Below are 114,828 nucleotides of genomic sequence, written 5' to 3'. Positions count from 1 at the left end.
TACTTCTCCCCGCTGCTGCCGGAGGGCCGCGCGGAGGCCGGCAAGCCGGAGATGCTGGGCGACAACCCCGGCCTGCACTACCTCAACCTGCAGAACGGCACGATTTGGCGGTGGAACCGCCCGATTTATGATCCGAACGGGGAGCTCTCCCACATCCGCGTTGAAAACCGCATCCTGCCCGCCGGCCCGACGGTGAAGGACATCATCGCGGACGCGGCCTTCTACTTCGGCTGCGTGAAAACCTTGGCGGACCAGACCCGTCCCGTCTGGTCCCGCCTGAATTTCGATGATGCGCGGGAGAACTTCCGCCAGGGTGCGCGCCACGGGCTCACCGCCAACCTGGAGTGGCCCACGCTCGGCTCCATCCCGGTGACCGAACTCGTCGGCGAGCACCTGCTCCCCTTGGCGCACAAGGGGCTGCGCGCCCTCAACGTGGCCGATGACTGCCGCGAGGAGTACCTGGGCATCATCGAAGGCCGCGTGCGCACCCGCCAGAACGGTGCGATGTGGCAGTTGGACGCGCTCAACCGGGTGGCGCCGATGTCGCGGCCGGATTCGAAGGAGCGTCGAGAAGCATTGGCCCGCGTCACCCGCCAGTACCTGAAGAATCAGCAGGGCGGCGCGCCGGTGCACACTTGGTCGCTGGAGGTTGAGTAGGGCACAATAGCCGGTTGTGCAAGGGATTATTGACTGGATTGTTGGCCTGATGGAGTTGCTCGGCGCCCCGGGCGTCGGCATCGCCATCCTGCTGGAGAACCTCTTTCCGCCCATCCCGTCAGAGGTGGTGCTGCCGCTGGCCGGCTTCACCGTCGCCCAGGGGTCGCTGAACTGGCTGGCCGTCTTCATCTGGTCCGTCGCTGGCTCTGTGATCGGCGCGTACATCCTCTACGGCGTTGGCGCGTGGCTGGGGCTCGAGCGGCTGCGCAAGATCGCGGACTGGATGTGGCTGGTCAAGGCGTCCGACGTGGATGCCGCGATGAACTTCTTCAACAAGTACGGCAAGCCCAGCATCTTCTTCGGCCGCCTGATCCCGGGCGTGCGCTCCCTGATCTCCATCCCCGCCGGCCTGGACCGGATGAACCTGATCACCTTCGGCCTGTGGACCACGTTGGGCTCCGGCATCTGGAACGCCATCCTGATCTACCTGGGCTACCTGCTCGGCGATAACTGGGAGGCCGCCACCGGCTACGTGGACACCTACTCCAACGTGATCTACGCGATCCTCGGGCTGATCATCCTCGGCTTCCTGGTGTTCTTCATCCGCCGCGCTGTGAAGGAGCGAGGCGCGAAGGCGTAGGCGCTATGAATGAGAACGCTACCTCCAATTCTCCACTACTAACGATGGGACTCGATTGAACTCGGCCTCGTTCGCGGTGACTAGAACTAGCTCATAGCGCAGCGCTTGGGCTGCGATCCAAAGATCGTTTGGCCCGATAATTAGCCCTTGGCCTTCCAGGTGGGCGCGAAGATGGCCGTAAGCAAGCGCGACATCTTCATCGACACCAACCGGTTTGATGCCTGTCACTAGCGTTTCTATCGAGCGATAAGCACGAACGGGGTCTGCTGAACGTTGCGCCCCTCCCAAAAGCTCTCCCAACACGATGGTCGAAAGTGCCACTTCGGCGCGGCTGCATGCTGAGGCCCGCTGCACAAGTCCAGCGTTCCTACCTCTTTCGAGGTCTATCCACACATTGGTGTCAAAGAGGTAGCGCATCTCGTTCAGTTTTCGTCGAAGCTTGGCAGCGACTCGGTGGGCAGCTCCTCAAGTTCCTCGATCAAGCCGCCCCCGATCCCCTCTGCCAGCTGGTATTCGCGCAACCTTGCTACAGCATCCCCGATTGTTGCTTCAATTGGGCGCAGCAAGATACCTTCCGGGACACGTTCAATTTCCACCTTGTCGGTGTCAAGTCGATGCGATACCGGAATTCGCACGGCTTGACTGTTACCGGATTTAAACACTGCAGCGACTGTTTTGCTCACAACGGCTCCTCCTAATCCAACGGGTATATACCAAAGGATATACGGGGAGTTTTGCGTAGGCGCAAGATTTGCTCCCTAGCTCGCAGGCTCCGGCTGGCACCGCGGGCACCACCAGATAACCCGCTCCAAGTCCCCCTCCCCGCCCAGGAGATCCTTCTTGATCAGCGTGGTGCACCGCCGGCACGGCTTGTTGTTGCGCCCGAACACGTAGCTGGTCTCCCCCGCGCGCTTCACACCGGTGCTCACCCGCACAGGCTCGTCCTTGTTCGCCCACATCAGGCGCCGCGCGATGAGCAAAAGCTTATCGACGTCCGCGTTCCCCACCTTCTCCCTCGGATGCACACCACCGAGGAAGCAGATCTCCGCGCGGTACTCGTTGCCGATGCCGGCTAGGCGGTACTGGTCCAGCAGCGCCCTACCGATTTCACGCTCCGGGTCCTCAAGGATGCGTCGTTTCGCCTCCCCGAAGTCGAACTCCTCCGCCAGCAGGTCCGGGCCGAGGTAGCCCATCCGCTCGTCGAACTCGCGGGCCGGGAATACCTCGACCAGGCCAAGCTCGTGCCCCACCAGCTCGATGTCAGCCTTGGGTTCGTCGGCAAGCCTTAAGACCACCCGCGCCGTGTAGCCCGGCTTGCGCCAACGCGTGCCGACGCGGTGCATCGCCCACGTGCCCTCCATCTTCAGGTGCGTGTGCAGCACTTGCGGCTCGTGCCCGCCCGCAGCGAACAGCATGAACAGGTGCTTGCCGTACGGCCACACCTCCTCGCACACCATGCCGGTGAAGTCCACCGTCGCGTAGCGGGGCGCACGTAGCGACGTATGCGTGACCTCCCGCCCCGCCATGAACTGCAGACGCTTGGAGAGCTGGTAAACCGAATCGCCTTCAGGCATGGGTGGGAGTGTAGTTGGACTTCCTAATCCCTCGCGGGATTGAACCACGTGACCTCGGGAAAGCGGGCGAAGTCGCTATCGAACGAACACACCGGAGTGCCGTACTCGATTGCTAGGGCTGCGATGTGAGCGTCAGTAACCAGATTCCCGGTAGCCGCAGAATCGACAAGTAAACGCCCTAGTATTTCGGAGTGACGAGGGCCCGGCTCAGGCACCCATACCGGCTCAGCGTCGAGCAGCATCGTCACGACACTCCAGGCTTGCCCCACAGAAAGTTGCCGCTTCATTATGCGCGGATTAGTGGTGATCCGTTGAAATGCGAGCAATGAAGCCCAAGGAATACCAACCCTCTGAGAACCATTCAACGCGCTCTCTAGCCACTGTCTTGCCTTTGATTTGTGCGGGGACGGCTCACCTAAGGCGTAGATCAGAACGTTCGCGTCAACGATCATTGAGCCATTCTTCCTCTTCGAGCATGCCCAACACTTCACCGATATTGGTGATATCGATCCGCGGGGCGTAACTGAAATCCGGAAGTTCAATCCGTTTCGTCGACACTGTAGAGCGGCGAAGCCCAGCTGAAGCTAGCTCATTCACGGCTTCCGACATAGAGATGTTCTTCTCTTCCTGGAGTCGGCGCGCTGCCGCCGCAACTTCGCGGTTCAGACTCACCGTGGTGCGGACCCGATTGTTGGTTGGAGAGCTCATACCCCGATACTACGACGACGGTTCATCTGACTCAATAGGTTTGCATCACTGATGCCACTGGTATGCCCGAGTACTGTAGCCCGCATGCGTATATTCACGGTCGGCCACTCCAACCTCGAGCTCGACGAGTTCATCCGAATGCTCGAGGCGGCCGGGGTGCAGTCGATCATCGACGTGCGCAAACTCACCGGCTCGAAGAAGTACCCCTGGTTCAACGACGACTCCCTCGCTGAGCACCTACCCGAGCGCGGCATCGCATACGGCAAGAACCCGGGCTTGGCTGGGCGGCGCAACGTGTCCAAGACCGTCCCCTTCGAGGTCAACGCCAACTGGCAAAACCGCAGCTTCCACAACTACGCCGACCACGCTCTTGGACAGGAGTTCGCCGACGCGCTGGCGGAGCTACGCCATCACGCCGCTGAGACCCCAACCGCGATCATGTGCTCCGAGGCAGTGTGGTGGCGCTGCCACCGTCGCATCATCGCCGACCACCTACTCGCTCACCGCGATGACGTCGAGCACATCATGGGGTTGAAGGCCAACGGTGCGGCCCTAAGCGCAGCAAAGCTTAACGACGGCGCCGTGATCGGCGACGACCTCCTCGTGCGCTACCCGGCGCAGTAGGGGTCACCACTGAGATTCGGGCCATAGCCTAGTCGTCGAAGCTGAGCACCTCCTCTTCGTTCGCAGCCGGGAGCCGGGTATCTAGCTCCCCCATCTCTTCCAACGCCTCGGCCACGCTCCTGCCCCGCCGCTTCGGTGCCGCATGCACCTTCCCACCGATGCGCGCGCCCTTGTGGGTCACCGTCGCCCCAACCTCGCGAAGGCTGAACGCTGCTCCCCCGTTGAGCTTTTCGACGCTCAATGGAGACATGCGGCCGCGCCTCACGGCGTCGTCAAGCGCGTGCACCACCAGCGGCAGCGGATCACCTACCCCGTCGGGGAAGTGGTCGAAAAACGTCGTCATGGTCTTGCCACCGCGGGTGATGTGCGCGGCCAAGAGGCCGTCGACCAGCACCACCATCGCGCCCGCGGAGCGGGTCGGGCCCTGTTCCGGCCACGGCAGTGCGGCGCCGTAAGGGTTGGCGGGATCCGTCGCAGCGAGCACGTAAACCTGCGGCTCCCGGGCGCCGGATGGCCAGCCCACCACGTCATCGGAATCCTGGTAGCCGCGCAGCCGGTCAATCGTCGCCGGGGTGGAAAACTGGGACGCGCCGAGACCCTCGATGAGGTAGCCGCGCATGGCCTTGCCGCTTTCCTCGAACCCGGACAGCGTTTTGTACGCCAGCGCGAAGCCGCCCAGCACATCCTCCGCGACGATGCTGCCGCGGGTGACCACACCGTAGCGGTCCAGCCACGCCTCGCCGAACGCGAGCGAACGCCGCGTCGCGTCCGCGTCCGGCGCCGGCGTCGCTGCCCAGCGCCCGGCCATGTCCGGCGGCGTGAGGTTGGCAAAGGAGGTGCGTCCCGAGCGCACCCTGCTTCGCGACGGCCGCCGCTTCGCCCTATGCGCCGTCTTCCCGCCCGCAAGCCTTGCGCGGATCGGGGCAAACGAGTCGGGCGCGAGGAACCCGGCCTCCACAAGGTCCCACATCGCCTCGCGGAGCTCCTCCGTCGTGGCGCTGTGCACCCCGCCGACGGCGGCCAACAGGTCCGTGAACAGGTACCCGCCGCCGCGGCCGATGGTGTCCAGCACCTGCTGCTGGGTCAGCGACAGCACCGGCGGGTCGATCTGCGGCATGAGCTGGGCCGCGTAGTCGGTGGGCAGCAACATGATCCACGGATCACGCGCGCCCGCTTTGCCCGCGCCGACAATGGCGATCTCCCCGCCGGAGGTCAGCTCATCCAGCATCTCCGGCTGGTAGTCGCCCACCCGGGAGGGCAGGATGTGGGACTCCCACGCGCTGGCCGGCAACCGCACGCCGGCGAGCTGCTCCAGCACGGAGTACACGCCGTCCGCGCCGCGCAGCGCCGGGGTCACGCCGGCGGGCGCGACGTTCGCCCACGCGGGCAGGAAGCGGCCAAAGGCGGACTGGGACACTGGGCGCGCCTGCGCCCGCGCCGCCGCCAGGGATCGCGTGCGGATGGTGCGCAGCACCTCGGCGGCCACGTATTCCTGCTCGTCGATGCCCTGGCGAAAACGGCCTTCGACAACCTTGTCCTTATCTATAAGGGGTTGCAGCGCGGAATAGGCGGCACCTACCGCCAGGCCGAACGCGTCCGCCAAGTCGCGCAGCGTGAACGGCCCGCGGGTGCGCACCCATCGGCCCACCAGCTGGGCCAGCGCGTCCGGGATGGTCGCCACCTGCGCCGGCACACCTGGCGGGATGGGCACGCCGAGCGCGTCGCGCAACAGCGCCGCGTCCAGCACCTGGGCAACGTGCTCGCGCCCGCCGATGCGCACCAGCATCATGCGCGCCGGCCCCAAGGTCTGTTCCAGCGTGTTCAGCGGTACGGCGGTGTACTCGGACAATTCGTCGACAGGCACGGGCCCCACGATGCGCAGCGTGTCCGCGAATTGCTCCGACGTTTCGGCGCGGCCAACGCGGCGCAGGTTGCGGTCAACCTCGTTGATCACGTCGGCGTCGAGAAGCTCTCTGAGCTCCACTGTGCCCAGGAGCTTGGCCAGCAGCGAAGGGTCCAGGGCAAGCGCCGCGGCGCGCTTTTCCGCGAGGGGCGTGTCGCCCTCGTACATGAACGCGCCGGTGTAGTTGAACAGCAACGATGACGCGAAGGGGCTCGGCGTATCCGTGGTCACCTCGGCGACGCGGATGCGGCGCGTGTTCAGCTGCCGCATCACGTCCTGCAGCGCTGGCAGATCGTAGACGTCTTGGAGGCACTCGCGGACCGTCTCCAAGATGATGGGGAACGAGGGGTAGTTGCGGGCGACGTCGAGAAGCTGCTCGGCGCGCTGCCGCTGCTGCCACAAGGGTGCGCGCTTGCCGGGGTTCTTGCGCGGGAGCAGGAGCGCACGCGCGGCGCACTCGCGGAAGCGCGAGGCGAACAGCGCGGAGTTGCCCACCTGCTCGGTCACGATGTCCGCGATCTCGTCCGCGTCGAATTGGAAGAGCGAACCGTCCGGCTCCTTCTCCCCCTGCGGGAGGCGCAGGACGATGCCGTCGTCGCCCGCCACAGCCTGAGCGTCCATGCCGGTCTCTTGCGACACGCGCCACCCGGTGGCCAGCGCCCACGCGGCGTTGACCCCTTTGCCGAAGGGGGTGTGCAGCACTACGCGCCAATCCCCCAGCTCGTCGGTGAAGCGCTCGAGCACCAACGTCGTGTCGTCCGGCAGAATGCCGGTGGCCTCCTCCTGCTCCGCGAGGTACTGCACCAGGTTGTTGCGGGCTTTCTCATCCAGCGAGGGGTCGATGCCCTCGCCGCTTTTTGCTTCACGACGAAACGCCCCAAGAGCCTTACCGAGTTCATACGGGCGGCCGAGCGAATCGCCCGTCCAGAACGGCAGGCGGCCCGTGTGGCCCGGCGCGGGTGAGACCTGCACCTGGTCACGCGTGATGTTCTCGATGCGCCAGCTGGACGCGCCGAGGGTGAATACGTCGCCGACGCGGGATTCGTACACCATTTCCTCGTCCAGCTCGCCCACGCGGCGGGGCACGCCGCCCTCCGCATCCGAGCCCACGAGGAACACGCCGAACATGCCGCGGTCCGGGATGGTGCCCGCGTTGGTCACGGCCACGCGCTGCGCGCCGGGACGGGCTTTCAACGTGGTGCCCTCCAGGATCGCGCGGGGTTTCAGCTCCGCGAAGTCGGTGGACGGGTACACGCCGGTGACCAGGTCGATTACGGCGTCGAACACCTCGCGCGGGAGGTCGCGGTAGGGCCAGGCGCGGGTGACGGTCTCAAACCAGTCGTCCACCTCGATGTCCTCGAAGGCGATCGCGGCGACTGTCTGCTGCGCCAGCACGTCCAGCGGATTCTTCGGGGGTTTGAGCTCCTCAATGAGCCCCTGGCGCATGCGCGGCACCGTCACCGCCGTTTGCACCAGGTCGGAGCGGTGCTTCGGGTAGAACGAGCCTTCCGAGATCGCCCCCACCGCGTGCCCGGCGCGGCCCACCCGCTGCAGGCCGGAGGCCACGCTCGGCGGGGACTCCACCTGAATCACCAGGTCCACCGCCCCCATGTCGATGCCCAGTTCCAAGGAGCTCGTGGAAATCACCGCTCTCAGCGAGCCCTCCTTCAGCATCGTCTCGGTGAGCAGGCGCTCATCCTTGGACACGGAGCCGTGGTGGGCACGGGCGATCACGGGCGCAGCATGGCCGGCGGTATCCACTGACTTCATCAGCTGCGCGGGCGGGCGCCGCGTGGGTGCGCTCAGCGCCTCCGGGTCGTGCTCCTTCGCCCACAGCTCGTTGATCTGGCTGGTCAGGCGCTCGGCGGTGCGGCGCGAGTTCACGAACACGATGGTGGAGCGGTGCGCCATCACCTCCTCGTACACCGCCTGCTCGATGTGGGGCCAGATGCTTTTCGACGCTCCCGGCGCGAGAGGCTCCGCCTCTTTCGCGCCGGAAAAGTCGTCGTCGTCAAGCAGCAAACGATCGTCGATAATCGCCTCCCCGATGGTGGAGCCCTCCTCGGGGACGGGGAGATCGCTCATGTCCTCCACCGGCACGCGCACCACAAGCTCCCAGCGCTTTTCCGCAGGCGGGTTGATGATGGTGGTGCGCGGGCCCAGGAAGTTGGCCACCGTTTCGATGGGGCGCACGGTGGCGGAGAGGCCGATGCGCTGGAAGTTCCCGGCGAGCCTGGCCAGGCGCTCGAGGGAGAGCGCGAGGTGCACGCCGCGCTTGGTGCCGGCGAGGGCGTGGATTTCGTCGATGATCACGGTGTCCACGGACTGCAGGATCGCCGCTGCCTTGGACGTGAGCATGAGGTAGAGCGATTCCGGGGTGGTGATCAAGATGTCCGGCGGTTTGCGCAGCTGGCGGTTGCGCTCCACCTGCGGGGTGTCGCCGGAGCGCACGCCAACGGAGATGTCCGGCATTTCGCGGCCCATGCGCTGCGCCACGCGCGCGATGCCCTGGAGCGGCGCGCGCAGGTTGTTCTCCACGTCCACGCCGAGGGCTTTCAGCGGGGAGATATAGAGGACGCGGACGCCGCCGTGCGTGGAACGTTGGGCGCCGTCGATAGGCAGGGCCTGCTGCCCTGCGCGCTCGACGAGGGAGTTGAGGGACCACAGGAAGGCGGCGAGTGTTTTGCCGGAGCCGGTGGGGGCGACGACGAGGGAATTCTCGCCATCGGAAATCGCGCGCCACGCCTCGGCCTGCACCGCGGTGGGCGCAGCAAAAACCTCCTCGAACCAGGTTGCCACCTGGGGGTGGAAGCGATCGAGGACATTTTCGGACATGGGTGCGATGGTACCGCGCGGAGAATTGGTGCCCATTTCAGAGGACAGTGAGCCGGTAACGCTGACGTGGGGAGCGAGTGGGTTCGGTCGGCTCAGCAACGCCCGCGGTTACTAGCTGGCTTAGGGCATTTTGCACAGCGGAGCGACTAAGACCGGTCTCCTTAACCAACTCTGCAGTTGCCCACGATTCTCGTTGATGAAGGAGGTCGAGAACCTGCTCACTCGCGGTCCCATGCCGCTCATCCGGGGCGATCCTCCGTTTGCGGAAGGTGACCGTGAAATCGGTTAGTCGGTTGGTGAATACCGGCGGGGGCATGAGTGCCTCCTCTAAGGCCCGGTTGATCGTTGCAATTCCAGAACCCCGGTTTTCGGCGATCGGGCCACCGCCCACGAACGTGAGATCTTCGAGGAATGATGAAAGTCGTTGATTACGCGATGCGCTGAGCCCTGCCTCCCCCAAATTCTCCACGGTAACGCCACCATAGAGCCCGCCCGGGCTAGTGATTTCCAGCCGGTCTACGAACATGTTTATCTGCACCTGGCTGCCGAGCGCGCTCGGCGAATAATCCCTATGCATCAATGCATTCACCAGCGCCTCTCGCACTGCAACGAGTGGATAGTCGGGCACATCAGCGCGATACACATCACCGATCACACTCGCAGTGCGCATGTTCCGCTTCACCGCTGCCACACCCGCTTCCACGAGCTCGGGAATTGTTCCTACAAGTGTGGCGCTGTCTAACAATCGCGCACCTGTGGTCACATCTCCTTTGCTGGAGCCCGGAAAAAGTCCGAAGGACACGGTGAGCCGAGGGAAAAACTCTTGCGGATACTCCCCCAACGTCAATAGTGCAGCAAGCGTAGGATGCTCTCCCCTCATAAGGCGGAGGCGTTGCAGGGCTCGGTCCTCGCCATCCGCGAACGTTCTTGGACGCCGTGTTTGCTGAACCTTGAGGAAATTGTCGAGATCCAGTGCGGAGAGGTCATCACGGGATGCCTCGTCCACAGTCTGCTCATCCCACTTAGGCGGCACCTCCTCTTCGAGGAGCCGATCCACCTCGTACTTAGTTAATCGCCGATCACCGTCACCAGTTCGTACGTAGGAGCCGTTGTAACGGCCCTGCTCGGTGATATAACACGGCTTGTCCTCACGATTGAAGGCATCGACTTCGGCAACGATGACCTGTGCCCCTTCAAGATCATGAATTTCGACAACTGGCCGAACCGCGGGGGTTAACTCTTCGCAGCGAGAAGCGAGCGCATCGCGTGCTTTAAGGGCATCGAAAGCTGGTGCCGGGATGAACCCGTCTTCCTCGCTCAGACCTATGAGGAGGAGGCCGCCGCGAGCATTCGAGAATGCACTCAGCGTTTCGCGGATGCCCTTCCCTACGCCACTTTTGACCTCGACAGATTGCCCCTCAGCTCCGATTACCCTGAGCTCCGCAACCATGCGCTCCAGTTCATGCTGCAACATGCCAGCCAACTTACCAGTCAACTTGCCATATGTGGCATGTTAAGTGGCAAGTTACTTGGCATGCTGCCGAATTCTGTCCCGGGACGCACCCCAACTTTGGCGGTAGAATAGGTGCTTATGAGCGCCGATTACTCCGATTCCAGGCTGACCAACCTCATTGCGCAAGGCACCGGCGAGATCCTGAAGGGTATCCGCGGCGTGGGCCTGCTGCGCGGGCGCGAGCTGGGCGAGGCCGGCGATGACCTGGCCCAGAACTGGATCGCCCGCGTGCTGGAGCAACACCGCCCGGGCGACGGCTTCCTGTCCGAGGAGGCCGCAGATGACCTGGCCCGCCTGGACAACAACCGTGTGTGGATCGTGGACCCACTGGACGGCACGAAGGAATTCGCCACCGGCCGCCAAGATTGGGCGGTGCACGTGGCGCTGGTGGAAAACGGTGTGCCCATCCACGCCGCCGTGGGCCTGCCGGACCTGGGCGTGGTGTTCAAATCCTCCGACGTGCGCCACGTCTCCGGCCCGTTCGCCGGCAAGGTGGCAATGTCCCGCAACCGTCCCCCGGCTGTGGCGTCCTACGTGGCGCAGGAGATCGGGTTCGAGACCGCGCAGGTCGGTTCCGCGGGCGCAAAGGCGATGCACGTGCTGCTCGGTGATTATGACGCGTACGTCCACGCCGGCGGCCAGTACGAGTGGGACCAGGCCGCACCCGTCGGCGTATCCATGGCCGCGGGCCTGCACTGCTCCCGCCTGGACGGCTCGGAGCTGCGCTACAACAATGAGGACACCTACATTCCGGACCTGCTGATTTGCCGCCCCGAGCTGGCTGATGACATTCTCGCTGCATGCGCTCGGTACTACGAGCAGCACGGCAGCTTCGAAGGAGTATCTCACTAGTGGCAATCCCCACCCCGTATGAGGATCTGCTGCGGGATGTGTTGGAAAACGGCACCCCGAAGGGTGACCGCACCGGCACCGGTACCCGCAGCGTGTTCGGCCGCCAGATCCGCTACAACCTCGCGGAGTCCTTTCCCCTCCTGACCACCAAAAAGGTGTACCTCAAGGGTGTCGTCGGGGAGCTTTTGTGGTTCCTGCGCGGCGAGTCCAACGTGCGCTGGCTGCAGGACAACGGCATCCGCATCTGGAACGAGTGGGCGGACGAGGATGGGGAGCTCGGTCCCGTCTACGGCGTGCAGTGGCGCTCCTGGCCCACGCCGGACGGGGCGCACATCGACCAGATTGCCCAGGCCGTACACACGTTGACCCAGAACCCGGATTCCCGCCGCAACCTTGTCAGCGCGTGGAATGTGTCTGAGCTGGACAAAATGGCACTCATGCCCTGCCACCTGCTGTTCCAGCTCTACGTGGCGGATGGCCGCCTGAGCATGCAGGTGTACCAGCGCTCCGCCGACATGTTCCTGGGCGTGCCGTTCAACATCGCCTCCTACGCGCTGCTCACGCACATGTTCGCGCAGCAGGCGGGCCTTGAGGTGGGCGAATTGATCTGGACGGGCGGCGATTGCCACATTTACAACGACCACGTGGAGCAGGTCCGCGAGCAGCTCTCGCGCGAGCCACGCCCATACCCTCAGCTCAAGTTGCGCAAGGCGGCGAGCATCTTCGACTACCGCTTCGAGGACATCGAGGTCGAGGGCTACGACCCGCACCCGACCATCACCGCGAAGGTGTCCGTGTAATGCCCACCCTAGGCGCGATCTGGGCGCAATCCCTCGACGGCGTGATCGGCGACGGCGATACTATGCCCTGGCACCTCCCCGAGGATCTCCGCCACTTCAAAGAGATCACGATGGGTCACCCCATCATCATGGGCCGCCGCACGTGGGAAGCCCTGCCGGTCAAGCCGCTGCCGGGTCGCCCCAACCACGTCCTCTCCTCCCGCGAGCCGGGTACGTGGTCCGACGGGGCGTACGTTTCCACCGACCTGCCGGACCTTGCCGTCGACGCATGGATCATCGGCGGAGGCCAGCTCTACGAAGCCACGATCGACGAGGTCGATGTCATCGAGCGCACGCTTATCGACGTTCGTTTGACCGACGCCGTCACCACCCCAGTCTTTGCGCCCCGCATCGGCGATGAGTTCGCGCTTGTGCGGGAGGGTGCATGGGAAACGTCGAAAAGCAATGGCCTGAAGTACAAGTACCAGCGGTTTGAAAGGATCTAAATGTCTGTCGCTGCCCCCGAAACCAACGCCCACGTGACCATTTTCGCCACCGAGTGGTGCCCGTTCTGCCGCAAACTGCGCGAGCGGCTGGACCGCACCGAGACGCCGTACGACGTGGTGGATGCGGACGCGAACGGCATGGATGAGGTCAACGCCTGGATCGAGAGCGTGAACGACGGCAACCGGATCGTGCCCACCGTGCTGTACTCCGACGGCACCTATGAGACCAACCCGGAGGCTTCCGCGGTGCGCGCCAAGCTGCGCGAGCTCACCGGCGAGGCGTAGGCGCGGTTCCGGCCGATTGGCTGCCGCTTGGTTGATGCCGAGTCGCCGAATTGCGCGCGCTCGCACGCACCCCGCCGAGATTATGGCGCGCCCTAGCCGGTGCGCTAATCTTGGCCTGTTGCCCCAGTAGCTCAGTGGATAGAGCACGGCTCTCCTAAAGCCGGTGTCGCAAGTTCGATTCTTGTCTGGGGCGCTTCTGACCTGGGGGGGTTTCGGTTAACTTTTCCGTTCAATTCAGGAAACTCCTTCCAGGTTAAACCCAGTTTTCAAAATTCGGTAACTTTGGGAGAGACTATCCCCGACAACGCGAAAACCGGCCGGTTTTGAGCCTGAAAAAGGCTTTGCCGGCCGGTTTTTTGTGTTGAAACTGGTGTTGCTGCACGACCTGTAGGCCACTCGGCATGAAGTCCTTGAAACTCAAGATTCAGCCGGTGGCCTGTGGAGGCTTATGCCGCCTTCGGCGGTGCGTTGTCGCCCAACTTCCATTGCTCAATGTCGTCCGAGCTGGGCTTGCGGCCGCCCCACGGCGGTGGCGGAGTCGGCTTCTGGCCCGTGTGCGGGCCAGACCAGGCAGCAGCGTCGAGCATGGCGAGGTTCACCCCACTGCGGCCATGGCCATGCACAGCATTTGCGCTGCCCAACCGCGCATAAGGCGCGTGGTGACGTCGCCGGCACCCTGGTAGGAACCGTTCTTGAGCATGGCGTTGCGAGACTCAATGGTGTTGCGGCGGCCGTACCCTAATTGAAAGGGAACGTGAGTGAAGTGTGTTGGCCACAAGAGGTTGCGCTGGATAGAACGTGGCACCACCATCCCCATTCCTTTAACTTGGAACGGTGCCGGGGAGACTTTACAGGGGAGTCCAATTAAGGAGGCTCTAATGAAATTGTTAAAAACCCCACTCTGGAACCTAGAGGGTGGCGAACCGGTAGACGTTGACCATCATGTTGTTCGGATTAAGCTGTACAAAGATGAAGTCGTTGCGGAGTTTACGATTTCAGAGCTATGCAGCTTTTTTGGCCTTAAGGATCTGCATTGTTTGCGGCTACAATTTGAGGTCTGGCATGAATTGGCATCGTTCGAATGGGACTCTGAGGAATGTGTGCATCTTGAGCAAAAGCCGTTCACGGACTACTTTCACGCTTCAAAGATTTCCCATTGCTACGCTCCCCCCTCGCCTGATGCTGATCGTGGGGGATGGGAATGGGGGATGAAAAAGCTGTGAACATTAGGTTAAGTTCTCGGGGTGTGAACCAGAACGGGACATCATCCCACCATTAATTTTGTTAGCTTCTCGGCTGTCTTGCGAAGCATAAGTAAATGCTCCCGTGCTAGCGCACGGGGAACCGTATATTGCTTACAGCCTGTCCAGTTTCTTGGCCCGCCCGCGTGGCAGAATGATTCCCGCGCGAGGATCGGTAGGGGTTTCGCTTCGAGACTCGGGGAGGTTTCCGGGACGGGGGTCGTTGCGGGGTGTGTAAGGAAGCGGTGGAAAACGTGTAAGCCGCCCACCTGGGGTTTTAGCCCGCCTGTTTGACAGCTTGCGGGTAAACCAGCCTGAGTCCCTTGCTCTTTGCGTATGCGGTCACCACATCCACTGTTGCGGCGCCGTTCTCGCCGTAACGGTACGGGTGGATGTAGGACTCGATGCCGGCCGCGTACCAGTCCGAGCGCCCGGTTCGGCAATCCTCCGCCGTTGCGCCGCAAACCCAGATCGGGCCGCCGGAATCGCCGTTATCGGCGGGGCTGATGTGCAAGAACACGTCGCGGTTCACTGGGCGGAGGTAGTAGCCGCAGGATAGCCCGGTGCGGTAGCCCAGGCGGCAGATGAATGGCTGGGTCTGCTCCAGCTCCGCGGATCTCATGACCTTGGTGACAGGCTTCGCCGGGATGATCTTGAGGTATTTGGTGGGCAGGCTGGAGGAAATCCGCGCCTGGGAACCTTCCAGGCTGATGATCGCGAGGTCCAGAGCGTCCGGGGTCTTGGGCTTGCCTGTGGACTCCACGAACCGGCCGGCGAAGACCATCGTGCCGTCATTCTTCTGGATGTACACGCGGTCCCCCACCACACCGCAGTGGCCCGCGGTGGCGTTGTAGTAGGTGCGGGTCTGCGGGTCCTGCAGCATCCAGCCGAAGCTGCAGTTGCCCTTCGCCTTACCGTCCGGGCCGTACGTGGTGTAGCGCGCACCCGGGAAAACCATGCCCGGGCGCTGCAGCCACTGCAGGTCCGAGCTGGAGTGGAACACGTCACCGAGATCGCGGGTAGGCTGAGGCACCTGGGTGCTAGTGGCGGCGTCTTCTTTACTGGAGGAGCCATCCCCCATACCGAGCCCGACACCGAGGCCGATAACGGTTAACAACCCCACGATGAAGGCGGCCCGACACCGAGGCCGATAACGGTTAACAACCCCACGATGAAGGCGATGATGGTGGACATGGGGTTGGGCATGGCACTCCCTCACAACAGCATCCAGTACGAACGCAACTATCCAAACACAACTCCCAGGTATCTGTGCGGTAACCTTCAGTGGCCCTCGTCACGGGCGTGGCAGGGACCCGCGCGCCGCCGTCACTCACCGCCTACACTGCCGGTGTGCATACACCGCTGCCCCGCCGCCGTTTCCTCGCCGCCTCCCTCCTGCTCGCCGGAGGTGCCGCCGGGTGCTCCGCGCAGCAAAGGGCAGCGCAGCCAGCAGCAACGGTCACGCAAACGGCCACGGCGACGGTAACTTCGACGCAGACGGTGGCGTCGTCAAGCAATCCAGCTCCGGAGGCATACGCGGGGATGGTGCCGCAGGCGTTTGGGACGCACCTGCCGGGGATCGTGGATACGGTGCCCACGGTGCCCGGCGCGCGCACGGTCGCGCTCACGTTCGACGCGTGCAGCGGGGGCTACGACGCCGCGCTGATTCAGGTCCTCCGCGAGCACAACACCCCCGCGACGCTTTTCCTCGCGCAGCCGTGGATTGAGGCGCACCCGGACGTCACGGCGGAGCTGGCGGCGGATCCGCTGTTCCAGGTTGAGAATCACGGCACCCGCCAGGTGCCGCTCACCGTCGCTGGTCAGCCCGCGTACGGCATTCACGGCACGGCGAGCCCGGCGGAGGCGCTCGCGGAGATCCAGGGCAACGCTGGCACGCTTGCGGAGTTCGGCGTGCGCTCGCGGTGGTTCCGCGCCGGCACTGCGCATTACGACGACATCGCGGTCCGCATCGCCCACGACGCCGGCATGCAGATCGCGGGCTTCAGCGTCAACGGGGACTACGGCGCGACGTCCGGCGCGCATGCGGTGGCGCAGGAGATCGTCGACGCTCCGGACGGCGCGATCGTGCTCGCCCACATGAATCACCCCGGTTCCGGCACCGCGGCCGGCGTGCGCCTTGCGCTTTCCCAGCTTCCCGACGTTCGCTTCACGCTTCTCGACGCTCCCTAGCACCCGCGTTGCACCTATCCCACAGCGATTGTTGGGGCTAGTGTGACTGGTGTGAATACGATGAATCGTCGATCTGTGTTGAAGTCCGCTGCTATCGCTGGTGCGGCGGCGGCTGTGTCGCCGGTAGTTGCGCCGCTCGCGCAGGCCCAGGGCCGAGTGGTGGGTACGGTGATTGATTACTCGGCTGGGGTGCCGTCCGCACGCTCGGTGAAGGCGGCCGGGCACTTGGGCGCCGTGCGGTACGTGTCCGAGCGCCGTCCGGGCGCCGCGTGGATGCTGGGCAAGCCGGTGACGTTGGCGGAGACGCGCGATTTCAAGGCGCACGGCCTGGCCACCGCGTCCGTGTACCAGTTCGGCCGCGCGCAGACCGCGGATTGGCTGGCCGGTGCGGCGGGTGCGGCGGTGCACGCGCCGGAAGCAATCCGAATCCACCGTGCGGCGGGCGGGCCGACTGGGCGGCCGATTTACGTGGCCATCGACGACAACCCCACCCGCGAGCAGTACGTGGGCCAGATCCAGCCGTACCTGCGCGCGTTCCAGGCCGCGCTGGTGCTGGCCGGGTACCAGACCGGCGTGTACGGCAACTACAACGTGATCCAGTGGTGCGTGGAGGACGGCATCGGCAGTTTCTTCTGGCAGCACGACTGGGGTTCCGGCGGTCGCATCCACCCGCGCACCACCATCCACCAGAAGGCGAAGTGGACGCAGCACATCGACGGCGTGGAGGTGGACATAAACAGCGTCTATGCCGTGGACTGGGGGCAGTGGACGCCGGGTGCCGCCGCCGCGCCCGCGCCCGTTGCACCTGCGCTGAATTCGGTTATCTCCCCGGAGGACCGCCAGACTGCCGCCGCAGTGGCGGATCTGGTGAAGGGCTCGAGCGAGCTGTCCTCGCAGCTGGATCTGCGGGGCTTGCTCCGCCGCTAACCTGCGGAGCCTGTGGATAACTGCCCGCGCGGCTCGGGTTATCCACAGGCTGATTGCGCAGCTCTTTGCGCGAACGTTTGCTTCGGCTACTGTGCGAGGCATGACCACATTCGCAGCGCTGGTGGGGGCGCTATCCGCCACAAACGTCGACACGCTGGAGGGCTTTGACAAGCCCACGGCGCTCGATGCCGGCATCAACCCCGGGTGGGTGCACGCGTGGGGAGCACTGCACCGCGTCTACTACGGCCCAACGCGCCACACCCGCAAGCAGCGCGACGCCCGCGCCCTAGCCCGCCGCGCGCAGCTGACGCTGGACCACCTCGGCATGCTGGAGCGCCGCCTGGGCACCATCGAGGACGAGACCGCGCGCCACCTGCGCCGTCTCGAGGTGCTGACCATGCTTGCGGAAACACCGTGCCGCTCCCGGAAGCAGCTGCGGAACTTCCTCAACGAGCACCTCCCCGTCACATCCAAACCGCCCCGGCCGGGCGTGCGCTTCGGCCGCTCGGTGGGTGGGATGCGCACCATGATCGTCACCGCCGGCGAGCGCGACCTCGCCGATCTGGAGCACGCGTTGCTGCAGCAGGTGGACCACTCGAAGCCGCTCGCACCGCAGCTGCTCGCGCACTTCCTCGTCCTCATGCGCGGGGACGCCGCCCACGCGGCCGTCCCCCACGCCGTCCCGCAGCCCATCATCATGATCCCGCTGCCGGACTGGGTGGCCATCCTGGGCGGCGACGGGGACGAGGTCACCCTCGGCCTCACCGACGGCACCACCATCACCGGCGCCGAGTACCTGGCCCAGTTCGCCACCGCGGAGCACCACCTCCAGGCGGCGCTGTTCCACCCCGAGCACGGCGCGGTGAACCTCTACCGCACCGAGCGCTTCGCCAACGCCAAGCAGCGCACGCTCGCCCGCATGATCAACCCGATCTGCCCGGTGCCGGATTGCCGCCGCCCCGCCGATCACTGCCAGGCCCACCACATCACCGCCTGGCGCAACGGCGGCCAGACGAACCTGAGCAACCTCGCCATGCTGTGCCGCTACCACAACATGGTCAACGACGATGACCCAGCCCACCACCGCCGCGGCCGCATCGAGATGGTGCGCGGCACGCCTACCTGGCGCTCCCCGCGCGGGCACCTCGTCCCCAACACCGCGCACCCTTACGGTGCGATGGGGCAGCTGTTCCCCCACGCTTGACGACGCTCCCCCTTTCCAGCCACTCCCCTTGCGGGGAGGGGCTGGTTGGTGTGCTTGGAATCGTCGAAAAGCAAAAAAGCAACGGCGGGGTGAGCGCCGTTGCTTTGGATAGGGAGTGTCCGATTAGTGGTCGACCGGAGCCTCCACACCAACACCGGTGAGGGAGCGAACTTCCATCTCCGCCTGCAGGGCGTCGAAGTTGTCCGGCTTACCCAGGTAGGTGCCGATGATGCCGGCCAGGAAGCCGATCGGGATGGAGACGATACCCGGGCTGGACAGCGGGAAGATCGCCCAGTCAGCGTTCGGGAACATGGAGCTCGGGGAGCCGGAAACTGCCGGGGACAGGAAGATCAGCAGCAGGCAGGAGATCAGGCCCGCGTAGATGGAGCACACAGCGCCGGTGGTGTTGAACTTCTTCCAGTACAGGGAGTACAGGATGGTCGGCAGGTTCGCAGATGCGGCGATGGCGAACGCGAGGGAGACGAGGAACGCCACGTTCTGGGTCATGGCCAGGATGCCCAGGATGATGGAGACGATGCCCAGCACGATCACGGTGATGCGGGAGACGCGGACCTGCTCCTCCTCGGAGGACTTGCCGTCGCGGAGCACAGCGTCGTAGACGTCGTGGGCGATGGAAGCGGAAGCGGTAATTGCCAGGCCGGCCACCACCGCAAGCACCGTAGCGAACGCGACAGCGGAGATCAGCGCCATGAAGATGGAGCCGCCGAGCTCGAACGCCAGGAGCGGTGCGGCGGAGTTCGCGCCACCCGGCGCAGCCAGGATGCGGTCCGGGCCGACGAACGCTGCAGCAGCGTAGCCGAGGATGAGGGTGAGCAGGTAGAACGCACCGATAAGGACGATGGCCCAGGTCACGGACTTACGTGCTTCCTTCGCGGTCGGCACCGTGTAGAAGCGCATGAGCACGTGCGGCAGACCGGCAGTACCCAGCACCAGGGTGAGGCCCAGGGAGACGAAGTCGATCTGCTTGGTCAGGGTGCCGCCGTACTTCAGGCCCGGCTGCATGATGGCCTCAGCGGCGTAGCCCTTGTCTGCCAGGGTCTGGGAGTTGGCGTGCATGTCGATTGCCGCGTCGAAGAGGTTGCCGCCGCGCAGCTTCACAAACACCAGGACGGCCATGATGGCGACACCGGCGATGAGCAGGACGGCCTTGATCATCTGCACGTAGGTGGTGCCCTTCATGCCGCCGATCAGGACGTAGATGATCATGATGACGCCGACGATGGCGACACAGATCGCCTGGGAGGTGAAAGAGTGCAGGTTCAGCAGCACGGACACCAGGGAGCCGGCGCCGGCCATCTGCGCGATGAGGTAGAACAGCGACACGAAGAGGGTACCGAAGGCGGCGGCCACGCGGACCGGCTTCTGCTTCAGGCGGAAGGACAGCACGTCCGCCATGGTGAAACGGCCGACGTTACGCAGCGGTTCCGCCACCAGCAGCAGGGCCACCAGCCACGCTACGAAGAAGCCGATGGAGTAGAGGAAGCCGTCGTAACCGCTGAGGGCGATGGAGCCGACGATGCCCAGGAAGGATGCTGCGGAGAGGTAGTCACCCGCGATGGCGAGGCCGTTCTGGGTGCCGTTGAAGGTGGCGCCGCCGGTGTAGAAGTCGGAAGCTTCGCTGGTGGTCTTGCCAGCGCGGGTCACCACAAAGAGGGTGACCGCGATGAAGATGCCGAAGACGGCGATGTTCAGGATCGGGTTGCCGGTTGCCTGTGCGGCGGGTGCCGCGAGAAGAGTCGTCTGCATGGCTCTAGCCCTCCATCACTTCACGGATGTGCGCCGCACGCGGCTCAATGTTCTTGTTTGCCCAGTTCACGTAGATCCAGGTGATGGCGAAGGTGGTGATGAACTGCAGCAGACCCAGCCACAGGCCCACGTTGAGGCCTAGGAGCGGTCGGGCCATGAAGTCAGACGCGAACGTTGCCACCAGCACGTAGAGGAGGTACCAAACAAGCGACGCGATCATCACAGGGAACGTGAATCCGCGGAACGTGCCGCGCAACTCCTGGAATTCAGAGCTCTGCTGCATTGCAATGAACTCTTCTGGAGTGGGCTCACGTCGAGTCGGGATAGCTGTAGATCCGGCCACGGCCTCAATCCTTTCTTGCTAAGACGATAGACACTCGCCTCGTCGCAGTTCCCTCCAAGTGAGGGTCCTGCAACTAGACAGAAAGAATGTAACCTATCCCACATTTTCTGAACCAACGTTCAGGTTCGCTTTCCCCTTCCCACCCCCGCACGCGTCAACAACGTGCAGAAACTTTTGGTACTACAACTACCCCCGGGCACGAAAAAGGGCCCGCATGGCGGCGGACCCTCAACGAAGCATTGAAGCTTTTCGACGCTAATTCGGGAACGTACGCGGATCCCCCGACATGCGCCCGCCCTTAACGGCATCTAGGGCGGCCACGTCTTCGCTATCAAGCGTGAGCTCCACTGCGCCGAGATTCTCCACCAAGCGCTGCGGGTTGGAGGTCTTCGGCACCACGGAGCAGCCGAGGTGCAGCAGGTACGCCAGCGCGACCTGGGCGGGGGTCTTGCCGTGCTTGTCCGCGACGGCGACAATCTCCGGCGCGTCCAGGTTCTCGCCGCGGGCCAGCGGCGCCCACGCCTCGGTGACAATGTCGCGGGCATCGTGGTACGCGCGCAGCTCCGGCTGCGTGAAGCCCGCGTGCAGCTCCACCTGGTTCAGCACGGGGGTGACTCCGGTCTTGGCGATGATTTCGTCCAGCACCTCCTCGTAGAAGTTGGCCACGCCGACACTCTGCAGCTGGCCCATGCCCTGCAGCTGCACGATCTGCTCGAAGGCCTGGACGTAGGTGCCCTGCTGCGGCACCGGCCAGTGCACCAGGTACAGGTCGATGAACTCGAGGTCCAGGCGCTTCAGGGACTCCTGGTACGCCTCGGCGGCGCGGTGCTGGTCATCGTTCCACAGCTTGGTGGTGATGAACAGCTCCTCGCGCGTCACGTCCCCCGCCGCAATCGCTGCGTTGACGGCCTTGCCCACCTCAACCTCGTTCCCGTAGAGCGATGCGGTGTCGATGTGGCGGTAGCCGAGCTCGATCGCGGTGCGCACGATCCGCTCCGTCTCCTCAGGCTTCAGCTTGTAGGTGCCGAGGCCGAGGAGAGGGAAATCATAACCGTCGTTAAGCGTGGTAACTGGGATGCGCATGCCTAGCCCTCGTTTGCGTCGAGAAGGTCGATGACAAAGACCAGGGTGCGGCCGGCCAGCGGGTGACCGCCGCCAGCGGGGCCGTACGCCATCTCCGGCGGAATGGTCAGCTCGCGGCGGCCGCCGACGCGCATGCCCGGGATGCCCTCCTGCCAGCCTGCAATCAGGCCGTCGAGCGGGAACTCGGCCGCTTCGCCGCGGTCCCAGGTGGAGTCGAACTCCTTGCCGCTGTCATACGTCACGCCGAGGTAGTGCACCTTGACGTAGCCGCCAGCAACAGCCTCGGCGCCGTCACCGATCACAATGTCCTCGATCACGAGGTCTACCGGCGCCGTCTCCTGCGGAACGTCGATGGTGGGCTTCTCCATAGCTGGCAATCTCCTTGCACGTTTTTGATGGCGGCATAGCAAAACCGCCGGAACGGACTTCCCCAAAGTATAAGGGAAAGGCCGATACCGACGGTTGAGGCGCCGCGGGCTACACCCCGACGCGCGCGAGAGCGTTTAGCGCTGGTCCTTCGGCACGAACTCGCGGTGCTCGTAGCCGGTGTAGATCTGGCGCGGGCGGTTGATCTTGGAGTTCATCTCCAGCTGCTCGCGGTACTGGGCAATCCAGCCCGGCAGGCGGCCGATGGCGAACAGGACGGTGAAGAAGTCCGTCGGGAAGCCCATGGCGCGGTAGATCAGACCGGTGTAGAAGTCCACGTTCGGGTACAGCTTGCGCTGGATGAAGTACTCGTCGTTCAGCGCGATCTCCTCGAGCTTCATGGCGAGGTCCAGCATCTCGTCGCCGCCCAGGTGCTCCAGCACCTCGTGCGCGGTGTCCTTCACAATGGCCGCGCGCGGGTCGTAGTTCTTGTACACGCGGTGGCCGAAGCCCATCAGGCGGACGCCCTTTTCCTTGTTCTTCACGCGGTTCATGAAGTCGGTTGCGTCGCCGCCGTTGTTCTTCTGGATGTCCTCCAGCATCTCCAGCACGGCCTGGTTCGCGCCGCCGTGCAGCGGGCCGGCCAGGGCGTTGATGCCGCCGGCGATGGCCACGAACATGTTGGCCTGCGCGGAAGCGATCATGCGGACGGTGGAGGTGGAGCAGTTCTGCTCGTGGTCAGCGTGCAGGATGAGCAGCTTCTCCATCGCCTTGGACAGGACCGGGTCAACCTCATACTCCTCGGTCGGGTATCCGAACATCATGCGCAGGAAGTTCTCGGTCTGGTTCAGCTTGTTGTCCGGGTACATGTACGGCTTACCGCGGGATGCGCGGTAGGCGTACGCAGCCAGCATCGGCACCTTGGCCATCAGGCGCACGGTGGCCTTGTCCAGCTGCTCCTCATCCAGCGGGTTGAGCTGGTCCTGGTAGTAGGCGGAGAGAATGTTCACGGAAGACGCGAGCACAGCCATTGGGTGCGCGTTGCGCGGGAAGACGTTGAACGCGGCCTTGAAGTCCTCGTCCAGGAGGGTGTGGTGGCGGATGTCGTTGGAAAACGCCTCGTGCTGCTCCGCGTTCGGCAGCTCGCCGTTGATCAGGAGGTAGGAGACCTCGTTGAAGGTGGCGTTGTTGGCCAGGTCCGCGATGTCGTAGCCGCGGTAGCGCAGGATGCCGTTGTCGCCGTCGATGTAGGTGATCTTGGACTCGGTGGAACCGGTGGAGACGTAGCCCGGGTCGAAGGTGACGTAGCCGGTCTCGCTCAGCATCTTGCCCAGGACGATGCCGTCGTTGCCTTCGGTGGCGGGCATGATGTCCATCTCAAACTCGCCGCCAGGGTAGTGAAGTACTGCCTTGTTCTCGTTCTCAGAAGCCACGAGTAACCCTTCCTTGTTTCGTGGATCCGGCCCAGGTGAGAGGCGCATTTCGGCGACCACGCACCAAGGCCGGTGGATGTATGCGTCCATCCTAGCACCCGCTGTGACCCGCCTGACACAAACTGAGCCTCCACGGCGACACCACACCCTGCACCCACGCAAGCAGTTATGCACTGGACACTGCGTTATATAATGCCCGGCGGAAGATATGTAGCGCTTCGACCAAGAAAGCCGGTGCCGATGATGAGTGACTACCCCACCCTGCCCGCCGACCTCCTCCCCGCCGACGGCCGTTTCGGCTGCGGCCCCTCCAAGGTGCGCCCCGCCCAGCTCGACGCCATCGCGCGCGGCGCGGCGATCATCGGCACCTCCCACCGCCAGCCGGCGGTGAAGAACGTCGTCGGCGACGTGCGCGACGGCCTGGCGCAGCTGTTCTCCCTGCCCGAGGGCTACGAGATCGTGCTCTCCCTCGGCGGCGCCACCGCGTTCTGGGACGCGGCGACGTTCGGCCTCATCGAGCGCAAGTCCGCGCACCTGAGCTTCGGCGAGTTCTCCGGCAAGTTCGCCAAGGCATCCAAGCAGGCCCCGTGGCTGGAGGAGCCGCAGGTGGTCGCGGGCGAGCCGGGCACCGCCCCGTCCCCGTCGGAGCTGGACGGCACGGACGCAGACGTCGTGGCCTGGGCGCACAACGAGACCTCCACCGGCGCGATGGTGCCCGTCACCCGCCCCAACACGGAAGCACTCGTGCTTATCGACGCTACGTCGGGCGCCGGCGGGCTCCCCGTCGACCTCAAAGAGGCGGACGTCTATTACTTCTCCCCGCAGAAGTGCTTCGCGTCGGACGGCGGCCTGTGGCTGGCGGCGATGAGCCCGGCCGCGATCGAGCGCATTGCAAAGATCAAGGAATCGGGCCGCTTCATCCCGGCGTTCCTGGACCTGCAGACGGCGGTGGATAACTCCCGCAAGAACCAGACATACAACACCCCGGCTGTGGCGACGCTGCTCATGCTCGCCGACCAGGTGCGCTGGATGAATGAGAACGGCGGCCTGGACGGCATGGTGGCACGCACCACCGCGAACGCAAACGCGCTCTACGGCTGGGCGGAGGCGAATGAGCACGCAACGCCGTTCGTCGAAAAGCAAGAAGCCCGATCCCTAGTGGTGGGTGCCATCGACTTCGACGAGGCGATCGACGCCGCCGAGCTGGCCAAGGCGCTGCGCGCGAACGGCATTCTGGACGTGGAGCCGTACCGCAAGCTGGGCCGCAACCAGCTGCGCATCGGCATGTTCCCGGCCGTGGATACGGTGGATGTGGAGAAGCTGACGTCCGCGATCGATTACTTCCTGGAGCAGGGCGTGGGCGCGAAGTAAACGCCTGCTTCTGGGATAGTCTGGGCACGATCTTGTCCGCCGAATAGGGAGAGCCATGCGCGAGCTGCACCTCAGCCACGAGGAATCGACGGAGACGTTTCTTGTCCTGATTGACACTGACGGTGTCCGCTACCAGCTCGCGCGCGCCGAGCTGCAGGACGAGCGGGAGCAGCGGGAACCGGCGGCCGAGGCGCAGTCCACCGGCAGCACCCTGTTCGCGGTGCCCTCCGCCGACGACACTCCGGCACCGGCTGAGGCCGAGGGCGCTGCAGAGGCCGACGTAACCCCGGCGGACTTCGCCGAAGCCGGCGCCGACGGCGCAGATCCCGCCGCCGCAGAGGCTCCGGCTCCCAAGGAGCGGACGCTGCCGGAGCCGGACCCGCTGTACGCCACCGCGCTGTCCCGCGTGGAGCCGTACGCGCACCCGGTGCTGCTGGAGCGCTCCCAGGTGGCGGAGGCCGCGAAGCAGTCCCACCCGCTGCGCGAGGACGGCCCCGCCAAACTCACGCTTTTCGAAATCCTGGCGTCCGCCTTCGCCGCTCGCGGGCACTCGCTTGCCGACGCTTCCTGGGACGCCACCCGCGAACCCGGCGACGCCTGGGTTGTCCACGTGCGCTGGCAGGCAGGGCTGACGGATAACGAGGCCCTGTGGTCGTACACCCGGAAGATGGGTTCGGCGGCAACGACGGAGGCTCGCAACGCTGTGGCCGCGGATCTTACGGACCCGGATTTTGTGCAGCCGGTGCGCTCGCTGACGGCCGTCGATACGCAAAGCTTCCGTCGGGAAGCGGAGCCCGAGCTTTCGCCTGCCGACGCCGAGTTCGAGGGCGAAGAAACGGTCGCGGAGGGCGATTTCCTGCGCCACCCGGATGAGGAAGCGCAGCCGCAGCAGCGGCGGCGAAAGGCAGTGACCCCGCACTGGGAAGACGTGCTGCTGGGCGTGCGCACCACCCCGAAGCGACCGAAGAAGTAGGTGTGGCATGCACGCGCTGAGCTACCCGGCAGTTGTCACGTTCTGGTTTGTCACCACCGCGGATCCGGCGGGCGTGCTGCAGACTGAGCCGAAGGCGGACCGCGGGTTCGGGCGCAAGCTGCTCAGCCAGGTCAACCCGGCGTGGCCGATTACGCCGATTGGGGAATTTCCGCTGAACCGGTCCTCCCAACCCGGCCGCCACGAGTTCTACATCGCGGGGTACCCGGGTGTGGCCGTGGTGCAGACGTTCGTCGCGGATTCGGAGAAGCTGACGGAAACCATGGGCTACCTGCGCGAGGCGCTGCCGGCCGCGGATACGTACCTGTTCGCGGAGGGCACGGACTCCGATTACGCCGGGTTTGCGCACTACGTGGGCGAGGACCTGCGCCGCTCCCTAACCGCCACGCGAGAGCGAGTACTGGAAGACGTGGGCATGCCGGAGCCGTTTGAGGCACGGTACTGGGCCGGGGAGACGGCGGAGCAGCTGGGCGGCATTACGCTGCCGTTCGAGCCGAAGGAGCTCATGCGCGAGGCCATGCGCAACTGGGTCGGCGTGGACCTCTCGCAGCTGGGCGGCATTACGCTGCCGTTCGAGCCGAAGGAGCTCATGCGCGAGGCCATGCGCAACTGGGTCGGCGTGGACCTCTCCCCCGGCGCGGACAGCCCGGATGTGCACGTGGTGGGCTACGCCGTAGACGGCCGCCCGGAGCCGAAGATTGCCGCCGCGCCGGAGAAGCCGGCGAAGAGCGTCAGCGAGGTGGCTGCCAAGTTCGCAGAGGGCGACGGGGCGTACGACGACTACGAGGTCCGCGAGAACGACCGCGAGGGCGAGGAGTTTGCCCAGCTCGCGGATGCGTCGGCGGCAGTAGCGCGCCGCATTTGGCGAGACCTGCGACGCAGGCTTGCCCAGCTCAGGGACACGCTGATGGAGCGCATCCGCCACTCGGACCGTTAGCGCAGTTAGCGGTTGCGCTCGTAGAACGCCACCGCGGCGCTGGTGGCCACGTTCAGCGAGTCGGTGCCGGGCGCCATGGGGATCTGCGCGCGCACGTCCGCGGCGCGCATGGCGTGCTCCGTCAGGCCCGGCCCTTCCGCGCCGACGAGGAAAGCCACCTTGTCATGCTGCTTGCCCGCGGCGTCCACCAGCGCGTGCTTCAGCTCCACCGCGTCCGGCGCGGGCGTGAGCGCCACGATGTGGAACCCCGCCTGGCGCAGCTCGTCCAGGCCGCGCTGCCACGTCGTTGGCGTGCCGCCGATGTGCGCGAACGGGGTGCGCAGCGCGTGCCCCATAGACACCCGCACGCTGCGGCGGTACAGCGGATCCGCGGTGGACGCGCCGAACAGCACGCCGTCCACCCCCATGCCCGCGGCGTTGCGGAAGATGGACCCGATGTTCTCGTGGTCCCCCACCCCCTCCAGCACCACGACGGTGCGCGCACCGTCAATCACTTCGGCCACGCTCAGCGGCGCGGGCCGGTCCGCGGACGCCAGGAGCCCGCGGTGCAGGTCGTAGCCCGCAACTTCCCCCATCACCGCGCGCGAGATCTCGTACACGGGAATCCCCCGCCGCTCGAGCTCTGCGCCATGCGTATCGACGAACGTTTCCAACCTGCCCCCGAACCCGAACACCGCCCGGACTGGAAAGCGCGATTCCAGCAACCTTCCGCACACCAGCGGCCCTTCGGCGATCACAAGCCCCCGCTCCCCGTCGGCATGCTTCAGGTCGCGGATGTCGTCGAGGAGAGGTGACAAGGGATCGTCGATAAGCATGGCCCCGGCCTTAGCTGAGTGCGGCGAGCAGCGGACCCTGCACGAAGTAGACCACGAAGAGGGCGGAGATGAGCCACATGATCCAGTGGATCTCTTTGGTCTTGCCCGCGAACATGGCCATCACGGTGAAGGCGATGAAGCCGACTCCGATGCCGTTGGCGATGGAGTACGTGAACGGCATGACCACGATGGTGAGAAACGCCGGCAGCGCGATGTGGAACTGGGTCCACTCGATGGAGCCGACCTGCATCATCATCAGCGCGCCGACGACCACCAGGACGGGCGCGGCGGCCTCGATGGGCACGATCTCATAGAGCGGGGTGAAGAACATCGCCGCGAGGAAGAGCAGGCCGGTGACTACGTTGGCCAGGCCGGTGCGGGCGCCGTCCGCGATGCCGGCGGAGGAGTCCACGTACACGGTGTTGGAGGAGGAGGACGCGAGGCCGCCCGCCACGGCGCCGAAGCCCTCGACGACCAGGGCGCGCTTCATGTCCGGCAGGTTGCCGTTCTCATCCGCGAGACCGGCCTGGCGGCCGAGTGCGGTCATGGTGCCCATGGCGTCGAAAAAGTTCGCCAGCACGAGGGTGAACACCATGAGCGACGCAGCCACCGCGCCGACGTTGATGAACGCGCCGAAGAGGTCCACGTTGCCCACCAGGGACAGGTCCGGGCTGCCACCAAAGGATTCCGGCAGGCGCGGGACAGCAAGGGACCAGCCGTGCGGGTCATCCGCCGAGGAGCCTGCGCCGGTGAGCGCTTCCACGATCATGGCGATGATGGTGGTGACCACGATGCCGATGAACAGGCCGCCCGGGACGTTGCGCACCACCATGAAGCCGCAGATCACCAGGCCCAGCACAAACACCAGGGTGGGCCAGGACGCGATGGAGCCCTCGAAGCCCAGCTGCACCGGCACGGTGGTCATCGCGGCGTCCGGCACGCGGCGTACAAAGCCCGCGTCCACGAGGCCGATCATGGCGATGAACATGCCGATGCCCACGCTCATGGCCACCTTCATGGAGTTCGGGATGGCGTTGAAGACGGCGGTGCGGAAACCGGTGACGGCGAGGATGCAGATGATGATGCCGTCGATGACTACCAGGCCCATCGCCTCCGGCCAGGTCAGGCCCTGCTGCCCCACCAGCGTCACCGCAACCAGGGTGTTCAGGCCCAGGCCGGTGGCGATGCCGAAGGGGTACTTGGCAATCACGCCGAAGAGGATGCACATCACGCCGGCAACCAGCGCGGTCACAGCGGCGACCTGCGGGATGCCCAGGACCACGCCGTCGCGGTCCGGGCTGGTGCCGATGATCAGCGGGTTGAGCAGCACGATGTAGGCCATCGCGAAGAACGTGACCACACCGCCGCGGATTTCGCGGCCCACGGTGGAGCCGCGCTCAGAGATGTGGAAGAAGCGGTCAAGGCCGCCTGTAGGTTCCGTGGCGGCCTCGGGGGTCGCGTGTCGGGTTGTCACGGTAAGGTCCCCTTATCATGGGAAGGTCATTGAGTTTGACTGGCTAATGCCTGTCATAGACTCCCACTTGGATGGGGAATTTACCAACTACGGCCTTATTGGAGGTGCGGGCGGCGTCGTGGACGTGTTCAACTTCGTGGTGTCCGAGGGCGCGGTGATTGACGCAGAGCGTTACGCCGCCGCGCTGCGGTCCCTTGGCGTCGCACCTTCCGCCCTGCAGCAGCTCCGCATCCGGATCGCCGGCGTGGCGGGCACCCGCCGCGGCGTGTTGGAGGTCCTCGGCGGCACCCCTGCGCTGTCGCTTCGCCCGCTCCCGCCCGCCCCGTCCGAGATCACCGTTCAGGCGGACCCGGTGCGCGATGAGCGCACGGAACCGGGCAAGTTCGGGCCGGACTTGGGCTGGCAGCAATCCGTCCTGGCCGGCATTCCGGCGCACGAGGGCTTGCTTGTCGACGCCTCCTTGCGCACCATCTCCGCCATCATGAACCCGTTGCTGGTCGTGGAGCCGGGGCGCGTGCACGTATCCACGCATCCCGCGACCGCCCCGTCGATAGCCATGGACGGCGTGCTGCAGATCCTGGGCGGCTACGGCGTGGAGGTAGTGGAGGAGCCGGAAGGTTTTGCCACGTCGCGGCTGCGCGACAGCGAGGTGTGGGTGGTGGACCCGGTGTACGGTGCCCGCCTGGTGGATACGTGGCTGGAGTACGGCACGCGCTTCCCGGCGCGCTCGCTGTTTGACCGCGGGGGCGTGCCGTCGCACCGCGATGTAAACGAGGCGCGGAGGCTGCTCGCCTCCATGGTCTAGCGCGGGCGCGCTAGCTCACCACCGCGGTGTCGGAGTGCGCGCCGCAGCCGTAGGACGCGGCCACCGCATGCCCGTCTGCGGAGTATTCGTTGGTGCACACACCGAAGTTGTCCCCCACCGGCTCGCCCATTGGCAGGTAGAACGCGCAGCTGCGGCAGTGCAGCGCCGCTTTTTCCGCGAACTCGCTGTTCGGCCCGAAGTCTCCGGTGCGCCAGCGGCGCTCCGCCGCGCTCAAGCCCTGCTCGGTGAGGTAGCGCTTGGTTTCGCGCCCCGGGAAGGTGATGGCGTGGCGGGACATGGAGTCTTCGGTCACGCGATCGTCGTTAGGCAAAAGCTCCATGACGTCGCCCGGGCCGAGGTCCCCGGGGCGCAGCCGCTCGGAGTACGGGACCCAGTCCGGCGCTTCGAGCGCGCCGGTGGCGGGGACGAGCGCGACCTCGTTGATGGTCACCCAGTCCGAGCCAGTGGCGCACGCCACCACGGCGTTCCATTCCCAGCCGGCGTAGCCGGGGACGTCCGCGGCGAAGCGGTGGGTGGCCACGTTCTCGCCCAGGCCGGTCACGCCGATGTGGTCGCCGACCTCTTCGCCGCCGGCGACCTCTTCAAGCGCCTGCCGGGCAGTAGCCACCGCAGACGGCGCGAGCAGCGGGGACTTCGCGGCCTTCCGGCGCCGCGACCGGGAACGGGAGCGGGAGGTGGAATCAGTCACGCCCTTATTATGCAAGTTCGTCTTCGCGGCGCTGCACTACGGTAGTGCCCATGACTGCACGCCGCCTTTCCTTCGCGCTGCCTGCCGTGGCCGCGCTGTCCTCCCTCTCGCTGCTTCCGGCGGCTTGCACCCAGCCCGCGCCGGATGCAGGTGGGCCGGAACGGCTGGTGGCGGTGGTGAAGGAGCGCCACGACTTCGACCCGACCAGCTTCACCCAGGGCCTCGAAGTCGCAGCCGACGGCACCCTCTACGTGGGCACCGGCATGGAGGGCGAGTCCCGCATCTACCGCCGCACCCTCGACGGCGCCGTGCTCGCGTCCCAGGACATCGACCCGGCCTACTTCGGGGAGGGCATCACGCGTGTCGACGATTCTTTGTGGCAACTCACCTGGCTCGACGGCGTTGCTCTGCGGCGCGATGCCGAGACACTGGAGGAGACGGGCCGCGCGAGTTACAGCGGCGAAGGGTGGGGCATTTGCGCGCGACCGGAGGCGGGCGAAGTGATTTTCTCTGACGGCACCTCCGAGCTGCGCCGCATGGACCCCGCCACGCTGGAAGAGCGGGAGCGCTTCACCGTGACACTGAACGGGCAGGCGGTGGCGGGGCTCAACGAGCTGGAGTGTGTGGGAGACGTGGTGTACGCCAACGTGTTCACCACAACGGACATCATGCGCATTGATGCCGCCACCGGTGAGGTGACGGCCGTGATTGACGCCTCCGCGGTGCCCAACAACGCCGCCCCGGAGCCGAACAACGTCCTGAACGGCATCGCGCATATCCCCGGCACGGAGGAGTTCTACCTCACCGGCAAGCGTTGGCCGGACCTCTACCGCGTTGCGTTTGAACCCGCGGGGTAGCCTTGCGCCATGGCACAGCGGCGGCAAGGTCAGGGTTGGGCGCAGGTGGCGGCGATCGTCGTCGCGGCACTTGTGCTGGTGGTGGCGGTGTACGGGGTGATGGAGTGGCAGCGCAACCGGCCCGGTACCCCGGTGCGGGATCTGCGGGTTGAAGTCGCCTCCGCCGGCGATGTCCTGGAGATCGCCCCGTACACGGTGTGCGAGCTGGATCAGGAGTGCGACGGCGGTACGCCGCCGGCGATGGGGCTCGACCCAGCCACCGTGACCGTCACCGTTCCGCCCGAGATCGCGGACGGCTCGTGGCGGCTGCTGATGATCTACGACGATCCCGCGGCCAACGCCGAAATCGTCTTCACCTCCGGAGAGGCAACGTCGCAGGAGATCGCCGCCGTGACGGACTCGGGCGCGAAGCTCGTCGTCGCGGAAGTATCCGCCCTAGAAATAGATAAAGACGATGCCGGGGAGGAAATCCCCGTCATCGCCACCTGGTCTATCGGGTTCGAGTAGGCCGAGCCGCCCGCCGCGTATGTGATTACGCGTCCAGCTCCTTCGCCACCGCGCGCAGGATCTCCGCCACCTGGCGGCTCTCCTTGCGGTCCGGGTAGTGGCCGCCGGTGAGCGCGGGCTGAATCTGCGTCTCAATCATCGTCATCACATCCGCGAGCATGCTGCCAAGCTCCTCCGGCTTGCGGCGGTGAATCGGGCGGCGCTTCGGCGTCTCCAACACCTTCACCCGCAGTGCCTGCGGGCCGCGGCGACCGGCCGCGAAATCAAACTCAATGCGCTGGCCGGGGACGAGTTCATCCACACCATCGGGGAGCACGTTCTTTCCAATGAACACGTCCTCCTCGCCCGGGTTAGATGCGAACCCGAATCCCTTCTCTGCGTCGTACCACTTCACTTTTCCAACTGGCATGGCTACAGACCTCCTTCTACTCCCCAATAACGAAAAGTTAGAGCCTACTATTTCGCCCGGGAGCGACTTCACTCGGGCTACTTGTGACATGTATCACTGAATTTTCTCCTAGCGCCACGAACTGGGCAAATGGCCAGCCGCATCGCCGTACCACGCGCCCATCGTCGCAATTTCGTGCTTGCAGCGTGACTGAATCGTTACACACCGTTAGGCTTGCCCGCATCAAGTTGAAGAGCCAACGGCTGAAATTGAGAGGAAGTGTCACAATGGGACGCCACAGCAAGCAGAACACGTCGGTAGTTAAGAAGGCGCTCGCAGGCACCGCCGCAGCAGCCGCGCTCACCGGCATCGTCGCTCCGCAGGCCTCCGCGGCCCCGGACTCTGACTGGGACCGCCTCGCGCAGTGCGAGTCCGGCGGCAACTGGGCAATCAACACCGGCAACGGCTACTACGGTGGCCTGCAGTTCTCCGCCGGCACTTGGCGCGCATACGGCGGCGGCCAGTTCGCCCCGTACGCGCACCAGGCAACGCGCGAGCAGCAGATCATCGTGGCAGAGCGCACCCTGGCCGGCCAGGGCTGGGGAGCTTGGCCGGCCTGCTCCGCACGCCTCGGCCTGCGTTCCGCACCGACCAACCGCGATGCCCAGGCCGTCACCGCTCCGGCACCGGTGCAAGCACCCGCCGCACCGGCAGCACCGGCCGCACCGGCCGCAAGCTCCACCCCGGCCGCTGAGCTGGCCGTGGACGCGCTGTACAAGCAGATCGTCGCCGCTGTGTCCGGCGCCGGCTACGCCGTGCCGCAGGTTGTGCACGACACTTACGCTGCAAACCGCCACGACTACAACGCGTTCTACACCGGCAACAAGGCGCTGATCGACGCTGTGCTCGCCGGCGACATCTGGGCCGCTGCCCGCGCCGCTGGCCTGATCAACGGCTAAGCAGCACAAAGCACCTGGCGCGCACGCACAAGCGCCGGCCACCCACAGTTGGGGTAGCCGGCGCTTTCTGCTTTACCGCGCCAGACGCTTAACGGTTCAGGCGGGTGGTGGTGTGCACGTAGCCGGTCTGCTCTGCCGGCAGCGGCAGCACCAGCTCGTTGCCAAACGGGCTGTTTGCGCCGGTGAGCTTGGAGGAAATCTCCGTCACCGGGTGACCGTTACCAGGGACCTGAGTGGGCCACGCCGGGTTCGCGCGACCGATCTTCGCTGCATCTTTAGCCATGCCCCTCATTCTTTCATGTCGGCCGACAAAACGCACGTAACATGGGGCGAAATGTCTACATTCCAGGATGCCCTCGCAGGCTTGACGGATGAGCAGCTTCGCACGCTCATCACCACCCGCCCGGATGCCTTCTTCCCCATCCCGCCCTCCATCGGCGCCCTGGCTTCGCGTCTTGCCCTCCCCGCGTCCATGCACGCCGCGCTGCATTCGCTCAACGCCGCCGACCTCATCGCGCTCGAGGGCTTGGCTGACCGCGGCGCCGAACTCAGCTCGGTGGACGCAACTGAGGGACGCACCGCAGGATCGCTCGGCGATCTCACGCGGCTGCGCGAGCGGGCGCTGATTTATGGCCCCGACACTGCCGTCCGTATCGCCCCCGGCACGTTAAGCGCCCTGCCTCCCGGCTGGCGCATCGGAGACACCGCGCCGGACAACGTCGCCGACCTGGTCCGCGACCTGCCGGCGCTGGAGCGCCGGGTCCTGGACACTCTGGCAGCGTCCAGCGGCCTCGGCACCACCAGGGCGGCCGCGCCCGGCGCGGACCCCGCGACCCCGGTCGCCCGCTTGATCACAAAGCAGCTACTCGCGCGCGTTGATGACACCACGGTGCGCCTCCCCCGCCAGGTCCGCGACGTAGTGGCGGGGCGCACACCACGCATCTTCCCCACGCAAACACCGGCGGAACCGAGCACCGATCAAGCGACAGCGGACCAAGCGGCTGCCGGACAGGGCCTCGAATTCGTCCGCCAGACCCGCCAACTGCTCACCCATCTCCTGACAGCGCCGGCAGTGCTGAACAAGGACGGCACGCTGGGCGTGCGCGCACACGGAACGCTGAGCAAGACCCTCGGATTCGATCCCGCGCTGCACCTCACCGTCGCCGACGCGGCGGGGCTCACCGGTCCCGCTTACCCAGACCAGTTCGAGGTCACCGAATACCTCGCCGCAAGCAACCAGGCGCTGGATTGGCTGCACGCCACGCTGGCGGACCAGTGGGCGGTACTGCTTCGGGCATGGGTGGCTTCCCCTTGGCGCCTTGACCCCAATTACAAAGTATTCGCCACCGAGACCCACACCCCGTGGGCCCGCGAGAACCGCCTCACCATCCTCCGAAACGGCGGCGACATGCAGCGCCTGCTGTTCAACGCCCCGCTCGACGCGTCTCGCCTCCGCGACGAGGACATCGCCGCCGTGGCCGCAGAAGCCCACACCGTGGGTGCGCTCGCATCCCCGGGCGGCTCCCCTACCGAGTCCTCCCCGCTGCTCGCGCTTTTCGACGGTTCTTCGATCTCCGCCGCAGCCGCTCCCCTAGTGCCGGCAGAGGTGGACACCCTGATTGCGCAAGCGGACATGACCCTGCTCGCGCCTGGCCCGCTGGCCCCTGAGGCGGCCCGTTTCGTGGAGCGAATCGCCGAGCTGGAATCGCCTGGTCTTGCGAGCGTGTGGAGGTTAACGCAGGCGTCGATACGCAAAGCCCTGGACAGCGGTCTGACCGGTGCCGAAATCCGTGCCTGGCTGGATGCGCACGTGCTTGGGAACGTGCCGCAGGCGGTGACGTACCTAGTGGAGGATGTGGCGCGGAACCACGGGGCGATTCGTGCGGGCAGCGCGATGAGTTACCTGCGCAGCGAAGATCCGGCACTGATCGCGCTGGTCGCGCAGCAGGTGCCTGTTCGGGTGCTCGCACCGACGGTCGCGGTGTCGGAGGAACCGTTGCCGCGGCTCATGGCTCGGCTGCGCGACGCGGGTTTCCAACCCGCCGCCGAGAACAACCAAGGTGTGCAGATCGACCTCGCGCCGGAGCCACTCCTTGCAAACGGGAGCGTCTCGGAGCTACCCAGCAGGCGAAGCGTGGAGCCGGAGTACGCCGAACGCGTAATCGCGGCGCTGCGTACAAACGCCATAGACAGACCCGAGGGCGGACAGACGGGCACCGACACCCTGGAGACGCTGCGGGCCGCGGCACGCGCGCGCCGCCACGTCACACTGGGGTACGTAGACAGCAACGGCCGCGGACAAACCGCGACCGTGCTGCCACTTTCCGTTAACGCCGGGCAGGTCGACGCGCTGGATGAAGCCACGGACCGGGTGATCAGGATTTCACTTTCCCGGATCACCCGAGCCGTTTTGCGCTGAAAACCACTACCTTGGGGGTCGGCCATTGTTCCCCACAGAAAGGTGACCTTGTGACCACCCTGGAAGTGCAAGACCTGCACAAGCGCTTTGGCGAGGTGCAGGCCCTCGACGGCATGAGTTTCACCGTCGGCCCTGGCGAGATTTACGGTTTCGTCGGGTCGAACGGTGCGGGCAAGTCCACCACCATGCGTATCGCGCTTGGCGTGCTGGAGACTGATTCGGGTCAGGTGCTGCTCAACGGCGAGCCGCTCAACGATGACACGCGGCGCCGTATCGGCTACATGCCGGAGGAGCGCGGGCTCTACGGCAAGGAGAAGATCCTGGACCAATTAGTGTTCCTTGCCAAGCTGCATGGTGTGGAAGCGGACGTCGCCAAGCAGCGCGGCACCGAGCTGCTCACGGAGCTCGGCCTCGGGGAGCGCCTGGACGCGAAGTTGGATGACCTCTCCCTGGGTAACCAGCAGCGCGTGCAGCTTGCGGCGTCGCTGATCCATGATCCGGAGATCCTGATTTTGGACGAGCCGTTTTCCGGCCTCGACCCCGTCGCCGTGGATGTGATGAGCCGGATGCTGACGGACCGCGCCCGCACCCACGGCGTGCCCGTCGTTTTCTCTTCCCATCAGCTCGACCTGGTGCAGCGTCTGTGCGACCGCATCGGCATTGTCACCCGAGGCCGCATGGTGGCCGAAGGCACCGTCGACGAGCTGCGCGCGGGCGGCCCCATTCGCTTCCGGGTGGGCACGCAGGCGCGCGGCTGGTTCCCGCAGGGCACTGTGCTTATCGACGATTCCCTGAACCACGTCATCCTGGAAACCCAGAGCGTGGATGATGATCAGCGCATTCTCCAGGCGGCGCTTGCTGCTGGTCCGGTCCATGAGTTCACCCGCGTCGTCCCCGATCTCAACGACCTGTTCAAGGAGGTTGTGAAGTAATGACAGCATCGACGTATTCTTCCTGGCACACCATCAAGACCACCGCCGTACGGGAGATGCAGATCCTGGCCAAGACCCGCAGCGTGCTGATCACCCTCCTTATCCTCATCCTGGTCATGCTCGGTTTCATCGGGTTTTTCACTTGGCAGATGAACAAGGACGAGGGCGAAGACGCCGGGACCAGCGTGGCCACCGTCGGTGTGGAATCGCAGCTCTTTGACGGTTCCGGCCTAGATGCCCAAGGTGCGGCCGACCGCGCCGAGGCGGAGCGCCTTGTCCGCGACGGCGACGTGGAAGCGGCCATCGTTGCGGAGGGCGACACCTGGGAGGTCATCTCAGACGGCTTCCCCAACACCTCCGTACTTTCTGCGGCGGAGGCGCTTGCAGAACAGCAAGCCCAAGCGAAGGCGCTGGAATCGCTCGGCGTGGACCCGGCTGCGTACGCGGCAGCCGCCCCACAGATTGAGGTGAAGCCGGTGGACGTGGCCGAAGCAGCGGACGAGGAGAGCGGAACATCCGAGGCAACGTTCATCCGCTTGCTCACCGCGTTCGTGTCTTTGATGATCATGATCTTCACCGTGATCACGTTCGCCGCCCAGGTGGGCAGCCGCGTTACCGAAGAAAAATCCTCCCGCGTGGTGGAACTGGTCCTGGCGTCCGTGCGCCCTATGGACTTCCTCGCCGGCAAGCTCCTGGGCACCCTGCTCTTCGGCTTCATCGCTACCGCGGTCATGCTTGGCGCTGGCGCGCTGGGGCTGCAGTTTTCCGGCCTGCTGGACAACATCCCCTTCGACTGGTCCATCCTGCCGGTGATGCTCATCGCCTGGATCCTGGGCATGCTGTTCTTCGGCGCGCTGTACGCCGCGGCGGGTGCCATGGTGCAGCGCACGGAAGACCTGCAATCCACCCAGATGCCGATCCTGCTGCTGATCATGCTAAGCGCGTACGTCCCAGCGTTCGGCTGGATGGAAACGGATTCGACCTGGATGCAGGTCTGCTCCTGGATCCCGCCGCTGTCCATCTTCGCCGCGCCGCTCAGCTACGCCGCGGGCGACTTCTCCGCACTACAGCTGGGCCTGTCCTTCCTCATCGCGCTGGCGGCAACCATCGCCGTAGTGTGGCTGGCGGCGCGCATTTACCGCCGCTCCATCCTGAACAACGGCCGCGTGACCAAGTGGTCCGAGGCGCTGAAGGGCTCGCGCGCGTAGCGGGAATCTTGGTCCTCTCCCCGGTGTTGCACTACAACGCATGCCCACACACTCCGGCGGAAAGGACCTCCCACCATGCCCCTCGGCGACGGCCCCCTGATTGTCCAATCAGACAAAACCGTTCTGCTTGAGGTGGCGCACCCGCAGGCCGTCGCCGCCCGAGCTGCGATCGCCCCGTTCGCGGAGCTGGAGCGCGCGCCGGAGCACGTGCACACCTACCGCATTACCCCGCTTGCGCTGTGGAACGCACGCGCCGCCGGATTCGATGCGGAGCAAGCCGTGGACGTGCTGGAGCGCTTCTCCCGCTTCCCGGTCCCCCAGGCCCTGCTTATCGACGTCGCCGAGACCATGGCCCGCTACGGCCGGTTGAAGCTGATCAAGCACCCAGCCCACGGGCTGATCCTCGAGGCTGAGGAACCGGCGATCCTCACCGAGGTGCTCAAAAGCAAGAAGATCCATCCGCTCACGGGCACGCCGATTGACCACGTGACGGCTCCGGTGCATCCGTCGGAACGCGGGCGGATCAAGCAGGAGCTGACCAAGCTGGGCTGGCCTGTGGAGGACTTGGCCGGGTACGTGGACGGGGAGCACCACCCGATCGACCTCACCGCGGGTGATGGGTGGGACCTGCGCGATTACCAGCGCTACGCCACGGACTCGTTCTGGGAGGGCGGCTCCGGCGTTGTCGTCCTGCCGTGCGGCGCGGGCAAGACCATCGTCGGCGCCGCCTCAATGGCGCAGGCCAAAACCACCACGCTGATTCTAGTCACCAACACCGTCGCCGGACGGCAGTGGCGCGATGAGCTGCTGCGCCGCACCAGCCTCACCCCGAACGAGATCGGCGAGTACTCCGGCGAACGCAAGGAGATCCGCCCCGTCACCATCGCCACGTACCAGGTGGTTACACGCAAGACCAAGGGCGAGTACAAGGCGCTGGAACTGTTCGACTCGCGCGACTGGGGGCTGATTATTTACGACGAGGTGCACCTCCTCCCCGCCCCCGTCTTCCGCATGGCCGCGGACCTGCAATCCCGCCGCCGGCTCGGGCTCACGGCAACGCTGGTGCGCGAGGATGGCCGTGAGGACGACGTCTTCTCCCTCATCGGCCCCAAGCGCTACGACGCACCGTGGAAAGAACTCGAGCTGGCCGGCTACATCGCCACCGCGGAGTGCGTGGAGGTGCGCACGGAACTCTCCCCTGAAGAGCGCCTCACCTACGCCACCGCGGAGACCCGCGAGCGCTACCGCATCGCCGCATGCAGCCAGGGCAAACTTGCGGCGCTGGACCGCATTCTTGCGCAACACGCTGGCAAGCAGACGCTGGTGATTGGGGCGTACGTGGATCAGCTGGAGGAAGTGGCCGCCCATATTGGGGCTCCGCTTATCGACGGCGCTTCTTCAACCAAACGTCGAGAAGCAACCTTCGATGCTTTCCGGCGCGGGGAAATTTCCACGCTGGTGGTAAGTAAGGTTGCGAACTTCTCCATCGATCTGCCGGAAGCGGCGGTGGGAATCCAGATCTCCGGCACGTTTGGCTCGCGCCAGGAGGAGGCGCAGCGGCTGGGCCGTTTGCTGCGCCCGAAGGCGGACGGCGCGGAGGCGTTGTTTTACACGATCGTTGCGCGCGACACCCTGGATGCCGAATACGCCGCCCGCCGCCAACGCTTCTTGGCGGAGCAGGGTTATGCATACCGGCTGGTAGACGCCGGGGACCTTTAGGAAGAACAATGCGCGGCTAAGGCCGGGGATGCACCCCGGCCCTAGCCGTTTGTTCTGCTCCGTCCGCCTCTACACTTGTGTGTTATGGCCGAGATGAAGGTGTTCAAGTTCGACGTCGATGAGGATTACGCGAAGCAGCACAACGAGATGCTGCGCAATACCCGCAACCTCGTCATCTCTGGTTTAGCGCTGTTCGTTCTCTCTCTGATTGGTGGCGCGCTGGTGTGGTTCCTGGTCGATGAGTCCTCCCCGTGGCACCTCCTCGGCTCGCTGGGCCTAGTGCTGTTCGGCGTCATGATGCTCATCGTCGCGCTTGTAATCCCCCGCTCCGTGGGCAAGACCCAGCAGCTGTACGATTCCCACCCGCTCGCCCCCGCAGTGATCACCGAGAACACCGGAACAACGGTCACCCTCACCGCGCTGGTGAACACTAACGTCGATCCTGCCCTGCCGCCACGCTGGGGCGTGACCTCTCTGGTGGTCAAGCCCATTCCGAACACCGGCGACAAGATTGGCACCCGCGTTCCCGTCACCGCTGTCGGCGCGCAGCGCTCCACGCACGACAAAAACCACTGGCAGACCATCACCCCGATGCCCATTGCGTGGGCAACGCCTGATGAGGATGTCATTGCCACCGCCCGCAAATCCGTCCCCCAGGAGCAGTGGCACGTCTTGGACAAGGCACGCAAGAAGGATGCGGTGATCCAGGACTCGAAGAACTCACTGGTCCTTATCTAGCCGCGGAGCCCGTTGCTATGGGAGAGCACTCGCCTGACATCGTCGCGTTGGAGCAGCGCATTGAATACCTGTCCACTCAGGTTGAGCGGCTTATTGAACTGCACCACCCTTTCCCGTCCCCGATGACGCCGTTCCGGAAAACCGCGATGCTGGCTGGTTTGACCTTCGAAGAGGAGGCTCTTGCCCGAAAGCTCCTCGGCGCAGTGCATGCGCACAACAGCGGCGAGAAAGTTGACATCACGGGAGGCCTGCTGCCTGTCCCCGCAAAAACCGCGGCCTTGTTCAGCGAGTACGCAACGAGCGGCCCGATTACCCGGGACGAGGCAAAGAACTTGCTGAATACCGTCGTTCCGGGCGGTGACGCGGCAGCGGAAGGTTTGCTGGAGGCTTGGGACTCCGCTCAACGCGGTATGCAGCGCCACGCCGACTAGCCGCTGACCCGCGAGCTGCGCCCCCGCGCCAACTGCAGCACCGCAGCCGCGATGAGTAACCCGGCCGGCACAATAAAGCCTGCCGGCACGGAGCGGAAGTAGATCGGCAACAGGATCACCGGCGTCAGTGCCAGGCCGAAGAAGCGGAACGCGAGCACCGTTGAGTTGAATCGCGAACCTCCTGGGGTGCGAAGCACCGAGTACGTCACAGTCGTCTGCATTCCCTGTGCACCAACAAAAGCAACCGCCCAGCATACGGCGATGAGCACCGGCCACGGCAGTGCCGGAATCAGAGCAATCGCACACGCAGCAACCACTGCGCATCCGGTGAGCACCCGAAGGGCGCCTTGCGTATCGACGAGGGCTCCCACACGCGAAGCCAGGAAGAATGCGGCGAGGCCGCCGGCCATAATGACAAAGCCGCGCTGCGATGCCGGCATGCCAAACACCTGCTCCAGGTGGATAGTGAGCAAAGTACCCAGACCGATTACGCACATGCCGACGATCAAGATAGTAAGGATGTGGATGGCGATCTGACCCCATGCGACCCGCTCCGTGAAGTCTGCCTTGGCTAGGGTTCCGATCTCCGGCACGCCGATGAGAGAGTGTCCGATTGTTTGTGTGCGGGGGCTTGGTTTACACGTAGTCCGCGAACCGGTCGGGGTATGCCACGGCTAGTTGGTTGATGGCTTGTTTCCACCCGGTGGCTTTCGCCCCTTCAATATAGCCGTTGCACTCAGTTGCCCGTTTCGCCTTCTTCGCACGCTGGGCGGCACGCTTGTCTTCGATGTTGCAGATCATCAACCACAGCGTCTTCAGCGCCGCAGTGTCGTTCGGGAACTGGCCCCGGTTGCGGGTGGCTTTCCGCAATTCCGCGTTGAGCGACTCGATGGAGTTCGTGGTGTAGAGCACCCGGCGGGCTGCCGGCGGGAACTGCAGAAACGGCACGAACCGATCCCACGCGTCGCGCCATACCTTCACCGACTGGGGGTAGCGCCGCCCAAGTTCAGATGCTTCGAACGCGTCTAGGGCGGCGCGCGCGGTGTCTTCGTTGGGTGCGGTGTAGACCTCCCGCAGTGCGCTGGAGACGGGTTTGCGGTCCTGGTAGGACACCCACCTGTTCGCCGCCCGAATCAGGTGCACGATACAGGTCTGCACCATGGAACTCGGCCAGGTTGCCTCCACCGCCTCGGGCAGGCCCTTGAGCCCGTCGCAGCAGACGATGAACACGTCCTGCACCCCACGGTTTGCAAGGTCAGCGCACACGGACGCCCAGAATGCGGCACCTTCGGTATCGGCGATCCACAAGCCCAGGATGTGTTTGATGCCGTCCATGTCCACACCGACGGCCATGTAGCAGGACTTGTTGACCACGCGGTGGCCGTCGCGGATCTTGACCCGCAACGCGTCGAGGAAGATCACCGGGTAGAACTCATCTAACTGGCGGTTCTGCCAGATCATCACCTCATCGAGCACCGCGTCGGTGATCGTGCTGATGGTATCCGGGCTCATATCCACACCCAGGGTGGTTGCAAGGTGATGCTGGATATCGCGCACGGTCATCCCACCCGCGTACAGGGAGATGATCATGCCATCGAGCTCGGTGAGCCGGCGAGCGCCCTTGGGCACCATCTGCGGCCGGAACGTGCCCGCCCGATCCCTGGGCACGGTCACTTCCAGCGGACCGTAGCCGGAATCCACGGTCTTGGTGTACGACCCATTGCGGTGGTTACCACCACCCCGGGCATCGACCTGGGCTTTGGCTTTGCGGTCGGAGTGCTCGTAGCCCAAATGAGCATCCATCTCCGCCTGCAGGCCAGCGTTGATCGATGCTTGTAGAAGACCCTTCACCAGCTCGCTGGCGTCATCGGTGGAGGTGGAGAGCTCCCCGATGAGCTTAACGAGCTCGGGGTTATTCATCAGCTTCTCGCTGATCGCGTTGACCCTCGACGGGTCATAGCCTTTCTTTGGTGACACCGTAGTCATTATCGGTGAAACTCCATTCAGATCAGAGCCTCACACACAAAACTCCTGACACCCTCGCCGATGAGAGCGATGGTCAACGACACTCCAATAACGGCGAGATAGAACAGCTGCCAGTTCACGATAGAAGCAAGTCCGGACACCATCGGGGCGGCGCAGTTGCCGAGGGACTGCATGGCGAAATAGCGACCTAAGGCCGCACCAAGCTTCTCCGGCGGAACTACTTCGCGGAGAATGACCTGGAGGATCGGCAGGGTGAACGCATTGGATAGCGACATCACGATGATGCCGCCCAAGAACACTGACCAGCTAGACGCCAGCAAGCAGATCGCGGCACCCAGAAGCGTAGTGCTGTACGCCAGCCTGACAACACGGTGCGGGGGAATCCTGTGCACGATGGCCGTGGAGAACAGCATCGTGGTCGCAAAAGGAATCATGTACGCGGTGATGGCAAAAGAAGCCTCCTGTACCGTCCTGTCGAACGTCACCGCCACATCAGGGATCACTGCTGCAAGGGACTGCGCAGCGAAGGGGCCAACGAAACCGCCCAGATAGATCATGGAGGTGCGCAGAGACTTCAACTGCATGGATTGCAGGGTACTACTACCACCGCGTAGGGACGCAGATACAGCACGCATTTGCGAGCCAAACGGTCAGCTCGCGTGCCCTTTTGGGAAAATGCCGAAAACCCGGTACCGACCACCGTGGCGTTGTGCCGTGTGGTTGGTACCGGGTTAGCGGTCTTGTTTTAAGTTGTTGGGTCGGCGGTAACCTACTCTCCCACACCCTCCCGGGTGCAGTACCATCGGCGCGGGCGGGCTTAGCTTCCGGGTTCGGAATGGGTCCGGGCGTTTCCCCGCCGCTATCACCACCGACACATTCATTTCGGGGTTAGCAACATTGGTTGATGTGGAGTTGTCTGGCCCCGCACACTCGGGTGGTGTGTGGTGTGTCAGATACTGGTGAGTGGACGCGTGCACACCTGTGTTGGTGTGTGTTTGCAGGACACCAAACCGTGACCCGTGGGTGTTGGTTGGTGGTGGTTGTTTGTTGTTGGTGTATTAGTACCGGTCGCCTCCGCACATTGCTGTGTGTCCAGTTCCGGCCTATCAACCCAGTAGTCTGCTGGGAACCTCAAAAGAAACCTCATCTTAAAACAGGCTTCCCGCTTAGATGCTTTCAGCGGTTATCCCTCCCGTACGTAGCTAACCAGCGATGCTCCTGGCGGAACAACTGGCACACCAGAGGTACGTCCGTCCCGGTCCTCTCGTACTAGGGACAGCCTTCTGCAAGTTTCAACGCGCGCGGCGGATAGAGACCGAACTGTCTCACGACGTTCTGAACCCAGCTCGCGTGCCGCTTTAATGGGCGAACAGCCCAACCCTTGGGACCTACTCCAGCCCCAGGATGCGACGAGCCGACATCGAGGTGCCAAACCATCCCGTCGATATGGACTCTTGGGGAAGATCAGCCTGTTATCCCCGGGGTACCTTTTATCCGTTGAGCGACACCACATCCACAAGTAGGTGCCGGATCACTAGTCCCGACTTTCGTCCCTGCTCGACTTGTAAGTCTCGCAGTCAAGCTCCCTTGTGCACTTACACTCTAAACACCTGATTGCCAACCAGGCTGAGGGAACCTTTGGGCGCCTCCGTTACATTTTGGGAGGCAACCGCCCCAGTTAAACTACCCACCAGGCACTGTCCCCAACCCAGATCATGGGCCAAGGTTAAGGTATCCACTACGGTCAGAGTGGTATTTCAACAACGACTCCACACCAACTGGCGTTGATGCATCAACGTCTCCCACCTATCCTACACAAACCGCACCGAACACCAATACCAAGCTATAGTGAAGGTCCCGGGGTCTTTTCGTCCTGCCGCGCGAAACGAGCATCTTTACTCGTACTGCAATTTCACCGGGCCTGTGGTTGAGACAGCAGGGGAGTCGTTACGCCATTCGTGCAGGTCGGAACTTACCCGACAAGGAATTTCGCTACCTTAGGATGGTTATAGTTACCACCGCCGTTTACTGGGGCTTAAATTCTCCGCTTCGGTATTACTACCTAACAGGTCCTCTTAACCTTCCAGCACCGGGCAGGCGTCAGTCCGTATACATCAACTTAATCGTCTTCGCACGGACCTGTGTTTTTGATAAACAGTCGCTCCCCTCTCTTCTCTGCGACCACCACCAGCTCAACCACGCAAGATGGCATCACCGGGTGTGGTCCCCCTTCTCCCGAAGTTACGGGGGCATTTTGCCGAGTTCCTTAACCACAGTTCACCCGACCGCCTTAGTATGCTCTACCTGACTACCTGTGTCGGTTTCGGGTACGGGCCGTACATGCACATCGCTAGAGGCTTTTCTCGACAGCACAGGATCACCACCATCACCCAATTGGGCTACGCATCACGCCTCACACCTAGTGACGCCCGCATTTAACAAGGCGTCGTGCTACACGCTTGCACCAGAATCCAATAACTGGCGCGGCTACCACTCTGCGTCACCCCATCACTTACCTACCACAGATCAGGCCCCACGCATCACCACACAGTAGAAGTCAAAGACGTCTTGCCGTGTGGTTCAGGGTGGTTAGTATCACCGCTTCAGCATTTGGCGCGCATACACGGGTACGGGAATATCAACCCGTTGACCATCGACTACGCCTGTCGGCCTCGCCTTAGGACCCGACTCACCCTGGGAAGACGAACTTGACCCAGGAACCCTTAGTCATTCGGCGGATACGATTCTCACGTATCTCTCGTTACTCATGCCTGCATTCTCACTCGCATGCAGTCCACCGCCCCTTACGATACGGCTTCACCCCACACACGACGCTCCCCTACCCAAGACAATGTCTTGCCGCGGTTTCGGCGGTGTACTTGAGCCCCACTACATTGTCGGCGCAAAACCACTCGACCAGTGAGCTATTACGCACTCTTTCAAGGATGGCTGCTTCTAAGCCAACCTCCTGGCTGTCTTCGCGATCCCACATCCTTTTCCACTTAGTACACCCTTAGGGGCCTTAACCGGCGATCTGGGCTGTTTCCCTCTCGACTATGAAGCTTATCCCCCACAGTCTCACTGCTATGCACCACTTACACCGGCATTCGGAGTTTGGCTGACATTGCTAAGATGATAGTCCCGCTCAACCAACCAGTAGCTCTACCTCCGGCAAGCTCACATAACGCTGCACCTAAATGCATTTCGGGGAGAACCAGCTATCACGGAGTTTGATTGGCCTTTCACCCCTACCCACAACTCATCCCCTCAGTTTTCAACCTAAGTGGGTTCGCGCCTCCACAACCTCTTACAGCTGCTTCACACTGGCCATGGGTAGATCACCCCGCTTCGGGTCCAGGACATGCCACTCATACACCCATTTCGGATTCGCTTTCGCTACGACTACCCCACACACGGGTTAACCTCGCGACATGCCGCTGACTCGCAGGCTCATTCTTCAAAAGGCACGCCATCACACACTGAGGTGCTCTGACGGATTGTAAGCGCACGGTTTCAGGAACTCTTTCACTCCCCTCCCGGGGTACTTTTCACCATTCCCTCACGGTACTTAATCCACTATCGGTCACACTGAGTATTTAGGCTTACCGGGTGGTCCCGGCAGATTCACAGCAGATTCCACGAGCCCGCTGCTACTCGGGGTTTGCGACACAACCAGCACATGCATATACGCGTACGGGACTCATCACCCACTCCGGTGCACCATCCCAGGCGCTTCCGCTCACACACGCACGTAGTCGGCACAGTTGGCAGACCATGCTCAGTCGCACCCCACAACCCCACACACGCAACCCCTGCCAGGTATCACACGCACATGGTTTAGCCTCATCCGCTATCGCTCGCCACTACACACGGAATCACAAATTGTTTTCTTCTCCTACGGGTACTGAGATGTTTCACTTCCCCGCGTCAACCCCCACACAGGCTATGCATTCACCTGCAGGTAACACCACACAACTGGTGCTGGGTTTCCCCATTCGGACATCCTCGGATCAACGCTTAGTTGGCAACTCCCCGAGGCATAACGCAGCCTCACACGTCCTTCATCGGCTCAGCATGCCAAGGCATCCACCGTACGCCCTTACATAAAAACAACACACTAAGAACAAACACACAAAAAAACAGAAAAAACAACAACACCCACACCCCACACACACGTGCAAGGCACAAACGCGGATGTTGTCAGATGCTCGCGTCCACTCTCCAGTTCTCACACACCACACCCACACACCACACCACCCACAAAACGTAAGCAGCGCGAACCATGCAGGCCACAGAAACAACACAACACCTGTGCTGCCCCAGACACCCAACAGCATGCCAACACACACAACACTTTGTTCGCGGACCCCACCAAACAGCGGGAAAAAGGTTGCACACCCAGTACCACACCCATGAGCCGGGCATCTCACCCGGCCGGTGCATGTCCACCTGGAAATTTTCAAACAAACACGGCGGCAGCCGCACACACGGCGACTCAACCACCAACCACACAGGCATCAAACACTGCTCAACAAACACTGTTCGACACACTGTGCGGCACCCGCAACTGCGGGTACAAAAACATAAAGCTCCTTAGAAAGGAGGTGATCCAGCCGCACCTTCCGGTACGGCTACCTTGTTACGACTTCGTCCCAATCGCCGATCCCACCTTCGACAGCTCCCCACAAACGTTTGGGCCACTGGCTTCGGGTGTTACCAACTTTCATGACGTGACGGGCGGTGTGTACAAGGCCCGGGAACGTATTCACCGCAGCGTTGCTGATCTGCGATTACTAGCGACTCCGACTTCATGGGGTCGAGTTGCAGACCCCAATCCGAACTACGACCGGCTTTCAGCGATTCGCACCCCCTCACAGGGAAGCTGCGCGTTGTACCGACCATTGTAGCATGTGTGAAGCCCTGGACATAAGGGGCATGATGATTTGACGTCATCCCCACCTTCCTCCGAGTTAACCCCGGCAGTCTCTCATGAGTCCCCGGCCAAACCGCTGGCAACATAAGACAAGGGTTGCGCTCGTTGCGGGACTTAACCCAACATCTCACGACACGAGCTGACGACAACCATGCACCACCTGTACACCAACCACAAGGGAAAGACTATCTCTAGCCCGATCTGGTGTATGTCAAGCCCAGGTAAGGTTCTTCGCGTTGCATCGAATTAATCCACATGCTCCGCCGCTTGTGCGGGCCCCCGTCAATTCCTTTGAGTTTTAGCCTTGCGGCCGTACTCCCCAGGCGGGGCGCTTAATGCGTTAGCTACGGCACGAACCCCGTGGAAGGGACTCACACCTAGCGCCCACCGTTTACGGCATGGACTACCAGGGTATCTAATCCTGTTCGCTCCCCATGCTTTCGCTCCTCAGCGTCAGTTACTGCCCAGAGACCTGCCTTCGCCATCGGTGTTCCTCCTGATATCTGCGCATTTCACCGCTACACCAGGAATTCCAGTCTCCCCTACAGCACTCAAGTTATGCCCGTATCGCCTGCAACCCCACAGTTAAGCTGCGGTATTCCACAAACGACGCGACAAACCACCTACGAGCTCTTTACGCCCAGTAATTCCGGACAACGCTCGCACCCTACGTATTACCGCGGCTGCTGGCACGTAGTTAGCCGGTGCTTCTTCTCCAAGTACCGTCCAAAATTCGTCCTTGGCGAAAGGAGTTTACAACCCGAAGGCCGTCATCCCCCACGCGGCGTCGCTGCATCAGGCTTGCGCCCATTGTGCAATATTCCCCACTGCTGCCTCCCGTAGGAGTCTGGGCCGTATCTCAGTCCCAATGTGGCCGTACACCCTCTCAGGCCGGCTACCCGTCGACGCCTTGGTAGGCCATTACCCCACCAACAAGCTGATAGGCCGCGAGCTCATCCCACACCAAAAAATCTTTCCACCACCGACACTAAACGATGGTCCTATCCGGTATTAGACCCAGTTTCCCAGGCTTATCCCAAAGTGCAGGGCAGATCACCCACGTGTTACTCACCCGTTCGCCACTCGAGTACCCCCGAAAGGGCCTTTCCGTTCGACTTGCATGTGTTAAGCACGCCGCCAGCGTTCATCCTGAGCCAGGATCAAACTCTCCACAAAAAACACCCCGAAACAGAGTGTCATGTTTCGTCAAGAAACAGGCCGTGAAAAGCCCAATATACCCAACCAAAACAAACCACCCCACACCAAACCGGTGCAGGACTGGCTTACAAAAAATGTTTTCCTAAAATTACTGCAAACACGGCTGGCCCCACATCCGACGAGGAAAAACTTAAGGGCCAACCAAAAACTTTGCAAAAAACGTCAGTGAACCAATCATGGCCCAACCGATCAACCACGCCCCCATCAAAGGATTCAGAACGCAGCCACCAGCACACACCAACCACACACCCCGCAAAACACGGAACCATGCAGCCAAAATGTGTCACAGGCACACAACCAACCCACAAACAAAAATGCATTGGCACACTATCGAGTTCTCAAACAACACACGCACACCCCAGCCCAGAAGCTCTCGCCTCTATTCCGTAAGCGGCTTGTTTGAAGTTACACTTTCCAGTTTCCGTTGTCAACCCCGCGTTCATTTGCGGGGCTTTCTCCGTTCACCGGAGCGTAACCTCTGAAATTATCTCGTTCCCTTGAGCGCGTTTCCTTGCTCTCGGCAACGGGGGATTACTTAACCATGTCGGTTGTAAACTGGCAAATCGCCAGCTCACTGGCCATGGTGGCCCACGCGACTGCCCTAGTGATAAGCGGCAATAGGGCCATGCGGCCCTTCGATGACCTGGACCGGAGTATTGAAAATGTCGGTCAACAAGTCGTCACGCATGATCTCTTCCGGGGTACCAAACGCCACGATTTGCCCGTTCTTCGCCGCACAGATGTGGTCGGCGTATCGGGCGGCGAAATTGATGTCGTGCAGCACGATCACGATTGTCCGCCCGAACTCGCGGGAGGCATCCCGCAGGTGCTGCATCATCTCTACGCTGTGGGCGATGTCGAGGTTGTTCAAAGGTTCGTCGAGAAGCACGTGCTCTGTCTCCTGGCAGAGCACCATGGCAACGTAAGCGCGCTGGCGCTGGCCGCCGGAGAGTTGGTCGAGGAACCTGCCCTCTAGCTCGCGTAACCCAAGGAAGTCGATGTACTTGGAGATGATCCTCTCGTCCTCATCCGTGAGCCGGCCACCCGTGTATGGGAATCGGCCAAAGCCGACAAGTTGGCGCACGGTCAAACGGGTAACAAAGTGGTTCTCCTGGCGCAGGATTGAGACGATTTTCGCCAGGTCCTTGGACTTCACTTCCGCGATGTTCTTGTCCCCAATCGTCACAGTGCCGGAATCAGCGGCGAGGAGGCGGCCGATCATGGTCAGCAACGTAGATTTGCCGGCACCATTCGGGCCCACCAACGCGGTGATGCCGCCGGTGGGAATCTCGAGGTCCACCGGGCCAATCGCAACCTCGCTGCTATATGCCTTGTGCAGTTGATCAAGCCGAATCACAGTCGCCCCTTCCTCAGGATCACCACAAGGAACGTAGCGCCTCCCACGAGTTCGATGATGATGGAGACCACGCCCTGGGCGTAGAAGATGTGGTTCATGACAAAGTACGCGCCGGCGAGCACGCAGTAGCCCAGCAGCGCGGCCATCGGGAAGATGAAGCGGTGGTCGTACGTATCGGTGAACTGGTACGCCAGGGTGGCCACCAGGAAGCCCAAGAACGTCATTGGCCCCACAAGCGCCGTGGACACCGCCATGAGCACCGCCACCAGAACCAAGGTGTAAATCGCCTGGCCTGCGGAAGTTCACACCCAGATTGACTGCCGCGTCCCTTCCCAGCCCCATCACGTTGAGTTTGCGGGAGTTGGCCAGCATGAGCACCGTCGCTAAAAGAATCAGCGGGACAGCTACCGGGTAGTACTCCGGGTCCGCGTTGTTCACGGAGCCGAAAAGCCGCGCGGTGAGCACGTCGAACTCACTGGGCGTCAACATACGCTGCATGAAGGTGGAAACGCTGGCCAGTCCCCCACCCAACACGATGCCCACTAGCAGCATCGCGTGCAGATTCGCCGCGTTATCCACAATCAGCCAGGAGTACAGCAGCAGCGACAGCACCACCATCACCGCAATCTGGAACAGGAACATCTCCAGCGTGCGGGCGTTTAGCAGTCCTGTCGCGCCGAAGAAGTAAATGGTTGCCGTGTGGATGGTCACGTACAACGCTTCAAAGCCCATGATTGACGGGGTGAGGATGCGGTTTCCCGTCACGGTTTGGAACGCAACCGTCGCCACACCTTGGCACACCGCAACCACCGCCATCGCGATAACGGAGTTCAGCCGGCGCTGCGCGATCAACCAGTAGCCCCGCGAGCCAAACTCAACCGGGTTGTTGTACGCCAGCAGGCCCGCAGTGGTCAGCACCGCAACCACGGCAAGCACCGCGAGCGCCACCCAATAGCGCCGCTTGCTTTTCGACGATTCAAAAGCACCTACTGCCCTACCCACGACGCGTCTGCCTCACAATCAACGCGATGAACACAGCAGCGCCAATGACACCGAGAATCACCGACACCGGCATCTCGAACGGCGCGATAATGGTGCGCCCGAGGATGTCGCACGCGGTGACCACGGCAATGCCCGTCAGGCAGACCCACGGAAGGTTCGAACGCAGATCATCCCCACGGACCATGCTGACCATGTTGGGGACGATCAGGCCCAAAAACGGCAGATTGCCCACAACGACGGTGACCACGCCGGAGGCGACAGCGACCAGAGCCGTTCCCACCAGCACGATGCGGTTGTAGTTCAGGCCGATGCTGGTGGCAATGTCCTCGCCCAACCCGGCCGCGGTGATGCGATCGGCATAGAGGAAAACTGCGATGACTACGAACAGGACGACCCACAGCACTTCGTACTGACCCTTGATTACGGAGGTGAAAGAGCCTGCGAACCAGACACCCAGGGATTGGAGGAGGTCAGTTTGCAGGGCGAAGAACGTTGACACCGAACTGACAACAGCACCGAGCATGATGCCCACGATGGGCACGATCAGGCTTGATCGCAGCGTAACCCTGCGGAGGAACGCGAAGAACACCATCGTGCCAGCGAACGCGAATGCAATGGCGAGGAGCATGCGGGTCATAATCGTGCCGTTGGGGAACAGCACAAAGGACAGCAATAGTCCCAAGCCCGCCCATTCCGTGGTGCCTGTGGTAGTCGGTTCGACAAAGCGGTTCTGCGTCAGCATTTGCATGATCAACCCGCTCATCGCCATTGCCGCACCCGCGAGCACCAACGCGATCGTGCGCGGCACGCGGGTCGTGGTAAACATGGCCCAGCCGTCTTCGGACCCCAGAATGTCGTACTGTCCGATCGCCAGTGAGGCGCCCAGGAGAGCGAGCACGCCGAAAAGCGCCAGGAGGAACCTGGCGCTTAGGATCGAAGGGCGGGTTGTAGCCACTACTTGGCAGCCTCGAATGCGTCTGCGAGCTGGTTCAGGATCTCGGTGTAGGTAAGGATGGACTCGTTAGTGTACGTGTCCTTCGGCGCAATGTAGATCCGGTTATCCTTCACCGCGGTCACGTTCTGCAGCGCAGCAGAATCCGAAATCACGGACAGCGCCTCCGGGGAGCCTTCCGCAGACTTCACGCCCGCGTCACGGTCCAGCACCAGCAGCCAGTCCGGGTTGGAATCCGCGATTGCCTCCACAGAAATGTCGTCGCCCTTGTGATTCTCCGTGGCCCCCTCCACCTGGAGAGCCGGGGTGAGACCGATCAGGTCAAACAGCGGCCCCCACACACGACCAACCGTCGGGGCGACGTAACCGATCTCGCCACCGGAAACGTTCAGGGCCATGACGGTCTGCGACGGGTCGTACGCGTCGCGGGCACGCACGATTGCCTTGGTGAAGTCCTCCACAACCTGCTCAGCCTCGGCCTGCTTGCCAAAGATCTCACCCAGCTCAAGCGTCTGACGGATGAGTTCTTGGTCGAACTGCTCACCCTCGCGCGGCTCAAACTCCAGCAGCACAGCATCCGGCACGAGGTTCTGCATCTCTTCGTCGTAGGACGTGAAGCGCTGGCCGGAAATGATGACATCTGGATCTGCAGCCACAAGCGCTTCCAGGTTCGGCTCGCGGTGGTTGCCGATATCCACGATCGAATCATCGTCCGCAATGCCCGGGATGGTGTTGGGCACCAGTGCGCGGGCAGCTGCAACCGGCTTCACGCCCCAAGCATCAAGCAGCTCGAACGTGCGGTTGTCCAGCGCAACGACACGCTGCGGCGGGCTCGGCACAACCTTCTCGCCATAGTTGTCGGTCACGGTGACAGTGCCTGCGGCGTCCGCAGTTGCCGTGTCGGCGGCTGCCGCGGATGCTGCAGCAGAGGCAGTAGCGCTTGCCACACTGGTCGGCGTGTTGGAGTCAAGGGCCGGTTCAGCGTTGGAGCACGCACCCAAGGTGAGGGAGCCTGCAGCAGCGAGTGCGATCAGTGCGGTACGCGGGAAACGGGACATGGCAATCCTTTTGTTCAAAACGGGTTCATCCATAAGGATAGGTTTGCCTGTCCAAGATTAGGTTTTCCAAACTTGGAAGCCAAACAGGGGTGCCCTTAGAAGAACACGATGTTCTCTCGCTCCAGCCATGCACCCTTGCCGGATTCAGAATCCCAGCAGGTCACGCCCGTTTCTTCCACCGCACAGACGAATGGTCCGTGCTGCACCACTTCGCCGTATTGGACAACTTCTGCAGGTGTAGATCCAGCCGGCCAAACCTCATCGAAGTACAGCGGCGGGTCCGATTGTTCGCGGACGGTGCCGTGGAGAATCTCCGCCATCCAGTTCGGGCCCCCGTACTCGCCGATGCCCAGCTTTCCGCTCTCCATGAGACTCTGCACACCGCAGTCGAACATCTGCGGGCTATCCAGATTCATCATGCAGCCGATATTGCCGGACGGGGCTTTGAACACCGCGAACTCGGGGCCGCCGGCACTGTACTTCTTCACCGATTTCACCGGCCGCGCGTTCGCCGGGACAGGTCCGCCGGCACCTGGGTAGGCCAGCGGAGCGCCAGGAACGCCGCGCTTCGGCTCCGCGCTCTTGGTGCCAGCGTTCTTCGGGTCCGCGTTCTGCGCAGATTGCTCAGCTTCCGACGCGGGTGCCGCGCTGGACTCAGCCTCCGGCGTTACCGCGCTGGTAGCGGGCTGGGCCGTCACAGTTTCGGTGACAGCCGAGACAGTGTCCGGCTGGGGAGTTTCCGGTGCCGGCGCGCCGGCGCAACCCCCCAAAACCCACGTTGCAGCAGCGAGCGAGCCCATCACGACGCGTTTCATGCTGGGAATACTAAAGATCGCGCCTGTACAAAAAATGGGATTCAACGTAAAACCCGCTGGCCGTATCGGACCAGCGGGTTTCACTGACAGTGGAGCCGCCGGGAATTGAACCCGGGTCCTTCACCACCGCGCCAGGGCTTCTCCGTGCGCAGTTCGCACCTTGCCTCTCATCGGCCCTCCGGATCAGGCAAACATGTCCGGATGACGGGCCCAGTCAGTGAAAGAAGTCCCTTCCAAGGCCCCACTGACAGGGCCGGAAGGCAAGTCCCCTAAGTCGACGCCAGGTACCGGATCGGGGACATCCCCGGCCTGACGGACACGCAGGTCGCTTGCTCTATTACTTAGGCAGCGAGGGCGTAGTCACGCTGAGAGTTCTTCTCTGCGTTTATTGGTTACAGCGACGCTTACGGTGGTCTCCTGCCTGCACCGGCACGCTTCCCCTGGCTGAGTAGATGAAGTCGAAACCAAATCGACCCCTTCGACTACGAAGAAACGTAGGAGTGAGAACGTTATCTCACACCGGCACAAACCGCAAGACCCCGCTCGGTATTCCCGTTGCAGGACTTGCCCAAAACCTAGGTGCGCGCGGGACGCACGCGCAAGATCTCCACCACCGCGTCTGGGCCAGCGTCCACCGCAAGGCGTGCCGCCTTGGCCACGTTGTCCGCGTCCATCTTCGGCCGGCCGTCGTCCCCCGCCAGCATGTCCGTGTTGGTGCGGCCCGGGTGCAGCGACGTGACGCGCACCTCGCCCGCCAGTTCCTCCTGCAGCGATTCGGTGAAGCCGCGAAGCGCGAATTTGGACGCGCAGTAGGCGGTGTTTTCCGCCACACCGTGCAAGCCAGCGCCGGAGTTGATGGTGATGATCAGCCCCTGCGAACGTCGTAAAGCAGGAAGCAAAGCCCTGGTGAGCGTGACGGGGGCCAGGACGTTGATGTCCATGCTCTCGCGCCACTGCTCATCCGTGAGCTCCTCGAAGGGGCCCTTGTGCAGCACGCCGGCGGCGAGCACCAGCACATCGAGGTGCTCAATACCTGCGGCGGCTTGCTCCAGTGCGGCGGTATCACGCAGATCCACCTCGAACGGTTCGGCGCTTGGCAGCGCCTGCACGATGTCGGACGCATCCTTCGACGCACCCGCGAGGATGTGGTGATCCTTGCCCAACTCTTCTGCGATCGCGCGGCCGATGCCGCGGGACGCTCCGGTGATCAGTGCCGTCTTCTGTGTAGTAGCCATGGCATCCAAGGCTACTTAGGCTTTGATTCCCTTGAATTTGCGTCCCAGGTCGCGGGCGATTTCGCGGTCCTCGGTGCGGCGTTTGATGTCCTGGCGCCTGTCGTAATCCTGCTTACCTTGAGCAAGCCCGAGCTCAATTTTCGCGCGGCCGTCCTTCAGGTACAGCGAGAGCGAAACTAGGGTGCGGTTGCCGTCGCGCAACTTGCCCTCCAGCGAATCAATCTCGCGGCGGTGCATCAGCAGCTTGCGTGTGCGGCGTGGGGTGTGGTTGGTCCAGTGCCCCATCGAGTACTCAGGAATGTGCAGGTTGCGCAGCCACACCTCGCCGTTGTCGATGGTGGCAAACGCCTCTGTCAACGACGCCTTGCCCTCCCGCAAGGACTTGATTTCTGTGCCCACGAGCACGATGCCAGTCTCCCAGGTGTCCAGGATGGTGTAATCGTGCCGGGCCTTGCGGTTGGTTGCCAAGACGCCGGAGTTTCCGGTTTTGGTTTTCTTCTTCTTGGCCATAAGGGCCAAAGCTTACTACTTCCGCACGTAGGAACGAAGTGCCACCTGGGCCGCAATACCGCCGATCACCATCGCACCCAGCCCCACCAGCGGCATGACAGTCCACACCGCGGCATCCGGCACGCGGGCAATGAGCTGCGAGGAGTACAGCTGCGCCAGCATCGGATCCGCCACAGAGCGCTTGGCCACCCACACCAGCAGCGTTGCCAACACCGCGCCGGCAAAGACTGAAAGCACCGCCTCAAGCACGAACGGCGCCTGCGTAAACCAGCGCGAGGCACCCACCATGCGCATGATGCTGATCTGCTCGCGCCGGTTGAACGCTGCTAGCTGCACCATGTTCACAATCAGGAACAGTGCCGCAAGCCCCTGTGCCGCGGCGACCAGCCAGGTAACGTTGCGGAAAGTATCCATGGTGTTCGCCGCGCCGCGCACGGTGTCCGCCTGATCAGTCACCACAGTTACCTGGGGCAGCGAGGCAACTGCGTCGATCGGTGCCGTGTCGGAGGGGTCCTTCAACCGCACGTGCAGCGCTGCCGGCAGTGCGTCCGGGCTGGTTTCGCGCACCAGATCCGGCTCCGAGTCTTTGAACAACTCCACAAAGCGCTCATAGGACTGCTGGCGGGAGCGGAACGTCACCTGCTCCACCCGGTCATCCTTCTGCAGCGTGTCGCGCACCTCGCGGCACGCCTCGCTGGAGCAATCGGTGTCGGCGGCCGAAGTCTCCTCGTCCAACTCCACCATCACCTCCACGCGGTCCAGGTACAGGTCCTTCGTGGCCGCGGTGGCCTGAGAAATCATGATGCCGGCCCCCACCAGCGCCAGCGACAGCGCCGTGGTGATCACTAAAGCAATGGTCATGGTGATGTTACGGCCGAGGCCCTTCACGCCCTCTTTGAAAATAAAGCCAACGTTCATTGCCCTACCCCCTCACGTTGCCGTAAACGCCGTTGCGGTCATCGCGCACTAGCTTGCCCATATTCAGCTCCATCACGCGCTGGCGCATGTCATTGACCGCCCTGGCGTTGTGCGTGGACATCACCACCGTGGTGCCCAGGCGGTTGATGCGCGCCAGCAGCGCCGTAATCTCATCCGCCGTTGCGGGGTCAAGGTTGCCCGTCGGCTCATCCGCCAGCACCAGCGGGGGCTTGTTCACAAACGCACGCGCGATGGCCACGCGCTGCTGCTCGCCTCCGGAGAGCTCATGGGGCATTCTTTTGCTTTTCGACGCTAACCCGACCAACTCCAAAGCGTCCGGCACCAACTTGTCAATGCGCTTCTGGCGCTTACCGATGACTTGGAGCGCAAACGCCACGTTGTCGTACACCGTGAGCTTGGGCAGCAGACGGAAATCCTGGAACACGTAGCCGATGGACTGGCGCAGCAGATTGATGTCTTTGCCCTTGAGCGCGTTGACGTGGAAGTTGTTGAACCAGATGTCGCCGGAGAAACGTTTTCCTCCCGGATCATCAACTGCAGGAATGTCGATTTGCCTGAGCCGGACGGCCCGATGAGGAACACGAATTCCCCGTCTTCGATGGTGAAAGAGGCATCGTCCAAGGCGGGGCGCCCCGAGGTGGGATACACCTTGGTTACGTGGTCGAAGGTAATCACGGGGCTCACATTACCTGTTACCGGTGTGACGCAAGTAGCCCCCGTGGCGCGTGTGATCACGGCCGGCGGGGGCTATGCGGTTATTCAGCCCGCGATGATGCACGGGCTTCGGCACCTTAGTCGTTGATGTAGCGGTACTGCTTGTTCACAAACTCATCGAGCGCGAAGACGGAGAGCTCGCGGCCGAAGCCAGAGCGCTTGACACCACCGAACGGCAGGACTGCGGAGAAGTACTGGCCGAGGTTGACGTGGATCATGCCGGTGTCGATCTGGTCCGCAACCTCCGTTGCCTTCTCGACATCCTGGGAGAACACGGCGCCGCCGAGGCCCTGGTAGGAGTTGTTTGCCAGCTCCACAGCCTCGTCGATGGAGGAAACCTTGTAGATCTCCGCCACCGGGCCGAAGAACTCCTCGTAGTACGGCTCGGAACCAACCGGCAGGTCGGTCAGCACAGCCGGGGAGAAGTACGCCGTGGTGTCGTCGATCTCTGCACCGGTGCGCAGGGTTGCACCTGCAGCCACGGAGCGGTCGATCTGGTCCTTGAGGATCTCGGCCGCACGGCGGGAGGACATCGGGAAGTACTCGTTCTCGCCCGGGGTGCGCGGGTCACCCTTGGAGTATCCCTCAGCGATCTCCACCATTGCGTCAACGAACTCGTCGTAAATGTCGTCCATGACGATGATGCGCTTGTTGGAGGTGCAAGCCTGGCCAGCGTTGTGGACGCGCTTGTCCCACGCCTCCTGTGCGGATGCCTTGATGTCCGCGGAGTCCAGGATGATGTACGGGTCGGTGCCGCCGAGCTCGAGCACGCACTTCTTCAGGTTACGGCCGGCGATCTCTGCCACCTTCGCACCAGCGCGCTCGGAACCGGTGAGCGAGACACCCTGCACGCGCGGGTCACCGATGATCGTCTCGATCTGGTCGTGGGTGGCGTAGATGTTGATGAACACGCCCTCCGGCAGGCCGGCATCCTTCAGGATCTGCTCGAACGCAGCACCGGACTTCGGGGTGATCTCGGCGTGCTTGAGCAGGATGCAGTTGCCGTTCATGAGGTTCGGGCCGGCGAAACGTGCGATCTGGTAGATCGGGTAGTTCCACGGCATGATGCCCAGGATGGTGCCCAGCGGCAAGCGGCGGACCACAGCCTTGCCGCCTGGGACGTCGACGTTCTTCGGCGCGTTGTGCTCCGGAGCGTTGTCCGCGTAGAACTGCATGATGTCGCCGGAGAAGTTCATCTCCCACTCGCCCTCGGGGATTGGCTTACCCATCTCCTCCGCAGCGATCTGCGCCAGCTCGGTAGCGCGCTCCTTGAGCAGCTGCGCGGCCTTGCCCACAATCTCAGCGCGCTCCTCGATGGACGTGTTGCGCCAGGTCTTGAATGCCTCCGCAGACTTCGCCAGCACCTCCTCAACCTGCTCATCGGTCAGGAAGTCAAAGGTCTCTACGATCTCGTTGGTCCACGGGTTCTGCACTCGGTACTGGTTGGACATGTGATCCGGTTCCTTTCAAGAAGAAATAGTGATGTAGGTCTTAGTTAGGATACCCGAATTCGGGTTCCGATTTTGCGGGTTTAGGCGCCCGGGCGGTACTCGCCGTCGTTCATCTTGATGCCCTCGTCCTGACCCATGTAGGAGGTCTCCTGGGTCAGTGCGTCCAGCAGCATCTGGTGGTTCTGCTGAACCTCCTTCTCCAGCGCCTCCGGGTTCGCGCGGAGCAGGTCGTAGCGCTCTTGCACCATCGGAATGCCCAGCTCGGTGAACGGGCGGGACGCGGCATGCGGCACGTTGTAGATGTCCGCGACCTCGTCGCCGTGCATGATGCGGGTGGCCGCGTACTGCCAGTCGTCGATGGACTCGTCGGAGAACGGCAGCAGCGCCTTCACGTTCGTGCGGAAGCCGCTGAAGAGCGCCTCGACGAGTGCGTGGGATGCCTCGTTCGGGTCGCCGTCTACGAAGTGGATCGCGTCGATGGTCTCCTGCGACGCGTCGATGTCCGTCTCCGGCTCCAGGAGGTCGCCCGGGATGCCCAGCATGAGGCCAACGATCCTCCAGAGGTAGAACAGGTCCTGCTCCTCCTCCAGGGACATGCGGTAGCCCAGGTTGCGGCAGTACGTGAACGCGATGTAGGTGAAGTCGAACCAGGTGCGGAACATGTCGAACTCGCTGATCGGTGCGCCCCACTCGCTGTAATCCAGGCCCAACTTGGTCTGCACGCGGCGAACATGCGCGTGCATCGCGCGGACCATGCCGGTGTGGATGTAGCTAACGTTGCCCGGCTTCAGGCCGTCCTTGAGGTAGACGGAGTAGATCCAGTTGGTGGTGTAGGCGAGGCGGTGCACGGCACCCTCGGTCAGCTCACCGGTGTTCACCAGAATGTCCGCGATGGACGGTGCGGAGTAGGTGTGGATCAGCGCGCCCGGGCCGAGAGAGAGGTTCTGCGCCAGCACCGGAATGGACAGCGCCGCGCGCTGGCCGCGCTCGATGCGCTCCCAGTCCACGCCATCGAGCGCAGAGTTCATGTCGTTGATCAGCGCCGCAACCTCAGGCAGGGTGTTTTCGTCCGCCTCGCCCCGCGCAAGTGCCTCGCGCAGGTTTGGCATGACGTCCTTGGACTTGTTGCCGCTGGTGTAGAGAGCATCGGCGATCGGGTCCATCGCCCAGTACGCCTGGGTGAAGCGCTGCGCGCGCTCCTCGCCGAAACGCTCAACGAACTCCTCGCGGCTACCGCGCTTGCTCGGCCACTCCTGGCGGGTGTAGTGGTCTGCCGCCAACGGGTTCTCAGCGAAAGTCTGGGTCATGGTGTTCTCCTTAGGTGTAGTTGCTGGCTGGGAAAGAATGGCAAGGGTTAGCGCTGGGCTTCCTTCGAGTTGTCGTGCAGGCTGTAGTTCGCCTTGACGTGTGGTTCGTGCTCTGCCACGTAGTCCTCGATCTGCTTGAACACGTCGGACCATGGCGGCTTGCCGTCGGCGGCCTTCTTGATCTTGGCGGCCTGGGCGCCCGGCAGCTTGTCGCGCAGGCTCCAGATCGCAGCCTCCGCCTTGGCCTTAGCCAAGAAAGCGAGCTTCCAGTGCAGGTACGGGGTGCCCTCGAAGCGGGAGCCCTTCACCATGAACTTGGTGTCCTCATCGCCGATCACCAACGACAGCGCACCCAGCACCTGGCCCGGCATCTGTGGGTCCAGCTTTTCCAAGATGCCCATGAGGGCCTCTGCCACCTGGACGTGATACGTGGAGGAGTAGCCGCCGTTGGCGTAGATGTAGTCAGTCATCTTGCGCATCTCGTCGCCGGTCTTCGGAATCAGACGCTCCTCAGCACCCATGAGGTGGAGCACCCAGGCCCAGTACATGGCAACGTCGTGCCACTCCTCGCCGGAGTGGTAGCGGCCGAAGAACTCGTCCACGCCGATGGGCATGAGAGCGAACCAGCCTTCGCCGGAAACCAAGAAAGAAGATCCGATCGGGCGGCCGAACTCGTTGTAGTGCTCCGGGCCCCACAGCTTTTCTAGGCCGCGGTTTGCCTGGGCGTGCAGCAGACGGACCCGCACCGCAGCCTTCAGGCCGTCCGAGTAGCGGTCGAACACGCCCTTCTTGCCCAGGTCCCACGAAGAACTTCACCGTCTCCATCACACGGGTGAAGGCCTCCAGCTCGAACATCTGGGTCTCGCCCGTGGCGGCGGAGGTGCGGTCCTCCATCGTGGTTGCCCAGTAGGCGAAGCCGATGGAAAGCAGCTCGGCGGACGGGGTGACGTTGTAGTACGCAACGCGGCCGCGCTCCGCAGCTTCGAGGTCGATCCAATCAGGGATGTTGTCCACCTCTGCGAAGAACTCGACGAGCTCCGGTGCCGGATCTTCAACGGCACCGATGCCCTGGTTCAGCGCAGTTTCAAAGTCCGCGCGGGACTTCTTCGCACCATCGCGCTTGAATGCTTCTGCAAGCTTGGCACCGGTCTCATCGGTTTGCCACATGTGGTCATCCAGAAGCTTCGTCTGGAAACTGTCGTAGCCCTCCCACTCATCTGCAACCGTGTGCCACCGATCGAAGAGGTTATGGCGCAACGTAGACCAGCCGGGCACCTTCGTCCGGCGCTTCGGCGCTGGACGAAGTGGCATACCGTCCCGGTAGAAGTAGCGGAAATCCTCATACGGATTGTCCGACATCGGGAGAATTTCGGGCCGAACAGGATGCTGGTACCGATTCTCCTGACTTGGTTCGATTGTGGCCGTCATGATCATCCTTTCGCTTGACATCATGAGCCCTCCAGCGTGTCCGTGAGTACATCCCCCGCATAGTGTTACCTGCCTGGCAGTCGCGCGTAGGTGTGTTATCCATCACGTTCAGCGTGGTTCTATAATAACACTGCAAACATGGCCAGCAACCAGTTTGCGGCACGAATTTATCGCGTTGGCGCCCCGCGTTAAAGTGTGACGTTTGCGCAGGTTATTGGAGGTTCTGAAGTGGCAGCGTTTGGCACCGGGCGGGGCAGTTTTGGTAGTATTTTCCGCTCGAACAAAGGGACGAAGGATCTTAACGCAGAAGACCGAGAGGCAGCTTTCGCTGCGCGGTCCAGACCGTCGGCAGACAAGGATTATGCGGGAGTTGGTATAGAATCGACTGCCCCTGCGTCGAAGTCTGATATCGCCGGCGAGCAGCGATTTACGCTGAACGTCGAAGAGGTTGACCACTCGTGGGACGGCATCGCACTGATCACGCTCAGCACCCCCAACGGCGCTCCCCTTCCCGGGTATGAGCCGGGCTGCCACGCGGACTTCTTTGTCCGCTGCCCCGCCGGCGAGGAATTGGTCCGCCAATACTCCTTGTTCCCGATGACGCACAGTGGCACTGGCGAATCAGAGAAGGGCTGCTACGGCGTTGCAGTGAAGCGGGAACCGGACTCCCGCGGCGGATCCATCGCGCTGCACAAGGTTCAGGCCGGGGAAACGCTGAGCATTTCCGCGCCCCGCAACAACTTCGGTCTAGCTGCAGGCGCTCAACGTTCCATCCTGGTGGGTGCCGGTGTGGGCATCGCACCGATTTACTCCCTTGCACGCGAGCTGAAGCGCCAAGGCGCGGATTACACGATTTTGTACTTCGCCTCCAGCGCGGAACGCGCGGTGATGTCCCACTTGATTGATACGCACCTGTATGGGCAGACGCGCAGCGTGTTCGCCTCTGGGGCACGCGATAAGCAGGCAGGGTATGTGGAAGCGGCGCTGGCGGAGAGTGATGTCCCTGCGGAAGACACGCACCTGTATGTCTGTGGCCCGCAGGGCTTCATGGACGGGATCATCGAGGTTGCCGAAGCGCACCTTCCAAAGTCGAACATTCACTGGGAGGCGTTCCGCCCATCCGAGGAGACCCTGGCGGGTGACCACCGCGCCGACGGCCCCTTCGAGGTGACGTTCTGCGGCGAGACGTACCAGATCCCCGAAGGCACTTCTGTGCTCGATGTCTTTGAGGATGAGGATGTGCCCATCATGTCCCGCTGCCAGGAGGGCACGTGCGGCACGTGCGTAGTCAAGGTGACCGGAGGTACGCCGGATCACCGAGACAGCTTCTTTACCGAAGAGCAGCACGAGAAAGGCGCTTTCGCCACCTGTGTTTCTCGTGCCCTCTCCCCCTCGCTCACCATGGAGCGCTGGAAGAACATCTAGCTAGAGCAGCCGCACCATTGCCACACCGGCCAGTACGAAGATAAGGCCGGTGAGGCGCAAGGCTGTCGGCCGCCCCTTCTTTCCTCCCCCGACGCCGAGGGATTCCAGCACCTGGCCGCAGATGATCGTTCCGGTCAGCGACCCAATCACCGTGGTGCCGGTTCCCAGCAGCGGTGCCAGGCCGGCTCCGCCGAAGACGAAGAATGCGCCCAGCACGCCGCCCATCCACATCCACCATGGCCCGGGTGCGACGCCGGAGGCGAGCGCCCGCCTGTCCCCCGGCAACGTCAGCACCAGCACCGTGAGCACGAGAAGCCCCACGGCGAGCGAAATTTGGCCCGCTTGAATCGGGCTCTGGATCACCCTGCCGAGGTGTCCGTTCACAGCCGTCTGGGTGGCGGAACCCATGCCCATAACCACGCCAAAGGCTCGAAGCAGCCACAGCTTCGTCCCGGTCGCGCGCCCGTAGGCGGCTGAAGACCGGTGGATTTCCAGCACCATCGCGATACCGAGGACGACAATCGCGGCACCCGCGAGACGCAGCGGCCCCACCGCTACTTCCGGCGAGTTGAAGAGCCCGAGCTTATCGACGATCAGTCCCATAATCACCTGGCCGAGAATCGGCAGGATGACGGTTTGGACCGGTCCGAGTTGCGGGAACAGCACGATGTTTCCGGCGATGAACATCACGCCCATGAAGCCGCCGAGCCAGATCCACCAGGGTTCTTGAGCGACCGTCGTCAAGCGGGGAACGAGCTCCCCGGTGGCGACGAGTGCCATAACGGACGCGGCGCCGACCGCCACGACAAAGGAAAGGAATGTCGCGGCGATCGGCGCGCCAACGCTCACCCGGAAGCGGGTGTTGATGGCGGTCTGGATGGGGACGATGGCCCCCACCAGCATCGCCAGCAGGACGAGCATTTAAGCGTCCGTCGGGATCTCGTTCATCTGCTCGAGCATCTTGGCCACGTAGCCGGTGTTGATGTCGCCAGAGCGGAACTGCTCGCTGTTGAGCAGGTGCGCCTGGAACGGGCCGGTGGTGACGACGCCCTCAACGGTGAGCTCATCCAGGGCACGCAGGGTGCGCTCGATGGCCTCGTCGCGGGTTTCGGCCCAGCAGATCAGCTTGCCAACCATGGAATCGTAGAACGGCGGAATGGTGTAGCCGGTCTCGATGTGGGTATCCATGCGCACGCCGAACCCGCCCGGGGCGCGGTAGTGCGTAATGGTGCCGGGGCGCGGAGCGAAGTTCTCGTTCATCCTCCGCGTTGATGCGGCACTCGATGGCGTGGCCGCGGATCTGGATGTCGTCCTGGGTCAGGCGCAACTTCTGCCCGGAGGCGATACGCAGCTGCTCCTTGATCAGGTCCACACCAGTGATCATCTCGGTCACCGGGTGCTCCACCTGGATACGGGTGTTCATCTCGATGAAGTAGTACTTGCGCTCTACGTTGTCGAAGACGAACTCGATCGTGCCCGCGTTCTTGTAGCCCACCTCTTTGCAGAGGTTGACGGCAGCTTCCTGCAGGCCAGCACGCAGCTCTTCGTCGATGGCGGGCGACGGGCCCTCCTCGATGAGCTTCTGGTTGCGGCGCTGGGAGGTGCAGTCGCGCTCGCCGAGGGCAATTGCGTTCTCGCCGTCCGCCAGCACCTGGATTTCAATGTGGCGGATGTCGGTGAGGTAGCGCTCGATGTAGACCGAGGAGTCATTGAACGCGGACTGGGCCTCGTTCATGATCTCGTTCAGGTCCTTCTCCAGCGTGTCCTCGCTCTCGACCACGCGCATGCCGCGGCCGCCACCACCGGCGGCAGCCTTGATCAGCAGCGGGAAACCGGTCTCCTTTGCCACCGCGAGTGCCTCGTCGAACTCGGTGACCACGCCGTCCGAACCCGGAACGGTGGGAACGCCGGCGCGCTGGGCAATCTTCTTCGCCTCGATCTTGTCGCCCATCAAGCGAATGTGCTCGGAGGACGGGCCGACGAAACCGATGCCCTCGTCCTCGACCATCTTGACAAAGTTGGACTTCTCAGAAAGGAAGCCGTAGCCCGGGTGAATTGCGTCGGCCTTGAATGCCATCGCGGCCGAGACGATCAGCTCGGGGACGTTGTAGCTCTTCGCGGCGTTGGCCGGGCCGATGCACACGGCCTGGTCTGCTTCCTTGACGCCGAGGGAATCCCGGTCGCCTTCGGAGTAGGCCAGGATCGACTTGATGCCGAGTTCCTTGCAGGCGCGGATAACGCGCAGCGCGATCTCACCGCGGTTGGCGATGAGGACGCTGCCAAGCAGCTGTTCTTGCTCTGCCATTTGTTACCTACTTCTCGTCTGATTCTTACTCGATCACCATGAGCACCTGGCCGTGCTCAACGGCATCCTCGTTCTCCACGAGGATCTCGGTGACGGTGCCGGCAACCTTGGCCTCGATGTTGTTCATGAGCTTCATGACCTCGACGATGCAGAGCACCTGGCCCACCTCAACGGTGTCGCCGACCTTGACAAACGGGTCTGCGCCCGGCTTCGGGGCGGCGTAGAAGGTACCCACCATCGGGGACTTGACCTCGGTGCCGTTGCCGGAGGAAGCCGGCGCAGCCTTCTCTGCTGCCGGAGCCGGAGCCTCAGCTTCGGCCGGTGCCTCTTCAGCCTTCGGTGCGGCCGGTGCCGGAGCGGACTCAGCAGCCGGAGCAGCCGGAGCTGCCGGAGCCGGAGCAGCGGGTGCCGGCGCGGCAACCTGCTGGTTCAGGCCACCCGGGGTGCGGGACATCGCGAGCTCGATGTCGCCGTACTTGATGTTCAGCTCCTGGATGTCGCCGGACTGGTTAACCCACTCGAGGAGGGACTTGATCTCGTTGATGTTCGGGGTGTTAGACATTACTTCTGCTCTCCTTTGGTGAGGTTGATTTCGAGGTCTTCTGCCTTGAGGCGGAACTGTCCGGTCTCGGCGATGTCTGCCATCTGCTTGACCAGTGCGGTCAAGGAGCCGCCGGCGATGCCTTCGCCCTGGCCGGAGCGGCCTTCGGCGATGTAGCGCTTCATCTCGTCGACGTTGTTGCCGGAGATCGTGGCGCGCAGCAGGATCGTGTCGATGTCGTCGTCCGGGTACTGCTCCTGCAGAGCCGGAAGCGCCGGCTGGAGCTCCGGGCGCTCCTCTTTGATCTCGGAGGAGCCGTTGGCGATGATCTTCTCCAGCACGTCCGGATCGAGCGGCGCGAGCGGCTCACCGTAGTAGCCGAGGGCGTATTTCTTGATCTCGTTCGGAACCACGGAGTAGCGCTCGCCGGAGATCACGTTCATCACGGCCTGGGTACCCACGAACTGGGCGAACGGGGTGATCATGATCGGGTACGCCAGCTCTTCGCGCACGCGTGCGGTTTCGTAGAGCAGGTCCTCGAAGCGGTCCGACAGGCCCGCGGTTGCCAGCTGGGATTCGAAGTTGGTCAGCATGCCGCCCGGCAGCTGGTGCATGTAGTGGACACCGTCGTAGGCGCGCGGCTTGCCCACCGGCTTGCCCTCGTTGTCTGCGATCTCCTGGATGCGCTTGGAGGCTGCGTCCACTCGATCGTCGTCAATATTCACGGTGTAGCCAAGTGCGCGGAGGTCGCGTGCCAGCGCCTGGGTAGCAGGCTGGCCCTGGCCGTTCGCCAGCGGCGCGATCGAGGTGTGGATTGCGTCGACACCAAGCTCAGCGGCGAAGAGGTAGGTCAGCGGGCTCAGGCCGGTCAGGGAGTGGGTGTGGACCTCAAGCGTGCGGTCACCGATCACGGAACGGATGGCCGGAATGATGGTCTTCATGCGGTCCGGGGTGAGCAGGCCGGGTGCGTCCTTGAGCATGATGCGGTCGCAGTCAGTGCGATCCAGCAGCTCCTTGGCCTTGTCAATGTAGAGCTGGTCGGTGTGCACCGGGCTCAGGCAGTAGGACAAGCAGCCGTAGGTCTCTGCACCCAATTCCTTCGCCAGAATCAGGGTGTCTGCGATGTTGTCGATGTCGTTCAGGCCGTCGAACGCGCCGATGACAGCAAAGCCGTTGGCGCGCAGGCGCTCGACCCAGGTGTGGATGACGTCGTCCGGCAGGAAGTCGAACGATGCCAAGTTGCGGGAGCGCACCATCGCGCGGAACTTGGTGTCAGGTGCAGCCTCGTGCACAAGGCGAACGCGCTCCCAGGGATCTTCCCTGATGTAGCGCACCGGCACATCGAACTCGATCGGGGCAACGAGGTCGACGTGCTCGAAGCCCGCGTTGGTCACATCGTCCAGAAGATCGAGGATGTGCTCGGTCCTCATGCGCGTCCGCCCAGATGGACTGGTGCGCATCGCGGAACGTGGTATCGACAATTTTGATTTCTCGCTCACTGTCCGCGGGTCGACCACCCGCAGCAAAAATTTCAGCGAGGGTCTCAGTGCTCAGCTCTTCAGGGCTCAGAGCAGCCATAATTACCTCCTTAAACGTGCCGTACGCGGGGCACGGGCGGGTCCGACGGCGAGGCCGAACCAACCTGCTCCGTTGCAGTAACTGTACGCACGGCATTGCCCGGCCCGAACACTTTTTGAATGCCCTCCCCCGAAAGAGGGTGCGCTAAGTGCACAGCGGTTCGCATAGCGAACATATTTCGAGGTAGAAGCTTTCTACTTCAAGTCCCTCACCTGCCCTTTTAATGAAATGGTGACGAACTACACACATGTGACCATTGGAGATTTTCCACCCACTCCCGCGGGCTGTGAGCGGCGTTATAGATTTCCCCCAACACCAACACAGTCACCTGAGGGAGGATTAAGTGTCGCAACCAGTGTCTCAGCCGGCGGCAAAACGCCGCGGCATGGGTACCACCCACATTGAAGCGGAACGCCCCGCGGACCGTAAGTCGCTCGGCGCCAGCCTTATCGGCCAGCTGCTCGAGTGGTTCGAGTGGAGCTCCTACGCCGTCTTCGCACCGTTCATCGCCGCAGCCTTCTTCGACAAATCGGATCCGATGTCCGCGCTGCTGGCCACCTTCGGCGTCTTTGCCATCGGCTTCCTGGTCCGTCCGCTCGGCGGCATCGTATTCGGCCGTATCGCAGACCGCGTCGGCCGCAAGAACGTCCTCATGACCACGATCATCATCATGGCGCTCAGCGCCGTGTTGATCGGCATCATGCCCACCTACGAGCAGATTGGCATCTGGGCCTCCATCCTGCTGCTGATCATCCGCGTTGCCCAGGGCTTCGCCCACGGCGGCGAGTCCGCCACCGCTAACAGCTACATCCCCGAAATCGCACCGCCCGCCCACCGCGGTAAGTGGGGCTCCATGGTCTACATGTCCATCTTCGGTGGTTCCGTGATCGCCTACACCCTCGGCGGCATTATTTCGCTGACGCTGACCGACGATCAGATTGCTGCGTGGGGCTGGCGTATCCCGTTCTGGCTGGGTGCCGTGGCAGCTCTGATTGCCCTTTACCTGCGCCGCCACATGAAGGAGTCCGACCACTTCGAGGAGCTGCAGGAAGGCGGCACCGACAGCTACGACCACCTCGCGGCCGAACGCCCGGCCACCCCGAAGCGCCCGAACTGGGTCAACATCCTGCTGGTCATCGGCATGGTTTCCGGTGTCACCTCTGCGCACTACACGTGGACCAGCTACGTCTCCACCTACGCCATCACCCACGAGGGCATGTCCACCCAGGGCGCCTACTGGACCTCGGTATTCGCCCAGCTCTGTGGCCTGATTGCCCTGCCGCTGTGGGGTGCGCTCTCCGACCGCATCGGACGCAAGCCGGTGATGTTCATCTTCGCCGTGGCCATGGGTCTGCTGCAGATCCCGCTCATGGGCTTTATCGACGCTCGCCCGTGGACGATGCTGGTTTCCGCGACCCTGGCTGTTGTGGTGGTCGCCGCCGGTGGCGCCCTGCTCGCCCCGATCATGGCCGAGGTCTTCCCCACCTCCCAGCGCACCTCTAGCATCGGTTTCGCGTACTCCCTGTCCGTTGCCGTGTTCGGTGGTACCGCTCCGTACATCTTCCAGTGGTTCACCGCCCAGGACCTGACCCACATCTCCGGCATCTACGTCGTGGTGCTCTGCGTGCTCACGTTCATCAGCATGTGGATCCTCCCGGAGACGAAGGGCATCGACCTGCGCGACGCTTAAACCTCCGGTTATTTCCCGGCTTAAGGCTCCCCTATGTGGGAGCCTTTTGTCATGGACGTAGAGGCAATGACCCAGAAGGAACGCCGTAGCGCAGCTACGAGCATGCTCCAGCATCTGGAGGCTGGCGAGACCACGGTGGAATGGCACCCTGCGCTTCAAGAGCCGAGCGGCATCATCGCCTTAGGCTGGCCGAAGTATCCGGAATGGTTGTACGACGGGCTGTGGTCCGCAACCCTCTATCTTGAGCATTCCGAGCGGTTCGACCGGGACGCAGCCATGGCGATTTACGGCGAGCTGTTCAACGGCGAAGTGGAACACGATTACGGGCCGCAATCCCACGAACGCCTCTGGGCCGAGCTGACGTATGTGCTGCGCGGCGAGCGGTTTTGCGACGGGCACATTGACACCCACCTCAAAGACGGCTCGCTACTGAGCTTGATGAAGGCCTTCGCGGAACTGGCTTAGTCTTCGCCCTGAAGCTGCGCCATGCGCCAGCGGATGCCGGCTTCAAGGAAGCCGTCGATATCCCCGTCAAGCACCTTCTGCGGGTCGCCCACCTCATACTCGGTGCGCAAATCCTTCACCATCTGGTACGGGTGCAGGACGTACGAGCGCATTTGGTTTCCCCAGCTGGCGTTGCCGCCTGCGCCGAGTGCATCCATCTCCGCCTTTTCTTCCTGGCGCTTCTTTTCCAGCAAGCGTGACTGCAGCACGCCCATGGCGGATGCCTTGTTCTGGATCTGGGATTTCTCGTTCTGGCACGTCACCACAATGCCGGTGGGAATGTGGGTGATGCGCACAGCGGAGTCGGTGGTGTTCACGGACTGTCCGCCAGGGCCGGACGAGCGGTACACATCCACCCTGATGTCCGAGTCCGGAATGTCGATGTGGTCGGTCTGCTCCACCACCGGCAACACCTCCACCTCCGCGAAAGAGGTCTGGCGGCGCCCTTGGTTATCAAACGGGGAAATACGCACTAGGCGGTGTGCGCCCTGCTCCACCGAAAGCTGGCCGTACATGTACTCGCCGTGGACAACAAAGGTGGCGGACTTGATGCCGGCCTCCTCGGCGTAAGAGATGTCGTACACATCCACCTTGTGGCCGTTCTTTTCCGCCCAGCGCACATACATGCGCATGAGCATCTCCGCCCAGTCAGCGGCATCCACGCCACCCGCGCCGGAACGGATGTTCACCACTGCCTCACGCTCGTCGTAATCGCCAGAGAGCATGGTCTGCACCTCAAGCGAGTCGATCTGGGTGGCGATGTCCGCCAGCTCCTCATCAGCCATCGACGCTTCCCCGGCTTCCTCCGCCAGCTCATACATCACCGGCAGATCATCCAACCGCTCACGCAAGGACGTGACCTTCTTCAACCGTGCCTGGACGTTGGAAAGTTCGGAGGTGACCTGCTGGGCGTGCGAGGGATCATCCCACAGGCTCGGGTCCCCTGCCTGGTCCTCCAATTCGCGGACGCGCAGCGCCATCTGGTCCAAGTCCAGCACCTGTTCAATGGTGGTCAGGGTGGTGTCCAGGTCTTTGATACGCGCTTGGGTGTCCGGTTGCATACCGCTACACCTTAGTAGAGCTAGACTTGGGCCCGACCCAAACACGGGTGCCCGCGGCAGCGGGCTGAGATCGCGCTGAAGCCGCGCGAGCACCGTTTGAACCTGTCTGGCTAGCACCAGCGAAGGAAGTGAAGGAGCGGCATGGCCGACCTATACGCGCAAGAAATCCACCCCAAGCACAGCTACGCCCCGATTCTCAAGGATGGCCTTGAGGTTCCGGAAACCGCGATTCAGCTGGATGATTCCCCGACCGGCCCTAACGCACCGTTCAAGGTGTACCGCACCCGCGGGCCGTGGGCGGAGCCGGAGGAGGGTCTGCCGGACCTGCGCGGCGAGTGGATCGTGGGCCGCGGTGACGTGGAGTCCTACCAGGGGCGCGAGCGCAACCTGAACGATGACGGCACCCGCGCCGTCAAGCGCGGCGCCGCCAGCGAGGAGTGGCGCGGTGCGTCCCGTCCTGTGCTGAAGGCAAAGGACCGCAAGCGCGTCACTCAGATGCACTACGCGCGCCAGGGCATCATTACGGACGAGATGCGTTTCGTCGCGTTGCGCGAGCACTGCGATCCGGAGTTCGTGCGCGAGCAGGTGGCATCCGGTCGCGCGATTATCCCGAACAACGTCAACCACCCGGAGAGCGAGCCGATGATTATCGGCAACGCGTTCTTGACCAAGATCAACGCCAACATCGGCAACTCCGCCGTCACCTCTTCTATTCGCGAGGAAGTGGACAAACTGCGCTGGGCCACCCGCTGGGGCGCGGACACGGTGATGGACCTCTCCACGGGCAACGACATCCACACCACCCGCGAGTGGATTCTGCGCAACTCCCCGGTGCCGATCGGCACCGTGCCGATCTACCAGGCGCTGGAGAAGGTCAACGGCATCGCCGAGGACCTGACCTGGGAAATCTTCCGCGACACTGTCATTGAGCAGTGCGAGCAGGGCGTGGACTACATGACCATTCACGCCGGCGTTCGCCTGCCGTACATCCCGCTGACCTCCAAGCGCGTTACCGGCATCGTATCCCGCGGCGGCTCCATCATGGCCGGCTGGTGCCTGGCGCACCACAAAGAGTCCTTCCTCTACGAGAACTTCGATGAGCTGTGCGAAATCTTCGCGCAGTACGACGTCGCCTTCTCCCTCGGCGACGGCCTGCGCCCGGGTTCCGTCGCGGATGCGAACGATGCCGCGCAGTTCGCAGAGCTGAAGACCATCGGCGAGCTGTGCAAGCGCGCGTGGGAGTACGACGTGCAGGTGATGATTGAGGGTCCGGGCCACGTGCCGCTGAACATGATCCAGATCAACAACGAGAAGGAAGAGGAATGGTGCGGCGGCGCGCCGTTCTACACCCTCGGCCCGCTGGTGACCGACATCGCACCGGGCTACGACCACATCACCTCCGCGATCGGTGCTGCCCACATCGCAATGGGTGGCACGGCGATGCTGTGCTACGTCACCCCGAAGGAGCACCTGGGTCTGCCGAACCGCGACGATGTGAAGACCGGTGTGATCACCTACAAGATCGCCGCCCACGCCGCCGACGTGGCCAAGGGTCACCCGGGTGCGCGCGAGTGGGACGACGCGATGAGCAAGGCCCGCTTCGAGTTCCGCTGGCACGACCAGTTCGCGCTCTCCCTCGACCCGGAGACTGCGGAGTCTTTCCACGACGAGACGCTGCCGGCAGAGCCTGCCAAGACCGCGCACTTCTGCTCCATGTGCGGCCCGAAGTTCTGCTCCATGCGCATCAGCCAGGACATTCGCGACGAGTTCGGCGACGCCATCGATGAGGCGCTGGATGATGAGAACCGGAAGCTGATCGCTGACCTGGGCATCCCGACGTTTGCCAAGGGCGAGGACTTCCGCCGCGGTGAGCGCGAGATGGCGAAGGAGTTCCGCGAGCTCGGCTCGAACGTCTACGTTCAGGAATAATCAGGGGCTGTGACTTCCACAGCTCCCACCACAGCACAATTCATTGAAGCCCACCGCCACTCCACCGACGCAGAGCTTGCCGCCGCGTTGGTGGAGCACGCCGGTGGGCTTGCTTTGCGCATGCGCGCCGCAGGCCTGAGCACGGACCAGAAGACCTCAGTGTCCGACGTGGTCACGGAGGCGGACCACGCCGCGGAGGCGTTTGTCGCCGAGGCACTTGGGGCTTTGCGTGCCGACGACGGCTTGCTCGGCGAAGAAGGCGCAGCACGCGCGTCCAAGACAGGCCGGACCTGGGTGATCGATCCGGTGGACGGCACGTACAACTTCGCGCAGGGCTCCGACTACTTTTGCTCCGCCATCGCGCTGGCGGAGGGAGACCCGGCGGACGGCAACGCGCTGATCGGTGCCGTGCACCGCCCGGCGACTGGGACTACCTGGTTGGCTGCGGAGGGGAAAGCAACCGCAGATGGGGTGGAGCTTGGTGGTATCGAGGGAGCGTCGATAAGCGAAAAAGCCCTGGTAACTTATCTGCACCCCACCTTCATGGGGGACGAGGACATCCTGGGGGCGTGGCTGCGCGCGGTGCGGGACGCGGCGACGATCCGGATGTGGGGCGCGGGGTCGGTAGATCTTGCGGGGATTGCCAGCGGGCTGATGGGTGGCTGGCTGCAGCACTCGGTGGCGGACTGGGATTGGCTGCCGGGTAAAGCGCTGGTGGAGGCTGTCGGCGGGCGTGCGACGAAGGTGGATGCCGGAGGCGTGACGTGGTGCGTGGCGGGGAGCCACCAGCTGGTTGCGGAGGTGGAGGCTAGACTTCTGGGCCATGACTCACCCGAATTACTCCGATGACTTGGCCCTTGCGCTTGAGCTGGCAGACCTCGCAGATGCGATTACGCTCGAGCGGTTCGAGGCGGCTGATCTGAAGGTGCAGTCGAAGCCGGACATGACCCCGGTTTCGGACGCTGACTTGGCTGTTGAGGAAGCTCTGAGGGCAAAGCTCGCGGAAGCTCGCCCGGCGGACGCTGTGCTGGGCGAGGAGTTCGGCGGCGAAGCAGTCTTTGAGGGCCGGCAATGGGTGATTGACCCGATTGACGGCACGAAAAACTTCGTGCGAGGCGTGCCGGTGTGGGCGACGCTGATCGCGCTGCTGGTGGACGGCGAGCCGGTGGTGGGTGTGGTTGCCGCCCCGGCTTTGGCACGCCGCTGGTACGCCTCTTCGGGCGCTGGCGCGTGGCGCACCTTTGCTGGCGGTGCGTTGAAGCGCCTCGCGGTCTCCGAGGTGGGCTCGTTGGAGGATGCATCCTTGTCCATGTCCTCCCTGGAGGGGTGGACGGAGCGGGGTCTGCGCGACAACTTCATCGGCCTGACGGAACAGACGTGGCGGCTGCGTGGGTACGGCGACTTCTTCAGCTACTGCCTAGTGGCGGAGGGCGCGGTGGACATCGCGGCTGAGCCGGAGGTGTCGCTGTGGGACCTCGCGCCGCTGGCCATCTTGGTCGCGGAGGCGGGAGGCCGGTTCACCTCGCTGGCTGGCCAGGACGGTCCGCACGGCGGCGATGCAGTGGCCACGAACGGCCTGTTGCACGATGCCGTGCTCGACCAGCTGGGCGGATAGCTTGCTGCGTGGGTGATCCGCTTGGCGGGTTACCCGGGCAGGCGGAATCCGCCCTCCAGGCGCGGGAACACGGCGTCCGCGCGGGCGGAACCCGTCGGTGAGTGGAGCGGGCCCTGCAGCGGCGAGTGGCAAGCCACCGCGAACGGCGGCGGGAACAATCCGCCGTTGACAAAGCCCACCAGGCGGTCATCCACAAACAGCGGCCCGCCGGAGTCGCCTTGCATCGCGCACACCTGGTTGATGTTCATCGCTTGCCAGTCCCACCACGTGATACCGCAGGTCACACCGGAAGCGACACCTTTCTTGCACACCGGCTTCCCGGGGGCAATTGGGGCGGAACCGATGTGGTTGATGGTGACGCCGTCGTACGTGCGGGTGACCTCGGTGTTCGGCGCGAGGCGGATCAGGGCGTAATCCAGGTTTCGGTCCACGGCCACCACGGTGCCGGTGGGCCCCAGCTTCTCCGCGTCCGCAGAGGTGACCGGGTCACCTTCCTTGGCGCAGTGGCCGGCCGTCAGCGCCACTTTGTTGCCGGCATCGTCGTAGCCCGCCACTGCCACGGTGCAGAAAAGCGCGTCCTCGCCCTGCCCCACGTAGATCGGGGTGCCGGGGCCGTAGAGAGCGTTGCCGCGCGCTTCCGCCTGGCGGGCTTCCTCCGGAATCCTCGGCGCGTCGTGCAACGAGCCGGGCACGCGGTGCAGCACGCGGTCCACGAACGGCTTGCCGGCGAGGGTCTTGGAGAACACATCGTTGCGCCAGATGTAGTTGGTCACCTCATGCGCGTTTGCAACCGGTGAAAATGCGCTGGTGAAAGCAATTACTACAGCCGCTGCTGCGGCTACACGACGACGGATCATGCCTACCCTTTCACAAACCTCACAACATCACTGGTTTCACACCAGTAACACACGAATACCTTGCCACTTTTTGGTCGCGCGTGCCAGAACCTTAGGATTACGGCGTGGCAACGCTTAAGTTTGTACAGCTCAAAGACATGACAGCGCTCGAGGCATTTGCACTGTTCCGGCTCCGGGTGGATGTCTTCGTGGCGGAGCAGGGCTGTCCCTTTAAGGAACTCGATGACGTGGACGCGGCAGAAGACACGTTCCACGTGCTTGCTGTGGACAGCAACGGGCACCTTGCGGGCTGCGCACGGGCCTTCCCTACAGACACCGGATCCCGCTTCGGCAGATTCGTGGTCGCCCCAGAGGCCCGCGGCACCGGGCTTGGCCCCGAGATTGTCGCCGCCTGCATTGAGTTCACCAAACAGTGGCCGGGTGATCTAGTCATCGACGCGCAGGCGGGGCTGAAGGAGTATTACTCCCGCTTCGGCTTTGTCGCCGAGGGCGAAGAGTTCTTGGACACGGGTATTCCCCATGTGGTGATGAGGATTCGTCGATAAGCAAAAAGCCCCTAGCGGGGGCGGAAGAGTGCCCCGGCGGCGGACGAGGTCACCGCGGAGCCGATGAGCACCAGCACGGTGTAGAGGATGCCGGTAACACCCAGCATCTGCAAAAGCCACCCGAAAAACAGGGCGCCCACGACGGCGCCGCCAATTGCTACAAGCCAACGTTCCATGGGCCCCAACGTAGCAGGGTGCTACACTTCGGCCCTGTTGAAGGGGAGTAGCTCCCGAATCGGCGCACTCGACATACTGGCCCTGCGCGGGGCCCGGGGCGCCGGCTCGCCGCCAGCGCGCGGTGAGTGAGCGAGACCTTCGGTCCGACTAACAACCGGTTCCGAAAGGGGTCTTGCACATGGAATCGACCTTGCGCACAGAATCAACCAGCCGCGCCGAAGAACAGCGCCTGCTTGAGCGCTACATGTGGCTCTCCATCGCCGTTGCTGTTATCACCATCGCCCTGAAGATCACCGCGGCGTGGGTGACGGGCTCTGTCGGCTTCCTCTCGGACGCGCTGGAGTCCGTGATCAACCTCGTCGCAGCTTGCGTGGGGCTGTGGGCGTTGAAACTGGCGGCCAAGCCGGCGGATGATAACCACAACTTCGGCCACGCGAAGGCCGAGTACTTCTCCGCGCAGGTGGAGGGTTCGCTGATCCTGGTCGCCGCCGCAGCGATCATCTACACATCCGTCTCCCGCATTATCCACCCGCAGCCGCTGGAGCAGCTGGGTGTGGGCATGGTGTTTTCCATCGTGGCCACGGTGCTGAACCTGGTCGTGGGCATGATGCTGGTGCGTGCCGGCCGGGCGCACCGCTCAAGCACGCTCGAGGCGGACGGGAAGCATTTGCTTACCGACGTTTGGACGACCGTCGGCGTCATCGTCGGCATGGCGCTGGTGTGGCTTACCGGCTGGGAGATCCTGGACCCCGTGGTGGCACTGCTGGTTGCCGCCAACATCCTCTTCACCGGTTACCAGCTCCTGCGCGGCGCGATGGCCGGGCTGCTGTCTGAGGCGCTGCCGCTGAACGAGATTGCCGTGGTGGAGGAATTCCTGGACCAGTTCGCCGCGGAAAACGGTGTGGCCTTCACGTCCCTGCGCACGACCAGTTTCGGCCGGGACAGGCTGATCAACGTGGTCATGCAGGTGCCGGGTGATTGGACGGTGAACCACTCGCACGACTTCGCGGACAAGGTGGAAACCGGCCTGGCTGCTGCGCTAGGCGGGGCCGAGACCATTGTGCACATCGAGCCGCTGGGGATTGAGACCACAACCGGCCCGATGTGGGTGTAAATGCCGATGCGCTTCTGAAGGAGTAGCCTCTGGTGGCGTGAATCGCCCTACGACGCAACCCCAGCCCCGCCTGATCGTCCCCGACCTCGCCCGCGGCCTCGCGCTTGCGGGCATCGCCATGGCCAACGCGGTCCAGGCGTGGTTGCTCAACGGCTACGACGAGGCTGGCGGGCCGGGCTCCACCCTGGGTGGTGTCCGCGAGGGCAACGTCGCCGACCAGGTGGCCGCAGTCTTCTCCGCCCTGTTCGTGCACGTGCGCGGCCTGCCGATGTTCTCCACCTTGCTGGGCTTCGGCATCGGGCTGATCGCGGCCAGCCTGTACCGCAAGGGCTACCCGGCCAAGAATGCGCGCCGCATCCTACTGCGCCGCTACGGCATCCTCGCCCTCTTCGGTCTCGCGCACATGTTCTTGCTCTTCATGGGCGACATCATGGCCGTGTACGGCGTGACCGGCATGGTGGTGGCGCTGCTCTTCACTTGCCAGACCAAGACGTTGCGCATCATCGCGTACCTTTCCCTGATCGCGAGCGCGCTCTTCGGCGTCATCGGTGCGGTTGGCCTGTACTTCTTCGAAGCCGCGGCGCTGCCGGTAGAAATGATGACCCTCACCACCGACATCACCAGCGTCGGCGACTACTTCCGCACCAACGCCACAGACGGCCTATTCATGCTTGTGAGCGTCCCGTTCGCCGTGCTGGAGCTGGGCGGCTTGGTGCTCATCGGCTACATCTGGGCACGCGAGGGCTACCTGGTTAACGTCGACCAGCACCGCCGCATCCTGTGGACCTGGGTTGGCGTCGGCACCGCGATCGTATTGCTCATCGGCCTGCCGTGGGGGCTGAGCGGCATCGGCGTGCTCGACCCGCGGCTGGAGCTGTCCCTCTCCCTGCTCAACTCGAGCTTGGGCCTATTCACCGGCCCCGCCATCCTGGCCGGCCTCGCGCTCATAACCAACTCCATCCAGCAGGGCATGAACGCCCAGGCAGAAGCCACCGGCACCTCCACCGCCCCGGCGTGGGCGTACCCGTTCGTGGCGCTGGGAAAGCGTTCCATGTCCGGTTACCTCGCGCAGTCCATCCTGTTCATCCTGCTGGTCATGCCGTTTACTTTGGGGTGGGGCCTGGAAGCGTCCGTAAGCGGCAAGCTCCTTGTGGGCCTGGCGGTGTGGATTATCACGCTCATCCTGGCTGTGATCCTGGAGCACACGGGCACGCCTGGACCGTTCGAGCAGGTGCACCGCCGCCTGTCCTATGGCCCGACAAAGCGCCTGGAGCCGTACTCCCCTGCCGCGCTGCCCACGTCCCCGCAGCTTGAGCAGCAATCCCAGTAGTATCGGCGGGCATGGCTGAGGATAAGCACCCAGAGGACACTCCAGGCGGCCCGAGCGTCAAGGACGGCGAGCTGTACGAGAAGCTGCGCGAGGAGGGCAACTCCAAATCCAAGGCGGCCGCGATTGCGAACGCCGCGGCGCGCGACGGCCGCTCCAAGGTGGGCAAGCGCGGCGGCGAGTCCGGCTCCTACGAGGACTGGACGAAAGATGAGCTGTATGAGCGCGCCCAGGAACTCGAGATTGAGGGCCGCTCCAGCATGACCAAGGACGAGCTGGTCGAGGCGCTGCGTGACTAAACCGCTGGACTTGCGCTGCTACTTTGTCACCGGCCGCAGCGAGGATGTCGTGCAGCGCTGCGCTGAGGCCGCGGCGGGTGGCGCCGGCATCATCCAGGTCCGCTCCAAGCCGATCTCCGCACGCGAGCTCTACACCCTCGCCGCCGAGGTGGCGCGCGCCGTGCACACGGTGCGCCCCGAGGTGCCCGTGCTTATCGACGATCGCTTGGACGTCGCCCTGGCACTCCGCGATGCCGGGGTGGATATCGCCGGCGTGCACTTGGGCCAGGACGACCTGGACGTGCGAGCGGCCCGCCGGCTACTCGGCCCGGACGCCGTGATCGGCCTGACCACCGGCACGCTCGAGCTGGTACAGGCCGCGAACAAAGACGCGAACGTGCTGGACTACGTCGGCTGCGGCCCGTTCCGCGCCACGCCCACCAAGGATTCCGGCCGCGCCCTTATCGGCCTGGAGGGCTACCCCGAGCTCGCCGCGGCATCGCGGGTGCCGATGGTGGCCATCGGCGACGTGACTGTGGAAGACGCTTTCGACCTCGCCCGCACCGGCGTGGACGGCGTGGCCATTGTGCGAGGCATCATGCACGCTTTAGACCCGCGGGCCTACTGCCAGCGAGTCGTGGAGGAGTTCGACCGCGGCGCTACCCTGAAGCCGTGAAGATTTCCATCATCGGGGCCGGCATCATCGGCCTCTCCACGGCGCTGACGCTGGCGGACCGCGGCCACCAGGTCACCGTCCACGATCCGGCGCCGGCGAGCGGGGCTTCCCACCACGCGGGCGGCATGCTCGCACCGACAGCGGAGGTCGTGTACAAGCAGGACCCGCTCTTCCCCCTCATGCAGGCGGCGGCCAAGTGGTACCCGGAGCTCATCGAGCTGACCCAGCGCTACAGCGACGTTGCCACCGGCTACCGCACCGACGGCACTCTGGTGGTGGCGCGGGACCGCGCGGACAACACCCACCTCGAGGAGCTTGCGGCGTACCAGCACCTGCACGGCATGGCGGTGGAGCGCCTGACCACCCGGCGCGCCCGCCAGCTTGAGCCCGCGCTTTCCCCCGCGCTCGCCGGGGCCGTGGAGATTTCCGGCGACCACCAGCTGCAGCCGCGGCGCTTCACGCAGGCGCTTCTGGACGCTTGTAAGGGGGCGTCGGTAAGCATCGAGCCCTACGCGGTGCACGACGTGGGCGAGGTGGATGCGGACCAGGTGGTGATCGCCGCGGGCTTGGGCGCAGCCGACATCACCGGGTGGTACGAGGGCGAGGCGAACCCGCTGGACCTGCGCCCGGTGTACGGCGACATCCTGCACGTGCGCGTGCCGGAACACCAGTATCCGCTGCTCACCCGCGTGGTGCGCGGGTTTGTGGAGGACCGCCCGGTGTACTTGATCCCGCGCGAGGACAAGACGCTGACCATCGGCGCAACCACGCGCGAGGATGGCCGCGACCAGCCGCAGGTACAGGGCGTGCACCAGCTCTTGCGCGACGCGATCGAGATCTGCCCGGCGCTGGAGGAATGCGACTTTCTCGAGGCCACCGCGGGTGCCCGCCCCGGCTCCCCGGATGACCTGCCCTACCTGGGCCGGGTGAACGACCGGGTGACGGTGTCTACCGGCTACTTCCGCCACGGCATCCTGCTGGCGGGCATGGCCGCACGCTGCGGGGCGGATCTGGTGGAACAGATTGACCCGCCGATATCGTTGGAAGCAACGGACCCGCTGCGCCACGCGCAGCACGCACAGTCAAGGAGGCAATGATGCGAATCACCGTCAATGATGAGGTGCGGGAAACGGATGCTGGGAACGTCGAAAAGCTTGTGCTCGAGGTGCTCGGGGACGTGCCGGAGGCGGGCACCGCGGTGGCGTTGAACGGCGACGTTGTGCCACGCTCCGCGTGGGCGAGCACCGAGCTTGCGGATGGCGCGATTGTGGATGTGCTGACCGCGGTGCAGGGGGGCTAGGCCGATGCTGGAGATTGCTGGCAAGGAGTTCGGCTCCCACCTGATCATGGGCACCGGCGGATCCAGCTCCATGGACATGCTGGAGCGCGCGCTGGTGGCGTCCGGCACGGAGCTGACCACGGTGGCCATGCGCAGGCACGCGGCGAAGGCCGCTGCGGGCGAGTCCGTGTTCGACCTGCTCAAGCGCCTGAACATTGCCCCGCTGCCGAATACCGCCGGTTGCCGCACGGCGCGCGACGCGGTGATCACCGCGAAGCTGGCGCGCGAGGCGCTGGGCACCGACTGGGTGAAGCTGGAGGTCATCGCGGACGACCGCACGCTGCTTCCCGACGTTGTGGAGACCGTGGACGCCTGCGAAATGCTGGTCGCCGAGGGCTTCACCGTGCTCGCCTACACGTCCGATGATCCGGTGGCGGCGAAGCGCCTGGAAGATCTCGGCGCGGCTGCGGTCATGCCGCTGGGCTCCCCCATCGGCACCGGGCTGGGTATTTTGAACCCGCACAACATTGAGCTGATCTGCTCCCGTGCGGAGGTGCCCGTGCTTATCGACGCCGGCGTGGGCACCGCCTCCGATGCCGCCTTGGCGATGGAGCTCGGCTGCTCCGGCGTGCTTTTGGCCAGTGCGGTGAACCGCTGCCAGGACCCGGAGGCCATGGCCGTGGCGATGAAGCACGCCGTGGAGGCCGGGCGCTTGGCGCGCTCCGCGGGCCGTATTCCCAAGCGCGAGCACGCGGTGGCATCGTCGAGCTTTGAGGGCTTGGCCAGCTGGGCCGATTCGGTGCTGTAGATGGGGCTACGCCAGGGGCGCGCTACATCTGGCCCGTTTCCTGGCGGCGGATGGTACCCCGGCGCGCAAACCACGCGACGATGAAGCTGAGTACTAGAGCAACGAGGACACCCAGGTTCGCGTCCGCCCAGTGCTCACCCACCAGCGGCAGCAGGTAGCCCTGCCAGTTGTTCCAGGCAGCTTCCTCCGCAAACGCGTTCGCGACAAGCCCCCAGCCGACCACAGACGCAGTTGCCAAGATGGCGAGGGACACCCAGTCCACGCTGCCGTACCGGCCGTGGGCGTTGTAGAGCGCTGCCTCGTCGTAATCCCGCCGCCGGGAATAGATGTCCGCAATGAGGATGCCGGCCCAGCTGGCAAGCGGGACACCCAGGGTGATCAGGAACGATTGGAACGGGCCGAGGAAAGACTGCGAGAAGAACACCACGTAGATCGTTCCTGCGGTGAGAATAATGCCGTCGATCGCGGCTGCGGCGGGGCGCGGGATGTTGATGCCGAGCGTGATCAGGGTGAGGCCTGAAGAGTAGATGCCGAGAACAGCGCCGGATACCAGCGCCAGCACTGCGGCGATGAGGAATGGCACGAGGATCCAGGTGGGCAGGATGACGGCGAGTGCACCGATCGGGTCCCCTGCGATAGCGTCCGCCAGCTGCGGATCCGACCCTGCGAGGAGCAGACCGAACGTGACAAGGAGCACGGGTGCTACGGCTCCACCGAGGGTGTTCCAAAAGATGATTGCCCCGTCCGGCGTGTCACGGCGTTGGTAGCGCGACCAGTCCGCCGCGATGTTGATCCAGCCGAGACCGAACCCCGTCATCCAGCACCGACGCAGCAACAATGAGCGCGGCCACGATCACCGTTGCAATCACACTGGTGATGACGCCGGGGTCTCCCCCGAGCTGGCGAATCACGGTGGTGGTGGCGAGCACCGCCATGATGGAGAGGAACGTCTCCCATCCAATAGACGTAAGCCAGGAGACGATGCCGGGAACCTTCTGCCCCTGCACACCAAAGGCTGCTCGCGAGAGCACCATTGTGGGTGCGGAACCGCGCTTGCCTGCCACGGCGATCAGTCCACAGAGGAAAAACGAGAGCGTGATGCCCACCGCCGCGACAATTGCACCCTGCCAAAATGAGATGCCGAACCACAGGATGAACGAGCCGTAGGAGATGCCGAACACGCTCACATTCGCCGCAAACCACGGCCAGAACAAATCCGAGGGCTTCGCTGTCCGCTCCGACTCCGGCACGATGTCGATGCCTAGTGTTTCAACCACCGGGGGTGCCGCCTTCTCGTTTGCCATGGTCACACTTTACGACGGTTCCTCACCCGTGCGAACGCCCAAAGTGAAATGCATTCACGGGCGCGACCGGAAAGAGCAGGCAATTGGAGGGAAGCATGGCTTGCTCGTAGGCGGAGCTAAACTGTCGTTTCGATGTCCGCGAATACAAATACTTCGTTGCCAGAAGCTGAGCTCGCACGCACAGCGCGTCAAATGAACCTGCCCGGATTCAGCATCCGAGAGCAGGAGCGCCTGCACAACGCTCACGTGCTGGTGATCGGCGCGGGCGGCCTCGGCTGCCCGGTGATGCAGGCGCTTGCCGCCACCGGCGTGGGCGAGATCACTGTCGTGGATGATGACGTGGTGTCTTTGAGCAACATCCACCGCCAGATCCTCTTCGGCGCCGCCGACGTTGGCCGCAAGAAGGTGGAGGTTGCCGCCGAGCGCCTGCGCGAGCTGCAGCCCGGCATCACGATCCACGCCGTCGACGGCCGCCTGGACGAGGCTAACATTGTTGAGCACCTCGAGGGCATTGACGTGCTTATCGACGGCAGCGATACCTTCACCACCAAGTTCCTCGCTGCCGATGCTGCCGAGATCACCGGCACGCCTTTGGTGTGGGGCTCCGTGCTGCGGTATCGCGGCGATGTGGCCCTGTGGTGGTCCGGCTCTGGCGCGCCCGCTGTGCGCGGGGTGGAGGGGGGCGTGGGCATGCGCGACCTCTACCCCGCCCAGCCGGACCCGGACTCGGTGCCGGACTGCGCCACCGCCGGGGTGCTGGGCGTGACGACGAGCGTGGTGGGCGGCCTCATGTCCACCGAAGTGGTGAAGTTCCTCACCGGCATCGGAACGGGTGGCGGCGCTGCCAACCATGCGGCGAACGTGGGGCGCCTGCACATCTACGATGCGCTCACCGCTACCATCAGGCACTTCAATGTCACCCGCGATCCGGCTCGCGAGCTTGTCACTGAACTTGGCGAGTACGCGGGTGCGTGTGCGGTGCCGAGCGACGAGGGTATCGAGCTCATCAGCATGCTCGAGCGCGGCGACGCTGTATCCCTCGATGTGCGCGAGCCCCACGAGAAGGTGCTCAGCGACATCGCGGTTCCGGGCCCGAACCTGCCCATGAGCGAGCTGGACCAGGCGGGCCGCGTCGACGACGTGCTGGCGCAGCTGCCGGCCGGCGACGTGGTGGTGTACTGCGCAGGCGGCGTGCGATCGGCCAAGTTTGTGGAGCAGTTCGGCGAGGTAGCCCGCGAGCGCGGGCTGACGTTGCATTCGCTTCCCGGTGGCGCGCAGCGCTGGGGCCAGTAGCGTGTAGAGCAACAGTGGCACGCAACACCAGCACCTATAGGGAGAAACCATGCGCAAAACGCTCGCCACCGTTATCGCCGCCGCTGCACTCATCGCAGGCACTGGCACCGCGACCGCTGGGGAATGGAAACCGGCCTGGAACCCGCGCGGCGTGGAGTGGCCGGCCGACTACCGGCAATTGCCCGCGCAGGCACCGATTGCCACGTTCTCCAACCAGCAAGACACCGCCCGCTGCGGTGTGTACCTGATCGACGGCCAGGAGTTCATCCAGTGCATCTCGCTGGTAGACCGCATGCCGGGGCACCAGTGCGACCAAAAGTACGGCGAGGCGAACGCGATGAACTCGGTGACCGGGGACGCGTGGAACTGCCTGCCAAAGAACACCTTCGCTGGCGCTCCCGCGATGGGCAACCTGCAGATCCGCCGCTACGGCGCACAGTTTGTGGCCACGGACCGCAAGGGCAACTTCTACATCGGCGACCGCGGCTTGAACCGTGTGTTGCGGGTGGGCGAGATCAACGATGTCTTCATCACAGACCGCCAGATCGCCGGTTTTGATTCTCGCCTGCGCGGGTCCTCGATACCGAGGGGTTCCTCGATCTAGCGGTTTTTGTTCTGGGGCTCGCCCTGGATCCGGAGCCGAGGGTCACCCTCAGCAACGAAAAAGCGGCGCTCCGTGAAGAGCGCCGCTTTTAATCACATTTGGTAGCGGGGGCAGGATTCGAACCTACGACCTCTGGGTTATCGGATTACATTCGAGGCTAACAGGTGTTATTCGATTCTAACCTTGCTGTTTAAGCGCGTTTTCGATCATTCAGAAGCATTTAGAATCATCCAGAATCATCCTCCTAGTGCACCATCAAGTGCACCACCCTCAAGTGCCGACTGCATGGCCGAAACATCGATCAGATCAGTGTAATTCCGTACGTTCATCGCTTCGGTGTGACCGAAGAATGCGCTGCGGATCTCGGCGGGAACTCCGCAAGCGACTGCTCGGGGGTTGAGTACAGTGCGCCAGGCGTGTGATCACATGGAAGAGACAGCCTCATCCTCGAGTTGGACGCCAATATCTTTGTAAAGCGCCGCACATGCCTTAACGGCGTTGTCCGTCCGCCAGTGTGGATGCTTATCCCCCGGTGCCGGGATAAGAGGATCGCCAGGGCCAATTGTTTTAACCCGCTCTAACCAGAATCACTTACATCGTGAATCAAGCATGGGCACCGTGCGCCCCCGGTGAGTTTTGGAGTGTTCTGCCCGCACCGTTACTGCCAGTGAGTCCTGTATAACCGTGACGCCCTCGCGGGTGAGCGCAAGCGCCTCACTTATGCGAAGGCCCGCGCCCGCCTGCAGCACGGCCAGCCCACTGTGATTTCGTGCTTCCTGATCGACGTGTGCCGTCTATCCGTCCCCGGCGGGATCGGTCCGGATACGTCGCGCTCTACGAGGTGATCAACCACCGCGTCGTGCTGCGCATCGGTGAGCGCGAGCGACTGGGATCACGCAATGAGTTAGGCCCGCTTCGAGTTCCGCTGGGAGGATCAGTTCGCGCTCTCCTTGGACCCGGATACCGCGCAGGCGGCGCACTTCTGCTCCATGTGTGGCCCGAAGTTCTGCTCCATGCGTATCTCCCAGGACATCCGCGACGAATTCGGCAACAAAATTGGCGCGGCCTTGGATGCGGTCACGCAGCAGACCATCCAGAATTTAGGGATCCCCTCGCTTTCTGTCGGAAAAGAACAGATGGCGGAGAAATTTCGCGAGGAAGGCTCGCCGGTCTACCTGCGTGCGGACGCCGTAGAGAACTCCTTCCAAACCGGTAACCCTGGTTGTAGCGAGTAAAATTCGACACATGGTGGAGACAAAACGCCGCTCGAAACAACGCCCGCCGGCGCTCGCGAGCAAAGGCCCCCAGCTCAGCAAAAGGCAGCTGGTGGGCCTGCTCTTGGGCGTGGCTTGCTTCCTCATCCCCTTCTTCATCCAGATCCCGGACCTGCCCACCCCCGGGCATCGGATGCTGTCAATCTTCCTACTCGCCATCGTCTTCTGGGTGCTCGAGCCTGTGCCGCTCACGGCCACGGCGGTGTTGGTCATCCTGCTGGAGGTCCTCTTACTCTCCGACGGCGCGCTAGTCGACCCCACCGGTGGAGATCCAGCACTAGCAGACCAGCTGCTTCCTGCATCCGCGTATTTCTCTGCGCTGGCCCACCCGGTCATCATCCTCTTCCTCGGCGGGTTCATGATCGCGCACGGGGCGGAGAAGTTCGGGCTCGACCGCAACCTCGCAGCGATCATGTTGCGCCCCTTCCCGGACAAGGCGCGCCTGACCGTGCTGGGGCTCATGCTGATTACCGCCGTGCTCAGCATGTTCATGTCGAACACGGCCACCACAGCGACGATGTTCGCGGTCGTCATCCCGATTCTCAAGACGCTGCCCGCGGGCAAAGCGCGCGCCGGCGTGGCGCTGTCGATCCCGCTCGCTGCCAACGTGGGTGGCATCGGCACCCCGGTGGGCACACCCCCGAACGCGATCGCGATCGGTGCGCTCGCCGAGCACGGCATCCGTGTGTCCTTCGTCGATTGGATGCTCATGGCGGTGCCTTTCATGCTGGTTGTCCTCGCCTTTGCCTGGGTATTTCTCTGTCTCGTTTTCATCCCCGCTGAAACCCGCATCTCCATCGAGATGCGCTCGAAGTGGAACACCGCCACCGACGCGAAACTCTTCTACGCCGTGGCAGGTCTGACCATCCTGTTGTGGATGAGCGAGCCGCTCCACGGCATCTCCTCCAACACCGTCGGCTTCATCCCCGTCGTGGCACTGTTGTGCCTGCAGGTGATGAGGGGCAAGGACGTCCAGGCACTTGACTGGCCGGTGCTGTGGCTCGTCTCCGGTGGTATCGCGCTCGGCACGGGCGTGGGTGCGAGCGGCCTGGACGAGTGGCTCGTCGGTTCGGTCAGCTGGGAGGTCATGGGTGCGCTGGCGATCCTCGCCGTGCTGAGCCTAATCGGCTTCGGCATGGCGAACGTCATCTCGCACTCTGCGGCCGCCAACCTGCTGCTCCCACTGGCGGTCTCGCTGGCGCTCTCCCTCGACGGCATCGACCCGCTCGTGGTTGCCGCGGTGGTGGCGATCGCCTGCTCGCTGGGCATGTCGCTGCCAATCTCCACTCCGCCGAACGCGATTGCGTACGCCACCAAGGAGATCTCCATTCCGCAGATGGCGATAGTCGGACTCGTGGTCGGTACCGTGGCCACGCTGCTGTTGATCTTTGCTCTGCCTTCCGTTTGGCAGCTGATGGGGCTGGTGAGCTAGGTGCTGCCCCGTTCCACCCTCTCTATCGTGGGAAAGTCCCAGGCCACCCGCGACGTGCAGCAGGTGGTCAACGAGGCACTGGGCGCCACGCATGACATCCTCGCCGCCGATAATGTCGAGCACCTACGCTCGCTTCTCGACGGCAACCCGCTCGCGCTTGTCACCGTCACCGTCCACGAGGACGGCTTGGCGCCCGACCACCCGTTGCTGGAGCTGATCTCAGAGCCCGGTTTCGAGTACACCCGCGTCATGGTGCTGACCACCGCGCCAGAGATCGCGGGCCTGGATGCACTTACGGACATGGGGCGGCTCGACATGCTCGTGTTCACCCCGGCGATCAAGGCAGAAGCCCTCCTGCACAACATCCAGCAGCAGCTCAACCGCTACTGGTACATGCGCGCCAAGCGCGACCCCTCTATCGCTGGCACCTTCGCCCTGCCAGAGGTCACCGAACTGGACGTAGGGCTGACCGACCAGGAGATCATCAGCCGCATCATCCAGGCCGCCGACATGCACCTGGGCTACCAGCCGCGCCTGACTTTCCCGCCGGGGGTCTACCTGACCAAGGAGGGCCACTACGTCGAGGAGGTCATCTTCGCCCTTTCCGGCCAGGTGCTTTTACAGCGCTTTACCGACGCCGGCGATATCGTCATGCACCACGCCTCCACCGGCCACGTCATCGGACTACTCGCCCTGGCGAGCAACCGGGTCGGCTTCTTTACCGCGCGTACCACCACCGAGGTCGTCGCAGTCCAGCTGCCCACCGAGCAGGTGGACTACCTCATCCGCCAGGAGCCGGAGCTTGCGCGCCTGTTCAATATCCTCTTCGTGCGCTCCTACGACCGCCGTCTGCGCCGCGCCGAGGACATCCAGATCGAGCAGCACGAACTCACCGCGCAACTCGACGACGAGCGCGCACGCTTGACGACGGCACTGCACAACCTGGAAGCAGCGCGCCGCGAGCTGATGAGCCAGGCGCGCTTCGCCTCCCTCGGCGAACTCGCCGCTGGCGTTGCCCACGAGCTGAACAACCCGATGGCGGCGATCGAGCGCACCGCAGCGCACCTCGCCGAAGACGTCGAAGGCCTGATCGCGTCCAGCCCCAACCGCAGGTGGCGAGACGCGACCAGCCACGCGCTGGAGGCGGCGCGCAGCTCGCACGCGGTAAGCACAAAGGAGGCACGCGCGCTGCGGCGCGAACTGACCGAGGTCACCGGCGATCGGGCACTCGCCCAGCGCTGGGTACTCGCCGGCTTGCACGACGTAGAGTTTGCCAAGCAGGTGCGCGCGAATCGAAAGCTGGAGTACGAGACGGTGGAGCACGCGGCGTCGATAGGCACTGCCCTGCGCAACCTCTCCACCGCATCGACCCGCATTACGCAGCTGGTGGCCTCGCTACGCGCATACGCACGGCCCGACGGCGACCCGGTCACCGACGTGGACCTGCACCAAAGTATCGAGGACACGCTGCAGCTGATCGCCCACAAACTGCGCGGTGTGGAGGTCAAACGGGATTTTGCCGAACTGCCGCACGTGACGTGTACGCCCGGGCAGATCGCGCAGGTGTGGACGAACCTGATCTCCAACGCCGCCGAGGCGATCGAGGAGTCCGGCAAAGGCTCCACCATCACCATCCGCACGAGTGCCCCGAAGCCCGGGTGGGTGCGCGTGGAGGTCATTGACGACGGCCCCGGCATCCCGCTCGAGCACATCGACAAGCTCTTCGAGCCCCGCTTCACCACGAAAAATGGGGAGGTCCGCTTCGGCATGGGTATCGGCCTGAGCATCTGCCGCGGCATCGTCAGCGCACATCACGGCACGATCGAACTGACCTCTTCAACAAATGGCACCTGCGCCACCGTTGGCCTGCCAATTGACGGCCCGCGCACACACGACGAAGGAGACACACCATGAACCTTGCCATCCTGATCCTCGAGGACGAGGCGGAAGTCCGCGCCGCCGTTGAGCGCGACTTGCTGCCCTTTGCTGAACACATCCGCATGGAGGTCGCCTCCGACGTGGAGGAAGCCTGGGAGGTGATCGACGAGCTCACCGAAGACGGCGACGTGCTCGCCCTCGCACTCTGCGACCACCGCATGCCCGGCACCACCGGCGTGGAGTTCCTAGTCCAGATGATGGACGACGACCGCACCGCCGCCACCCGCAAAGTCCTGGTCACCGGCCAGGCGCAGCTGCACGACACGGTACGCGCGGTCAACGAGGCCAACCTGGACCACTACATTGCTAAGCCCTGGGACGTCGACGAGCTACACCAGGTGGTGCGCGCCATGCTCACCGACTACGTCGAGGACATGGACATCGATCCCCTGCCCTACCTCGACGTCCTCGACGCGACGCGCGCAATGGACCTCGTCCGCCGTCGCTAGAGGCGCGGGATCTGCGTCATGCGTACCCGCACCGATGAGTGGTTCCATTCTGAGTCCATCCCCTTGCTGCCGCCATGTACCGGCCAGACGGCGAAGGCCCAACCCCCGCAGTGGTCATGGGGCATGGCTTCGGCCTACCCCGGGCAGTAGCCCTCTACACCTACGCGGAGGCATTCGCCCGTGCGGGCTACACCGTGGTGGTCTTTGATTACCGATACTTCGGCCGCGGAGAGTTCGCCGTCGCGGACAACGTTGCCGCTTTCGGCAATGAACGTCTCGACGGTTTCGCCGGATTCGGTACGGATATCGCCGAACAGGTCGCACAGCGTCGGAGCCTGCCCCCCCCCGGAAAGTAGACACATGCGGCTTAACCCACGAAGAAGAACCCCACCAGCCTGTTGGCTGATGGGGTTCTGGGAGTTGGTAGCGGGGGCAGGATTCGAACCTACGACCTCTGGGTTATGAGCCCAGCGAGCTACCGAGCTGCTCCACCCCGCGTCGGGTGTTATGTGATTTTCACCTGCTGCCGTTCCCGGCAACGTCGATTACTATACGTGCACCAACCATTTCGGCCAAATCCCCTGCTAGAAGAGGGATCAGCGCCGGCCGCTCCGGAACGATCTGACAATCTCGTTCCGGGGCGCTACAAAACTCCAGGTCGCAAAACGAGATTACCAACTCGTTCCGGCCGGGCCCGGCAGAATCTGTGGCAGCGGCAGCAATTACGCACGAAAAAAGCTCCGGCGAAGCCGGAGCTTTCATCGTCGTCAAGCGGAGGCTAGTTCTGCAGGCCCTGGTAGTCCGCGACGGCCTTGTCCAGGGCGTCAAGGGCGCGGCCGTACTCCTCGAAGGAACCGTCGCGGGCGCTCTCCAGGTTGCGCAGCGCCGTGTTGATGTTGTTCAGCGCCTCCTCCTGGTTCGCGGCGCCGGAAGGAACCTCCGAACGCTCCTCGGTGTTCTCGCCCGGCGCGGTCGGGGATGCCATGTCCGCCTCGGTGCGGGTATCCGGGGCGCCCTCGTCCACCACATCGATGTCCTGGGCCGCCGCCGGGTTGATGCCCACCTGGGACAGGGCCTGGGAGATCGTCGGGGCGTAGCCCACCTGGCCGCGGTAGAACACCAGCACGCGCAGCAGCTTCGGGAATGCGGACTCCTGGTCCTTGCGCTGCGAGTAGATCGGCTCCACGTAGAGGATCTCGCCGCCGCCCACCGGGAGGGTGAGCAGGTTGCCGTTCTTCAGGTCGTTCGTGCCTTCCCACAGGGTGCGGTCGCGCGCCACCTGGTCGGAGGACATCAGCGCGTCCTGCGCCTGCTTCGGGCCCTGGGTCTGGGTGTTGGTAGGCAGGACGCGGACGGTGATGCGGCCGTACGTCTCCGGGTCGGAGGACACGGACATGTGGGCGGACAGGAACTCGCGGTTCAGGCCGCGGAACGGGGTGATCAGCTGGAAGGACGGATCGCCGGTCTCCGGGTCGGAGGCGACGATGTAGTACGGCGGCTGGGAAAGCTCCTGGTTGCCTTCCTTCGCTGTCGGGTCGTTCGGGACGGACCAGAACGCGTCGTTGTTGAAGAACACGCCCGGGTCATCCACGTGGTAGCGGGCCAACAGCTTGCGCTGGACCTTGAACAGGTCCTCTGGGTAACGCAGGTGGTCACGCAGAGCATCGGAAATCTCGCTCTCCGGCTTCACCGTATCGGGGAACGCGCCCATCCAGGCGCGCAGGACCGGATCGGACTCGTCGAACGCGTAGAGCTCCACGGTGCCGTCGTACGCATCGACGGTGGCCTTGACGGAGTTGCGGATGTAGCCCAGATCGTTGTTCACCAGGCGCTGCGTGGTGCCGTCTGGGTTGAGGGCATCCTGCGTCGCGTCCGTCAGGGAGGTGCGGGTGGAGTACGGCAGGCGGGACAGCGTGGTGTAGCCGTCCACGATCCACTTCACGCGGCCATCGATCACGGCCGGGTAGGTCTTGGAGTCGGTGGTCAGCCACGGGGCGACGCGCTCGACGCGCTCGCGCGGGTCACGGTCGTAGAGGATCTTGGACTCGCCGCCGACGCGGTCCGACAGGAGCAGGTTCAACTCCTGGTATTTCACGGCGTACGCGAAGCGGTTGAACCAGTTGCCCACATTCACGCCGCCGGCACCGGTGTAGGTGTAGGTGGACGTATCAGTGTCATACTCCACCGGGCCCTGGCCGTTGTCGCCCACAATGGCGTAATCCAGACCGTCCGCGGCAGACGCGATCACCGGACCGTAGTAAATGCGCGGCTCATCCACGCGGATACCCAGCTCTTCAGCCTGATCCTTCTCGCGGGCGATCGCGTTGGTTTGCAGATCGGACACGGTGAAGATGGGCAGACCACCACGGGTGGAGCCGGCGTCCTGCGCAGCAGCGTCCACCGTGTTGGCCTGCGCGGCGATGAAGCCGTTGCCGTGGGTGTATACCGTGTGGCGGTTGATCCAGTCACCCTGGTTCTCACTCAATGAGTTCGGGTTGAGCTCACGCGCCGCAACCACGAAGTCGCGCATCTCGCCGTCCACCTGGTAGCGGTCCATAGCCAGCTGGGCCGGGAAGCCGTAGAAGTTGCGCAACTGCTGGTTCTGCGTAAACGTCGGCGCGATGATGTCCGGGTCCAGCAGACGGATGTTGGAGATCGTCGCCGCATCATCCGCCACCTCGGAATTGGAGATGTTGGAGGTGCCCCAGTTGTCCTCGTAGACAACCTGCTCATCCGTCAGCCCGTAGGCGTAGCGCGTGGCCTCGATGTTGCGGCCGATGTACTCGTACTCCTTAGCCTGGCGGTTCGGCTTGACAGAGAACTGCTCAAGCAGCGCCGGCCAAACGTTGCCGACGACAAGGGAGGACACCAGCATGAGCACGGTGGCCAGCACCGGGATGCGGAAATCCTTGTACACCACCGATGCGAAAAAGGCAGCCGCCACCAGTACCGCGATCACGGTGAGGATGAGCTTCGCCGGCAACATCGCGTTGACGGAGGTGTACGAGGCACCGGTGAAGATGTCGTTCTTGCCGAACAGCAGCTGGTAGCGCTCAAGCCAGTAGCTCGCGGCCTTGACCAAAAGCCACAGGCCCGCAGTGACTGCCAGTTGCACGCGCGCAGACTTGGCAATGCGGCCGCGCGCGCCCGTCACGTTATTGCCCAGCGTGATGCCGCCGAGCAGGTAGTGGCCGATGAGGCCGATGATGAACGCGGTGATGAGCAGCATGGACAGCATGTCCACGATGGCGCCGATGGCCGGCAAGGAGAACGCATAGAAGCCGAGATCGCGCCCGAACTGCGGATCATCCACCCCGAAATTGCCGCCGTTGAGCAACAGCATGAAGGTGCGCCACAACCGCTGCCCGGTCAGGCCGGCGAATAGGCCCACCATGACGGGCACCCACACCAGGAGGGAACGCACGCCCTGCTCCACGGTCGCGCGTTGGCGGCTCGTGTCCGAGAACGGATCTGCCTTCAGCGGCGGGCGGCCGCGCCACGCCGCAATACCGGCGGCGTAGGCAATGCCCCAGCCCACAGCGGCAAAAATGAGGAACAGCACAATCCTGGTCAGAATGACCGTGTTGAACACGCTGCGGTAATCAAGTTCCCCGAACCACAGGAAATCTGTGTACAGCCCGACGATCATCGGGAGGAGGAAGAGCACCACACCTAAAACGGCGACGGTGATCCATAGCCCTGTGTTCGGTTTCTTGGGGGTTGGACGTGGTCTTGCTATCCGGGTGGCCAATCCATCTCCTTATGGTGCGAAGCCGCGGTGACGGCGCGTACTAGGCTTTCCAGCTCTAGGCTTCTAGCTTAAATTGTTCAACGGTCAAGATATCGAGAGGGTTCCCGTGGCAACGCAACAGGCATTGAACAAGGCGATGATGGAAGCGGTTGACTTCATCCACGCCGAGGGGTGGGACGCCCGCCCGACGCTTTTCGCGCTCGTGCCCACCGAGCTGATCGTGGACCAGCTCGACGAGCTGGACAGGCTCGACGAATCCCCGGAAGCGTCCCCGCTGACGCTGGTGGTGCAGGAGCTGCCTGAGACTATCGACGCCGGCTCCGACGAGCTCGCACCGAGCTGATCGTGGACCAGCTCGACGAGCTGGACAGGCTCGACGAATCCCCGGAAGCGTCCCCGCTGACGCTGGTGGTGCAGGAGCTGCCTGAGACTATCGACGCCGGCTCCGACGAGCTCGCCGACTACGTCGCCCGCGTCGCCTGGCCAGCTCAGGTAGAGGGGGCGATCTTGGCCCAGGAGATCATCTTCCGCGACGCTTCCGCGGGTGAGGGTGCGCAGCCGCGTCCCGCCCGGCTCTTCTCCGGGGCCCTGCGTGACGACGATTGCGAGCTCACCCTCCTCCAACTCCGCCCCACCGAGGAGGAGTTGGAAGCACGCGGCTTGTTCGCGCAAGACGAGGTGGAGCTGCGCGGCGGCCCGGGTGTGGCACCGAACGTGATCGCGGCGCTGCGCCACAGTCTTTCCCTCGACCCGGACGAACTGTACTGAGAACTGTTTTAGACTGCTTTCGGGCTACTTCTATCGGGCTGTCTCGCCCGCCCCAGGCATAAAAGGAGCATGACGGTGGCACACCCTTCCCGCACTCTCACCGCTGTGGCGGCGCTCGCGCTCGCAGCCACCCTGGCCGCGTGCGGTGACACGGGCACGACGCCGACGGCTACGCCGGAGGCCCCGAGCGACACAGCGACCACCACCACGGCAACCACCAGTGCTCCCGAAACCACCACTGAGGCTGAGGAAACGACAACGCCGCCGTCGGAGACGACGTCAACCAAGCGGACGTCGTCAAGCAAGAGCTCCCCCACCTCAGAGGCGAGTGAGGCGCAAATGGTGGAGGAAGTGGCGCAGCGGTTTGCCACCCTCGCGCCGCCGGAACTGTTCGCGCAGCTGGAGTCCTGCACGGCGTCGGGGCTGGAGGGGTCCTTCGACTGCTCCGGGCCGGGAGTGGGCCAGTTCCAATTCTTCGACTCTGAATCCAAGGCCGCCTCCACCACCCAGCTGTTGACCGAGCTGCGCTCCTCCCGCGTGGTGGAGGACAAGGGCGACCGGGTTGTGGGGTGGAGCGTGCTTGGCACCTCCGCGATCATCACTGTGGTGGATAACGAGGCCGGCCAGGTGATGCAGCAACTCATCTCCACCGACCAGGAGGATCCGCGCAAGCGCATCTTCGAGCTGGGCTTGGCGGAACAGGTGGACGTGGTGTCCACCCCGGGAGCCCCGGGGCGCGAGGCGCGGGACGCTGAATCGGCCCGGACGACGGAGCCGAAGCCGGGAGACAGCGCGAACTAGCGCGCTGCGTTGGCGCGCGGATTGTCCGCGCGGCGTTACTGCGCGGCGCTATTTCGCGGGGCACGCGGCGACGGCGCGGCCCGCGGAGAAATCCTCCATCGCCTTCACGGCGTCGTCCAGGCTGCCCACCGCGGCGACAACCATCTCGCCGGTGTTCACCCGCTGCGCGTCCGCGCAGTTGCCTTCCGGCGCGAGGAAGAGCTCCACACCCGCATCCCGCGCGCCGGCGATCTTGTGGGTGATGCCGCCGATGGGGCCGACCTCGCCGGCGTCGTTGATCGTGCCGGTGCCTGCGACAACGTGGCCACCGGTGAGCTCGCCCGGCGAGAGGAGATCTATCACCGCGAGGGCAAAAATCATGCCGGCGCTGGGGCCGCCCACATCATTGAGGTTGTAGGTAACGGTGACCCCGTCCGCTGGCTCCGAGGTCATCAAAATGCCCAGCAGCGCCTGCTTCTCGTTGTCTTCGGAGGCGCCGAGGGTGACCTGCGCGTCCCGTTCTTCCCCGTTCCGGCGCAGCGTGACGGTGATGGTGTCCCCGGGGCCGTGTGCTCGGACGCGCTGCTGCACCTCGCTCGGGGTGGCCACCTCTTGGCCGTCAATGGCCAGAATCGCGTCCTCCGGCTCCAACACGCCCGCGGCCGGTGCGTCCTCTACGACGTCGTGCACCACGACCTGCGTCGGTCGGCCGAGGTAGTGCATGGCCGCGACCGTGGCGGATGCCTCCGAGGAGACAAACGCGCGCTGGTTGTATTCGCGCATTTCCTCATGGCTCAGATCCGGGGGAAGCACCTGATTAATCGGCACAAGCGTGTCGCCGGCCCCAATCCACCGGCCAATGGCCTGCGGCAACGTCATGTTCGTGCGAACAGAAACGGTGGTCATGTTGAGGGTGCCGGAAGTCTCATCCGTCTCCGCGCCCTCGATGGCAATCACCGGCTCGCCCTTGACCTCCCCCAGCGTGTCAAACATCGGGCCGGGGCCCTGCGCCGCGTACGGCACAGCCAGCGAAATGTTCGTGCCTGGAATGTGGTCGAAAGAAAGCAGCGCGGTGAGCACGGCGACGGGGATCGCACCCCACACCACGGCGGACCAGCGCGAGCTGCGCACCCGATCAGGTTCAGTCACGGTGCAGTAGCTTATACGGACACTTGCGTGGTCTCGGCAAGCGTCCTCGCGCTGCGGTCCCGCGCGTGGGTAGTGTGGGCGTGTATGAGCAACGGATTTGGATTCTCCTTCCCCAGCGACGACCGGGACGATGATCGTGATCGCGATCGTGATCGCGACCGCCGCGACGGCGACGGCGGAACCAACCCATTCGCCGCCTTCGGATTCGGCGGGGCAAACATGCCGAACGACGGCGGATTAGGCGACGTCCTCAACCAATTCGGGCAGATGCTTTCCGGCATGGGTTCTTCGATGAACGCCCAGAGTGCCGGAGACGCCGTGAACTTCGACATGGCGCTGCGCATCGCGCGCCAACGCGTGGGCGGCACCCGCTCCATCTCTGCCGGAGACAAGAAGGCCGTCGAAGAGTCCGTGAAGCTGGCGGACCTGTGGCTGGATGAGGCCACGACGCTGCCCGCCGCCAGCGCCGCCGCAACCGCGTGGAATGCTGATGAGTGGCTCTCGGGCACGATGTCCATGTGGAAGCGCCTGGTCAATCCGGTGGCAGACCACATGAACCGCGCCCAGCTGGACACTATGCCGGCGGAGGCGCGCGAGATGATGGGCCCGATGTCCGGCATGATGCGCCAGATGAACTCCATGCAGTTCGGCATGAAGCTGGGCCACGCGCTGGGCGATCTTGCCCAGCAGGCGCTGACCGGCACTGACTTCGGCCTGCCTGTCGCGCCGCGCGGTGTTACCGCTGTGCTGCCCAGCAACGTGACCGCGATTGCGAAGGATTTGGACGTCCCGGGCCAGGAAGTCATTGTGTACACCGCCGCGCGCGAGGCAGCGCGCCAGCGCCTGTTCCAGCACGTGCCGTGGCTGGTGGAGCGCCTGGTTTCCGCCGTGGAGGAGTACGCGGCGGGGCTGGAGATTGACACCTCCCACATCGAAGAGGTTGCCCGCAGCCTGAACCTGGAGTCTGGCGATCCGCAGCAGATCCAGGAAGCGCTGCAGCGCCTGCAGGGCGAGGACCTCTCCCCGCGCGTCGGTTCCCGCAACGCGGCGGCGACGTCCCGGTTGGAGACGCTCCTTGCGCTGGTGGAAGGCTGGGTTGACGTGGTTGTGGGCGAGGCGCTGGACGGCCGCATCCCGTCCGCCCCGCAGCTCGCGGAGGCGTGGGCGCGCCGCAGGGCCACCGGCGGTTCCGCGGAGCAGGCGTTTGCAAACGTCGTCGGCATTGAGCTGGGTGCGCCGAAGGTGCGCGAGGCGGCGGAGCTGTGGCGCCGCGCGGAGAACGCCGTGGGCGTCAAGCGCCGCGACGAGGTGTGGGACCACCCGGACTTCCTGCCCACCGCGGAGCACTTGGACAACCCGGCGGCGTTCATTGACACCCTGTTGGATGATTCGGAGGACACCGACCTGGATGCCGAGTTTGCCAAGCTGGAGCAGGAACTGCGCGAGAACCCAGAATTCAAGCGCGAGGACGGCGACGGCAAGGACGACGGCCGCGAGGACGGCACGGAGCTCTAACCCGCGCTAGGCTGTAGGCGTCAATTCATCGGGGGGGTGAACCATGGCGCCACAGATCAGCGCGCATACGCGCGTGCGCCTTGCCAACGGCGCGCACGTGCTGCAACGCAGCCCAACCATGCTGCAATTCGGGTTGGACGCGACCCGCACCGGCATCATCGAGACACCGAGTGCGCAGGACCTGCGCCCGCTTATCGACGGCTGGGTCACACCCCGTCAGCTCCGCGCCATCATGCGTCAGCTGCAGGACATCATGGACAGGGAGGCGGCCGCCGCGCTTGTGGCGGACCTGTTGGCATACCGAGTACTCGTACCGGATGCGCCCGCCCAGGTGTATTTATCTGGTACATCCCCGCTGTCCAAACAGATCGCGCGGCTGCTCTCCCAATCCGGTATCTTCGTGCGTCTGGCGGGTCGCACCGATGCCGAAGTGAGATTCTTGGCCACCGCTGAATCCTGGGTGCCGATGGTGTTGGTGGACCACATGGCTCGCGCGCGGGCGTTGACCGACCTCACCAAGCGGCGTACCGGTGCCGTGCTGCACGTCGCCACCGTGGATTCGCGGGTGGTGATCGGCCCGTTGCGCACGTCGCGCGCGGACCCGTGTTTGGTGTGCCTGCATTTGCATTGCGTGGACCGCGATGCAGGGTGGGAGCTAGCGGTTGAGCAGCTACCCGGTGGCCTGATGCGACCCGATCCCGTTGTGGTTGCGGCGGGGGCGGCGCTTGCTTCCGGGGTCATCCGCCACGTGGTTGGCGTGCCGGATCCGCCGGGCGTCTCCGCCCCGCGCCTCAAGCCGGGCCACGTGAGGATTGTTGATCCGTTCGGCCCGCAGCTTGTCCGCGATCAAGCTGTGACGCCGCACCCGCGGTGCGGCGTGTGCTACCCCTAGGCGTTCTCGCGGTGTTCGGCGACAACGGCGAGCACGTCTGCCCCGTACGTTTCCGCTTTCACCGGGCCGACACCGGCGACATCCAGCAGCGTGGCCACGTCATGCGGCATTGCTTCCGCGATAGCCAGCAGCGTGGCATCCGAAAACACCAGGTACGCGGGCTGGTTCGCGGCACGTGACACATCCAGGCGCCAGCGTTTCAGAGCGGTGAAGAGTTCCTCGTTATAGTCCGGCTCGCAGTCAGGGTGGCGGCCCAGCGACTTTTCTGCAGGCGTATCAAGCGGATTGCCGCACACGCGGCAGGCCCGGCTGCGCTTTAATCGCTGCGGGGACTTCTCAACTTCCAGCTCCGGCACCAATCCGTCCAGGAAACGGGAGCGCGAGCGGGACTTGTGGCCACCCTCCTGACGCGCGAGCGACCAGGACAAGTGCAGGTGCTCACGCGCGCGGGTGACGCCGACGTAAAACAAGCGGCGCTCTTCCTCAATCTGCTCCTCCCCCGCGTTAATGGCATGCGAGATGGGCAGCGTCTTCTCCACCAAACCGACCAGGAAGACCGCGTCCCACTCCAAGCCTTTCGCGGCGTGCAGGCTGGCCAGCGTGACACCGTCTACTGCGGGCGGCTGCTTGGACTCTGCGCGTTGGCGGAGCGACCGCAGCACGTCAGCCAGGGTCTGGGCTTCCTTTGTGCGCACGATTTCCTCGATGAGGTCCACCAGCGCGTTCAGGCCCTGCCAACGCTCCCGCGCTTGGGCACCTTCGGGCTCCGTGGCGGTCAGGCCCAGCGGGGCGAACACGTCGCGGGCGGTTTGCACCGGGTCTACATCCGCATCCGCCCGCTGGGCCAAGCGCGCGAGCTGGTTCAACCCTTCGCGAACTTCGCCGCGGTGGAAGAAGCCCTCGCCGCCGCGGACTTGGTAGAGGATGCCTGCATCTGCCAGCGCCGCTTCAAACGCAGCGGACTGGGCGTTGATGCGGTACAGGACGGCGATTTCGCGGGCCGGAACACCGCCGTCAAGCAGCCTGCGAATTTGCGCCGCCACTTCGCGCGCTTCCGTCGGCTCGTCGTCGTACGCGTGGAACGTGGGTGCCGGGCCGGGGTCCCGCATGCCGACGAGTTCGAGGCGGCTGCCCGCAACGCGCCCCTGCGCCTTGCCGATGACAGTGTTGGCCAGATCAGTGATCTGGGGCGTGGAGCGGTAGTCGCGCTGGAGTTTCACCACCGTCGCGTGCTCATAGGTGCGGGAGAAGTTGAGCAGGTAGTCCGGCGTAGCGCCGGTAAAGGAGTAAATGGTTTGGTTGGCGTCCCCGACCACCGTGAGATCATCCCGTGTGCCCAACCAGCCTTCAAGCACGCGCTGCTGCAGCGGGGTGACGTCCTGGTACTCATCCACCACGAAGGATTGGTACTGGGTGCGGAACTCCTCCGCCACCGCTGGCGCATGCTCCAGGGCCGCGGCGACGTGGAGCAGCAAGTCGTCGAAATCCAGGAGCATCCCGTCCGGGCTAGACTTCGAAGCCTCGTAGCGCCGGTACACCTCCGCGACCTTCTGCGGGTCCGCAGGTGGGGTGCGGTGCGACTCAGCGATGCGCTGGACGTAGTCCTCATGGCTAATGACGTTCGCTTTCGCCCACTCAATCTCGCTGAGCAAGTCACGCACCATGTCTTTGCCGGAGTCCAGACCAGCGGCCCTGGTAGCACGGCCGACCAGGGGGAATTTGTTATCCAGGAGCTGCCACGGCAAATCGCCGGCGATCTGGGGCCAGAAGTACGCCAGCTGCCTGCGCGCCGCTGCGTGGAACGTGCGCGCCTGCACCCCGCCAATGCCCATGTGGCGTAGGCGGTCGCGCATCTCCCCGGCGGCACGCTGCGTGAAGGTCACCGCGAGCACCTTGTTCGGCGCCACCATGCCCTGGTCAATGAGATGGGCTATCCGGTACGTGATGGTGCGGGTCTTGCCGGTGCCGGCGCCGGCAAGGATGCACACGGGTCCGCGCGGAGCCGTTGCGGCGACGCGCTGGTCCGCATCCAAGAGGTCGAGATTAATTGCCACGGCGTCAGTTTCCCCCTTCAAACTCTCCGCGCGCCCAGCGGTCAATGAGCCGGCGCGCGATTGTGCCCTCCCGCGCTAGGGTAAGCCCAGCAAGCTCCTCCCTGCTCGCCCAGATGATCTGGCGCAGTTCTCCGTCAGTTGGTCCGTGCGGTTCAATATCCCGCGTGGTGGATGCAAAGCCCAGCATGAGTGCCCCGGTCAGCGCCCAGGGCTGAGAGCCCACGTAGGAGATGTCCTCCACCCGCCTGCCGGTCTCCTCGTACACCTCACGGGCCCAGGCATCCTCGATGGTTTCGCCCGGCTCCACGTAGCCCGCGATGCAGGTGAAGTAGCCGGGGCGGTGGCTGTTCTCGCCGAGGAGGATGCGCTCCCCGTCCGCGGACTGGACCACGCCAATCACACTCGGGTCAATGCGAGGGAAGACTGGGCGACCGGAGGCGCCGGAAGCAAGCGCGCCCGACGGATCCCACGCTAACGCCGTGCCGTCGGCGGGATCGAAGCGCATGGTGTCCTGCGCGCGCAGCAGGGCCACGGCGCGGGCAATGAGAGGGTGGCCGGCATGGGAACGCGCATCCCCCGTTGGGTACCCCAGCTCGGCGGCGCGCACGCCATCGAGCCTTACGGCCTCCGTCCCGTCCGGGAGGGTGACGCGGGTTGAGGTTGGGTGCAAGCAATCGTCGATAAGCAGGGGCTCCCCGTCCGGCCCGACTGGAAACGCGGTGTCCGCGTCGATGGGAAGGAGCATATTAATCGGCCTGCTTGGCCGCATCCGGAGAATCGCTCGGCGCGGTCATGCGGACGTACAGCAAGCGGTCGCCCGGCTCGACGGTTTCTGCCTCCGGCTCGTCGATGCGGTAGAGCTCGCCGGAGCGGACCACGCCGAGCACAATGTCGGCGAGGTGGCGGGGGTTCGCGCCGACCTCATCGTCCGCGATTGGACGCTCCGCAACCGCAAAGCCTTCGTCCGGGCTCAAAAGATCCTCCATCATCTCCACCACAGGCGGGGTGACGGTGGCAAGACCGAGTAGGCGACCGGTGGTTTCTGCGGACACCACCACAGAGTCCGCGCCAGACTGCATGAGCAGGTGCTGGTTCTCGCTCTCGCGTGCGCTGGCCACAATCATCGCGCCCGGCGCAAGCTCGCGCACAGAGAGGGTGACCAGCACCGCGGTATCGTCCGAGGACGGCGCGACCACCACGGAGCGGGCGCGGTTCACACCCGCGATGCGCAAAATGTCGGATTTTGTGCCGTTGCCCTGCACAGTGACCAGCCCCCGGTTCTCTGCGTGTGACAGCGCAGCCGGGTCCGTATCCACGACGACGATGGTGCTGGGAGCAGCACCGCCTGCGAGTAGCGCGTCCACGGCGGAGCGCCCCTTGGTGCCGTAGCCGATCACGATGGTGTGGTTGCGCACCGTTTGCCTCCATTGCTGGATTTGAAGCGTCTTGCGGGAATCCTCCGTAAGCACCGACAATGTCGTGCCGACAAGGAGCATAAGGAAGGCCACACGGGCCGGGGTGATGATGAAGATGTTGACCAGGCGCGCACCCTGCGTCACCGGGGTGATGTCGCCGTAGCCGGTAGTGGACAGGGACACCGCGGAGTAGTACAGCGCGTCAATGAACGTCAGCGGCTCGGAATAAGCCTCCCGGTCCAGGTACACCACCACGGCAATGAACACGATAAGCAGCGCGGCGTAGCCGAAGCGGCGGGCAATGAGCACCCAGGGAGTGGTGTGCTCCGCCGTGGGGATGGTGATGACTTCCGTGAGGGTGTGCACGGGCGCATCGAAGAGTTCCCCGTCATTGCGGAACCTGTTGGCGAAGGTGAACGAGTACGGCAGCTTCACGCCTTACTCCCTTCCTCCGTACCGGCCGGAACCTGTTTCCGAGTCTGCCCTAACGGGGGACACTGTACCCCACCCCGCGCTGCTCCCGGGTGCGGATTCCAATGCGAGCAGGCGCTCAAGTTCGGCGCCATCCGGCACGTCCGTCGGCGCGAAATCCTCGCCTGTGCGAACGTAGAAGAATACTGCGCGGACGTCCCGGCCGTCCCCGGCGATGCGGCGCCACGCCTCCCGGTACACGGCGAGCTGCAACTTGGCGGACTCCATCTCGGCGCGGTTGGGCCGCTGCCCGGTTTTCCAGTCCACAACCGTCCAACCGTCCGCATCTTCAAAAATGGCGTCGATACGCCCGCGGACCACCGAATCACCCAGTGCGAGTTCGAACGGGCGCTCCACGAACGCCGGCGTGCGTGCGGCCCAGTGGCTCGCCTCGAAGTTTGCTTTCAGCTCGTGCAGGATCGCACGGTCCACCTCTGCCTCGCCGCTGCCGGGCAGCTCATCTTCGTCCAACAGCGGGCGGGCACCGTAGAACCCCTCGAGCCATTCGTGGAACGCGGTGCCGCGCTTGGCGTAAGCGTTTGGCTTGAACGGCACCGGCCGGCGCGCGCGGCGGGCGAACTGCGCTGGATCAGCCCGCATGGCCACAACGTCAGACGCTGTGAGCTCACCCGGTACGACCACCGGCACATCGGGCGAGAACGCGGCTTCGTGCTCTTGGATAAGGGCGCTGGTGTCGCGTTCCCACAGCGAGTACAACTCCCCGTCGCTCAGCGCAGGCAGCTCTTCGCGTGCCGCTGACACTGTTGCTGCGGCGGCCAGCTCGGATGCATCCGGCACCATGTGCGGCCACGTGCCCGTGCGGATGGCCGGGGCTGAAGCGCGACCGGTCGACACCTCGGCGCCGCCCGCGCTCTGGTCGTCCGCCCCGGACCAGTACGCAACGGACCCCGGGACGAGGTCCCGCATGGCCGCAAAGTGGACATACGGTGCAATCTCCCTGCTAGAAGTGGCGTTGGCGCGGGCAGCGGTAACCAGAAGCTTGCGTTCCGCGCGGGTGACAGCAACGTAGAACAAACGCGCAGACTCCTCTGCCTGGGCAGCCCGGACATCGGCTTTCCACGCGTTGCCGGCCTTGAGGAAGTCAGAGCGCGTTTCTACCTCTGCAAATGCCGGGGTGACATCTGGATCGCCGAATGAATCATCCTGCAGCAGTTTGAGGTAGGTCAGGAACGTTTCCGCCTGCGCCCCGTAGGTTGCCTCATCCGCGTGTAGGACCGCACGGTGTCCCATTCCAGCCCCTTCGCTTTGTGCGCGGTGAGGATCTGCACCCTGTCATGTTTCACAGCAACGGTGCCCGGGGTCAGCCCGTCTTCTTGCTGGCGGGCGAGTTCGAAATAGTCCAGCAAGCCGTCAAGGCTCGCTCCCGGGTAACTTGCCACCACGTCCAGAAACGCGTCGAGGTGCACAGCCCGTGCGGCGCTGGGCCTAGCCAGCACTTCGGTGCGGATGCCAAAGACTGCGATGATGTCCGCGAAGACATCGGTGAGCTTTTTGCCCAGGCTGTGCGTGCGCAGCCAGCGCAACTTGGCGGCAAGCAGTTCCAAACGTCGCAGGCCCTCCGCCGAATAGCGCTCCGGCTCGCCCAGGTCCGCCACCGCATCCGCCAGGCCGGCCACCGGCTCGGCGCGTTCGCTTAAGGCATCCACTCGCTCCACCATGGCAGCCAGAGCGTGCTCGAGTGCGGCGGCCGGATCCTGGTCAGCTGCAGGACCGAACTCTTCCGAACCGCCGCCACGGAGGTTTGCAGCCCGCGCCGCAAGCGCGTTGAGGTCTGCCAGCCCAAGGCCGACAGCCGGGCCCCCGAGGACGCGCAATGCGGCGGCTGAGTTGCCCGGGCGGACCAACATGGTTGCAATGGCAACGGTATCCGCAACTTCGGGCACGTCCAGGAGGCCGCCAATGCCGACGATTTCGTACGGCACGCCCCTTTCCTCCAACGCGTCCGCCACCTCCGCACTGTGGCGGTTCTTGCGCACGAGAACCGCGGCGTTGAAGGGCTGCGCCTGCTCCCGCGCTTCTACGTACTGGGCGGCCAGTGCATCCGCGACAAACGCCACTTCATCGTCGCTCGTGTCAAAGTAACCCAGCGTCACGTCCCCTGCGCCGGCACCTGGGCGAGATACAAGCTGGGCTACCGCTCGTTCCGCGCCGGTGCCCAGGATTGCGTCCGAGACCTGGTTGGCCAGGGACAACACCTCCGGCGGGTTGCGCCAAGAGGTGGTGAGCTGCTTCTTCGGTGCCGGTCCGCCTTCAGCCAGCGGAAAATCCTGCACAAACGCAGCCAGATTTGCAGCGGTGGCGCCGCGCCAGCCGTAGATCGCCTGCATCGGGTCTCCCACCGCCGTGACAGTGAGCTGGGGGTCCTTGCCCTCCCCGAAGAGCGACCGCAGTAGCACACGCTGGGCGTGCGACGTGTCCTGGTACTCATCCAACATGACCACCCGGTACCGCCTGCGCTGGTGCTCCCCCACCACCGCGTGGTCGCGGGCGAGGCCCGCGGCGACCGACATCTGCTCGTTGAACGTAACTACGCCGCGGTTACGCAGCTCAGCCTGCAGCGCCTGGGCGAGGGGAAGGTACGCCACCCGCTCCGCCTGCTTTGCGCGCCACGTCTGAAGCTCCTTGGGGTACTCACCCTTGGACCCTTTACGTTTGGCCAGTGCCTCGGTCTCTTTCAAGAAGATGTCCGCCTGCTGGCTCACCAGGTCAGGGTCCGCGAGCTCGTTGCCCATGGAGGTAATGAGGCCCAGCACATTGTCCACTGCCGTAGCCAATGCGGGGTTCTTGCTTCCGTCCGCCAGCAATGTGCCCGTGTAGTTGGACACTACGTCTGTGGCTATCGCGTGCAGCTCCGCGTTGGTGATCAGTCGCGCATCCGGCTCCACCGGCACCAACAGGCCGTACTCCCTCACCAGGTCTCCCGCGTACGCGTCATAGGTGGACACTGTCGGCGCGATGACCGTCAACGCGTCCGCCAAGCCGCCGCTGGGGTCCAGCCTGCGCACCAAGGCGTCATCTGCAGCCAGGAGTTTCAACCTGTCTCGGATGCGTTTGCCCAGCTCCTGCGCAGCTTTGCGGGTGAACGTCAGGCCAAGAATCTCCTCCGGCCGGGCATAGCCGTTGGCCACCAGCCACACCACGCGCGCGGCCATGGTCTCGGTTTTTCCGGCACCAGCGCCGGCGACCACCAAGAGCGGGCCTGGTGCCGCCCCGATCACCTCTGCCTGTTGGTCTGTAGGCGGATGTTTCTGCCCCAAGGCGCTTGCGAGCGCTCTGGGTCCCATCACCTCGGCGACGTTAGTCACGGGTGACCACCTGCCCTTCCGGTTGCACCGGGCACAGCGTGCGCACCCGGCAGTGTTCACAATGTTCGCCTGTTGTAGCGGTCAGCTCTGGCCCCGCCATAGCTCGAGGCAGCGGCCTTAACAGCGCGGAGAACTCCTCCAGCTCATCCGCTGATTTCGGGTTCTGTTCCCGCGTGGTCACCTTCACCGTCGGCGCCTTGGGATACACCAATAACGCCCCGCCCACCGTCAGCGCATCCTCAGGGTCTTGGGCGGTGGTTATTGCGCCGTCGGCAAGCATGCCCCTGCTTACCGCGAGCTGGTACGCCGCAAGCTGCGGGTTCTCCTGTGTCTGCGCCGCGGAAGGAGCAGTGTTTCCAGTTTTCAGATCCACGATGAACACGTCACCGGCAGCATCGCGCTCCAGACGGTCAAGGCGACCGGCGATCCGCACGTGATCATCCACCGCCACGTCCACATCGGCCTCAACCGCCAGCGGAGTGAACGTCGCTGACCGCACGCTCAGCCAGCCGTCAATGCGATCCAGCATGACCGCAAAATCCTCAATGTCCCGCGCCGCTTTCCACACCGGCCCGTGCTCGGCTTTGCGGCGCGCATCCATCACTGCGGCCCGTGCCGTCGGCTGATCCACGCCGCGCCCCAGCGCCTCCAAATACGCGTGGGCCATGGAGCCGAAAATCATCGCCGTCGTTTCATCTATCTGCACCATCCGTTCCAGCACCGCCCGCAGCGGGCATTGGAGGAGGCTTTCAATCCGGGACGGCGACAGGGTGCTGCGCAGCGGGAGGGCATTGCTTATCGACGGCTGCGTCACCGACCACCACGTTTCCGGATCTGCCCCTGCCACCCCGGCCTCGGCGAGCCGGGCAAGCTGGCGCGCTGCCTGCGTACGCGTCGCTTCTGCGGAATCCGGGTTAGTTAACGCGCGCCGCAGTTCCGCCAACACATCCTCCTTTGCCAGCACGCGTACGGTAGTCACATCCGCGCCATCTCCCAGCTCCTCTGCCGCGGTGCCTGCGATGGCGGCTGTAACTGGCGTGATCTCGAATTGTTCAGCGAATTCCTCCACAAACCGCGAGGGTGCGATCGCCTCTTCCCCGTCTGCGTCATCGACCGCAGTGACGGTGAGCGTCTCGGTTGCTCGGGTTGTCGCGAGGTGGAACAACCTGCGCTCCTCCACCAGCCGCTCCGCGATGTGGGAGACAGGCACCGCGGGGTCCACCCCCTCATCCACCAAGTCAATGAGGTCTTCCTGCCGGAACAGCGTGCCGGTCTCGCCCAAACTCGGCCAGGAAGACTCCTGCACGCCGGCCACAATCACCCGGCGAAACTCTTTGCCGGCTGCGCCATGGGCAGTGAGCAACGCGACGGCATCTGGGGCGGCCGTGCGGCGGTCACGCACGCCGGTGGGCAGCTCCTGTTCGGTGATGTACTCCACGAAGAGGTCAATGCCTGCCGTTGGGCGGCGCTCTGTGAAATCTCCCGCCGCGTCAAACAACGCCATCGCCGCATCCAGGTCGCGGTCCGCCTGCGAACCGGTGGCACCACCGCGCAACGCTGCAGCGAGAAGGCGGTCCGCCAACCCCGTGGCAGACCAAATCGCCCACAAAATTTCCTCGACGCTGCCACCGTTGTCCTGCGCCGTACGACCTGCGTCAAGCACACCCCGCATGCGCGCGAGGATGTCCTGCTCCCGATCCGTGAGCATTGTGCCGAAGTCCGGCAGATCCTCGCGCGCAAGAAGTAGCGCGCGCAACGTCGCCTCCGCCCGCTCCTCCGGAGCGAACCGACGCAAGCCGCGCAACAGCCGACGCAGTGTTACAGGGTCTGCTCCGCCTACGGGGCCAAGCAGCAGATCCCGCCACTGCGTCACTGTGAGCTCATGGTTCAACGCCTTCAGGCCCAGCATGAGGGAGACCACAATGCGCTGCTCCGACAGCACAACGTCGGTCGGATCCAGCGTGACCGGCACGCCCGCGTGGAGCAGCGCGCGACGGTGCGACTCAATCATCGGTGTGGCACGGACAACAACCGCCATGTCTTTGAACGCCACGCCTTCTTCAAAGTGGGCGCGACGGATCGCGTCAACCACCACGGCTTGCTGGGTTTGTTGATCCGGCGTGATGCACACATTGCGGCGCGGCGTGCGGCGGGAGAGGCCGAGATCAATCACCTGATGTTCTAGCCCACCAAGATTGCCGAAGAATGCCGGGGACGCGCCGCGGAACCGGAAGACGGACTGATTCACGTCCCCGCCCACAACACCCAGCCGTGCTTTGCGCAGCAGCTGCGTGACAAGCTCGCCGGAGGCGGGTGCGAGGTGCTGCGCATCATCCACAATCACCACGTCCCAAGCATGGGGCACATCAGCCGCGACCGTCTTCGTCACAAGCTCCGCCGCCGATAGGCGGACCGCACCGGAGAGAGCCATGACCTGCTCATACTCCTCCAAGAAGTCGCCCGCTGCGGACCACACATCAATCCCGTGCGCGCTACCCAAGCGACGCAAATCGTCCGCTCCAAGACCGCGCTCCAACGCACGCAGCAGGAAGTCGCGCAGCTGGCGGGCGAAACCAACCATGGTCAACGCTGGACGCAACGCCTCCGGCCATGTGCCGCGGCCGTCCTCGGCATGACCGAGCAGCAGTTGGCGGATCGCGGCATCCTGCTCCGCACCGGAAATCAGCCGGATCTCTTCCTCGGTGTGCTGCCGCAGCAGCGCGAAGGCAACCGAGTGCACGGAACGCACGACGGGTGCGTCCGCAACAAAACCGGTGGCCGCGAGGGCATCCGACAAAGCTCTGCGCAAGCGGGCACCGGATTCTTTCGACGAGGTGATAAGCAGAACACCGCCGCGTGCGGCACGCTCTGGGTCTGCTGCGATGGCACGCGCGGCGGTGTCAACGAGAAAGCTGGACACCCCCGAACCTGCCTCACCGGTAACTTTCCAGAGACCCTGTTCAGGCAGATCCACCGGCCACTGGCGGTCCGGCACAACCCGCTCGCGCGACACTAGGTAGGCACGGGGCGTGGTCACCGGCGGCAGAACGGATGCGGCATTCATGCCTCTATGGTGTCACGCTAGACCGAGAGGATTTCCTTAACCCGCCGAAATTCCGAACTGACGTTCGATGCCTCGCCGGAAAGCCCGATCTCGCGGGTCCGCACCGCCAACCCGCAGAGCTCGCGCAAATGCGGGATGTGCGACCACCGCTGCACCACGCGAGGATCAACCGCGTTTGTCAGCAGCCCGTCCACAATCACCAATGCCGCTGTATAGCCCACGGGGCGCGGACCAGCAGAGGGGGTTAATCCGACCAGCGCCGGCGGGTTTGTCCCCTCGAACACGCACCGCGCCAAGAAGTCCAGGCAGGCCACGGACTGCGGGCCGTTTGCGCGGAGACCGGCAAATACCTCGCGGTCCGCCTCCACCCACGGGTCCGGAGACTGCGGCGGTGCGGTGGGGGCATCGAGGTTGGCCAAGCAATCGTCGAAAAGCAGGGCCCCAGCAACCACCTCGTCGATGCGCGCGGCGGGTGACCCCGGGACGAACTCGGTGGCAGAGAAGCCGCCGACGGTCAGCCTGCCATCCGTGGCGCGCACCGGTCGGCTCACGCGCAAGCCCGGTGCCGCACCCGCCAGCTTCTCGCGGAGTTTGCCAGATACCGCGGCGGACGCAGCCGCGGGAGATACAACGACGCGACCGTAGCGCACCGCCTCACCCCACGGGGCGGGCACCGGTTCCGGGGAGCCGTCTAGCTGGAACGCCGCGCGGACGTGTTCAGGTACCTGCACCTACAGCACCGCCGGGCGCGGGTACGGCCACGCGTTGGCGCGGCAGGTGTCGCTGTTGTCCGGGTAGACCTCGTTCGGATCCAGCGCGTAGAGCGCCGCATTGTTCAGGCTCAGCGTCTGCTGCATCATGATCGGAGCCAACTCCCCGTCCGCTGGGCACGGCACATGATCCGAGAAACCGAGTGCGTGGCCCACTTCGTGGTTGATCAGATACTGACGGTAACGGCCGAGGTCACCCTCAAACGCCGCTGCGCCGCGCACCCAGCGCGATTCATTTACCACCACCGTGTCCTCGCCCGTGATCCGGGTGCGGCAGCTCGTCTCCAAGCCCAAATCCCCGCCGCACAACTCGCGCGTCGTGCCCACGGAGGTGAGCCGAATCTTTAACGTCGGATTATCGGCGTTGGTGACATGCTCAAAGCGGAAACGGGGGTCATTGGTCCAGCCGCGCGGATCCAGCAACGTGGCATCCACCATCGCAGAAAAAGCGTCCGGGCCACCGTACGGGGCCGTATCCACGCCGTGCTCCGCCTCGACGACGTACCGCACCACCATTTCCTCACCGGTGCCGCCCGCTGCACCCGGGGCGCCGATCTCATAGAACGTGCCCTCGCCCACCTCGGTGTAGGGGCCGCCGGGAGGCAGTTCGTTCGGCGGGGTGGTGCCCTCCGGCAACGTCGCAGGCTCCATGACTTCGGTTTCCGGCGCCTCCGCAGCGGGGCTTTCCTGCGCGGCGGAGCGCACCGAGGTTTCCGCCGCGCTCACCACCGGCTCATCCGGGTGCTGCAGCATGTTAATCAGCACAAACACCGTCACCACCGCAAGCACGGGGATGGCGTATGCGCGCCAGCCGTACTCGCGGGCGAACTCGACCAAGCGCCCTTCTCCGTCGTGCCGGTCATCCGGGACACCGAAATCCTTCTCAATGTCCTTCGCCCCGTCGGCGCCGTAGGGCTCCTCCGCACGCCGACGGGTGCCCTCGCGGTGGTTTCTGGTGGTCATAGGCAGTTAATTTAGCGCATGAAGCCCACGGAGTGGGCGGTGGTGGAGCCCTGCTCCACGTAAGCAATGCGGTCAGTGCGGATCAAGTATTCGCGACCTTTCTCATCTGCCAACTTCACCGTGGGTGCGCCGGAGGCGATTGCGTCCTCGATTGCGCCGAATGCGTTCTCCTGGCCCTCCGGCAGGCGGATTGCCAGTTCGCGCGGGGTATCAGCCAGCCCGATCTTGATGTCCATGGGGTAAAACCACTTCCTCTACATCGAATTACATCTGTGTTCGTGCCCTATTGTAGGGCGCACTTCCGACAGCCTGGGCCAGGCTGGGCGGCGGGCTAAGATGAGTGCGTGCCAAAAAGAGCTGAGAACCCGCCGCCCACCTTCGCCGAGCTCGGGATTGCCGCGGAGCTGATCGACGCGTTGGCGGAGCTTGGCATTACCCAATCCTTCTCCATCCAGGAGCTTGCAATCCCCATCGCGCTGGACGGCCGCGACGTAATCGGCCAAGCGCGCACCGGCATGGGCAAGACGTACGCGTTTGGCATCCCGCTGATGGACAGGGTGTTTGATGATGCCGCGCTGCGGGAGCTCGATGGGACGCCTCGGGCGCTTGTCGTCGTACCCACACGCGAGCTTGCGGTGCAGGTGGGAGAGGACCTCCAGCGGTTGGCTAAATTCACCCCGGTCCGCGTAACCACGATCTACGGTGGCAGGCCATATGAGGAGCAGATCTCAGCGCTGCACAACGGTGTCGATGTTGTGGTGGGCACCCCGGGCCGTTTGATCGACCTCTACGACCGCGGCGAGTTAATCCTGGACGGCGTTGCCATCCTGGTGCTGGATGAGGCGGACGAGATGCTGGACATGGGATTCCTGCCAGACATCGAACGGATCTGGAACGGGTTGCCTGCTGCGCCCGAACCGCTGCAGACCATGCTCTTCTCCGCCACCATGCCCGGCCCGATTCTGACTTTGGCGCGGTCGATGATGCGCACCCCAATCCACATCCGCGCCGAAGCGGCGGACGCACCAACTACTCACGCAACCACAAAGCAGGTGGTGTTCACGTCCCACCGCATGGATAAGCCTGAAGTGCTGGCACGCATCCTGCAGGCGCAAGGGCGCGGACGCACCATCATTTTCGCCAGAACAAAGCGCACCGCCGCAGAGGTTGCAGAGGATCTTGCCCGACGCGGCTTTGCGGTCGGGTCCGTGCACGGCGACCTTGGCCAATCGGCCCGCGAAAAGTCGCTTGAGGCGTTCCGCACCGGCGAGATCGACATCCTTGTTGCTACCGATGTGGCCGCGCGCGGCATTGACGTGGATGACGTCACGCACGTGGTGAATTACCAGACGCCGGATGATCCGATGACGTATGTGCACCGTATCGGCCGCACAGGGCGTGCGGGCCACAGCGGCACTGCCGTGACCCTGGTCGGTTACGACGAAGCTCACAAGTGGGCCATGATCAACAACGAGCTGGGGCTGGACCAACCGGACCCGCCGGCATGGTTCTCTACCTCGCCGGAGCTGTATGAAGCGCTTGATATTCCGGAGTCCGCCGCGGAGACCGTTGGCCCACCGCGTAAAGTCCTCGGGGTGCAGCGCGGCGAACGCCGCGGCGGCGCACGAACCAGCAACCGAAACCGGGGAGGATCACGCCGGTGAGTAAGCCACTACGTAGGACCCGCGGGGACCTGATTGCCACGGCGGTCATTGCAACCATCGCCGCCGTATGCGTGCTCATCGCATTCTTCACCGCGCCAATTCGATCCTCCCAGCTCACCCCCGCCGCGGCGGAGCTGGAAAACGCGGGGCGACTGGCGATCGTTCCCAACGGGTTGACCGAGAGTTTCCGGCTGCCGGACACCTCCCCCGGCACTGCACCCGTGGTGGTTGACGGCGTGATTATCACGTACAGCGACGGCACCATTACCGGCACCACCCCGGAGGGCGAGACGGCCTGGACCTACACCCGCGCAAATGAACTGTGCGCGTTGAACCAGGCGTGGGGCAAGGTTGTCGCCGCGTACCGGGACAACGCGGGGTGCGGCGACGTAGTGGCTATCAATGCCCGCACCGGCAAGTACGCCAACACCCGCTCCGCCATCGCTCCAGATGAGGTGACCGGGATCCACTCCAACGACCGGGTTGGCACGGTCGGTGCATCACGGATCGAACTGTGGCGCTCCGACATGGTGCGCACCGTGGAATACGGCAAGGTGGAGGCCCCGCAGGAGCCGGACATGCAGCCCAACCAGTGCCAGATCACCTCTGCACTCACCCGAACCGAGCTGCTGGCGAACACGGAGGTGTGCGACGACGGGGCGTACCTGCGCTTCCAGAACGTCACTCCGGAGGATTCCCGCAAGCCGGAGATGTACGGCAGCGTGGCGATTGCGGAGGACGCGTACCTGGTGGCTATCTCGCAGGACGCGGCGGCGATCTATGATCCGGTGTCCTCCGAGATCCGCGCCTACAACAAGGACGGCAACTCCATCAGCACGTCTTCAGTGCCGGGTCTTCCCGCCCCTGATGCGCTTGGCACCGGCGCGCACCCGCTGAGCGTGGCGGATCTCCCCCACCACATGACGTACCACCAGGGTGATTACCTGGTGCTCATGGAGCCGGGCGCGCTTGCCGCCACCGGCGTGTTCCAAGGCGCGCTGGGTACGGGCTTCCCGGCCGGGGACCGCCTGCTCTACGCCTCCGACGGCGGCATTGCCGTGATCAATTGGGACGCCAACACGGTAGACACCATCATCCCGGTTGACCGCGGGGGCTACAGCGGCCCGATTTCGATTGACTCGGCGGGGGCTACGATCGTCGAAAAGCGGGGCTCCGAAGTCGTTGTGCTGAGCGCGAGCTAGCGCCTACCGCCCGTTGCGCAGTGCGTAGCGGGCTTCCTCGAAGCGGCGGGTGTCCGGGTGCAGCAGGGAGAGCAGGACGAATGCGCTGGTGGCCAGTGTGGCCGTGCCAAGCAGCGGGACGCCGCCGCGGAACATGTAGAAGGCCACGCCGACCAAGATGGCCTCGATAAGCAGAATCGCGCCCTGGCTGCGGGGCTGGCCGCGCAGGGTGGATACCGCCACGTAGGCCACAAAGCCGAAGATGATTGCAAGGAAGATCGCCGTGCCCAGCGCGATGTAGCCGGTTGCGGCTGAATCTGACTCGATGGTGCTGGTTCCGCCGCCGAACTGCGAAATCAGCAGCGATACGATGTAGGCGGCCATGGCGAGGCACTGCAGCAGCACCACCACCATCCCGTATCGCAGCAGCGGGGGCATTATGGCGGCATCGCGCTCAAGGTCGGCGCGTTTGGGCTTTGCGGGGTTGGAACTCACAGGCCGTAGTGTATCTGCCCCGCCGCCCGCTTCCCGCGATTTGACCCCTGGCGCGGGGTATGCAGCGCGAGAGGCGTAGCGTTCGAGCTGCTCAGGAGGCTCTCTTGCTTGCCGACGTTCGCTTCAACACCCAAAACTAACGCACCCAACCCGTGCACAAATATATGACTTCAATCACATTTTTGACGCTAACCCTAGCGGGCAGGGACGTTACATGTCATTATTCTCGGGTAGCAAAAACAACGGGCTGGTTACACAGCCCTTAACCCTAAGCCACCACAGGGTTAACGCCAGGGAAACCGGCAGACGGACCTCGGTCACGCCGAGCAGCACCGCCCGGATCCTGGAATCAAACTTCGTTTGCAACACCCCCAACATCGTTGGGGTTGACGTGGTGCGCACCTGAAAAAACACACGAGCACGAACGAAACGTTAAGGAGTTTAGACATGGATTGGCGCCACGAAGCAATTTGCCGCGATGAGGATCCGGAGCTGTTCTTCCCGGTCGGTAACTCCGGCCCGGCACTTTCCCAGATCGCCCAGGCCAAGCTGGTGTGCAACCGCTGCCCGGTGACCTCCCAGTGCCTCAAGTGGGCGCTGGAGACCGGCCAGGATGCCGGCGTGTGGGGCGGCATGTCCGAGGAGGAGCGCCGCGCCCTCAAGCGCCGCAACAAGGCACGCGCCCGCAACCGCGCACGCCTCACCGTATAAATACCGTCTCAACAACGGGCACTGATTTTCGCGCCGGGGTACGCGGGCGATACAGTGAAACGCTGAAGTACCCCATCCGCAATCCATAAAGGAGGCCCCCATGAGCAAGCGTGGTCGCAAGCGCAAGGACCGCCGCAAGAAGGGCGCAAACCACGGCAAGCGCCCCAACGCGTAAGCCTGAGCTTTAAAGCACAGACGCCGCCTTCCCCCATCCGCAGTGATGGTTGGGAAGGCGGCGTTTGGTTTCGCGGGCGCGTGGCT

Annotated in this window: 104 protein-coding genes, 2 tRNA genes, 3 rRNA genes, 1 other RNA gene, 5 pseudogenes and 1 riboswitch (1 of these 116 only partly in view); of the genes and pseudogenes, 54 read left to right on the top strand and 61 right to left on the bottom strand. The window is 64.1% G+C overall.

Going from position 1 to position 114,828, the window contains the following annotated elements:
• Both JZY91_RS02790 and JZY91_RS02785 read left to right on the top strand, forming a co-directional pair.
• Nucleotides 1-657: the end of a glutamate-cysteine ligase family protein gene (locus tag JZY91_RS02790; protein WP_234948460.1), read on the top strand. The gene continues 831 nt to the left of window position 1, outside the view; the window shows 657 of its 1,488 coding nt (coding positions 832-1,488); its start codon lies beyond the left edge, outside the window; its stop codon occupies nt 655-657.
• A gap of 16 nt (nt 658-673) precedes the next feature.
• Nucleotides 674-1,297 (top strand): DedA family protein, encoded by a 624-nt coding sequence (locus JZY91_RS02785; RefSeq protein WP_234948459.1) that lies wholly within the window; start codon nt 674-676, stop codon nt 1,295-1,297.
• A gap of 18 nt (nt 1,298-1,315) precedes the next feature.
• Here the strand turns inward: JZY91_RS02785 and JZY91_RS02780 are convergent, their stop codons facing one another.
• The 5 genes from JZY91_RS02780 to JZY91_RS02760 form a co-directional block, all read right to left on the bottom strand.
• The gene (locus JZY91_RS02780; RefSeq protein ID WP_234948458.1) at nt 1,316-1,714 is read right to left on the bottom strand and encodes a type II toxin-antitoxin system VapC family toxin; all 399 of its coding nucleotides are present in this window, start codon (nt 1,712-1,714) and stop codon (nt 1,316-1,318) included.
• Nucleotides 1,715-1,719: 5 nt separating this feature from the next.
• Entirely contained in the window at nt 1,720-1,980 is a 261-nt protein-coding gene (locus JZY91_RS02775) for an antitoxin (protein WP_234948457.1), read from the bottom strand.
• Nucleotides 1,981-2,055: 75 nt separating this feature from the next.
• Nucleotides 2,056-2,871 carry a DNA-formamidopyrimidine glycosylase family protein gene (locus JZY91_RS02770; protein ID WP_234948456.1) on the bottom strand — a complete coding sequence of 272 codons (816 nt, stop codon included), beginning with the start codon at nt 2,869-2,871 and terminating at the stop codon, nt 2,056-2,058.
• A 23-nt stretch (nt 2,872-2,894) separates the two neighbouring features.
• Entirely contained in the window at nt 2,895-3,323 is a 429-nt protein-coding gene (locus JZY91_RS02765; RefSeq protein WP_234948455.1) for a TA system VapC family ribonuclease toxin, read from the bottom strand.
• Nucleotides 3,313-3,579, bottom strand: coding sequence for a CopG family transcriptional regulator (locus tag JZY91_RS02760; RefSeq protein WP_234948454.1), 267 nt, complete (start codon nt 3,577-3,579; stop codon nt 3,313-3,315). Before JZY91_RS02760 ends, JZY91_RS02765 begins: the two co-directional genes overlap by 11 nt.
• An 84-nt stretch (nt 3,580-3,663) precedes the next feature.
• On the opposite strand from JZY91_RS02760, the gene JZY91_RS02755 reads away from it, so the two are divergent.
• Nucleotides 3,664-4,203 carry a DUF488 family protein gene (locus JZY91_RS02755; RefSeq protein ID WP_234948453.1) on the top strand — a complete coding sequence of 180 codons (540 nt, stop codon included), beginning with the start codon at nt 3,664-3,666 and terminating at the stop codon, nt 4,201-4,203.
• A 28-nt stretch (nt 4,204-4,231) separates the two neighbouring features.
• Here the strand turns inward: JZY91_RS02755 and JZY91_RS02750 are convergent, their stop codons facing one another.
• Nucleotides 4,232-8,941, bottom strand: a complete 4,710-nt coding sequence (locus JZY91_RS02750; protein WP_234948452.1) for an ATP-dependent helicase — start codon at nt 8,939-8,941, stop codon at nt 4,232-4,234.
• A 37-nt stretch (nt 8,942-8,978) separates the two neighbouring features.
• Complete coding sequence (locus JZY91_RS02745) at nt 8,979-10,415, bottom strand: ATP-binding protein (RefSeq protein WP_370639244.1); 1,437 nt, start codon at nt 10,413-10,415, stop codon at nt 8,979-8,981.
• A 117-nt stretch (nt 10,416-10,532) separates the two neighbouring features.
• Here JZY91_RS02745 and JZY91_RS02740 point away from each other — a divergent pair, with 117 nt between their 5' ends.
• The 5 genes from JZY91_RS02740 (at nt 10,533) to JZY91_RS02720 (ending at nt 13,069) form a co-directional block, all read left to right on the top strand.
• A complete protein-coding gene (locus tag JZY91_RS02740; RefSeq protein ID WP_234948450.1) occupies nt 10,533-11,306 on the top strand; it encodes a 3'(2'),5'-bisphosphate nucleotidase CysQ in 774 nt (257 codons plus the stop codon).
• A complete protein-coding gene (locus JZY91_RS02735; protein WP_234948449.1) occupies nt 11,306-12,106 on the top strand; it encodes a thymidylate synthase in 801 nt (266 codons plus the stop codon). The genes JZY91_RS02740 and JZY91_RS02735 overlap by 1 nt, the downstream gene beginning before the upstream one ends.
• Nucleotides 12,106-12,591 carry a dihydrofolate reductase gene (locus tag JZY91_RS02730; protein ID WP_234948448.1) on the top strand — a complete coding sequence of 162 codons (486 nt, stop codon included), beginning with the start codon at nt 12,106-12,108 and terminating at the stop codon, nt 12,589-12,591. Before JZY91_RS02735 ends, JZY91_RS02730 begins: the two co-directional genes overlap by 1 nt.
• A complete protein-coding gene (locus JZY91_RS02725) occupies nt 12,592-12,876 on the top strand; it encodes a glutaredoxin domain-containing protein (RefSeq protein WP_234948447.1) in 285 nt (94 codons plus the stop codon).
• 120 nt (nt 12,877-12,996) lie between these two features.
• Nucleotides 12,997-13,069, top strand: a tRNA-Arg gene (locus JZY91_RS02720).
• Nucleotides 13,070-13,322: 253 nt separating this feature from the next.
• On the opposite strand, the gene JZY91_RS02715 is transcribed toward JZY91_RS02720, so the two are convergent.
• Entirely contained in the window at nt 13,323-13,463 is a 141-nt protein-coding gene (locus tag JZY91_RS02715) for a hypothetical protein (RefSeq protein ID WP_234948446.1), read from the bottom strand.
• A gap of 291 nt (nt 13,464-13,754) precedes the next feature.
• Between JZY91_RS02715 and JZY91_RS02710 the strand changes: the two genes are divergently transcribed.
• Complete coding sequence (locus tag JZY91_RS02710; protein ID WP_038587918.1) at nt 13,755-14,099, top strand: hypothetical protein; 345 nt, start codon at nt 13,755-13,757, stop codon at nt 14,097-14,099.
• Between the two features lie 295 nt (nt 14,100-14,394).
• Here the strand turns inward: JZY91_RS02710 and JZY91_RS02705 are convergent, their stop codons facing one another.
• On the bottom strand, nt 14,395-15,150 hold the full coding sequence (locus JZY91_RS02705) for a S1 family peptidase (RefSeq protein WP_234948445.1): 756 nt from the start codon (nt 15,148-15,150) through the stop codon (nt 14,395-14,397).
• A 317-nt stretch (nt 15,151-15,467) separates the two neighbouring features.
• Between JZY91_RS02705 and JZY91_RS02700 the strand changes: the two genes are divergently transcribed.
• From JZY91_RS02700 to JZY91_RS02690, 3 genes are all read left to right on the top strand, one after another.
• Entirely contained in the window at nt 15,468-16,307 is an 840-nt protein-coding gene (locus tag JZY91_RS02700) for a polysaccharide deacetylase family protein (RefSeq protein WP_234948444.1), read from the top strand.
• Between the two features lie 60 nt (nt 16,308-16,367).
• The gene (locus JZY91_RS02695; protein ID WP_234949024.1) at nt 16,368-17,234 is read left to right on the top strand and encodes a DUF1906 domain-containing protein; all 867 of its coding nucleotides are present in this window, start codon (nt 16,368-16,370) and stop codon (nt 17,232-17,234) included.
• 100 nt (nt 17,235-17,334) lie between these two features.
• Nucleotides 17,335-18,438, top strand: a complete 1,104-nt coding sequence (locus tag JZY91_RS02690; RefSeq protein WP_234948443.1) for an HNH endonuclease signature motif containing protein — start codon at nt 17,335-17,337, stop codon at nt 18,436-18,438.
• 123 nt (nt 18,439-18,561) lie between these two features.
• On the opposite strand, the gene JZY91_RS02685 is transcribed toward JZY91_RS02690, so the two are convergent.
• The 5 genes from JZY91_RS02685 to JZY91_RS02665 form a co-directional block, all read right to left on the bottom strand.
• On the bottom strand, nt 18,562-20,205 hold the full coding sequence (locus JZY91_RS02685) for a cation acetate symporter (RefSeq protein WP_234948442.1): 1,644 nt from the start codon (nt 20,203-20,205) through the stop codon (nt 18,562-18,564).
• Between the two features lie 4 nt (nt 20,206-20,209).
• Complete coding sequence (locus JZY91_RS02680) at nt 20,210-20,488, bottom strand: DUF485 domain-containing protein (RefSeq protein ID WP_234948441.1); 279 nt, start codon at nt 20,486-20,488, stop codon at nt 20,210-20,212.
• A gap of 315 nt (nt 20,489-20,803) precedes the next feature.
• Entirely contained in the window at nt 20,804-21,631 is an 828-nt protein-coding gene (locus JZY91_RS02675; RefSeq protein ID WP_234948440.1) for an aldo/keto reductase, read from the bottom strand.
• Nucleotides 21,632-21,633: 2 nt separating this feature from the next.
• On the bottom strand, nt 21,634-21,999 hold the full coding sequence (locus JZY91_RS02670) for an FKBP-type peptidyl-prolyl cis-trans isomerase (protein ID WP_234948439.1): 366 nt from the start codon (nt 21,997-21,999) through the stop codon (nt 21,634-21,636).
• Nucleotides 22,000-22,134: 135 nt separating this feature from the next.
• Nucleotides 22,135-23,430, bottom strand: coding sequence for a citrate synthase (locus JZY91_RS02665; protein WP_234948438.1), 1,296 nt, complete (start codon nt 23,428-23,430; stop codon nt 22,135-22,137).
• 243 nt (nt 23,431-23,673) lie between these two features.
• On the opposite strand from JZY91_RS02665, the gene serC reads away from it, so the two are divergent.
• Genes serC through JZY91_RS02650 form a run of 3 tightly spaced genes read left to right on the top strand, consistent with a single transcriptional unit; the run spans nt 23,674 to nt 26,729 of the window.
• The gene (gene serC, locus JZY91_RS02660) at nt 23,674-24,801 is read left to right on the top strand and encodes a phosphoserine transaminase (protein ID WP_234948437.1); all 1,128 of its coding nucleotides are present in this window, start codon (nt 23,674-23,676) and stop codon (nt 24,799-24,801) included.
• A gap of 55 nt (nt 24,802-24,856) precedes the next feature.
• Entirely contained in the window at nt 24,857-25,774 is a 918-nt protein-coding gene (sepH, locus tag JZY91_RS02655) for a septation protein SepH (protein WP_234948436.1), read from the top strand.
• A 7-nt stretch (nt 25,775-25,781) separates the two neighbouring features.
• A complete protein-coding gene (locus JZY91_RS02650; protein ID WP_370639243.1) occupies nt 25,782-26,729 on the top strand; it encodes a hypothetical protein in 948 nt (315 codons plus the stop codon).
• 5 nt (nt 26,730-26,734) lie between these two features.
• On the opposite strand, the gene JZY91_RS02645 is transcribed toward JZY91_RS02650, so the two are convergent.
• Entirely contained in the window at nt 26,735-27,544 is an 810-nt protein-coding gene (locus JZY91_RS02645; protein ID WP_234948435.1) for an RNA methyltransferase, read from the bottom strand.
• Nucleotides 27,545-27,554: 10 nt separating this feature from the next.
• A complete protein-coding gene (locus tag JZY91_RS02640; RefSeq protein WP_234948434.1) occupies nt 27,555-29,018 on the bottom strand; it encodes an NCS2 family permease in 1,464 nt (487 codons plus the stop codon).
• A 46-nt stretch (nt 29,019-29,064) separates the two neighbouring features.
• Between JZY91_RS02640 and JZY91_RS02635 the strand changes: the two genes are divergently transcribed.
• Nucleotides 29,065-29,823: a hypothetical protein gene (locus tag JZY91_RS02635; protein WP_234948433.1), complete on the top strand. Its 759-nt coding sequence runs from the start codon at nt 29,065-29,067 to the stop codon at nt 29,821-29,823.
• 10 nt (nt 29,824-29,833) lie between these two features.
• On the opposite strand, the gene JZY91_RS02630 is transcribed toward JZY91_RS02635, so the two are convergent.
• A complete protein-coding gene (locus JZY91_RS02630; protein ID WP_234948432.1) occupies nt 29,834-30,532 on the bottom strand; it encodes a DUF3027 domain-containing protein in 699 nt (232 codons plus the stop codon).
• A gap of 50 nt (nt 30,533-30,582) precedes the next feature.
• Here JZY91_RS02630 and JZY91_RS02625 point away from each other — a divergent pair, with 50 nt between their 5' ends.
• Nucleotides 30,583-31,389, top strand: coding sequence for a glutaminyl-peptide cyclotransferase (locus tag JZY91_RS02625; protein WP_234948431.1), 807 nt, complete (start codon nt 30,583-30,585; stop codon nt 31,387-31,389).
• A 9-nt stretch (nt 31,390-31,398) separates the two neighbouring features.
• On the top strand, nt 31,399-31,896 hold the full coding sequence (locus JZY91_RS02620; RefSeq protein WP_234948430.1) for a DUF2771 domain-containing protein: 498 nt from the start codon (nt 31,399-31,401) through the stop codon (nt 31,894-31,896).
• 25 nt (nt 31,897-31,921) lie between these two features.
• Here the strand turns inward: JZY91_RS02620 and JZY91_RS02615 are convergent, their stop codons facing one another.
• A complete protein-coding gene (locus tag JZY91_RS02615) occupies nt 31,922-32,305 on the bottom strand; it encodes a cold-shock protein (RefSeq protein ID WP_234948429.1) in 384 nt (127 codons plus the stop codon).
• A gap of 266 nt (nt 32,306-32,571) precedes the next feature.
• Between JZY91_RS02615 and JZY91_RS02610 the strand changes: the two genes are divergently transcribed.
• A complete protein-coding gene (locus JZY91_RS02610; protein ID WP_234948428.1) occupies nt 32,572-33,243 on the top strand; it encodes a resuscitation-promoting factor Rpf1 domain-containing protein in 672 nt (223 codons plus the stop codon).
• A gap of 88 nt (nt 33,244-33,331) precedes the next feature.
• On the opposite strand, the gene JZY91_RS02605 is transcribed toward JZY91_RS02610, so the two are convergent.
• On the bottom strand, nt 33,332-33,526 hold the full coding sequence (locus JZY91_RS02605; RefSeq protein WP_234948427.1) for a hypothetical protein: 195 nt from the start codon (nt 33,524-33,526) through the stop codon (nt 33,332-33,334).
• A gap of 51 nt (nt 33,527-33,577) precedes the next feature.
• Between JZY91_RS02605 and JZY91_RS02600 the strand changes: the two genes are divergently transcribed.
• The 6 genes from JZY91_RS02600 (at nt 33,578) to JZY91_RS02575 (ending at nt 40,690) form a co-directional block, all read left to right on the top strand.
• Nucleotides 33,578-35,662: a helicase-associated domain-containing protein gene (locus JZY91_RS02600; protein ID WP_234948426.1), complete on the top strand. Its 2,085-nt coding sequence runs from the start codon at nt 33,578-33,580 to the stop codon at nt 35,660-35,662.
• 50 nt (nt 35,663-35,712) lie between these two features.
• A complete protein-coding gene (locus JZY91_RS02595; protein WP_234948425.1) occupies nt 35,713-36,594 on the top strand; it encodes an ABC transporter ATP-binding protein in 882 nt (293 codons plus the stop codon).
• Nucleotides 36,594-37,802 carry an ABC transporter permease gene (locus tag JZY91_RS02590; RefSeq protein ID WP_234948424.1) on the top strand — a complete coding sequence of 403 codons (1,209 nt, stop codon included), beginning with the start codon at nt 36,594-36,596 and terminating at the stop codon, nt 37,800-37,802. The genes JZY91_RS02595 and JZY91_RS02590 overlap by 1 nt, the downstream gene beginning before the upstream one ends.
• Nucleotides 37,803-37,877: 75 nt before the next feature.
• A complete protein-coding gene (locus JZY91_RS02585; protein WP_234948423.1) occupies nt 37,878-39,521 on the top strand; it encodes a DNA repair helicase XPB in 1,644 nt (547 codons plus the stop codon).
• Between the two features lie 84 nt (nt 39,522-39,605).
• Nucleotides 39,606-40,259: a DUF3239 domain-containing protein gene (locus tag JZY91_RS02580; RefSeq protein ID WP_370639242.1), complete on the top strand. Its 654-nt coding sequence runs from the start codon at nt 39,606-39,608 to the stop codon at nt 40,257-40,259.
• A gap of 17 nt (nt 40,260-40,276) precedes the next feature.
• On the top strand, nt 40,277-40,690 hold the full coding sequence (locus JZY91_RS02575; RefSeq protein ID WP_234948422.1) for a hypothetical protein: 414 nt from the start codon (nt 40,277-40,279) through the stop codon (nt 40,688-40,690).
• Here JZY91_RS02575 and JZY91_RS02570 read toward each other — a convergent pair.
• The 19 genes and pseudogenes from JZY91_RS02570 to JZY91_RS02480 form a co-directional block, all read right to left on the bottom strand.
• Nucleotides 40,687-41,283 carry a hypothetical protein gene (locus JZY91_RS02570; RefSeq protein ID WP_234948421.1) on the bottom strand — a complete coding sequence of 199 codons (597 nt, stop codon included), beginning with the start codon at nt 41,281-41,283 and terminating at the stop codon, nt 40,687-40,689. The two genes, JZY91_RS02575 and JZY91_RS02570, sit on opposite strands and share 4 nt — an antisense overlap.
• A 43-nt stretch (nt 41,284-41,326) precedes the next feature.
• The gene (locus tag JZY91_RS02565) at nt 41,327-42,676 is read right to left on the bottom strand and encodes an IS256 family transposase (RefSeq protein WP_234948420.1); all 1,350 of its coding nucleotides are present in this window, start codon (nt 42,674-42,676) and stop codon (nt 41,327-41,329) included.
• A gap of 17 nt (nt 42,677-42,693) precedes the next feature.
• A complete protein-coding gene (locus tag JZY91_RS02560; protein WP_234948419.1) occupies nt 42,694-43,260 on the bottom strand; it encodes an MFS transporter in 567 nt (188 codons plus the stop codon).
• A 172-nt stretch (nt 43,261-43,432) separates the two neighbouring features.
• A 5S ribosomal RNA gene (rrf, locus tag JZY91_RS02555) occupies nt 43,433-43,549 on the bottom strand.
• Nucleotides 43,550-43,713: 164 nt separating this feature from the next.
• Nucleotides 43,714-46,790: ribosomal RNA gene (locus tag JZY91_RS02550) — 23S ribosomal RNA — on the bottom strand.
• Nucleotides 46,791-47,273: 483 nt separating this feature from the next.
• Nucleotides 47,274-48,785 (bottom strand): 16S ribosomal RNA (locus JZY91_RS02545).
• The 16S, 23S and 5S rRNA genes sit together here, the layout of an rRNA operon.
• Before the next feature lie 643 nt (nt 48,786-49,428).
• Nucleotides 49,429-50,184 carry an ABC transporter ATP-binding protein gene (locus JZY91_RS02540; protein WP_234948418.1) on the bottom strand — a complete coding sequence of 252 codons (756 nt, stop codon included), beginning with the start codon at nt 50,182-50,184 and terminating at the stop codon, nt 49,429-49,431.
• Nucleotides 50,181-51,186, bottom strand: a pseudogene (locus JZY91_RS02535) (iron chelate uptake ABC transporter family permease subunit). Before JZY91_RS02535 ends, JZY91_RS02540 begins: the two are co-directional and overlap by 4 nt.
• Nucleotides 51,179-52,141, bottom strand: a complete 963-nt coding sequence (locus JZY91_RS02530) for an ABC transporter permease (protein WP_234948417.1) — start codon at nt 52,139-52,141, stop codon at nt 51,179-51,181. The pseudogene JZY91_RS02535 and the gene JZY91_RS02530 overlap by 8 nt, the downstream one beginning before the upstream one ends.
• Nucleotides 52,141-53,196, bottom strand: a complete 1,056-nt coding sequence (locus JZY91_RS02525; protein WP_234948416.1) for a siderophore ABC transporter substrate-binding protein — start codon at nt 53,194-53,196, stop codon at nt 52,141-52,143. Before JZY91_RS02525 ends, JZY91_RS02530 begins: the two co-directional genes overlap by 1 nt.
• Nucleotides 53,197-53,291: 95 nt before the next feature.
• Entirely contained in the window at nt 53,292-54,011 is a 720-nt protein-coding gene (locus JZY91_RS02520; protein WP_234948415.1) for a hypothetical protein, read from the bottom strand.
• 87 nt (nt 54,012-54,098) lie between these two features.
• Nucleotides 54,099-54,488: a transfer-messenger RNA gene (gene ssrA, locus JZY91_RS02515) on the bottom strand.
• A 98-nt stretch (nt 54,489-54,586) separates the two neighbouring features.
• Entirely contained in the window at nt 54,587-55,246 is a 660-nt protein-coding gene (locus tag JZY91_RS02510) for an SDR family oxidoreductase (protein ID WP_234948414.1), read from the bottom strand.
• A 15-nt stretch (nt 55,247-55,261) separates the two neighbouring features.
• Nucleotides 55,262-55,756, bottom strand: a complete 495-nt coding sequence (gene smpB, locus JZY91_RS02505; protein WP_234948413.1) for an SsrA-binding protein SmpB — start codon at nt 55,754-55,756, stop codon at nt 55,262-55,264.
• 15 nt (nt 55,757-55,771) lie between these two features.
• Nucleotides 55,772-56,674, bottom strand: coding sequence for a permease-like cell division protein FtsX (ftsX, locus tag JZY91_RS02500; RefSeq protein WP_234948412.1), 903 nt, complete (start codon nt 56,672-56,674; stop codon nt 55,772-55,774).
• A gap of 4 nt (nt 56,675-56,678) precedes the next feature.
• Nucleotides 56,679-57,370: pseudogene (ftsE, locus tag JZY91_RS02495) on the bottom strand (cell division ATP-binding protein FtsE).
• 116 nt (nt 57,371-57,486) lie between these two features.
• A complete protein-coding gene (locus tag JZY91_RS02490) occupies nt 57,487-58,860 on the bottom strand; it encodes an NAD-dependent succinate-semialdehyde dehydrogenase (RefSeq protein WP_234948411.1) in 1,374 nt (457 codons plus the stop codon).
• A gap of 80 nt (nt 58,861-58,940) precedes the next feature.
• A complete protein-coding gene (locus JZY91_RS02485; RefSeq protein WP_234948410.1) occupies nt 58,941-60,167 on the bottom strand; it encodes an oxygenase MpaB family protein in 1,227 nt (408 codons plus the stop codon).
• Nucleotides 60,168-60,214: 47 nt separating this feature from the next.
• Nucleotides 60,215-60,949, bottom strand: a complete 735-nt coding sequence (locus JZY91_RS02480) for an oxygenase MpaB family protein (RefSeq protein WP_234948409.1) — start codon at nt 60,947-60,949, stop codon at nt 60,215-60,217.
• A gap of 874 nt (nt 60,950-61,823) precedes the next feature.
• Between JZY91_RS02480 and JZY91_RS02475 the strand changes: the two genes are divergently transcribed.
• The gene (locus tag JZY91_RS02475) at nt 61,824-63,020 is read left to right on the top strand and encodes a PDR/VanB family oxidoreductase (protein ID WP_234948408.1); all 1,197 of its coding nucleotides are present in this window, start codon (nt 61,824-61,826) and stop codon (nt 63,018-63,020) included.
• Here the strand turns inward: JZY91_RS02475 and JZY91_RS02470 are convergent, their stop codons facing one another.
• The 5 genes and pseudogenes from JZY91_RS02470 to JZY91_RS02450 all read right to left on the bottom strand — a co-directional run bounded on the left by JZY91_RS02470 (nt 63,021) and on the right by JZY91_RS02450 (nt 67,296).
• A complete protein-coding gene (locus tag JZY91_RS02470; RefSeq protein WP_234948407.1) occupies nt 63,021-63,941 on the bottom strand; it encodes a DMT family transporter in 921 nt (306 codons plus the stop codon).
• A complete protein-coding gene (locus JZY91_RS02465; protein ID WP_234948406.1) occupies nt 63,942-64,280 on the bottom strand; it encodes a hypothetical protein in 339 nt (112 codons plus the stop codon). It abuts the gene before it with no gap.
• A 121-nt stretch (nt 64,281-64,401) separates the two neighbouring features.
• Nucleotides 64,402-65,325 (bottom strand): annotated as a pseudogene (locus JZY91_RS02460) (biotin carboxylase N-terminal domain-containing protein); the annotation flags it as partial.
• 25 nt (nt 65,326-65,350) lie between these two features.
• Nucleotides 65,351-65,887 (bottom strand): acetyl-CoA carboxylase biotin carboxyl carrier protein, encoded by a 537-nt coding sequence (gene accB, locus JZY91_RS02455; RefSeq protein WP_234948405.1) that lies wholly within the window; start codon nt 65,885-65,887, stop codon nt 65,351-65,353.
• The gene (locus tag JZY91_RS02450; RefSeq protein ID WP_234948404.1) at nt 65,887-67,296 is read right to left on the bottom strand and encodes a pyruvate carboxylase; all 1,410 of its coding nucleotides are present in this window, start codon (nt 67,294-67,296) and stop codon (nt 65,887-65,889) included. The genes accB and JZY91_RS02450 overlap by 1 nt, the downstream gene beginning before the upstream one ends.
• A gap of 533 nt (nt 67,297-67,829) precedes the next feature.
• On the opposite strand from JZY91_RS02450, the gene JZY91_RS02445 reads away from it, so the two are divergent.
• A complete protein-coding gene (locus JZY91_RS02445) occupies nt 67,830-69,134 on the top strand; it encodes an MFS transporter (protein WP_234949021.1) in 1,305 nt (434 codons plus the stop codon).
• Between the two features lie 33 nt (nt 69,135-69,167).
• Nucleotides 69,168-69,599 carry a DUF6508 domain-containing protein gene (locus JZY91_RS02440; protein WP_234948403.1) on the top strand — a complete coding sequence of 144 codons (432 nt, stop codon included), beginning with the start codon at nt 69,168-69,170 and terminating at the stop codon, nt 69,597-69,599.
• Here the strand turns inward: JZY91_RS02440 and prfB are convergent.
• Nucleotides 69,596-70,699, bottom strand: coding sequence for a peptide chain release factor 2 (gene prfB, locus JZY91_RS02435; RefSeq protein WP_234948402.1), 1,104 nt, complete (start codon nt 70,697-70,699; stop codon nt 69,596-69,598). The genes JZY91_RS02440 and prfB overlap by 4 nt on opposite strands.
• A gap of 33 nt (nt 70,700-70,732) precedes the next feature.
• Nucleotides 70,733-70,844, top strand: a riboswitch (TPP riboswitch).
• On the opposite strand from prfB, the gene thiC reads away from it, so the two are divergent.
• From thiC to hisN, 3 genes are all read left to right on the top strand, one after another.
• Nucleotides 70,841-72,628, top strand: a complete 1,788-nt coding sequence (gene thiC / locus JZY91_RS02430) for a phosphomethylpyrimidine synthase ThiC (protein ID WP_234948401.1) — start codon at nt 70,841-70,843, stop codon at nt 72,626-72,628. It overlaps the preceding riboswitch by 4 nt.
• Before the next feature lie 9 nt (nt 72,629-72,637).
• Nucleotides 72,638-73,477: an inositol monophosphatase family protein gene (locus JZY91_RS02425; RefSeq protein ID WP_234948400.1), complete on the top strand. Its 840-nt coding sequence runs from the start codon at nt 72,638-72,640 to the stop codon at nt 73,475-73,477.
• Nucleotides 73,452-74,243 (top strand): histidinol-phosphatase, encoded by a 792-nt coding sequence (gene hisN, locus JZY91_RS02420; protein WP_234948399.1) that lies wholly within the window; start codon nt 73,452-73,454, stop codon nt 74,241-74,243. The genes JZY91_RS02425 and hisN overlap by 26 nt, the downstream gene beginning before the upstream one ends.
• Nucleotides 74,244-74,272: 29 nt before the next feature.
• Here the strand turns inward: hisN and JZY91_RS02415 are convergent, their stop codons facing one another.
• Entirely contained in the window at nt 74,273-75,100 is an 828-nt protein-coding gene (locus JZY91_RS02415) for a S1 family peptidase (protein WP_234948398.1), read from the bottom strand.
• Between the two features lie 104 nt (nt 75,101-75,204).
• Between JZY91_RS02415 and JZY91_RS02410 the strand changes: the two genes are divergently transcribed.
• Complete coding sequence (locus JZY91_RS02410) at nt 75,205-75,645, top strand: GNAT family N-acetyltransferase (RefSeq protein ID WP_234948397.1); 441 nt, start codon at nt 75,205-75,207, stop codon at nt 75,643-75,645.
• An 11-nt stretch (nt 75,646-75,656) separates the two neighbouring features.
• Here the strand turns inward: JZY91_RS02410 and JZY91_RS02405 are convergent, their stop codons facing one another.
• Nucleotides 75,657-75,821: a glycerol dehydrogenase gene (locus JZY91_RS02405; protein ID WP_234948396.1), complete on the bottom strand. Its 165-nt coding sequence runs from the start codon at nt 75,819-75,821 to the stop codon at nt 75,657-75,659.
• 179 nt (nt 75,822-76,000) lie between these two features.
• Here JZY91_RS02405 and JZY91_RS02400 point away from each other — a divergent pair, with 179 nt between their 5' ends.
• The 7 genes from JZY91_RS02400 to JZY91_RS02370 are packed head-to-tail and all read left to right on the top strand — an operon-like array spanning nt 76,001 to nt 81,304.
• Complete coding sequence (locus JZY91_RS02400; protein WP_234948395.1) at nt 76,001-76,936, top strand: cation diffusion facilitator family transporter; 936 nt, start codon at nt 76,001-76,003, stop codon at nt 76,934-76,936.
• A 37-nt stretch (nt 76,937-76,973) separates the two neighbouring features.
• Entirely contained in the window at nt 76,974-78,266 is a 1,293-nt protein-coding gene (locus tag JZY91_RS02395; RefSeq protein ID WP_234948394.1) for a DUF418 domain-containing protein, read from the top strand.
• Nucleotides 78,267-78,277: 11 nt separating this feature from the next.
• On the top strand, nt 78,278-78,562 hold the full coding sequence (locus tag JZY91_RS02390) for a Rho termination factor N-terminal domain-containing protein (RefSeq protein WP_234948393.1): 285 nt from the start codon (nt 78,278-78,280) through the stop codon (nt 78,560-78,562).
• Nucleotides 78,555-79,217, top strand: a complete 663-nt coding sequence (locus JZY91_RS02385; protein ID WP_234948392.1) for a thiamine phosphate synthase — start codon at nt 78,555-78,557, stop codon at nt 79,215-79,217. Before JZY91_RS02390 ends, JZY91_RS02385 begins: the two co-directional genes overlap by 8 nt.
• On the top strand, nt 79,214-80,314 hold the full coding sequence (gene thiO, locus JZY91_RS02380; protein WP_234948391.1) for a glycine oxidase ThiO: 1,101 nt from the start codon (nt 79,214-79,216) through the stop codon (nt 80,312-80,314). Before JZY91_RS02385 ends, thiO begins: the two co-directional genes overlap by 4 nt.
• A complete protein-coding gene (gene thiS, locus JZY91_RS02375) occupies nt 80,314-80,517 on the top strand; it encodes a sulfur carrier protein ThiS (RefSeq protein ID WP_234948390.1) in 204 nt (67 codons plus the stop codon). The genes thiO and thiS overlap by 1 nt, the downstream gene beginning before the upstream one ends.
• Nucleotides 80,518-80,521: 4 nt before the next feature.
• Entirely contained in the window at nt 80,522-81,304 is a 783-nt protein-coding gene (locus tag JZY91_RS02370; RefSeq protein ID WP_234948389.1) for a thiazole synthase, read from the top strand.
• A 22-nt stretch (nt 81,305-81,326) separates the two neighbouring features.
• Here the strand turns inward: JZY91_RS02370 and JZY91_RS11695 are convergent, their stop codons facing one another.
• A complete protein-coding gene (locus JZY91_RS11695) occupies nt 81,327-82,121 on the bottom strand; it encodes a cytosine permease (protein WP_255695749.1) in 795 nt (264 codons plus the stop codon).
• Nucleotides 82,057-82,608: a cytosine permease gene (locus JZY91_RS11690; protein WP_255695748.1), complete on the bottom strand. Its 552-nt coding sequence runs from the start codon at nt 82,606-82,608 to the stop codon at nt 82,057-82,059. Before JZY91_RS11690 ends, JZY91_RS11695 begins: the two co-directional genes overlap by 65 nt.
• A 132-nt stretch (nt 82,609-82,740) precedes the next feature.
• Here JZY91_RS11690 and JZY91_RS02360 point away from each other — a divergent pair, with 132 nt between their 5' ends.
• From JZY91_RS02360 to JZY91_RS02330, 7 genes and pseudogenes are all read left to right on the top strand, one after another.
• Nucleotides 82,741-83,901: a ThiF family adenylyltransferase gene (locus JZY91_RS02360; protein ID WP_370639241.1), complete on the top strand. Its 1,161-nt coding sequence runs from the start codon at nt 82,741-82,743 to the stop codon at nt 83,899-83,901.
• A 49-nt stretch (nt 83,902-83,950) separates the two neighbouring features.
• Complete coding sequence (locus tag JZY91_RS02355) at nt 83,951-84,505, top strand: hypothetical protein (RefSeq protein WP_234948387.1); 555 nt, start codon at nt 83,951-83,953, stop codon at nt 84,503-84,505.
• Nucleotides 84,506-85,383: 878 nt separating this feature from the next.
• Nucleotides 85,384-85,740: pseudogene (locus JZY91_RS02350) on the top strand (phosphomethylpyrimidine synthase ThiC); the annotation flags it as partial.
• 10 nt (nt 85,741-85,750) lie between these two features.
• Nucleotides 85,751-87,211 carry a DASS family sodium-coupled anion symporter gene (locus tag JZY91_RS02345; RefSeq protein ID WP_234948386.1) on the top strand — a complete coding sequence of 487 codons (1,461 nt, stop codon included), beginning with the start codon at nt 85,751-85,753 and terminating at the stop codon, nt 87,209-87,211.
• A 27-nt stretch (nt 87,212-87,238) separates the two neighbouring features.
• On the top strand, nt 87,239-89,125 hold the full coding sequence (locus tag JZY91_RS02340) for a sensor histidine kinase (RefSeq protein ID WP_234948385.1): 1,887 nt from the start codon (nt 87,239-87,241) through the stop codon (nt 89,123-89,125).
• A complete protein-coding gene (locus JZY91_RS02335) occupies nt 89,122-89,598 on the top strand; it encodes a response regulator (protein ID WP_234948384.1) in 477 nt (158 codons plus the stop codon). Before JZY91_RS02340 ends, JZY91_RS02335 begins: the two co-directional genes overlap by 4 nt.
• A gap of 74 nt (nt 89,599-89,672) precedes the next feature.
• Nucleotides 89,673-89,954, top strand: a complete 282-nt coding sequence (locus tag JZY91_RS02330) for a S9 family peptidase (RefSeq protein WP_234948383.1) — start codon at nt 89,673-89,675, stop codon at nt 89,952-89,954.
• Nucleotides 89,955-90,019: 65 nt separating this feature from the next.
• On the opposite strand, the gene JZY91_RS02325 is transcribed toward JZY91_RS02330, so the two are convergent.
• Nucleotides 90,020-90,096 (bottom strand) — tRNA-Met (locus JZY91_RS02325).
• A gap of 280 nt (nt 90,097-90,376) precedes the next feature.
• Nucleotides 90,377-93,289, bottom strand: a complete 2,913-nt coding sequence (locus JZY91_RS02320; protein WP_370639276.1) for a UPF0182 family protein — start codon at nt 93,287-93,289, stop codon at nt 90,377-90,379.
• 196 nt (nt 93,290-93,485) lie between these two features.
• Here JZY91_RS02320 and JZY91_RS02310 point away from each other — a divergent pair.
• Together JZY91_RS02310 and JZY91_RS02305 are read left to right on the top strand one after the other, a co-directional pair.
• A pseudogene (locus JZY91_RS02310) lies at nt 93,486-94,117 on the top strand (PPA1309 family protein).
• Nucleotides 94,118-94,186: 69 nt separating this feature from the next.
• Entirely contained in the window at nt 94,187-94,918 is a 732-nt protein-coding gene (locus JZY91_RS02305) for a hypothetical protein (RefSeq protein ID WP_370639240.1), read from the top strand.
• Between the two features lie 48 nt (nt 94,919-94,966).
• On the opposite strand, the gene JZY91_RS02300 is transcribed toward JZY91_RS02305, so the two are convergent.
• The gene (locus tag JZY91_RS02300; RefSeq protein ID WP_234948379.1) at nt 94,967-96,046 is read right to left on the bottom strand and encodes a PDZ domain-containing protein; all 1,080 of its coding nucleotides are present in this window, start codon (nt 96,044-96,046) and stop codon (nt 94,967-94,969) included.
• An 84-nt stretch (nt 96,047-96,130) separates the two neighbouring features.
• Between JZY91_RS02300 and JZY91_RS02295 the strand changes: the two genes are divergently transcribed.
• Both JZY91_RS02295 and JZY91_RS02290 read left to right on the top strand, forming a co-directional pair.
• A complete protein-coding gene (locus JZY91_RS02295; RefSeq protein ID WP_234948378.1) occupies nt 96,131-97,561 on the top strand; it encodes a zinc-dependent metalloprotease in 1,431 nt (476 codons plus the stop codon).
• 43 nt (nt 97,562-97,604) lie between these two features.
• Nucleotides 97,605-98,453: a hypothetical protein gene (locus JZY91_RS02290; protein ID WP_234948377.1), complete on the top strand. Its 849-nt coding sequence runs from the start codon at nt 97,605-97,607 to the stop codon at nt 98,451-98,453.
• On the opposite strand, the gene JZY91_RS02285 is transcribed toward JZY91_RS02290, so the two are convergent.
• From JZY91_RS02285 to JZY91_RS02250, 9 genes are all read right to left on the bottom strand, one after another.
• Entirely contained in the window at nt 98,450-100,507 is a 2,058-nt protein-coding gene (locus JZY91_RS02285) for an ATP-dependent DNA helicase UvrD2 (protein ID WP_234948376.1), read from the bottom strand. The genes JZY91_RS02290 and JZY91_RS02285 overlap by 4 nt on opposite strands.
• Before the next feature lie 4 nt (nt 100,508-100,511).
• Entirely contained in the window at nt 100,512-101,252 is a 741-nt protein-coding gene (locus JZY91_RS02280; protein ID WP_234948375.1) for an NAD(+) diphosphatase, read from the bottom strand.
• A 1-nt stretch (nt 101,253) separates the two neighbouring features.
• Nucleotides 101,254-102,351, bottom strand: a complete 1,098-nt coding sequence (locus tag JZY91_RS02275; RefSeq protein ID WP_370639275.1) for a TrkA family potassium uptake protein — start codon at nt 102,349-102,351, stop codon at nt 101,254-101,256.
• 9 nt (nt 102,352-102,360) lie between these two features.
• Nucleotides 102,361-103,644 (bottom strand): PD-(D/E)XK nuclease family protein, encoded by a 1,284-nt coding sequence (locus JZY91_RS11795; RefSeq protein WP_370639239.1) that lies wholly within the window; start codon nt 103,642-103,644, stop codon nt 102,361-102,363.
• Nucleotides 103,578-105,632: an ATP-dependent helicase gene (locus tag JZY91_RS11790; protein WP_370639238.1), complete on the bottom strand. Its 2,055-nt coding sequence runs from the start codon at nt 105,630-105,632 to the stop codon at nt 103,578-103,580. Before JZY91_RS11790 ends, JZY91_RS11795 begins: the two co-directional genes overlap by 67 nt.
• Before the next feature lie 79 nt (nt 105,633-105,711).
• Nucleotides 105,712-108,783 (bottom strand): ATP-dependent DNA helicase, encoded by a 3,072-nt coding sequence (locus JZY91_RS02265; protein WP_234948373.1) that lies wholly within the window; start codon nt 108,781-108,783, stop codon nt 105,712-105,714.
• 17 nt (nt 108,784-108,800) lie between these two features.
• Complete coding sequence (locus JZY91_RS02260; protein ID WP_234948372.1) at nt 108,801-109,514, bottom strand: hypothetical protein; 714 nt, start codon at nt 109,512-109,514, stop codon at nt 108,801-108,803.
• A complete protein-coding gene (locus JZY91_RS02255) occupies nt 109,515-110,516 on the bottom strand; it encodes a DUF3152 domain-containing protein (protein WP_234948371.1) in 1,002 nt (333 codons plus the stop codon).
• 11 nt (nt 110,517-110,527) lie between these two features.
• Entirely contained in the window at nt 110,528-110,752 is a 225-nt protein-coding gene (locus tag JZY91_RS02250) for a DUF3107 domain-containing protein (protein ID WP_234948370.1), read from the bottom strand.
• Between the two features lie 108 nt (nt 110,753-110,860).
• Between JZY91_RS02250 and JZY91_RS02245 the strand changes: the two genes are divergently transcribed.
• Together JZY91_RS02245 and JZY91_RS02240 are read left to right on the top strand one after the other, a co-directional pair.
• Nucleotides 110,861-112,180 carry a DEAD/DEAH box helicase gene (locus JZY91_RS02245; protein WP_234948369.1) on the top strand — a complete coding sequence of 440 codons (1,320 nt, stop codon included), beginning with the start codon at nt 110,861-110,863 and terminating at the stop codon, nt 112,178-112,180.
• The gene (locus JZY91_RS02240; protein WP_234948368.1) at nt 112,177-113,382 is read left to right on the top strand and encodes a hypothetical protein; all 1,206 of its coding nucleotides are present in this window, start codon (nt 112,177-112,179) and stop codon (nt 113,380-113,382) included. The genes JZY91_RS02245 and JZY91_RS02240 overlap by 4 nt, the downstream gene beginning before the upstream one ends.
• 3 nt (nt 113,383-113,385) lie before the next feature.
• Here JZY91_RS02240 and JZY91_RS02235 read toward each other — a convergent pair whose 3' ends face one another.
• A complete protein-coding gene (locus JZY91_RS02235; protein WP_234948367.1) occupies nt 113,386-113,856 on the bottom strand; it encodes a hypothetical protein in 471 nt (156 codons plus the stop codon).
• A 447-nt stretch (nt 113,857-114,303) separates the two neighbouring features.
• On the opposite strand from JZY91_RS02235, the gene JZY91_RS02230 reads away from it, so the two are divergent.
• Both JZY91_RS02230 and JZY91_RS11785 read left to right on the top strand, forming a co-directional pair.
• A complete protein-coding gene (locus tag JZY91_RS02230) occupies nt 114,304-114,567 on the top strand; it encodes a WhiB family transcriptional regulator (RefSeq protein ID WP_095659399.1) in 264 nt (87 codons plus the stop codon).
• Between the two features lie 100 nt (nt 114,568-114,667).
• Nucleotides 114,668-114,742, top strand: coding sequence for a 50S ribosomal protein bL37 (locus JZY91_RS11785; RefSeq protein WP_370513275.1), 75 nt, complete (start codon nt 114,668-114,670; stop codon nt 114,740-114,742).
• The last annotated feature ends 86 nt before the right edge of the window (nt 114,743-114,828 follow it).

This window comes from Corynebacterium sp. CNCTC7651 (genome assembly GCF_021496665.1).
Taxonomy (GTDB): Bacteria; Actinomycetota; Actinomycetes; order Mycobacteriales; family Mycobacteriaceae; genus Corynebacterium.
The sequence above is the reverse complement of the archived record's forward strand: the minus strand, read 5'-3'. Positions and strand labels throughout refer to the sequence as shown.

What these genes read in the sequence shown, in the direction of transcription:
- JZY91_RS02780 (WP_234948458.1), bottom strand. Translation starts at nt 1,714, where the DNA reads ATGCGCTACCTCTTTGACACCAATGTGTGGATAGACCTCGAAAGAGGT.
- JZY91_RS02770 (WP_234948456.1), bottom strand. Translation starts at nt 2,871, where the DNA reads ATGCCTGAAGGCGATTCGGTTTACCAGCTCTCCAAGCGTCTGCAGTTC.
- JZY91_RS02765 (WP_234948455.1), bottom strand. Translation starts at nt 3,323, where the DNA reads ATGATCGTTGACGCGAACGTTCTGATCTACGCCTTAGGTGAGCCGTCC.
- JZY91_RS02760 (WP_234948454.1), bottom strand. Translation starts at nt 3,579, where the DNA reads ATGAGCTCTCCAACCAACAATCGGGTCCGCACCACGGTGAGTCTGAAC.
- JZY91_RS02755 (WP_234948453.1), top strand. Translation starts at nt 3,664, where the DNA reads ATGCGTATATTCACGGTCGGCCACTCCAACCTCGAGCTCGACGAGTTC.
- JZY91_RS02750 (WP_234948452.1), bottom strand. Translation starts at nt 8,941, where the DNA reads ATGTCCGAAAATGTCCTCGATCGCTTCCACCCCCAGGTGGCAACCTGG.
- JZY91_RS02745 (WP_370639244.1), bottom strand. Translation starts at nt 10,415, where the DNA reads ATGTTGCAGCATGAACTGGAGCGCATGGTTGCGGAGCTCAGGGTAATC.
- JZY91_RS02740 (WP_234948450.1), top strand. Translation starts at nt 10,533, where the DNA reads ATGAGCGCCGATTACTCCGATTCCAGGCTGACCAACCTCATTGCGCAA.
- JZY91_RS02730 (WP_234948448.1), top strand. Translation starts at nt 12,106, where the DNA reads ATGCCCACCCTAGGCGCGATCTGGGCGCAATCCCTCGACGGCGTGATC.
- JZY91_RS02725 (WP_234948447.1), top strand. Translation starts at nt 12,592, where the DNA reads ATGTCTGTCGCTGCCCCCGAAACCAACGCCCACGTGACCATTTTCGCC.
- JZY91_RS02715 (WP_234948446.1), bottom strand. Translation starts at nt 13,463, where the DNA reads ATGCTCGACGCTGCTGCCTGGTCTGGCCCGCACACGGGCCAGAAGCCG.
- JZY91_RS02710 (WP_038587918.1), top strand. Translation starts at nt 13,755, where the DNA reads ATGAAATTGTTAAAAACCCCACTCTGGAACCTAGAGGGTGGCGAACCG.
- JZY91_RS02695 (WP_234949024.1), top strand. Translation starts at nt 16,368, where the DNA reads ATGAATCGTCGATCTGTGTTGAAGTCCGCTGCTATCGCTGGTGCGGCG.
- JZY91_RS02690 (WP_234948443.1), top strand. Translation starts at nt 17,335, where the DNA reads ATGACCACATTCGCAGCGCTGGTGGGGGCGCTATCCGCCACAAACGTC.
- JZY91_RS02685 (WP_234948442.1), bottom strand. Translation starts at nt 20,205, where the DNA reads ATGCAGACGACTCTTCTCGCGGCACCCGCCGCACAGGCAACCGGCAAC.
- JZY91_RS02680 (WP_234948441.1), bottom strand. Translation starts at nt 20,488, where the DNA reads ATGCAGCAGAGCTCTGAATTCCAGGAGTTGCGCGGCACGTTCCGCGGA.
- JZY91_RS02675 (WP_234948440.1), bottom strand. Translation starts at nt 21,631, where the DNA reads ATGCGCATCCCAGTTACCACGCTTAACGACGGTTATGATTTCCCTCTC.
- JZY91_RS02670 (WP_234948439.1), bottom strand. Translation starts at nt 21,999, where the DNA reads ATGGAGAAGCCCACCATCGACGTTCCGCAGGAGACGGCGCCGGTAGAC.
- serC (WP_234948437.1), top strand. Translation starts at nt 23,674, where the DNA reads ATGAGTGACTACCCCACCCTGCCCGCCGACCTCCTCCCCGCCGACGGC.
- sepH (WP_234948436.1), top strand. Translation starts at nt 24,857, where the DNA reads ATGCGCGAGCTGCACCTCAGCCACGAGGAATCGACGGAGACGTTTCTT.
- JZY91_RS02650 (WP_370639243.1), top strand. Translation starts at nt 25,782, where the DNA reads ATGCACGCGCTGAGCTACCCGGCAGTTGTCACGTTCTGGTTTGTCACC.
- JZY91_RS02645 (WP_234948435.1), bottom strand. Translation starts at nt 27,544, where the DNA reads ATGCTTATCGACGATCCCTTGTCACCTCTCCTCGACGACATCCGCGAC.
- JZY91_RS02635 (WP_234948433.1), top strand. Translation starts at nt 29,065, where the DNA reads ATGCCTGTCATAGACTCCCACTTGGATGGGGAATTTACCAACTACGGC.
- JZY91_RS02625 (WP_234948431.1), top strand. Translation starts at nt 30,583, where the DNA reads ATGACTGCACGCCGCCTTTCCTTCGCGCTGCCTGCCGTGGCCGCGCTG.
- JZY91_RS02620 (WP_234948430.1), top strand. Translation starts at nt 31,399, where the DNA reads ATGGCACAGCGGCGGCAAGGTCAGGGTTGGGCGCAGGTGGCGGCGATC.
- JZY91_RS02615 (WP_234948429.1), bottom strand. Translation starts at nt 32,305, where the DNA reads ATGCCAGTTGGAAAAGTGAAGTGGTACGACGCAGAGAAGGGATTCGGG.
- JZY91_RS02610 (WP_234948428.1), top strand. Translation starts at nt 32,572, where the DNA reads ATGGGACGCCACAGCAAGCAGAACACGTCGGTAGTTAAGAAGGCGCTC.
- JZY91_RS02605 (WP_234948427.1), bottom strand. Translation starts at nt 33,526, where the DNA reads ATGGCTAAAGATGCAGCGAAGATCGGTCGCGCGAACCCGGCGTGGCCC.
- JZY91_RS02600 (WP_234948426.1), top strand. Translation starts at nt 33,578, where the DNA reads ATGTCTACATTCCAGGATGCCCTCGCAGGCTTGACGGATGAGCAGCTT.
- JZY91_RS02590 (WP_234948424.1), top strand. Translation starts at nt 36,594, where the DNA reads ATGACAGCATCGACGTATTCTTCCTGGCACACCATCAAGACCACCGCC.
- JZY91_RS02585 (WP_234948423.1), top strand. Translation starts at nt 37,878, where the DNA reads ATGCCCCTCGGCGACGGCCCCCTGATTGTCCAATCAGACAAAACCGTT.
- JZY91_RS02580 (WP_370639242.1), top strand. Translation starts at nt 39,606, where the DNA reads ATGGCCGAGATGAAGGTGTTCAAGTTCGACGTCGATGAGGATTACGCG.
- JZY91_RS02575 (WP_234948422.1), top strand. Translation starts at nt 40,277, where the DNA reads ATGGGAGAGCACTCGCCTGACATCGTCGCGTTGGAGCAGCGCATTGAA.
- JZY91_RS02565 (WP_234948420.1), bottom strand. Translation starts at nt 42,676, where the DNA reads ATGACTACGGTGTCACCAAAGAAAGGCTATGACCCGTCGAGGGTCAAC.
- JZY91_RS02560 (WP_234948419.1), bottom strand. Translation starts at nt 43,260, where the DNA reads ATGCAGTTGAAGTCTCTGCGCACCTCCATGATCTATCTGGGCGGTTTC.
- JZY91_RS02525 (WP_234948416.1), bottom strand. Translation starts at nt 53,196, where the DNA reads ATGTCCCGTTTCCCGCGTACCGCACTGATCGCACTCGCTGCTGCAGGC.
- JZY91_RS02520 (WP_234948415.1), bottom strand. Translation starts at nt 54,011, where the DNA reads ATGAAACGCGTCGTGATGGGCTCGCTCGCTGCTGCAACGTGGGTTTTG.
- JZY91_RS02510 (WP_234948414.1), bottom strand. Translation starts at nt 55,246, where the DNA reads ATGGCTACTACACAGAAGACGGCACTGATCACCGGAGCGTCCCGCGGC.
- smpB (WP_234948413.1), bottom strand. Translation starts at nt 55,756, where the DNA reads ATGGCCAAGAAGAAGAAAACCAAAACCGGAAACTCCGGCGTCTTGGCA.
- ftsX (WP_234948412.1), bottom strand. Translation starts at nt 56,674, where the DNA reads ATGAACGTTGGCTTTATTTTCAAAGAGGGCGTGAAGGGCCTCGGCCGT.
- JZY91_RS02490 (WP_234948411.1), bottom strand. Translation starts at nt 58,860, where the DNA reads ATGTCCAACCAGTACCGAGTGCAGAACCCGTGGACCAACGAGATCGTA.
- JZY91_RS02485 (WP_234948410.1), bottom strand. Translation starts at nt 60,167, where the DNA reads ATGACCCAGACTTTCGCTGAGAACCCGTTGGCGGCAGACCACTACACC.
- JZY91_RS02470 (WP_234948407.1), bottom strand. Translation starts at nt 63,941, where the DNA reads ATGCTCGTCCTGCTGGCGATGCTGGTGGGGGCCATCGTCCCCATCCAG.
- JZY91_RS02465 (WP_234948406.1), bottom strand. Translation starts at nt 64,280, where the DNA reads ATGAACGAGAACTTCGCTCCGCGCCCCGGCACCATTACGCACTACCGC.
- accB (WP_234948405.1), bottom strand. Translation starts at nt 65,887, where the DNA reads ATGTCTAACACCCCGAACATCAACGAGATCAAGTCCCTCCTCGAGTGG.
- JZY91_RS02450 (WP_234948404.1), bottom strand. Translation starts at nt 67,296, where the DNA reads ATGAGGACCGAGCACATCCTCGATCTTCTGGACGATGTGACCAACGCG.
- JZY91_RS02445 (WP_234949021.1), top strand. Translation starts at nt 67,830, where the DNA reads ATGGGTACCACCCACATTGAAGCGGAACGCCCCGCGGACCGTAAGTCG.
- JZY91_RS02440 (WP_234948403.1), top strand. Translation starts at nt 69,168, where the DNA reads ATGTGGGAGCCTTTTGTCATGGACGTAGAGGCAATGACCCAGAAGGAA.
- prfB (WP_234948402.1), bottom strand. Translation starts at nt 70,699, where the DNA reads ATGCAACCGGACACCCAAGCGCGTATCAAAGACCTGGACACCACCCTG.
- thiC (WP_234948401.1), top strand. Translation starts at nt 70,841, where the DNA reads ATGGCCGACCTATACGCGCAAGAAATCCACCCCAAGCACAGCTACGCC.
- hisN (WP_234948399.1), top strand. Translation starts at nt 73,452, where the DNA reads ATGACTCACCCGAATTACTCCGATGACTTGGCCCTTGCGCTTGAGCTG.
- JZY91_RS02415 (WP_234948398.1), bottom strand. Translation starts at nt 75,100, where the DNA reads ATGATCCGTCGTCGTGTAGCCGCAGCAGCGGCTGTAGTAATTGCTTTC.
- JZY91_RS02405 (WP_234948396.1), bottom strand. Translation starts at nt 75,821, where the DNA reads ATGGAACGTTGGCTTGTAGCAATTGGCGGCGCCGTCGTGGGCGCCCTG.
- JZY91_RS02400 (WP_234948395.1), top strand. Translation starts at nt 76,001, where the DNA reads ATGGAATCGACCTTGCGCACAGAATCAACCAGCCGCGCCGAAGAACAG.
- JZY91_RS02390 (WP_234948393.1), top strand. Translation starts at nt 78,278, where the DNA reads ATGGCTGAGGATAAGCACCCAGAGGACACTCCAGGCGGCCCGAGCGTC.
- thiS (WP_234948390.1), top strand. Translation starts at nt 80,314, where the DNA reads ATGCGAATCACCGTCAATGATGAGGTGCGGGAAACGGATGCTGGGAAC.
- JZY91_RS02370 (WP_234948389.1), top strand. Translation starts at nt 80,522, where the DNA reads ATGCTGGAGATTGCTGGCAAGGAGTTCGGCTCCCACCTGATCATGGGC.
- JZY91_RS11695 (WP_255695749.1), bottom strand. Translation starts at nt 82,121, where the DNA reads ATGACGGGGTTCGGTCTCGGCTGGATCAACATCGCGGCGGACTGGTCG.
- JZY91_RS11690 (WP_255695748.1), bottom strand. Translation starts at nt 82,608, where the DNA reads ATGGCAAACGAGAAGGCGGCACCCCCGGTGGTTGAAACACTAGGCATC.
- JZY91_RS02360 (WP_370639241.1), top strand. Translation starts at nt 82,741, where the DNA reads ATGTCCGCGAATACAAATACTTCGTTGCCAGAAGCTGAGCTCGCACGC.
- JZY91_RS02355 (WP_234948387.1), top strand. Translation starts at nt 83,951, where the DNA reads ATGCGCAAAACGCTCGCCACCGTTATCGCCGCCGCTGCACTCATCGCA.
- JZY91_RS02345 (WP_234948386.1), top strand. Translation starts at nt 85,751, where the DNA reads ATGGTGGAGACAAAACGCCGCTCGAAACAACGCCCGCCGGCGCTCGCG.
- JZY91_RS02335 (WP_234948384.1), top strand. Translation starts at nt 89,122, where the DNA reads ATGAACCTTGCCATCCTGATCCTCGAGGACGAGGCGGAAGTCCGCGCC.
- JZY91_RS02330 (WP_234948383.1), top strand. Translation starts at nt 89,673, where the DNA reads ATGTACCGGCCAGACGGCGAAGGCCCAACCCCCGCAGTGGTCATGGGG.
- JZY91_RS02305 (WP_370639240.1), top strand. Translation starts at nt 94,187, where the DNA reads ATGACGGTGGCACACCCTTCCCGCACTCTCACCGCTGTGGCGGCGCTC.
- JZY91_RS02295 (WP_234948378.1), top strand. Translation starts at nt 96,131, where the DNA reads ATGAGCAACGGATTTGGATTCTCCTTCCCCAGCGACGACCGGGACGAT.
- JZY91_RS02290 (WP_234948377.1), top strand. Translation starts at nt 97,605, where the DNA reads ATGGCGCCACAGATCAGCGCGCATACGCGCGTGCGCCTTGCCAACGGC.
- JZY91_RS02280 (WP_234948375.1), bottom strand. Translation starts at nt 101,252, where the DNA reads ATGCTCCTTCCCATCGACGCGGACACCGCGTTTCCAGTCGGGCCGGAC.
- JZY91_RS11795 (WP_370639239.1), bottom strand. Translation starts at nt 103,644, where the DNA reads ATGGGACACCGTGCGGTCCTACACGCGGATGAGGCAACCTACGGGGCG.
- JZY91_RS02265 (WP_234948373.1), bottom strand. Translation starts at nt 108,783, where the DNA reads ATGAATGCCGCATCCGTTCTGCCGCCGGTGACCACGCCCCGTGCCTAC.
- JZY91_RS02255 (WP_234948371.1), bottom strand. Translation starts at nt 110,516, where the DNA reads ATGACCACCAGAAACCACCGCGAGGGCACCCGTCGGCGTGCGGAGGAG.
- JZY91_RS02250 (WP_234948370.1), bottom strand. Translation starts at nt 110,752, where the DNA reads ATGGACATCAAGATCGGGCTGGCTGATACCCCGCGCGAACTGGCAATC.
- JZY91_RS02230 (WP_095659399.1), top strand. Translation starts at nt 114,304, where the DNA reads ATGGATTGGCGCCACGAAGCAATTTGCCGCGATGAGGATCCGGAGCTG.